69 protein-coding genes, 1 tRNA gene and 1 pseudogene (1 of these 71 running past the window's edge) are annotated in these 115,343 nt (G+C 69.6%); 33 read left to right on the plus strand and 38 right to left on the minus strand.

The features are described from left to right. Nucleotides 1-515, plus strand: a 515-nt coding sequence (locus G4D85_RS39860; protein WP_205525908.1) for a hypothetical protein, incomplete at its 5' end; no start/stop codon positions are given. An 841-nt stretch (nucleotides 516-1,356) separates the two neighbouring features. Here the strand turns inward: G4D85_RS39860 and G4D85_RS39865 are convergent. Next, the gene (locus tag G4D85_RS39865; protein ID WP_164019493.1) at nucleotides 1,357-3,393 is read right to left on the minus strand and encodes a carbamoyltransferase C-terminal domain-containing protein; all 2,037 of its coding nucleotides are present in this window, start codon (nucleotides 3,391-3,393) and stop codon (nucleotides 1,357-1,359) included. Nucleotides 3,394-3,496: 103 nt separating this feature from the next. Between G4D85_RS39865 and G4D85_RS39870 the strand changes: the two genes are divergently transcribed. Together G4D85_RS39870 and G4D85_RS39875 are read left to right on the plus strand one after the other, a co-directional pair. Continuing rightward, nucleotides 3,497-4,450, plus strand: a complete 954-nt coding sequence (locus G4D85_RS39870; RefSeq protein ID WP_164019494.1) for a TauD/TfdA family dioxygenase — start codon at nucleotides 3,497-3,499, stop codon at nucleotides 4,448-4,450. 233 nt (nucleotides 4,451-4,683) lie between these two features. Further along, nucleotides 4,684-32,415, plus strand: coding sequence for a non-ribosomal peptide synthetase (locus tag G4D85_RS39875; protein WP_164019495.1), 27,732 nt, complete (start codon nucleotides 4,684-4,686; stop codon nucleotides 32,413-32,415). Here the strand turns inward: G4D85_RS39875 and G4D85_RS39880 are convergent. Further along, nucleotides 32,348-33,328: a helix-turn-helix transcriptional regulator gene (locus tag G4D85_RS39880; protein ID WP_164019496.1), complete on the minus strand. Its 981-nt coding sequence runs from the start codon at nucleotides 33,326-33,328 to the stop codon at nucleotides 32,348-32,350. The genes G4D85_RS39875 and G4D85_RS39880 overlap by 68 nt on opposite strands. A 16-nt stretch (nucleotides 33,329-33,344) precedes the next feature. Beyond that, entirely contained in the window at nucleotides 33,345-34,226 is an 882-nt protein-coding gene (locus G4D85_RS39885; RefSeq protein ID WP_240359780.1) for a type 1 glutamine amidotransferase domain-containing protein, read from the minus strand. 287 nt (nucleotides 34,227-34,513) lie between these two features. Here G4D85_RS39885 and G4D85_RS39890 point away from each other — a divergent pair, with 287 nt between their 5' ends. After that, the gene (locus tag G4D85_RS39890) at nucleotides 34,514-35,638 is read left to right on the plus strand and encodes a nucleoside hydrolase (protein WP_164019497.1); all 1,125 of its coding nucleotides are present in this window, start codon (nucleotides 34,514-34,516) and stop codon (nucleotides 35,636-35,638) included. 81 nt (nucleotides 35,639-35,719) lie between these two features. Here the strand turns inward: G4D85_RS39890 and G4D85_RS39895 are convergent, their stop codons facing one another. Both G4D85_RS39895 and G4D85_RS39900 read right to left on the minus strand, forming a co-directional pair. Continuing rightward, nucleotides 35,720-36,913, minus strand: a complete 1,194-nt coding sequence (locus tag G4D85_RS39895; protein ID WP_164019498.1) for an aminotransferase-like domain-containing protein — start codon at nucleotides 36,911-36,913, stop codon at nucleotides 35,720-35,722. A gap of 114 nt (nucleotides 36,914-37,027) precedes the next feature. After that, on the minus strand, nucleotides 37,028-37,810 hold the full coding sequence (locus G4D85_RS39900; RefSeq protein ID WP_164019499.1) for an alpha/beta hydrolase: 783 nt from the start codon (nucleotides 37,808-37,810) through the stop codon (nucleotides 37,028-37,030). A 229-nt stretch (nucleotides 37,811-38,039) separates the two neighbouring features. Here G4D85_RS39900 and G4D85_RS39905 point away from each other — a divergent pair, with 229 nt between their 5' ends. Next, the gene (locus tag G4D85_RS39905) at nucleotides 38,040-39,629 is read left to right on the plus strand and encodes an MBL fold metallo-hydrolase (protein WP_164019500.1); all 1,590 of its coding nucleotides are present in this window, start codon (nucleotides 38,040-38,042) and stop codon (nucleotides 39,627-39,629) included. A gap of 17 nt (nucleotides 39,630-39,646) precedes the next feature. After that, entirely contained in the window at nucleotides 39,647-41,248 is a 1,602-nt protein-coding gene (locus G4D85_RS39910; protein WP_164019501.1) for an MBL fold metallo-hydrolase, read from the plus strand. A gap of 54 nt (nucleotides 41,249-41,302) precedes the next feature. On the opposite strand, the gene cysC is transcribed toward G4D85_RS39910, so the two are convergent. The 3 genes from cysC to cysD are packed head-to-tail and all read right to left on the minus strand — an operon-like array spanning nucleotide 41,303 to nucleotide 44,060. Then, nucleotides 41,303-41,860, minus strand: coding sequence for an adenylyl-sulfate kinase (gene cysC / locus G4D85_RS39915; protein ID WP_164019502.1), 558 nt, complete (start codon nucleotides 41,858-41,860; stop codon nucleotides 41,303-41,305). 5 nt (nucleotides 41,861-41,865) lie between these two features. Then, nucleotides 41,866-43,128, minus strand: coding sequence for a sulfate adenylyltransferase subunit 1 (locus tag G4D85_RS39920; protein WP_164019503.1), 1,263 nt, complete (start codon nucleotides 43,126-43,128; stop codon nucleotides 41,866-41,868). Then, nucleotides 43,128-44,060 carry a sulfate adenylyltransferase subunit CysD gene (gene cysD / locus G4D85_RS39925; RefSeq protein WP_164019504.1) on the minus strand — a complete coding sequence of 311 codons (933 nt, stop codon included), beginning with the start codon at nucleotides 44,058-44,060 and terminating at the stop codon, nucleotides 43,128-43,130. Before cysD ends, G4D85_RS39920 begins: the two co-directional genes overlap by 1 nt. A 139-nt stretch (nucleotides 44,061-44,199) precedes the next feature. Between cysD and G4D85_RS39930 the strand changes: the two genes are divergently transcribed. Beyond that, nucleotides 44,200-45,012, plus strand: a complete 813-nt coding sequence (locus G4D85_RS39930) for a GNAT family N-acetyltransferase (RefSeq protein WP_164019505.1) — start codon at nucleotides 44,200-44,202, stop codon at nucleotides 45,010-45,012. A 37-nt stretch (nucleotides 45,013-45,049) separates the two neighbouring features. After that, nucleotides 45,050-45,835, plus strand: a complete 786-nt coding sequence (locus G4D85_RS39935) for a thioesterase II family protein (protein ID WP_205525909.1) — start codon at nucleotides 45,050-45,052, stop codon at nucleotides 45,833-45,835. 15 nt (nucleotides 45,836-45,850) lie between these two features. Here the strand turns inward: G4D85_RS39935 and G4D85_RS39940 are convergent, their stop codons facing one another. Next, nucleotides 45,851-46,627, minus strand: coding sequence for a 4'-phosphopantetheinyl transferase family protein (locus G4D85_RS39940; protein ID WP_164019507.1), 777 nt, complete (start codon nucleotides 46,625-46,627; stop codon nucleotides 45,851-45,853). Between the two features lie 101 nt (nucleotides 46,628-46,728). On the opposite strand from G4D85_RS39940, the gene G4D85_RS39945 reads away from it, so the two are divergent. Continuing rightward, on the plus strand, nucleotides 46,729-47,940 hold the full coding sequence (locus G4D85_RS39945) for a phosphatase domain-containing protein (RefSeq protein ID WP_164019508.1): 1,212 nt from the start codon (nucleotides 46,729-46,731) through the stop codon (nucleotides 47,938-47,940). Here the strand turns inward: G4D85_RS39945 and G4D85_RS39950 are convergent. Beyond that, entirely contained in the window at nucleotides 47,912-50,662 is a 2,751-nt protein-coding gene (locus G4D85_RS39950; protein WP_164019509.1) for a galactose oxidase-like domain-containing protein, read from the minus strand. The two genes, G4D85_RS39945 and G4D85_RS39950, sit on opposite strands and share 29 nt — an antisense overlap. 273 nt (nucleotides 50,663-50,935) lie before the next feature. Between G4D85_RS39950 and G4D85_RS39955 the strand changes: the two genes are divergently transcribed. The 4 genes from G4D85_RS39955 to G4D85_RS39970 all read left to right on the plus strand — a co-directional run bounded on the left by G4D85_RS39955 (nucleotide 50,936) and on the right by G4D85_RS39970 (nucleotide 55,174). Beyond that, a complete protein-coding gene (locus tag G4D85_RS39955; RefSeq protein WP_164019510.1) occupies nucleotides 50,936-52,189 on the plus strand; it encodes a glycosyltransferase family 2 protein in 1,254 nt (417 codons plus the stop codon). Next, on the plus strand, nucleotides 52,186-53,286 hold the full coding sequence (locus tag G4D85_RS39960; protein WP_164019511.1) for a coiled-coil domain-containing protein: 1,101 nt from the start codon (nucleotides 52,186-52,188) through the stop codon (nucleotides 53,284-53,286). The genes G4D85_RS39955 and G4D85_RS39960 overlap by 4 nt, the downstream gene beginning before the upstream one ends. A 32-nt stretch (nucleotides 53,287-53,318) precedes the next feature. Further along, a complete protein-coding gene (locus G4D85_RS39965) occupies nucleotides 53,319-54,455 on the plus strand; it encodes a hypothetical protein (RefSeq protein WP_164019512.1) in 1,137 nt (378 codons plus the stop codon). A 149-nt stretch (nucleotides 54,456-54,604) separates the two neighbouring features. After that, nucleotides 54,605-55,174: a hypothetical protein gene (locus G4D85_RS39970; protein ID WP_240359782.1), complete on the plus strand. Its 570-nt coding sequence runs from the start codon at nucleotides 54,605-54,607 to the stop codon at nucleotides 55,172-55,174. An 11-nt stretch (nucleotides 55,175-55,185) separates the two neighbouring features. On the opposite strand, the gene G4D85_RS39975 is transcribed toward G4D85_RS39970, so the two are convergent. Then, the gene (locus G4D85_RS39975) at nucleotides 55,186-56,802 is read right to left on the minus strand and encodes a Rieske 2Fe-2S domain-containing protein (protein WP_164019514.1); all 1,617 of its coding nucleotides are present in this window, start codon (nucleotides 56,800-56,802) and stop codon (nucleotides 55,186-55,188) included. Nucleotides 56,803-57,078: 276 nt separating this feature from the next. Then, a complete protein-coding gene (locus tag G4D85_RS39980) occupies nucleotides 57,079-58,182 on the minus strand; it encodes a carbohydrate-binding protein (RefSeq protein WP_164019515.1) in 1,104 nt (367 codons plus the stop codon). Nucleotides 58,183-58,556: 374 nt separating this feature from the next. Here G4D85_RS39980 and G4D85_RS39985 point away from each other — a divergent pair, with 374 nt between their 5' ends. Beyond that, the gene (locus G4D85_RS39985) at nucleotides 58,557-59,534 is read left to right on the plus strand and encodes a TerC family protein (protein ID WP_164019516.1); all 978 of its coding nucleotides are present in this window, start codon (nucleotides 58,557-58,559) and stop codon (nucleotides 59,532-59,534) included. Between the two features lie 47 nt (nucleotides 59,535-59,581). Here the strand turns inward: G4D85_RS39985 and G4D85_RS39990 are convergent, their stop codons facing one another. The 7 genes from G4D85_RS39990 to G4D85_RS40020 form a co-directional block, all read right to left on the minus strand. Then, nucleotides 59,582-59,884 carry a hypothetical protein gene (locus G4D85_RS39990; protein WP_164019621.1) on the minus strand — a complete coding sequence of 101 codons (303 nt, stop codon included), beginning with the start codon at nucleotides 59,882-59,884 and terminating at the stop codon, nucleotides 59,582-59,584. A 188-nt stretch (nucleotides 59,885-60,072) separates the two neighbouring features. Next, nucleotides 60,073-60,144: transfer RNA gene (locus tag G4D85_RS39995), tRNA-Val, on the minus strand. Between the two features lie 79 nt (nucleotides 60,145-60,223). Further along, the gene (locus G4D85_RS40000; RefSeq protein ID WP_164019517.1) at nucleotides 60,224-60,493 is read right to left on the minus strand and encodes a hypothetical protein; all 270 of its coding nucleotides are present in this window, start codon (nucleotides 60,491-60,493) and stop codon (nucleotides 60,224-60,226) included. A gap of 16 nt (nucleotides 60,494-60,509) precedes the next feature. Next, complete coding sequence (locus G4D85_RS40005) at nucleotides 60,510-60,935, minus strand: SCP2 sterol-binding domain-containing protein (RefSeq protein WP_164019518.1); 426 nt, start codon at nucleotides 60,933-60,935, stop codon at nucleotides 60,510-60,512. A gap of 10 nt (nucleotides 60,936-60,945) precedes the next feature. Next, nucleotides 60,946-62,562 carry an Hsp70 family protein gene (locus G4D85_RS40010; RefSeq protein ID WP_164019519.1) on the minus strand — a complete coding sequence of 539 codons (1,617 nt, stop codon included), beginning with the start codon at nucleotides 62,560-62,562 and terminating at the stop codon, nucleotides 60,946-60,948. 91 nt (nucleotides 62,563-62,653) lie between these two features. After that, nucleotides 62,654-64,762 (minus strand): ATP-dependent helicase, encoded by a 2,109-nt coding sequence (locus G4D85_RS40015; protein WP_164019520.1) that lies wholly within the window; start codon nucleotides 64,760-64,762, stop codon nucleotides 62,654-62,656. 54 nt (nucleotides 64,763-64,816) lie between these two features. Continuing rightward, a complete protein-coding gene (locus tag G4D85_RS40020) occupies nucleotides 64,817-66,511 on the minus strand; it encodes a HEAT repeat domain-containing protein (RefSeq protein WP_164019521.1) in 1,695 nt (564 codons plus the stop codon). A 136-nt stretch (nucleotides 66,512-66,647) separates the two neighbouring features. Here G4D85_RS40020 and G4D85_RS40025 point away from each other — a divergent pair, with 136 nt between their 5' ends. Further along, nucleotides 66,648-67,526 carry a CHAP domain-containing protein gene (locus G4D85_RS40025; RefSeq protein ID WP_164019522.1) on the plus strand — a complete coding sequence of 293 codons (879 nt, stop codon included), beginning with the start codon at nucleotides 66,648-66,650 and terminating at the stop codon, nucleotides 67,524-67,526. A gap of 94 nt (nucleotides 67,527-67,620) precedes the next feature. On the opposite strand, the gene G4D85_RS40030 is transcribed toward G4D85_RS40025, so the two are convergent. The 5 genes and pseudogenes from G4D85_RS40030 to G4D85_RS40045 all read right to left on the minus strand — a co-directional run bounded on the left by G4D85_RS40030 (nucleotide 67,621) and on the right by G4D85_RS40045 (nucleotide 72,925). Then, nucleotides 67,621-68,802, minus strand: a complete 1,182-nt coding sequence (locus G4D85_RS40030) for a glycosyltransferase family 2 protein (RefSeq protein ID WP_164019523.1) — start codon at nucleotides 68,800-68,802, stop codon at nucleotides 67,621-67,623. A 168-nt stretch (nucleotides 68,803-68,970) separates the two neighbouring features. Continuing rightward, the gene (locus G4D85_RS40035) at nucleotides 68,971-70,821 is read right to left on the minus strand and encodes a hypothetical protein (protein WP_240359783.1); all 1,851 of its coding nucleotides are present in this window, start codon (nucleotides 70,819-70,821) and stop codon (nucleotides 68,971-68,973) included. 297 nt (nucleotides 70,822-71,118) lie between these two features. Continuing rightward, nucleotides 71,119-71,217 (minus strand): annotated as a pseudogene (locus tag G4D85_RS50905) (zinc-ribbon domain-containing protein); the annotation flags it as partial. Nucleotides 71,218-71,226: 9 nt separating this feature from the next. Next, nucleotides 71,227-71,643, minus strand: a complete 417-nt coding sequence (locus G4D85_RS40040; RefSeq protein WP_164019525.1) for a ComEA family DNA-binding protein — start codon at nucleotides 71,641-71,643, stop codon at nucleotides 71,227-71,229. A gap of 4 nt (nucleotides 71,644-71,647) precedes the next feature. Then, on the minus strand, nucleotides 71,648-72,925 hold the full coding sequence (locus G4D85_RS40045; protein ID WP_164019526.1) for an aspartate kinase: 1,278 nt from the start codon (nucleotides 72,923-72,925) through the stop codon (nucleotides 71,648-71,650). 110 nt (nucleotides 72,926-73,035) lie between these two features. Here G4D85_RS40045 and hutH point away from each other — a divergent pair, with 110 nt between their 5' ends. The 3 genes from hutH to G4D85_RS40060 all read left to right on the plus strand — a co-directional run bounded on the left by hutH (nucleotide 73,036) and on the right by G4D85_RS40060 (nucleotide 76,241). After that, nucleotides 73,036-74,562 carry a histidine ammonia-lyase gene (hutH, locus tag G4D85_RS40050; RefSeq protein WP_164019527.1) on the plus strand — a complete coding sequence of 509 codons (1,527 nt, stop codon included), beginning with the start codon at nucleotides 73,036-73,038 and terminating at the stop codon, nucleotides 74,560-74,562. Between the two features lie 307 nt (nucleotides 74,563-74,869). After that, nucleotides 74,870-75,484 carry a DUF6310 domain-containing protein gene (locus tag G4D85_RS40055; RefSeq protein WP_338052939.1) on the plus strand — a complete coding sequence of 205 codons (615 nt, stop codon included), beginning with the start codon at nucleotides 74,870-74,872 and terminating at the stop codon, nucleotides 75,482-75,484. Between the two features lies 1 nt (nucleotide 75,485). Next, complete coding sequence (locus G4D85_RS40060; RefSeq protein ID WP_164019529.1) at nucleotides 75,486-76,241, plus strand: DUF5953 family protein; 756 nt, start codon at nucleotides 75,486-75,488, stop codon at nucleotides 76,239-76,241. A gap of 1 nt (nucleotide 76,242) precedes the next feature. Here the strand turns inward: G4D85_RS40060 and G4D85_RS40065 are convergent, their stop codons facing one another. Further along, on the minus strand, nucleotides 76,243-76,731 hold the full coding sequence (locus G4D85_RS40065) for a serine/threonine protein kinase (RefSeq protein WP_164019530.1): 489 nt from the start codon (nucleotides 76,729-76,731) through the stop codon (nucleotides 76,243-76,245). A gap of 11 nt (nucleotides 76,732-76,742) precedes the next feature. Beyond that, on the minus strand, nucleotides 76,743-77,690 hold the full coding sequence (locus tag G4D85_RS40070) for a DUF2381 family protein (RefSeq protein ID WP_164019531.1): 948 nt from the start codon (nucleotides 77,688-77,690) through the stop codon (nucleotides 76,743-76,745). A 497-nt stretch (nucleotides 77,691-78,187) separates the two neighbouring features. On the opposite strand from G4D85_RS40070, the gene G4D85_RS40075 reads away from it, so the two are divergent. Both G4D85_RS40075 and G4D85_RS40080 read left to right on the plus strand, forming a co-directional pair. Next, nucleotides 78,188-80,611: a carboxypeptidase-like regulatory domain-containing protein gene (locus G4D85_RS40075; protein WP_164019532.1), complete on the plus strand. Its 2,424-nt coding sequence runs from the start codon at nucleotides 78,188-78,190 to the stop codon at nucleotides 80,609-80,611. A 385-nt stretch (nucleotides 80,612-80,996) separates the two neighbouring features. Continuing rightward, nucleotides 80,997-81,812 (plus strand): hypothetical protein, encoded by an 816-nt coding sequence (locus tag G4D85_RS40080; RefSeq protein WP_164019533.1) that lies wholly within the window; start codon nucleotides 80,997-80,999, stop codon nucleotides 81,810-81,812. Nucleotides 81,813-82,091: 279 nt separating this feature from the next. On the opposite strand, the gene G4D85_RS40085 is transcribed toward G4D85_RS40080, so the two are convergent. Beyond that, on the minus strand, nucleotides 82,092-84,008 hold the full coding sequence (locus G4D85_RS40085) for a glycoside hydrolase family 140 protein (protein ID WP_164019534.1): 1,917 nt from the start codon (nucleotides 84,006-84,008) through the stop codon (nucleotides 82,092-82,094). A gap of 218 nt (nucleotides 84,009-84,226) precedes the next feature. Between G4D85_RS40085 and G4D85_RS40090 the strand changes: the two genes are divergently transcribed. Then, nucleotides 84,227-85,306, plus strand: coding sequence for a hypothetical protein (locus G4D85_RS40090; RefSeq protein WP_164019535.1), 1,080 nt, complete (start codon nucleotides 84,227-84,229; stop codon nucleotides 85,304-85,306). 1,024 nt (nucleotides 85,307-86,330) lie between these two features. On the opposite strand, the gene G4D85_RS40095 is transcribed toward G4D85_RS40090, so the two are convergent. Both G4D85_RS40095 and G4D85_RS40100 read right to left on the minus strand, forming a co-directional pair. Beyond that, nucleotides 86,331-87,689: a M23 family metallopeptidase gene (locus tag G4D85_RS40095; protein WP_164019536.1), complete on the minus strand. Its 1,359-nt coding sequence runs from the start codon at nucleotides 87,687-87,689 to the stop codon at nucleotides 86,331-86,333. A 149-nt stretch (nucleotides 87,690-87,838) separates the two neighbouring features. Beyond that, nucleotides 87,839-88,615 (minus strand): hypothetical protein, encoded by a 777-nt coding sequence (locus G4D85_RS40100; protein WP_164019537.1) that lies wholly within the window; start codon nucleotides 88,613-88,615, stop codon nucleotides 87,839-87,841. A 140-nt stretch (nucleotides 88,616-88,755) separates the two neighbouring features. Here G4D85_RS40100 and G4D85_RS40105 point away from each other — a divergent pair, with 140 nt between their 5' ends. The 5 genes from G4D85_RS40105 (at nucleotide 88,756) to G4D85_RS40125 (ending at nucleotide 95,351) form a co-directional block, all read left to right on the plus strand. Then, nucleotides 88,756-90,666 carry a LamG-like jellyroll fold domain-containing protein gene (locus G4D85_RS40105; RefSeq protein WP_164019538.1) on the plus strand — a complete coding sequence of 637 codons (1,911 nt, stop codon included), beginning with the start codon at nucleotides 88,756-88,758 and terminating at the stop codon, nucleotides 90,664-90,666. Nucleotides 90,667-90,824: 158 nt separating this feature from the next. Continuing rightward, nucleotides 90,825-91,592 (plus strand): hypothetical protein, encoded by a 768-nt coding sequence (locus tag G4D85_RS40110; RefSeq protein ID WP_164019539.1) that lies wholly within the window; start codon nucleotides 90,825-90,827, stop codon nucleotides 91,590-91,592. 207 nt (nucleotides 91,593-91,799) lie between these two features. Continuing rightward, nucleotides 91,800-92,096, plus strand: a complete 297-nt coding sequence (locus G4D85_RS40115) for a FruA-associating protein, FapA (RefSeq protein WP_164019540.1) — start codon at nucleotides 91,800-91,802, stop codon at nucleotides 92,094-92,096. Between the two features lie 231 nt (nucleotides 92,097-92,327). Continuing rightward, nucleotides 92,328-93,539, plus strand: a complete 1,212-nt coding sequence (locus tag G4D85_RS40120; protein ID WP_164019541.1) for an alpha/beta hydrolase family protein — start codon at nucleotides 92,328-92,330, stop codon at nucleotides 93,537-93,539. Between the two features lie 207 nt (nucleotides 93,540-93,746). Then, the gene (locus G4D85_RS40125; protein WP_164019542.1) at nucleotides 93,747-95,351 is read left to right on the plus strand and encodes a PKD domain-containing protein; all 1,605 of its coding nucleotides are present in this window, start codon (nucleotides 93,747-93,749) and stop codon (nucleotides 95,349-95,351) included. A gap of 96 nt (nucleotides 95,352-95,447) precedes the next feature. Here G4D85_RS40125 and G4D85_RS40130 read toward each other — a convergent pair whose 3' ends face one another. Together G4D85_RS40130 and G4D85_RS40135 are read right to left on the minus strand one after the other, a co-directional pair. Beyond that, nucleotides 95,448-96,368, minus strand: a complete 921-nt coding sequence (locus G4D85_RS40130; protein WP_164019543.1) for a hypothetical protein — start codon at nucleotides 96,366-96,368, stop codon at nucleotides 95,448-95,450. Nucleotides 96,369-96,674: 306 nt separating this feature from the next. Continuing rightward, nucleotides 96,675-97,103 carry a DUF3060 domain-containing protein gene (locus G4D85_RS40135; protein ID WP_164019544.1) on the minus strand — a complete coding sequence of 143 codons (429 nt, stop codon included), beginning with the start codon at nucleotides 97,101-97,103 and terminating at the stop codon, nucleotides 96,675-96,677. A 275-nt stretch (nucleotides 97,104-97,378) separates the two neighbouring features. Here G4D85_RS40135 and G4D85_RS40140 point away from each other — a divergent pair, with 275 nt between their 5' ends. Next, on the plus strand, nucleotides 97,379-99,352 hold the full coding sequence (locus G4D85_RS40140; RefSeq protein ID WP_164019545.1) for a DNRLRE domain-containing protein: 1,974 nt from the start codon (nucleotides 97,379-97,381) through the stop codon (nucleotides 99,350-99,352). Nucleotides 99,353-99,381: 29 nt separating this feature from the next. On the opposite strand, the gene gspC is transcribed toward G4D85_RS40140, so the two are convergent. Both gspC and G4D85_RS40150 read right to left on the minus strand, forming a co-directional pair. Beyond that, complete coding sequence (gspC, locus tag G4D85_RS40145; protein WP_338052940.1) at nucleotides 99,382-100,281, minus strand: type II secretion system protein GspC; 900 nt, start codon at nucleotides 100,279-100,281, stop codon at nucleotides 99,382-99,384. A 273-nt stretch (nucleotides 100,282-100,554) separates the two neighbouring features. Further along, nucleotides 100,555-101,868 carry a neprosin family prolyl endopeptidase gene (locus tag G4D85_RS40150; protein ID WP_164019546.1) on the minus strand — a complete coding sequence of 438 codons (1,314 nt, stop codon included), beginning with the start codon at nucleotides 101,866-101,868 and terminating at the stop codon, nucleotides 100,555-100,557. Nucleotides 101,869-102,638: 770 nt separating this feature from the next. Here G4D85_RS40150 and G4D85_RS40155 point away from each other — a divergent pair. Beyond that, entirely contained in the window at nucleotides 102,639-102,992 is a 354-nt protein-coding gene (locus G4D85_RS40155) for a DUF1428 domain-containing protein (protein ID WP_164019547.1), read from the plus strand. Nucleotides 102,993-103,006: 14 nt separating this feature from the next. Here G4D85_RS40155 and G4D85_RS40160 read toward each other — a convergent pair whose 3' ends face one another. Then, the gene (locus G4D85_RS40160; RefSeq protein ID WP_164019548.1) at nucleotides 103,007-103,975 is read right to left on the minus strand and encodes a deoxyhypusine synthase family protein; all 969 of its coding nucleotides are present in this window, start codon (nucleotides 103,973-103,975) and stop codon (nucleotides 103,007-103,009) included. A 206-nt stretch (nucleotides 103,976-104,181) separates the two neighbouring features. Here G4D85_RS40160 and G4D85_RS40165 point away from each other — a divergent pair, with 206 nt between their 5' ends. Beyond that, nucleotides 104,182-104,595 (plus strand): hypothetical protein, encoded by a 414-nt coding sequence (locus G4D85_RS40165; protein ID WP_164019549.1) that lies wholly within the window; start codon nucleotides 104,182-104,184, stop codon nucleotides 104,593-104,595. A 174-nt stretch (nucleotides 104,596-104,769) separates the two neighbouring features. Continuing rightward, nucleotides 104,770-104,919 (plus strand): hypothetical protein, encoded by a 150-nt coding sequence (locus tag G4D85_RS40170; protein WP_164019550.1) that lies wholly within the window; start codon nucleotides 104,770-104,772, stop codon nucleotides 104,917-104,919. A gap of 11 nt (nucleotides 104,920-104,930) precedes the next feature. On the opposite strand, the gene G4D85_RS40175 is transcribed toward G4D85_RS40170, so the two are convergent. The 4 genes from G4D85_RS40175 to G4D85_RS40190 form a co-directional block, all read right to left on the minus strand. After that, nucleotides 104,931-105,854, minus strand: a complete 924-nt coding sequence (locus G4D85_RS40175; protein WP_164019551.1) for an oxygenase MpaB family protein — start codon at nucleotides 105,852-105,854, stop codon at nucleotides 104,931-104,933. A gap of 118 nt (nucleotides 105,855-105,972) precedes the next feature. Then, the gene (locus tag G4D85_RS40180) at nucleotides 105,973-107,565 is read right to left on the minus strand and encodes a DUF1501 domain-containing protein (protein ID WP_164019552.1); all 1,593 of its coding nucleotides are present in this window, start codon (nucleotides 107,563-107,565) and stop codon (nucleotides 105,973-105,975) included. Nucleotides 107,566-107,573: 8 nt separating this feature from the next. After that, nucleotides 107,574-108,587 carry a hypothetical protein gene (locus G4D85_RS40185; protein WP_164019553.1) on the minus strand — a complete coding sequence of 338 codons (1,014 nt, stop codon included), beginning with the start codon at nucleotides 108,585-108,587 and terminating at the stop codon, nucleotides 107,574-107,576. Between the two features lie 2 nt (nucleotides 108,588-108,589). Beyond that, a complete protein-coding gene (locus G4D85_RS40190) occupies nucleotides 108,590-110,305 on the minus strand; it encodes a hypothetical protein (protein ID WP_240359784.1) in 1,716 nt (571 codons plus the stop codon). Nucleotides 110,306-110,856: 551 nt separating this feature from the next. On the opposite strand from G4D85_RS40190, the gene G4D85_RS40195 reads away from it, so the two are divergent. From G4D85_RS40195 to G4D85_RS40205, 3 genes are all read left to right on the plus strand, one after another. Continuing rightward, nucleotides 110,857-113,055, plus strand: a complete 2,199-nt coding sequence (locus G4D85_RS40195) for a site-specific recombinase (protein ID WP_164019554.1) — start codon at nucleotides 110,857-110,859, stop codon at nucleotides 113,053-113,055. Between the two features lie 245 nt (nucleotides 113,056-113,300). After that, nucleotides 113,301-114,395 carry a fatty acid desaturase family protein gene (locus tag G4D85_RS40200; protein WP_420821747.1) on the plus strand — a complete coding sequence of 365 codons (1,095 nt, stop codon included), beginning with the start codon at nucleotides 113,301-113,303 and terminating at the stop codon, nucleotides 114,393-114,395. Nucleotides 114,396-114,475: 80 nt separating this feature from the next. Beyond that, nucleotides 114,476-115,343 carry the 5' portion of a PQQ-dependent sugar dehydrogenase gene (locus tag G4D85_RS40205; protein WP_164019555.1) on the plus strand. Its footprint extends 434 nt past the window's final position, so 868 of the gene's 1,302 nt are visible here — the first part of the coding sequence; its start codon is at nucleotides 114,476-114,478; its stop codon lies beyond the right edge, outside the window.

Genomic DNA, 115,343 nt, shown 5'->3' on the forward strand with positions numbered 1-115,343 from the left:
GCATCTTCTTCACCATCTGCTGCTTGAAAACTTCCGAGTACGGCACGGCGTGTCTGCCTGTCCTCGCCCCCTGGGCGGTGTCACCTCAGCGAGTTAGCCGAGGCGACATCTTCCCTGACACAGGGGGCAACGTCCTCCTCAAGTTGGCGCGGGGCCACGCTATGTTCGAGCTTGATATGCCTCTCGAAGAGGATGGGGGGCGCGTCGAATGGACACCTTTGGCGCTGATGGATGCCGAGGCTCAAGTCCGATTTGAGACACCGCCGACAAGCTCACTGTTTCCAGAGGTGGGTAGTCGAGCCATGCAAAGGGTGATGGTGGTTTCCGTTACACTTGCTTCCCTTGATGATCCGACGAGCAAAGTTGTTCAAGAATCGCTTTGGGGGCCGGGATGGATCGAAGTGCAACCAGGGCGATATCGCTACTTGGCCACCGTTGTAGATAGTGGGCACGTTATCGTCCGGATGGTGTTGAGCGAATATCTTGCGTGTGAAGTTATTTGGAGCCAGGAGTAACTGAAATGCGAGCAATGCTTTGGGCCGTTCGGCTGTGCGCTGTTACCGCGCTCCGGTGCTTCTATACCCCTTTGGGGTTGGCTTCCTCTTCGTGAGGTGGATGTAAAGGAACTGCAGAAGGAGGATAGGACGGCGGCGCTGTCTATTCTCCGCAAAGCGGTAGGAGGAGACCGTGACTGGCTGCTCAAGGGCGAGGACCTTGATAGTTTTTCACTAGAACTGGGCGTCACTGCATCGGTGGTGCGGAATAGGAGCGACAGGGGCCACCTTGCGTGCGGCGGACCGTTCCGCCCAGTCTGCCGTCCCGGTTCAAGTCTCTGCGCTTACTCGTAAACGCAAAGTAATGCACCTCGTGACTGCGGCCGAGAGGCGCGCACGCCTCCGCGTGAGCCGTTGCGCATGTGACCTGGTAGTACGAGGGCTCTGAGAGGGCACTTGGCATGCGTGAGCATACTGACCCAAGATAGGCGGGGCTTGTACGCTTTGCTGCGCGTCGGTTGGGCACCACGGCTGCAAGTTGGCGCGGTGCGCGTGTCGGGTCCTGTCAGCCGCTGCGCACCGGCCGGACTGGTGCCCCCTGGGACCAAATTTGGACCAAATCACCTGGACGCGCCTGAACGCTCCTGGACGGGTATGCAGCCGAGTTCTTAGAGAGGAACCGTGTTGGGTGGCCGGTGGCCCGAGTAGGGGCCAAATCCGCCTGCGCGGCTTCGATTCCCGCCGCCTCCATCCCAGTCACTCGCCCTGCTTCCAGAATCCCCGGAAGCAGGGCGTTTTCCTGTCCGCGTGCATCCGCTCAGGCCGGTACCCGTCGGGGACCGGAACTGAGCCGTCCCCTCCGTCAGGACATCCGGAAGATGCGCTGCAGCTGGAGCGCGCGCTGCAGGTCACCGCTGGCGGAGATCTTCCCCTCACCGAACAGCGCCATGGCCTCGCTCGGGTCGTTGTAGAGCCGCTGGAAGTCGCTCTCGGAGAGCGAGAGCACGACATCCGGCGTGCCACGGCCCTCGTACACGGTGGGCTGCGGGCGCGACAGGTCCAGGGTGAAGGTCCGCACGCCGCTCAGGCGCAGCTCGTACACCCCGCCTATCGTCCGGGTCTCCTCGGCGTTGCGCTCCAGGGCCGGCTTGAGCCGCTCGAGCAGCAGCTTGTCCAGGGGCAGGTCCACGGCCGCCTCCGTCGCCGTCTTGAAGAAGAGGCGGTCCTCCAGCACCAGCGCATCCAGCGCGCAGCTGAGGAAGAACCGGATTGCGTCCGCGGGCGTCTCGACGATGGGCATGCCCTTGCGGTTGAAGGAGGTATTCAGCAGCACGGAGACGCCGGTGACCGCCTTGAAGTCCTTCAGCAGCCGGTAGTACGCGGGGGACACCTCCTCGGTCACCGTCTGGATGCGGGCCGAGTTGTCCTGGTGCACCACGCTGGGGAGGCGCGAGCGCCACTCGGGGCGCACCGGCGCCACCAGGATCATGTACGGGCTTTCGTAGTCGCAGTCGAAGTAGGTGGAGCAGTCCTCCCGCAGCACGGACGGGGCGAAGGGGCGGAAGTCCTCGCGGAACTTCACCTTCGAATTGATGAAGTCGCGCATCTGCGGCTGGCGGGGGTCCGCCAGGATGCTGCGGTGGCCGAGCGCCCGCGGGCCGAGCTCCGAGCCGCCCTGGAACCAGCCCACCACCTTGCCATCCGCGAGCAGCTCCGCGGTGCGCCGGGAGACGTCCTCCACCGGCTCTTCCTTCAAGTGCTCGCCATGCTGCTTCACGGCCGCCTCGAGCTCGTCGCGGCGGTAGTGCCGGCCGAACGCCGAGGAGCCCGTGGCCTTCACCCGCTCCCGCTTGAGCACCTCCAGCCAGCCGTAATACGCGCAGCCCACCGCCAGGCCGTTGTCGCCCGCCGCTGGCTGGATGAACAGGTTCTTGAAGCGCGTCTGCGTGCGGATGAGCCGGTTGGCCACCGCGTTGAGCGCCACGCCGCCCGCGTAGACGAGGTTGTCCGACGGGGCGACCTCGTAGCGGTGGTTCACCACGTAGAGGATGGCCCGCTCCACCTCGCGCTGCACCCACCACGCGAAGTCCGCGTGCTCCTGGAAGCGCTCCTTGAAGTCAGTCTTGTTGCGCGCCGGGCGCGTGAAGCGCTCCATCCAGTCGTAGCGCACGAAGACGCGGCCGTCCTTCAGGTCGAAGATGGGGAAGTCATGCTGGCCGGGGCGGCCGTAGGGCGCCAGGCCCATCAGCTTCCCAGGGTCCTCGAAGCCCGCGAAGACGTAGGTGCTCGCCGCCAGGTACATGCCTCCAATGGAGTGCATGGTGCTGCCAGGCCGCAGGGGGTACTGCTTGAGAACGTAGCCTCCCTCGGAGAAGTCCTTGTACACAGGGCGCAGCTGGCCCTGCGCGTAGCGGTAGTAGCTGTCCTTCTCGTAGAAGAGGTGCCTCAGCTTCTCGGGTGGAGTCTCCGGGAGGGTGCACCCCTCCAGGTCCATGCAGTCGTCGTAGGCATTGCCACAGCCGTCGATGATGAGCACCGCGGCCTCGTCGAACGGCGAGGCGCCAATGGCGCTGTAGGCATGCGCCAGGTGGTGGGAGATGGAGACGAGGGGGACGTTCGTCCCCTTCACCACGCGGGGTCCGCGGTACCAGGTGTCGGCCCCCACGAGCATGCCGAAGTTTTCGTTCTGCACGACGGCGGCCACGTCGTCGATGGTGATGCCCTCGGCCTGCAGGCAGTAGCTCACCGCGTCCGAGTCGTTGCCTCCATCATGCTTGCGCCGGGTGATGCGCTCCTTCTCGATGGCCACGCAGATTCGCCCGTCCTTGATGAGGCACGCCGAGCCATCGTGGGAGAGGCCCGTGCCAAGGACATAGGTGGGTCTGGTGCTCCGAGTCATGCGTGGATTCTCCGGGTTGAGAGCATCTCGATTCTAACGGTATTGTGCCGCGCGGCCACCAGCCCTGCCCCGATTGCTCGACGCCGCCGCGGATTCCGGATCCATGTTTCCCCTCACCTTCGATCCTCCCACCCCGGACACTTCTCTTCTCGACTGGGTCGAACAACACCGCGAGCGCTGGCGCACGGCGCTCCTGGAGCACGGCGCCGTGCTCTTCCGGGGCTTCCGCTTCGGGGGACCCGAGGACTTCGAGAAGCTCTCCGGCGCGCTCTACGCGGACCCGCTGCGCTACGTCTACCGCTCCACCCCGCGCACGGAGGTGGGCCGCGGCGTCTACACCGCGACCGAGTACCCGCGGCAGGAGACGATTCCGCAGCACAGCGAGAACGCCTACTCGGACAGCAGTCCGATGAACCTGTGCTTCCACTGCGTCACCCCCGCCGAGCAGGGCGGAGAGACGCCGCTGACGGACAACCGGCTGACCACCGCGCGCATCCCCGAGTCCATCCAGCGGCGCTTCGAGGAGCGGCGCATCATGTACGTCCGCAACTACGGGCCGCGGGTGGACCTGCCCTGGCAGGTGGTGTTCCAGACGCAGGAGCGCTCCGAGGTCGAGGCGTACTGCCGGGCGCATGGCATCGAGTTCGAGTGGAAGGACAAGGACGGCGCTCGGCTGCGCACGCGCCAGGTGCTGCCCGCCGTGGCCCGGCACCCCCTCACGGGAGAGACGTTCTGGTTCAACCAGGCGCACCTGTTCCACGTGAGCAGCCTGGCCCCCACCGCGCAGCAGGCCCTGCAGATGCTCTTCAAGAAAGAGGACCTGCCGCGCAACGCCTACTACGGCGACGGGAGCGATATCGACGTGGCCGACCTGGAGGCCATACGCAAGGCCTACCAGGACACCCTCGTCACCTTCCCCTGGCGGAAGGGGGACGTGCTGCTGGTGGACAACATGCGGGTGACCCACGGGCGCAAGCCCTACGAGGGCACGGGCCGCAAGGTGCTGGTGTCCATGGGGGACTGCTACGCGACCGGCCTGAAGCCGGGGGCCGCCTGAGGGGCTCATCTTCCGTGCGGCGCTGATGCTTCGGTTTGCCGCGTTGGCGCCGCGGAAGCGATGACGGCCGCGGGCCCGCAGGGCTTTGCGCCAAGAGCGACCCAGGGGCTATCCTCGCTCGGCTGCCTCCCCATCCTTGCTGAAGTTCTTCGGAGCCTGCGCTCAAGGCGGCTGCCTCTTCGTTACAGGGCGAACGCCGTGCCGAGCCTGGCGGTCCACAGCGACTCGTGAACATGGCGCCTACCCCTGAGCAGAAGCGTGCGCGGCTCGCCGAGCTGCTGCGCGAGAAGAGCCGTTCCGTCCACCGTGCCCCGGTGTCCTTCTCCCAGGAGCGCATGTGGGTGCAGGAGCGGCTCAACCCCGGCAGCGCCGCCTTCAACCAGCCCATCGCCGTGCGGCTGTCCGGCGAGCTGGACGTGGACGGCCTGCGCCGGACGCTGCAGGAGCTGGTGCTGCGGCACGAGCCGCTGCGCACCACCTTCGTCGAGCAGGATGGCCGGGTGCAGCAGCACATCGCCGCCTCGGTGGAGGTGGCCCTGCCCGTGGTGGACGTGCAGGGCGCCGCCGGGGGCGAGGCGGAGGCCTGGCGCGGGCTGGATGCCCAGGCGCGGCAGCCCTTCGACCTGGAGAAGGGCCCGCTGCTGCGCACGGTGCTGTACCGGCTGGGAGCACGCGAGCACCTGCTGCTGCTCAACGTGCACCACCTCGTCTCCGACGGCTGGTCCCTGGGAGTCCTCGTACAGGAGGTGGCCGCGCTCTACGGCGCCTTCGCCCAGGGCAGGCCCTCGCCGCTGCCGCCGCTGCCCATGCAGTACGCCGCGTTCGCTGCCTGGCAGCGGGACTGGCTGGAGGGCGCGGTGCTGGACTCGCAGCTCTCCTGGTGGCGCCAGCGGCTGGACGCGGACGCGGTGCTGGAGCTGCCCGGCGACAGGCCCCGGCCCGCCATCGCCAGCTCCCACGGCGCGCGCCACACGGTGGTGCTGTCGCCAGGCCTGCTCCAGGCCCTCGAGGAGCTGGCGCGGAGCCAGGGCCGCACGCTCTTCCCAGTGCTGCTCGCCGCCTGGCAGGTGCTGCTGGCGCGCTACAGCGGCCAGGAGGATGTGGTGGTGGGCTCGCCCGTGGCGGGCCGCAACCGCGCCGAGCTGGAGGGCCTCATCGGCCTGTTCGTCAACACGCTGGCCCTGCGCGCGGACCTGTCCGGCGACCCGTCCTTCCTGGAGCTGGTGGACCGGGTGCACGCGTTCAACGTGGACGCCTTCGCGCACCAGGACGTGCCCTTCGAGAAGGTCGTGGAGGCCTTGCGCCCCGCGCGCCATCTGGGCGTCTCTCCCCTGTACCAGGTGATGTTCGCCCTGCAGAACGCGCCACTGCCCCCGCTGCGCGTGCCGGGCCTCGTCATGGAGGCCCAGCCGGTGGACAGCGGCGCCAGCCAGCTGGACCTGTCCCTGCTGGTGACGAAGGTGCCCCAGGGGCTGCGCGTGGCCCTCGTCTACCGCACGGACCTCTTCGAGAGCACCACGGCGGAGCGGATGCTGGGGCACTTCCAGACGCTGCTGGAGGGCATCGTCGCCGCGCCCCAGCGGCGCCTGTCCGAGCTGCCGCTGATGGAGGAGGCGGAGCGGCGGCAGGTGGTGAAGGAGTGGAACGCCACCGCGACTCCCTTCCCGCGCGAGGCCTGCGTCCACCAGCTCGTCGAGGCCCAGGCCGTCCGTACACCCGAAGCGGTGGCCATGCGCTTCGAGGACCAGCAGCTCACCTACCGTGAGCTCGATGCTCGCTCCAACCAGCTCGCCTGGCACCTGCGCTCGCTGGGCGTCGGGCCCGAGGTGCTCGTCGCCGTCTGCCTGGAGCGCACCGCCGAGCTGGTGATTGCCCTGCTGGGCGTGCTCAAGGCGGGTGGCGCCTACGTCCCTCTGGACCCGGCCTACCCCGCGGAGCGGCTGGCCTACACCCTGGACGACGCGCGCTGCCCGGTACTCGTCACCCAGCGCTCGCTGGCCCCGGGCCTGTCCCGCCCCGGCCTGCACCCCGTGCTGCTGGACGGCTTCGACGCCCTGGCCCACCAGCCCACGCACCCGCTCCCGCGCTCCAGCCAGCCCCACCACCTGGCCTACGTCCTCTACACCTCCGGCTCCACCGGCCGGCCCAAGGGCGTCGCCGTGGAGCACCGGAGTGCCGTGGCCTTCATCCACTGGGCGTTGGAGGCCTTCTCCGCCGAGCAGCTCTCCGGCGTGCTGGCCGCCACGTCCGTCAGCTTCGACCTGTCCGTCTTCGAGCTCTTCGTCCCGCTGAGCGGGGGCGGGTGCGTGGTCCTGGCGGACAACGTGCTGGCGCTGCCCTCGCTGCCGGCAGTCCGGGAGGTGACGCTCGTCAACACGGTGCCCTCGGCCATGGCGGAGCTGGTGCGGCAGCGGGCACTGCCCCCCGGCGTGGGCACCGTCAATCTGGCCGGAGAGCCGCTGCCGGCCTCGCTGGCCCAGGCCCTCTACGCCACCGGCACCGTGCGGGCCGTCTACAACCTCTACGGCCCCACCGAGGACACGACGTATTCCACCTACGCCCTCGTCCCGCCGGGCTCCGCCCTGCCGCCGTCCATCGGCCGGCCGCTGTCGGGCACGCAGGCGTACGTGCTGGACACCTCGCTGCGGCCCGTGCCCGTGGGCGTCCCCGGGGAGCTGTACCTGGGCGGCGTGGGGCTGGCGCGCGGCTACCTGCGCAGGCCGGACCTCACCGCCGCGCGCTTCGTGCCGGACCCCTTCAGCCAGGAGCCCGGCGCGCGCATGTACCGCACCGGCGACCAGGTGCGCTGGAAGGCCGACGGGACGCTGGAGTACCGGGGCCGGCTCGACTTCCAGGTGAAGGTGCGCGGCTTCCGCATCGAGCTGGGTGAGGTGGAGTCGGCGGTGCGCGCGGCGCCCGCCGTGCGCGACGCGGTGGTGGTGGCGCGCGAGGACGTGCCCGGGGACAAGCGCCTCGTCGCGTACGTGGTGCCCTCCGAGGGCGAGCCCTCCGTGCTGGACATGGCCGCGCTGCGCGCCTCGCTCCAGCAGCGGCTACCGGCGTTCATGGTGCCCTCGGCCTTCGTGGCGCTGGCCGCGCTGCCGCTGACGCCCAACGGCAAGCTGGACCGCAAGGCCCTGCCTGCGCCGGAGGCTCCCGTGGGGACCTCCACCTACGCGGCCCCGCGCAACGACACAGAACAACTGCTCGCGACGCTCTGGAGCGAGGTGCTGCGAGCGGAGCGCGTGAGCATCCACGACAACTTCTTCGAGCTGGGCGGCCACTCGCTGCTGGCCACGCAGGTCGTCTCGCGCATCCGCGCCACCTTCGGCGTGGAGCTGCCCCTGCGCTCCCTCTTCGAGGCACCCACCGTCGCGGGCGTGGCCGGGCTCCTGGGCGCAGCCACCCGGGCCCGGGTTCTTCCGGCCCTCGTCCCGGTGCCCCGCACGGGCGAGCTGCCGCTGTCCTTCGCCCAGCAGCGGCTGTGGTTCGTCGCCCAGCAGGAGCCCAATAGCGCCGCCTACAACGTGCCCGTGGCCCTGCGCCTGGAAGGCGCGCTGGATGCGAAGGCCCTGGAGGGCGCGCTGGCTGAAGTGGTGCGCCGTCACGAGACGCTGCGCACCACCTTCGCCTTGCGCGAAGGCCAGCCGATGCAGTGCATCCACCCCGGCGCTGACTTCGCCCTGGCCCGGGTGGAGCTGACCGGGTTGACCCCGGCCCGGCGAGAGGAAGAGGCCCGCCGGCTGGCACAAGAAGAAGCCCTGCGCCCCTTCAACCTCGCCACCGGCCCGCTGTTGCGCGGCTCGCTGCTCCGGCTGGGTGAAGACACGCACGTGCTGCTGCTGACGATGCACCACATCGTCTCGGACGGCTGGTCCATGGGCGTGCTGGTGCGCGAGGTGGTTGCCCTCTACACCGCCTTCGCCCAGGGCCTGCCCTCGCTCCTGCCCGAGCTGCCGGTGCAGTACGCCGACTACGCCGGCTGGCAACGCGCATGGCTTCAAGGCGAGGTGCTGGAAAGCCAGCTGGGCTGGTGGCGGGAGCACCTCTCCGGCGCGCCCCAGGTGCTGGAGCTGCCTGGCGACAGGCCCCGCCCCGCCGTCGAGTCCCACCGCGGCGCATACCTGCCCGTGCGCCTGCCCCATGCGCTCTCCGAGTCTCTCAAGCGCCTCTCCACGCGTCAGGGCGTGACACCGTTCATGACGGTGCTGGCTGGATACCAGGTCCTGCTGCACCGTTATTCCGGAGCAGCGGACCTCGTCGTCGGCGCTCCCATCGCCGGCCGTACCCATGCGCAGACCGAAGGCCTCATCGGCGTCTTCATCAACAACCTGGCCCTGCGGACCCGGATCGACCCGCGCGCCTCGTTCCTCGCACTGCTGAGCCAGGTGCGCACCACCACCCTGGGGGCCTACGAGCACCAGGACATTCCCTTCGACAAGCTCGTCGAGGAGCTCCGGCCCCAGCGCAGCCTGGGCCACTCGCCTCTCTTCCAGGTCAGCTTCACTCTCCAGAACGCCCCCATGGGTCCGCTGGAGGTTCCTGGTCTGCGCCTGGATCCGCTCGCCCTGGCCTCCCTGCCGACCAAGTTCGACCTGAGCCTCGTGCTGGAGGAGTCCCCGAACGGCTTCAGGGGCCACTTCCTGTACGCCGCGGACCTGTTCGACGCATCCACCGTGGCGCGTATGGCCGGCCACCTGCAGACGCTGCTGGAGGCCATCGCCGCCCACCCGGCTCACCCCGTCTCCGCGCTGCCGCTCATGGACTCCGCCGAGCGCCAGTGCCTGCTGGTGGAGTGGAACGCCACCGCCCATGACTTCCCTCGCGACACCTGCGCCCACCACCTCTTCGAGGCCCAGGCCCGCGGCACTCCGGACGCCGTCGCCCTTCGCTTCGGCGACGACGCCCTCACCTATGCCTGGCTGGACGCCCGCGCCAACCAACTGGCGCACCACCTGCGCTCACTGGGCGTCGGCCCTGAGACTCCAGTTGCCCTCCTGCTGGAGCGCTCCGTCGAGCTGCTCGTCTCCGTGCTGGGCGTCCTCAAGGCCGGTGGCGCCTTCCTGCCTCTGGACCCGGCCTACCCCGCCGAGCGCCTGGGCTTCATGCTGGCCGACTCCGCTGCTTCCGTCGTCCTCTCCGTGCAGCCCCTGGCCGGCAAGCTGCCCTCTCGCGGCGAGCACCGCGTCCTGCTCGACACGGACGCGCCGCTGCTCTCACGTCAGCCCCAGTCACCTCCGCACTCCGGGGTGACGGCCCAGAGCCTCGCCTACGTCCTCTATACCTCCGGCAGCACCGGCCGCCCCAAGGGCGTCATGGTGCCTCACCACGGCCTCGTCCACTACCTGCACTGGGCCCTGCGCGAGTACCGCGTGTCCTCCGGGCAGAGCGCCCCGGTGCATACCTCCGTCGCCTTCGACGCCACCCTCACCAGCCTCCTCGCGCCCCTGCTGGCTGGCGGCTCCGTGCACTTGCTGCCCTCCGGCAATGAGCTGGAGGCCCTCGCACAATCGCTTCGGCTTCACCGCCACGGCCTGGTCAAGCTCACTCCCGCCCACCTCCAGGCCTTGCTGGACCTGATGTCTGCTCAGGAGCTGGCTCTCCAGCAAGGCACCTTCGTCGTCGGTGGCGAAGCACTGCCCGCTGCCACCGTGGAGCGCTGGCGCCAGCTGGCCCCGCGTGTGCGCCTCATCAACGAGTACGGCCCCACCGAGACTGTCGTCGGCTGCTCCATCTACGACGTCAGCCGGGACGGCCTGGTGCGAGGCCTGGTGCCCATCGGCCGGCCCATCTCCAATACCGCCCTCTATATTCTCGACGCGCAGCTGCAGCCGGTGCCGGTGGGCGTCACCGGCGAGCTGTACATCGGCGGCGCGGGCGTGGCGCGCGGCTACCTGCGCCGCCCAGAGCTGACGGCCGAGCGCTTCGTGCCGGACGCCTTCAGCACCGTGCCCGGTGCGCGGCTGTACCGCACGGGCGACCTGGCGCGCTTCCTTCCCGACGGCAACCTCGACTTCCTGGGCCGCCGGGATGGGCAGGTGAAGCTGCGCGGCTTCCGCATCGAGCTGGGCGAAGTCGAAGCCGCCCTGCGCTCCCACCCTGGAGTCTCCGATGCCGTGGCCGCCGTGCGTACGGACGGGCCCTCCGGCCCGCGGCTCGTCGCGTACGTCGTGCCCGCGGAGGGTGCCGCCGCAGAGGCCCTGGACGCCCGTGCCCTGCGCGATTCACTCGCCCGGCAGCTGCCCGAGTACATGGTGCCTTCCGTCCTCGTGCACCTGGACGCCCTGCCGCTGACGCCCAATGGCAAGGTGGACAGGAAGGCGCTGCCCTCACCGGATGCAACCCATGTGGCGGCCTCCGAGTACGTCGCTCCGCGCACCTCCACAGAGATCCTTCTGGCCGACCTCTGGGCCCAGGTGCTGGGCCTGGAGCGCGTGGGCCTCCACGGCCACTTCTTCGAGCTGGGCGGCCACTCCCTGCTGGCCATCCAGCTCATCTTCCGCACCCGCACCCTCTTCGAGGTCGAGCTGTCCCTCGAGGAGCTGTTCTCGGCCCCCACGCTCGCGGAGTTCGCCCAGCAGGTGGAGAAGAGCCGCAGGGAGGCCCGGGGCCTCACCCTGCCTCCCCTTGTCCCAGTGCCGCGTACGGACGCGCTGCCGCTGTCCTTCTCCCAGCAGCGGCTGTGGTTCATCGATCAGCTGGAGCCCGACAGCGCCACCTACAACATCCCCGTGGCCTTGCGCCTGGAGGGCGCGCTGGACGCGAAGGCACTGGAGGGTGCGCTGGCCGAAGTGGTGCGCCGTCACGAGGCCCTGCGCACCACCTTCGTCTCGCGCGAGGGTCAGCCCGTGCAGTGCATCCACCCCGGCACTGACTTCTCCCTGGCCCGGGTGAATCTGACGGGACTGCCTCCCGAGCAGCGCGAGCAAGAAGCCCGCGGGCTGGCGCGGGAAGAAGCCCTGCGTCCCTTCAACCTCGCCACCGGTCCGCTGCTGCGCGGCTCGCTGCTGCGGCTGGACGACGAAGTGCACGTGCTGCTGCTCACCATGCACCACATCGTCTCCGACGGCTGGTCCATGGGTGTGCTGGTGCGCGAGGCGGCGGCTCTCTATGCCGCCTTCGCGAAGGGGCAGCCCTCTGCGCTGCCGCAATTGCCGGTGCAGTACGCCGACTTCTCGGCCTGGCAGCGGGGTTGGTTGCAGGGCGAGGCCCTCCAGGCGCAGCTGTCCTGGTGGCGCGACCACCTCGCTGACGCGCCCCATGTCCTGGAGTTGCCCACCGACAAGCCGCGCCCCGCCGTGCAGTCCCACCGTGGCGCGCACCTGCCCGTGCGCCTGCCGCGGGGTCTCTCCGAGTCCCTCAAGCGCCTCTCCACCCGCCAGGGCGTGACGCCCTTCATGACGCTGCTGACCGGCTTCCAGGTCCTGCTGCACCGCTATTCCGGCGTGGAAGACATCGTCGTCGGCTCGCCCATCGCCGGCCGCACCCACGCCCAAACCGAGAACCTCATCGGCTTCTTCGTCAACAGCCTTGTGCTGCGGACGCGGATTGACGCGCGGGCTTCGTTCCTGTCGCTGCTGGGCCAGGTGCGCACCACCACCCTGGCCGCCTACGAGCACCAGGATTTTCCCTTCGACAAGCTCGTCGAGGAGCTGCGGCCCCAGCGCAGCCTGGGCCACTCGCCCCTCTTCCAGGTCGACTTCACCTTCCAGAACACCCCCATGGGCCCGCTGCAGGCGCCAGGGCTGCGCCTGCACCCGCTCCCTCCCGAGTCGCTGCAGGCCAAGTTCGATCTGGGCCTCGTCCTGGAGGAGACGCCTGACGGCTTCAGCGGCGGCCTCGTGTACGCCGAGGACCTGTTCGAGGCCTCGACCGTGCAGCGCATGGCCGGGCATCTGCATGCGCTGCTGGAGGGCATCGTCGCCGACCCGGAGCGTTCCATCTCCGCGCTGCCGCTCATGGACTCCGCCGAGCGCCAGCGCCTGCTGGTGGAGTGGAACGCCACCGCACGCGACTTCCCCCGCCAGAGCTGCGTCCACCTGCTCTTCGAGGCCCAGGCTCAGCGCACTCCCGACGCCATCGCCCTTCGCTTCGGTGAGGACTCCCTCACCTATGCCCAGCTGGACGCCCGCGCCAACCAACTGGCTCACCACCTGCGCTCTCTGGGCATCGGCCCCGATACCCTCGTCGCCCTCCTGCTGGAGCGCTCCATCGAGATGGTGGTGGCCGTCTTCGGAGTGCTCAAGGCGGGCGGCGCCTTCGTCCCGCTGGACCCGGCCTACCCCGCCGAGCGCCTGGGCTTCATGCTGGCCGACTCCGCGGCCCCGGTCGTCATTACCGTGGAGCGCCTGGCGGATGAGCTTCCATCGCGCGGTGAGCTCTACGTGCTTCTCGACGCGGAGGCGCCGCTGCTCTCGCGCTACCCCGCCTCGCCTCTTGAAGCCACGGCAACGGCCGAAGGCCTTGCCTACGTCCTCTATACCTCTGGCAGCACCGGCCGCCCCAAGGGCGTCATGGTCACCCAGCTCGGCCTCGTCCACTACCTCCACTGGGCTCAGCAGGAGTATCGCCTGACGCCGGGGCTCTCAGCCCCCGTGCATACCTCCGTCGCTTTCGACGCCACCCTCACCAGCCTCCTCACGCCCCTGCTGGCTGGCGGCACCCTCCACCTGCTGCCCCCTGGCAATGAGCTGGAGGCGCTTGCTCACTCCCTCCGCATTCACCGCCACGGCCTCGTCAAGCTCACCCCCGCCCACCTCCAGGCCCTGCTGGAGCTCATGGCCCCCGACGCGTTGGCCTCTCAGGAGGCCGCCTTCGTCGTCGGCGGCGAAGCCCTGCCCGCCTCCACCGTGGAGCGCTGGCGCCAGCTGGCCCCGCGGGTGCGCCTCATCAACGAGTACGGCCCCACCGAGACAGTCGTCGGCTGCTCCATCTACGACGTCAGCCGGGACGGCCTGGCGCGAGGCCTGGTGCCCATCGGCCGGCCCATCTCCAATACCGCCCTCTATATTCTCGACGCGCAGCTGCAGCCGGTGCCGGTGGGCGTCACCGGCGAGCTGTATATCGGCGGAGCGGGCGTGGCGCGCGGCTACCTGCGCCGCCCGGAGCTCACCGCCGAGCGCTTCGTGCCGGACGCCTTCAGCTCCGAGCCCGGCGCGCGCATGTACCGCACCGGAGACCTGGCGCGCTTCCTGCCCGACGGCAACCTCGACTTCCTGGGCCGCCGGGATGGCCAGGTGAAGCTGCGCGGCTTCCGCATCGAGCTGGGCGAAGTCGAGGCCGTACTGCGCTCCCACCCTGGCGTCTCCGATGCCGTGGCCACCGTGAGCACGGACGGGCCTTCCGGTCCGCGGCTCGTCGCATACGTCGTGCCCGCAGCAGGTGCCGCCGCGGAGGCCCTGGAGGCGCAGGCCTTGCGCGAGGCCCTCGCCCGGCAGCTGCCCGAGTACATGGTGCCTTCCATCATCGTGCACCTGGACGCCCTGCCACTGACGCCCAATGGCAAGGTGGACAGGAAGGCGCTGCCCGCCCCGGACGCAATCCATGCGGTGGCCTCCGAGCCTGCCGCCCCGCGCACCTCCACCGAAGCCATGCTGGCCGACCTCTGGTGCCAGTTGCTGGGTGTTGCCCAGGTCGGCATCCACGACGACTTCTTCGAGCTGGGTGGCCACTCGCTGCTGGCGACCCAGCTCCTCTCCCGCATCCGCGCCCTCTTCGGCGTGGAGCTTTCCCTGCGCGAGCTGTTCTCCGCCCCGACGGTGGTTGAGCTGGCGCAGCAGGTAGAGACCCGCCGTAGGGAAGCCCAGGGCCTCACCCTGCCTCCACTCACCCCCACGCCTCGCACGGGCGAGCTGCCGCTGTCCTTTGCCCAGCAGCGGCTGTGGTTCGTCGATCAGCTGGACCCCGATAGCGCCACCTACAACATCCCCGTGGCACTCCGCTTGACGGGCGTGTTGGACGCAGACGCACTGGAGGGTGCGCTGGCCGAGGTGGTGCGCCGCCACGAGACGCTGCGCACCATCTTCATCTCGCGTGAAGGCCAGCCGGTGCAGTGCATCCACCCCACCGGTGACTTCACCCTGGCCCGGGTGGAGCTGACGCACCTGCCCACAGCCTGGCGCGAGGAAGAGACCCGCCGGCTGGCGCGTGCAGAAGCCCTGCGTCCCTTCAACCTCGCCACAGGCCCGCTGCTGCGGGGCTCACTGCTCCGGCTGGGCGAAGACACGCACGTGCTGCTGCTGACGATGCACCACATCGTCTCGGACGGCTGGTCCATGGGCGTGCTGGTGCGCGAGGTGGCGGCCCTCTACGCCTCCTTCACCCAGGGTCAGCCTTCCTCCCTGCCGCGGCTGCCGGTGCAGTACGCCGACTACGCCGCCTGGCAGCGCTCCTGGCTCCAGGGTGAGGCCCTCGAAGCACAGCTGTCCTGGTGGCGCGAGCACCTCGCGGGCGCCCCCCACCTGCTGGAGCTGCCCACCGACAGGCCCCGCCCGGCCGTCCAGGGCTTCCTCGGCGCGCATCACACGCGCGTGCTGCCGAGCGCACTGGTCGACTCGCTCCAGGCCCTCTGCCACCGAGAGGGCACGACCCTCTTCATGGTGCTGCTCGCCGGCTTCGAGGTGGTCCTCTCCCGGTACTCGGGGCAGGAGGACTTCGTCATCGGCACGGACATCGCCAACCGCACCCGCGCGGAGACCGAAGGCCTCATCGGCTTCTTCATCAACCAGCTGGCGCTGCGCGCCCAGGTGGGCGGAGACCCGAGCTTCCGCGAGCTGCTCGGCCGCGTGCGAGCCACCGCCCTGGACGCCTATGCCCACCAGGACCTGCCCTTCGAGGAGCTGGTCAAGGTCATCAACCCCGAGCGAAGCCTGGGCCACGCGCCCCTCTTCCAGGTGAAGCTGGTGCTCCAGAACCAGCCCACCACCGGACTGAAGGTGCCCGGCCTCACCCTCACGCCCGAGGGCACCCACGAGGCCGCCTCGCGCCTGGACCTCACCCTCTTCATCTTCCAATCAGCGCAGGGCCTGACCTGCACGTGCGAGTACCGCACCGACCTCTTCGAGCCCGCCACCATCGACAGGCTCGTGCGGCACCTGGGCACGGTGCTGGAGGCCGCCGCGGCAAGGCCCGAGACACCGGTGTCCTGCCTGCCGCTGATGTCCGAGGAGGAGCAGCGTCAGGTGCTGGTGGAGTGGAACGCCACCGCCCGCGACATCCCCCGCGACAGCTGCATCCACCACCTCTTCGAAGCCCAGGCCCGTGGCACTCCGGACGCGGTGGCCCTTCGTTTCGGCGACGACTCGCTCACCTATGCCCAGCTGGACGCCCGCGCCAACCAGCTGGCGCACCACCTGCGCTCACTGGGCATCGGCCCAGACACCCTCGTCGCACTCTTCCTGGAGCGCTCCCTGGAGCTGGTGACGGCCATGCTCGGCGTCCTCAAGGCGGGAGGCGCCTTCGTTCCGCTGGACCCGACCTACCCTTCCGAGCGCCTCGGCTTCATGCTGGCCGACTCGGCGGCCCCGGTCGTCATTACCGTGGAGCACCTGGCGGACGAGCTGCCCTCGCGCGGTGAGCTCTACGTGCTTCTCGACGCGGAGGCGCCGCTGCTCTCGCGCTACCCCGCCTCGCATCTTGAAGCCACGGCAACGGCCGAAAGCCTCGCCTACGTCCTCTATACCTCCGGCAGCACCGGCCGCCCCAAGGGCGTCATGGTCACGCAGCAGGGCATCGCCCACTACCTCGCGTGGGCACTCCAGGAGTACCGCGTGTCCTCCGGGCAGAGCGCCCCGGTGCATACCTCCGTCGCCTTCGACGCCACCCTCACCAGCCTCCTCACGCCGCTGCTGGCTGGCGGCTCCGTGCACCTGCTTCCCTCCGGCAATGAGCTGGAGGCCCTCGCACAATCGCTTCGGCTTCACCGCCACGGCCTGGTCAAGCTCACTCCCGCCCACTTCCAGGCCTTGCTGGACCTGATGTCTGCCCAGGAGCTGGCTCTCCAGCAAGGCACCTTCGTCGTCGGTGGCGAAGCACTGCCCGCCGCCACCGTGGAGCGCTGGCGCCAGCTGGCCCCGCGTGTGCGTCTCATCAACGAGTACGGCCCCACCGAGACTGTCGTCGGCTGCTCCATCCATGACTTGAATGAGAGCGGCCTGGTCCATGGGGCTGTCCCCATTGGCCGGCCCATCGCCAATACGGCGCTCTACATCCTCGATGCGAGGCTGCAGCCGGTGCCCGTGGGTGTCACGGGTGAGCTGTATATCGGCGGAGCGGGTGTCGCGCGCGGCTACCTGCGCCGCCCGGAGCTCACCGCCGAGCGCTTCGTGCCGGACGCCTTCAGCACCGAGCCCGGCGCGCGCATGTACCGCACCGGAGACCTGGCGCGCTTCCTTCCGGACGGCAATATCGACTTCCTGGGCCGCCGGGACGGCCAGGTGAAGCTGCGCGGCTTCCGCATCGAGCTGGGTGAAGTCGAAGCCGCTTTGCGCTCCCACCCGGGCGTCTCCGACGCCGTGGCCGCCGTGCGTACGGACGGGCCTTCCGGCCCGCGGCTCGTCGCGTACGTCGTGCCCTCGGGAGGTGTCGCGCCCGAGGCCCTGGACGCCCGTGTCCTGCGCGATTCACTCGCCCGGCAGCTGCCCGAGTACATGGTGCCTTCCATCATCGTGCACCTGGATGCCCTGCCGCTGACGCCCAACGGCAAGGTGGACCGCAAGGCCCTGCCCACCCCGGAGGCCGCGGCCCCCAGCGTCGACGAGGTCGCACCGCGCACTCCCACCGAAGAGCTGCTGGCCGGCCTCTGGGCCCAACTGCTGGGCGTCTCTCGTGTCGGCCCCCACGATGACTTCTTCGAGCTGGGCGGCCACTCCCTGCTGGCCACCCAGCTCATCTCCCGCCTGCGCTCCCTCTTTGGCGTGGAGCTGTCCCTGCGCGAGCTGTTCTCCGCTCCCACCCTCTCGCAGCTCGCCCAGCAGGTGGAGGTGAGCCGTCGACAGGCCCGGGGTCTCACCCTGCCTCCGCTCGTCCCGGTGCCTCGCACGGGCGAGCTGCCGCTCTCGTTTTCCCAGCAGCGGCTGTGGCTCATCGACCAGCTGGAGCCTGACAGCGCCACCTACAACCTGCCCGAGGCCTTGCGCCTGGAGGGCGCGTTGGACGCCAAGGCACTGGAGAGCGCGTTGGCCGAGGTGGTGCGCCGTCACGAGGTCCTGCGCACCACCTTCGCCTCTCGTGAAGGCCAGCCGGTGCCGTGCATCCACCCCGGCAGCGACTTCTCCCTGGCGCGGGTGGACCTGACGGGGCTGCCTGCTGCCCGGCGCGAAGCAGAGGCCCGCGGGCTGGCACGAGAAGAGGCTCTGCGCCCCTTCAACCTCGCGACCGGCCCGCTGCTGCGCGGCTCGCTGCTCCGGCTGGACGACGAAGTGCACGTGCTGCTGTTCACCCTGCACCACATCGTCTCGGACGGCTGGTCCATGGGCGTGCTGGTGCGCGAGGTGGCGGCCCTCTACGCCGCCTTTGCGAAGGGGCAGCCCTCTGCGCTGCCGCGGTTGCCGGTGCAGTACGCCGACTACGCCGCCTGGCAGCGCGGCTGGCTACAAGGCGACGCGCTGGAGAAGCAGCTGGGCTGGTGGCGCGAGCACCTGGCGGGCGTCCCCCACGTGCTGGAGTTGCCTGGCGACAGGCCGCGCCCCGCCATCCAGTCCCACCGTGGCGCCCAACTGCCCGTGCGCCTGGCTCGCGACATCTCCGAGTCTCTCAAGCGCCTCTCCACGCGCCAGGGCGTGACGCCCTTCATGACGCTGCTGGCAGGCTTCCAGGTCCTGCTCCACCGCTACTCCGGCGTGGCGGATATCGCCGTGGGCGCGCCCATCGCCGGTCGCACCCATGGCCAGACCGAAGGCCTCATCGGCTTCTTCGTCAACACCCTCGTCCTGCGCACGCACCTCAGGCCCGAAGACTCCTTCCTCTCGCTGCTGGCCCAGGTGCGCGCGACCACACTGGGCGCCTACGAGCACCAGGACCTTCCCTTCGACAAGCTCGTCGACGAGCTCCGGCCCCAGCGCAGCCTGGGCCACTCGCCCCTCTTCCAGGTCAGCTTCGCCCTCCAGAACACCCCCATGGGCCCGCTGGAGCTGCCGGGGCTGCGCCTGCAGCCGCTGGCTCCGGAAGCCGTACCGGCCAAGTTCGACCTGAGCCTCGCCCTGGAGGAGACACCCGACGGCTTCCGGGGCGAGTTCGTGTACGCCACGGACCTGTTCGACGCTTCGACCGTGGCGCGCATGGCCGGCCACCTGCTCACGCTGCTGGAGGGCCTTGCCGCCCATCCGGAGCAGCCTCTCTCCGCGCTGCCATTGATGGACGCGGTCGAGCGCCAGCGCGTGCTCGTGGAGTGGCAGGGTCAGCCCACGCCCTTCCCCGAAGACGCCTGCATCCACCACCTCTTCGAGGCCCAGGCCCGGCGTACGCCCGATGCCCTGGCCCTTCGCTTCGGCGACGACGCCCTCACCTATGCTCAGCTGGAGGCCCGTACCAACCAGCTGGCGCACCAGCTGCGCGCGCTGGGGGCCGGCCCCGAGGTGCTGGTGGGCGTGTGCCTGGAGCGCTCGCTGGAGATGGTGGTGGCGCTATTGGGCGTGCTCAAGGCGGGCGCCGCCTACGTGCCGCTGGACCCGGCCTACCCGCGCGAGCGGCTGGCGTGGATGCTGGAGGACGCGGCCGCCCCGGTGCTGCTGACCCAGCAGCACCTGCTCGGGGTGCTGCCGCCCCACTCCGCCCAGGTGTTGTGCCTGGACAGTGACTGGGACGTGGTGGCCCGCCAGCCCTCGTCGTGCCCCGTACCCCTGGCCGGGCCGGAGGCACTGGCGTACGTCATCTTCACCTCCGGCAGCACGGGCCGCCCCAAGGGGGCGATGAACGCGCACGCGGGCATCGTCAACCGCCTGCTGTGGATGCAGCAGGAGTACGGGCTGACTTCCACGGACACGGTGCTGCAGAAGACGCCCTTCAGCTTCGACGTGTCGGTCTGGGAGTTCTTCTGGCCACTACTGACGGGCGCGCAGCTGGTGGTGGCCCGTCCCGGCGGGCACCAGGACCCGGCCTACCTGGCGCGCCTCATCCAGGACTGTCGCGTCACCACGCTGCACTTCGTCCCCTCCATGCTCCAGGCCTTCCTCCAGGAGCCCGGACTGGAGACCGCGTGCGCGTCCGTGCGGCGCATCGTCTGCAGCGGCGAGGCGCTGCCGGCGGACCTGGCGCGGCACTGCCTGGAGCGGCTGCCGGGCGCCGGGCTGCACAACCTCTATGGCCCCACCGAGGCGGCCGTGGACGTCACCTTCTGGGAGTGCCGGGGGGACGACCGCCGCGCCTCGGTGCCCATCGGCCGGCCGGTGGCCAACACGCGCATCCACCTGCTGGACGCGCACCTGTCGCCGGTTCCGGTGGGAGTGCCGGGCGAGCTGTACATCGCCGGCGTCCAGGTGGGCCGCGGCTACCTCCAGCGGCCCGCGCTGACGGCGGAGCGCTTCGTGCCGGACCCGTTCTCCCCGGAGCCGGGCGCGCGCATGTACCGCACCGGCGACCTGGCCCGCTGGCTGCCCGACGGCACGGTGGACTACCTGGGCCGGCTCGACTTCCAGGTGAAGGTGCGCGGCTTCCGGATTGAGCTGGGTGAAATCGAGGCGGCGCTGGCCGCGCACCCGGACGTGCGCCAGGCGGTAGTGGTGGCACGCGAGGACATTCCGGGGCACAAGCGGCTGGTGGCCTATGTGGTGCCGGGCGAGGGCGCCACGCTGGACGGCTCCGCGCTGCGCGAGGCGCTGACGGGCCGGCTGCCGGAGCACATGGTGCCCTCGGCCTTCGTGGCGCTGGAGGCGCTGCCCCTGTCGCCCAACGGCAAGCTTGACCGCAAGGCCCTGCCCGCCCCGGAGGCGCGGCCGCGTGACGACGGGGACTTCACCGGGCCTCGCACGCCCGAGGAAGCCGCCCTGGCCACTGTCTGGGCGGAGCTGCTGGGCGTGCCCCGCGTCGGGCCGCACGACAACTTCTTCGAGCTGGGCGGTGACTCCATCCTCGCCATCCAACTCGTCTCTCGCGCCCGCCGCGCGGGCCTGCACCTGGCCGCCAACCTCGTCTTCCAGCACCAGACGCTGGAGGCCCTGGCGCGCGTGGTGAAGCGTGAAGGCCAGGTCCAGGCCGAGCAGGGCCTGGTGCAGGGCCCGGTGCCGCTGACGCCCATCCAGCTCGCTTTCTTCGAGCAGCCGCCGGCCCACCTCCACCACTACAACCAGGCCGTCGTCCTGGCCGCTCGCGGGGCGGTGGACGTGCCTGCCCTGGAGAAAGCCCTCCAGGCCCTGGTGGCGCACCACGACTCGCTGCGCCTGCGCTTCACGCTCGGGGCGGACGGCACCGCGCACCAGCACCTCGCCGGGCTGGAGGCGCTCGTGCGCGTGGAGCCGATGGACCTGTCCTCCCTGCCCGAGGCCGCCCAGGCGCAGGCGCTGGAGGCCGAGGCCACCCGCATCCAAGCCAGCCTCCGGCTGGACGAGGGACGGCTGCTGCGCGCTGCCCTCTTCCACTTCGGCCCGGCCCGCGCGCCCCGGCTGCTGCTGGCCATCCACCACCTCGCCGTGGACGGCGTCTCCTGGCGCATCCTGCTGGAGGACCTGTCCACCGCCTATTCGCAGTCGCTGCGCGGCGAGGCTGTGGCCCTGCCTCCGAAGTCCACCTCCTTCAAGGCCTGGGCGGAGAAGCTGCGGGCCTTCGCCCGCTCCGAGGAGCTGACGCACGAGTGGCCCTACTGGCAGGAGTCCGCTCACGCGCACGTGCCCGCCCTGCCGGTGGACCTGCCGGGCGGCGGCAACTCGCAGGCCTCTGCCCGCGGGGTGAGCGTGTCGCTGGACGCGGAGGAGACGCGCCTGTTGCTGCAGGAGACTCCCGCCGCCTGGCGCGCCCACATCAATGACGTGCTGCTGGCCGCGGTGATGGAGGGCGTGACGCACTGGACGGGCCAGCCCCGGCTGCGCGTGGACCTGGAGGGCCACGGCCGCGAAGACCTCTTCGAGGACGTGGACCTGTCACGCACCGTGGGATGGTTCACCTCGCTGTATCCCGTCGTGTTCGACGTCTCCGGCGCCGTCACCCCGGGCGACCGGCTGCGCGCCGTGCGGGACGCGCTGCGCCGCCTGCCCCGGCGTGGCATGGGCTACGGGCTGCTGCGCTACCTGTCCGGCGACGAAGGGGCCCATCTCCTGCGCGACGCCCCCCAGGCGCAGGTGCTCTTCAACTACCTGGGCCAGTTCGACCAGCTCGGCGGCTCGCAGGCGCCGGGCGCCACGCCGCCGCCCTTCACGCCCACGGGAGGGCCCACGGGCGCGCTGAGGAGCCCGGAGGGCGAGCGCACCCACGCGCTGGAAGTCACCGGCTACGTCTTCGACGGCCGGCTGACGTTGGGCTGGACGTACAGCACGGCGCTGCACCGGGAGGAGACCGTCCAGGCGCTGGCCACGCACTGCCTCGTGGCGCTGCGGCAGCTCATCGCCACCCGCGCTTCCGAGGACGCGCGCCGCTACACGCCGGCCGACTTCCCGCTCGCGAAGCTGGAGCAGGCCACGCTCGACCGGCTGCTGCCAGCGGGCCTGGCCGTGGAGGACCTCTACCCGCTGTCGCCGCTCCAGCAGGGCCTGCTCTTCCACACGCTGGCGGAGCCCGGCTCGGGCGTCTACGTCTCGCAGCTCGCGTGGACCTTCGGCGGCACGGTGGACCTGGCCGCCTTCCGGCGCGCGTGGGAGGCCGCCGTGGAGCGCCACCCGCTGCTGCGCACCTCCTTTATATGGGACGGGCTCGACGAGCCGCTGCAGCACGTCCACCCAGGCGTCCCCCTGCCCTGGGAGGAGCAGGACTGGAGGGACGTGCCCGAGGCCGGACAGCGGGCACGCCTCGACGCCCTGATGAGCGAGGACCGGGTGCGCGGGTTCGACCTGCGCCGGCCTCCGCTGATGCGCCTGACGGTGGTGCGCCTGGGCGAGCACACCTGGCGCGTCCTCTGGAGCCACCACCACCTGCTGCTGGACGGCTGGAGCCTGGGGCTGCTCTTCCAGGAGCTCTTCACTGCCTACGGCGAGCTCCGCGCGGGCCGGACGCCGCCCCGGAGCCCGTCGCGCTCCTTCCGCGACTACATCGCCTGGCTGGGGCAACAGCCCGAGGAGCGCACCGAGGCGTACTGGCGGGAGGCGCTGCGCGGCTTCACCGCCCCCACGCCCCTGCCAGGCCTGCGCTCCGCGAGCTCCGGTGCGGCGCCCTCTCGCGAGGCGCGGCACACGCGGCTCTCCGCCGAGGCCACCTCCGCGCTCCAGGCCTTCGCCCGCCAGCACCAGCTCACCCCCAATGACGTGGTGCAGGCCGCCTGGGCCCTGGCGCTGTCGCGACACACGGGCGAGGACGAGGTCCTCTTCGGGGCCACCAGCTCCGGCCGCTCCGCGGCGGTGCCCGGCATCGAGCAGGCCGTGGGCCTGTTCATCAACACGCTGCCCGTGCGCGTGCGGGTGGACGAGGACCTGAGAGTCCTCGCGTGGCTCCAGGGACTGCACACGCGGCAGGCGGAGCAGCGCCAGCACGAGCACTCCGCGCTGGTGCGCATCCAGGGCTGGAGCGCCGTGCCTCGCGGCACTCCGCTGTTCCAGTCCCTCTTCGTCTTCGAGAACTACCCCGTCGACGCCGCGGTGAACTCGGCCGGCGCCGAGCTGGGCATCCGGGACGTCCATGCGCGCGAGCAGCCGGACCTGCCGCTGGTGGCCGTGGCCGCGCCCGGCCCGCGTCTGGGGCTGAGCCTGACGTATCCGGCGGGACGCTTCGAAGCACCGCGCCTGGAAGGGCTGCTGGAGCACTGGGCCCTGGCGCTGGAGGCGCTGGTGTCGCAGTCCGGCAGCCGGCTGGGCGACATCTCCCTCCTGTCGGAGGCCGAGCGCCAGCGCGTGCTGGTGGAGTGGAATGGCCAGCCCGCGCCCTTCCCGCGGGACAGCTGCATCCACCACCTCTTCGAGGCCCAGGCCCAACGCACTCCAGATGCGGAGGCCCTGCGCTTCGGTGACGACTCGCTCACCTACCGCCAACTGGACGCACGCGCCAACCAACTCGCCTGGCACCTGCGCTCGCTGGGCGTCGGCCCGGACACCCTCGTCCCACTCCTGCTGGAGCGCTCCGTCGAGCAGGTCGTCGCGCTCTTCGGCGTCCTCAAGGCCGGCGGTGCCTTCGTCCCCCTGGACCCGAGCTACCCCGCTGAGCGCCTCGGCTTCATGCTGGCCGACTCCGCGGCTCCCGTCGTCATCACCCTGCAGGCCCTGGCGCCCAGGGTGCCCTCTCGCGGCGAGCGCCTCGTGCTGCTCGACGCCGACGCGCCACTGCTCGCGCGCCAGCCTCAGTCACCTCCTGACTCCGAAGTGACGGCCGACAGCCTCGCCTACGTCATCTACACCTCCGGCAGCACCGGACGGCCCAAGGGCGTCATGGTCGAGCACCGCTCGGTGCTCAACCTCCACCGCGCCTTGCGTCAGACTGTCTACGCTGGCCTGCCCCCGGGCTCGCGCGTCACCCTCAATGCGCCGCTGGCCTTCGACGCCTCCATCAAGCAGCTCATCCAGGTGCTCGACGGCCACTGCCTCGTCATCGTTCCCGAAGAGCTGCGCAGGGACGCGCACGCCCTGGTGGACTGGCTGGCCCTGCACCGCGTCCAGGCGCTCGACTGCACCCCTTCGTTGCTGCGGCTGCTGCTGCAGGAGGGCTTGCTGGAATCGGCCCACGTGCCCGGATTGCTGGTGCCCGGGGGCGAGGCCATCGACGAAGCCACCTGGCAGCAGCTCGCCAGCTCCGAGCGCACCCAGACCTTCAACGTCTACGGCCCCACCGAGACCACCGTCGACGCCACCACCTTCCGCCTGCGGGCCGGTACGCAGCCCACCATTGGCAGGCCGCTGGCGAACGTGCGCGTCTACGTGATGGATGCGCACCTTCAGCCGATACCTCCCGGCGTCCCCGGAGAGCTCTTCATCGGCGGAGCCGGTGTGGCGCGCGGCTACCTGCGCCGCCCGGAACTGACGGCCGAACGCTTCGTGCCGGACCCCTTCAGCCAGGAGCCCGGCGCGCGCATGTACCGCACCGGCGACAGGGTGCGCTGGCAGGCCGACGGCACGCTCGACTACCTGGGCCGCGCCGACTTCCAGGTGAAGCTGCGCGGCTTCCGCATCGAGCTGGGCGAAATCGAAGCCGCCCTGCGCTCCCACCCGGACATCTCCAACGCCCTGGTCCTGGTGCGGGAGGACGGCGCCGCACCAAGGCTCGTCGCCTATGTCGTCCCCTCTTCCGAGGAGGGCAGCGGCTCCGGGCCGGATACCCAGGCCCTGCGCACCTGGCTGGCCCGGCAGCTGCCGGAGTACATGCTGCCCTCGGCCTTCGTCGTACTCCAGGCCCTGCCGCTGACGCCCAACGGCAAGGTGGACAGGAAGGCCCTGCCCTCGCCCGAGGCCTCGTGGAATGAAGCTTCCTTCCACGCACCCGCCACGCCGGTGGAGCAGGCGCTGGCCACCCTCTGGCGCAACCTGCTGCGCGTCGAGCGCGTGGGCCGGGACGACAGCTTCTTCGCCCTGGGCGGCCACTCGCTGCTGGCGACCCAGCTCGTCACCCGCATCCGCGCCGCCCTCGGAGTCGAGGTGCCCCTGCGCACCCTCTTCGAAGCGCCCACCCTGTCAGGGCTGGCCCAGCACATCGACACACTCCAGGGTGCGCAGGTGCCCGCGGCTCCGCCCATGCTGCGCGTGCCCCGCTCGGGCCCGCGGCCCCTATCCTTCGCCCAGCAGCGGCTGTGGATCATCGACCAGGTCGAACCCGGCAGCGCCACCTACAACATTCCCTCCGCCCTGCGTATCTCGGGGGCGCTGGACGCGGGCGCCCTGGAGCACGCCTTCCTCGCGCTCATCGAGCGCCACGAGGTGCTGCGGACCACCTTCGCGGTGGAAGACGGCGAGCCCGTGCAGCTCATCCACCCGAGCCCCGGCTTCTCGCTGGCCGTCATGGACTTGAGCGCCCTGCCCCCCGAGGCCCGTGAGGCCGAGGTCCGCAGCCGGAGCAGGGAAGAGGCGCTGCGGCCCTTCGACCTCGCCACCGGCCCGCTTCTCCGGGCCACGCTGCTGCGCCTGGAGCCGGCGGAGCACGTGCTGCTCATGACGATGCACCACATCGTCTCCGACGGCTGGTCCACGAACGTGCTCGTCCGCGAGCTCGCCGCGCTGTACTCGGCCCGGGCCACCGGCGTGGAGGCACAGCTGCCGCCACTGCCCGTGCAGTACGTCGACTTCGCGGAGTGGCAGCGCGCATGGCTGCAGGGCGAGGTGCTCCAGCGCCAGCTCGGCTTCTGGAAGCAGCAGCTGGCCGGCGCCGCCCCCGTGCTGGAGCTGCTTGGCGACAAGCCGCGTCCCGCCGTCCAGTCCTTCCGCGGGGCTCACCTGCCGGTCCACCTGCCCCGGACGCTAGCGGACGCGCTCCTGGCGCTCTGCCAGCGCGAGGGCGTCACCCCCTTCATGGCGCTGCTCGCGGCATGGCAGGTGCTGCTGGCGCGCTACTCGGGGCAGGACGACGTCAGCGTCGGCTCGCCCATCGCCGGCCGCACCCGTGGGGAGACGGAGGGCCTCATCGGCTTCTTCGTCAACACCCTGGTGCTGCGCTCACGCGTGGACTCTCAGGCCACCTTCCGCCAGCTGCTCGCCCAGGTGCGCTCCACCACCCTGGGCGCCTACGAGCACCAGGACGTGCCCTTCGAGAAGCTCGTCGAGGAGCTGCAGCCTCAGCGCAGCCTCAGCCACTCGCCCCTCTTCCAGGTCATGCTCGTGCTGCAGAACACGCCCGTGCAGGCGCTGCAGCTGGGTGCAGGCAAGGCCGGCCTCCCGCCGCTGCGCCTGGCTCCCGTCGAGTCCGGGCTGGAGACGGTGAAGTTCGACCTCACCCTCGCCCTCACCGAGACGCCCGAGGGCTTCTCCGGCACCCTGGGCTACCGCACCGACCTCTTCGAGCAGCCCACCGTGGCCCGCATGGTGGAGCACCTGCGCACCCTGCTGGAAGCCGCCGTCGCCGCTCCGGAGACGCGCCTGGATGCCCTGCCGCTGATGGGCGCCGACGAGCTGAAGCGCATCCTGGTGGACTGGAACGACACGCGCCGCGAGGTGCCCTGGGTGGGCGCCCTCCACGAGCGCATCGAGGCGGTGGCCGCGCAGACTCCTGACGCCCTGGCCGTCCTCGACGACTCCACCCAGCTGTCCTTCGCCGATTTCAACCGCCGCGCCAACCGGCTCGCCCGACTCTTGCGCCAGCGCGGTGTCGGGCCCGAGGTGCGCGTCGCTCTCTGCATGGAGCGTGGCGTGGACATGGTGGTCGCCGTGCTCGGCATCCTCAAGACCGGCGCCGCCTACGTCCCCATGGATCCGGCCTACCCGCGCGAGCGCCTGGCCTTCATGATCCAGGACTGCGGCGCCCGACTGGCCCTTACTCAAAGCCACCTGTCCGAGCGTATGGAGGGCTCCGGCGTCGAGCCGCTCTACCTGGACGACGAGGCCGTGCGTGCGCAGCTCGCCCGCGAGTCCGAGGCCAACCCTCCCCACGTGAGCGCTCCGCAGCACCTGGCCTATGTCATCTACACCTCGGGCTCCACTGGCCGGCCCAAGGGCGTCATGGTGCAGCACGCCTCCATCATGAACATGCGGGCCGCCATCGACTTCATCGTGCACGCGCGCGCCGAGGGCCCGCTGCGCTCCACCCTGAATGCGCCCCTGGCCTTCGACGCCTCCGTCCAGCAGCTGGTGCAGCTGGCGGACGGCTACACGTTGTGCGTGGTGCCGCAGGCGGCGCGCGAGGACGTGGCGCTGATGAAGGCCTGGCTGGAGAAGCACCAGGTAGACCTGCTGGACTGCTCTCCCTCCCACCTGCGCCTGCTGCTGGACGAGGGCCTGGGCGACTCGCGGCCCCTCCGCGTACTCCCCGGCGGCGAGGCGATAGATGAGGCCCTCTGGACGCGGCTGGCCACTCACCCCAACCTCATCCCCTTCAACGTCTACGGGCCCACCGAGTACACCTGCAACGCCGCCGCACGGCCGATTACTTCCGACACGCGCCGGCCTTCCCTGGGGCGCCCGCTGGCCAACATGCAGGCGTACGTGCTGGACGAGCGGCTGCGGCCGGTGCCCGTGGGCGTGCCCGGCGAGCTGTGCATGGGCGGCGCCGGCCTGGCGCGCGGCTACCTGGACCGCCCGGAGCTGACCGCTGAGAAGTTCGTCCCCAATCCCTTCTCCTCGGAGCCTGGTGCGCGCCTGTACCGCACCGGCGACAAGGTGCGCTGGCTGGCCAACGCAGAGCTGGAGTTCCTGGGCCGCATCGACTTCCAGGTGAAGCTGCGCGGCCTGCGCATCGAGCTGGGGGAAATCGAGGCCGCGCTGGAAGAGGTGCCGGAGGTCCGCCATGCCGTGGTGCTGGCACGCGAGGACGTGCCCGGAAACAAGCGACTGGTGGCCTACGTCGTCACGGACGAGGCGAGGCGCGTGGACCCGGCCTCGCTGCGCGCCACGCTCCTGCGGAAGCTGCCCGAGTACATGGTGCCCTCCGCCTTCGTCACCCTGGAGGCCCTGCCCCTCAACACCCACGGCAAGCTGGACCGCAAGGCCCTGCCCGCCCCGGCCGCCCCCACAGCCGGCTTCGCCGCGCCGTGCACACCCACGGAGGAGCTGCTCGCGGACCTCTTCTCCGAGGTGCTCGGCGTCCCGTCCGTCGGCGTGCACGACGACTTCTTCGCCCTGGGCGGCCACTCGCTGCGGGCCACCCAGCTCGTCTCCCGCCTGCGCCGCACCTTCCAGGTGGAGCTGCCCCTGCGCGCGCTGTTCGAGGCGCCCACCGTCGCCGCCCTTGCGCTTCGCGTCGAGGCGGCCTCGCGCGCCGGCAACGGCGTCCAGGTCCCCGCCTTGGTGCCCGTGTCCCGCTCGGGGGAGCTGCCACTGTCCTTCGCCCAGCAGCGGCTCTGGTTCATCGACCAGTTCGAGCCCGGCAGCCCCCTCTACAACATGCCCACCGGGCTGCGCCTGGAGGGCGCGCTGGACGTGGCCGCCCTGGAGCACGCCCTCACGCAGGTGGTGTCGCGCCACGAGTCGCTGCGCACCACCTTCGCCTCACGCGAGGGCGAGCCCGTCCAGCGCATCCACCCGCCCTCGGACATCCGCCTGCCCGTGGTGGACCTGGAGGCGCTGCCTGCCGCCGAGCGTCAGGACGAGGCCCGGCGGCTGGCCCACGAGGAGGCGCTGCGCCCCTTCGACCTGGCCACCGGTCCCCTCTTCCGCGTCACGCTGCTACGGCTCGGGGAGCAGGAACACGTGCTGCTGGCGACGATGCACCACATCGTCTCCGACGGCTGGTCCATGGGCGTGCTCGTCCACGAGCTCGCCACGCTGTACTCGGCCCGGGCCACCGGCGTGGAGGCACAGCTGCCGCCGCTGCCGGTGCAGTACGTCGACTTCGCGGAGTGGCAGCGCGCGTGGCTGCAGGGCGAGGTGCTCCAGCGCCAGCTCGGCTTCTGGAAGCAGCAGTTGGCCGGCGCGGCCCCCGTGCTGGAGCTGCCCGGCGACAAGCCCCGTCCCGCCGTCCAGTCCTTCCGCGGGGCCCACCTGCCGGTCCACCTCCCCAGGGCGCTAGCGGACGCACTGCTGGCGCTCTGCCAGCGCGAGGGCGTCACTCCCTTCATGGTGCTGCTCGCGGCGTGGCAGGTGCTGCTGGCTCGCTACTCCGGGCAGGACGACGTCAGCGTCGGCTCGCCCATCGCCGGCCGCACCCGCGGGGAGACGGAGGGCCTCATCGGCTTCTTCGTCAACACCCTGGTGCTGCGCTCACGCGTGAACTCCCAGGCCACCTTCCGCCAGCTGCTCGCCCAGGTGCGCTCCACCACCCTGGGCGCCTACGAGCACCAGGACGTGCCCTTCGAGAAGCTGGTGGAGGAGCTGCAGCCCCAGCGCAGCCTCAGCCATTCGCCCCTCTTCCAGGCCATGCTCGTGCTGCAGAACACGCCCGTGCAGGCGCTGCAGCTGGGTGCAGGCAAGGCCGGCCTTCCGCCGCTGCGCCTGGCTCCCGTCGAGTCCGGGCTGGAGACGGTGAAGTTCGACCTCACCCTCGCCCTCACCGAGACGCCCGAGGGCTTCTCCGGCACCCTGGGCTACCGCACCGACCTCTTCGAGCAGCCCACCGTGGCCCGCATGGTGGAGCACCTGCGCACGCTGCTGGAAGCCGCCGTCGCCGCTCCGGAGACGCGCCTGGACGCCCTGCCGCTGATGGGGGCCGACGAGCTGAAGCGCATCCTGGTGGACTGGAACGACACGCGCCGCGAGGTGCCCTGGGTGGGCACCCTCCACGAGCGCATCGAGGCGGTGGCCGCGCAGACTCCTGACGCCCTGGCCGTCCTCGACGATTCCACCCAGCTGTCCTTCGCCGAGTTCAACCGCCGCGCCAACCGGCTCGCCCGTCTCTTGCGCCAGCGCGGCGCCGGACCCGAGGTGCGCGTCGGCCTGTGCCTGGAGCGTGGCGTGGACATGGTGGTCGCCGTGCTGGGCATCCTCAAGGCCGGCGCTGCCTACGTCCCCATGGACCCGGCCTACCCGCGCGAGCGCCTGGCCTTCATGCTCCAGGACTGCGGCGCCCGACTCGTCCTCACCCAGCAGCACCTGGCCGGCCTGCTGGAGGGCTCCGGCGTGGAGCCCCTCTTCCTCGACAGCCCCCACATGGGTGAAGCGCTCGCCCGCGAGTCCGAGGCCAACCCTCCCCACGTGAGCGCCCCGCGGCACCTGGCCTACGTCATCTACACCTCGGGCTCCACCGGCCGGCCCAAGGGCGTCATGGTGCAGCACGCCTCCATCATGAACATGCGGGCCGCCATCGACTTCATCGTGCACGCGCGCGCCGAGGGCCCGCTGCGCTCCACCCTGAATGCGCCCCTGGCCTTCGACTCCTCCGTCCAGCAGTTGGTGCAGTTGGCGGACGGCTACGCGTTGTGCGTGGTGCCGCAGGCGGCTCGCGAGGACGTGGCGCTGATGAAGGCCTGGCTGGAGAAGCACCAGGTGGACCTGCTGGACTGCTCTCCCTCCCACCTGCGCCTGCTGCTGGATGAGGGCCTCGGCGACTCGCGGCCCATCCGCGTACTCCCCGGTGGCGAGGCGATTGATGAGGCCCTCTGGACGAGGCTGGCCACGCACCCCAACCTCATCCCCTTCAACGTCTACGGCCCCACCGAGTACACCTGCAACGCCGTCGCACGGCCGATTACCTCCGACACGCGCCGGCCTTCCCTGGGGCGCCCGCTGGCCAACATGCAGGCGTACGTGCTGGATGAGCGGCTGAGGCCGGTGCCCGTGGGCGTGCCCGGCGAGCTGTGCATGGGCGGCGCGGGCCTGGCGCGCGGCTACCTGGACCGCCCGGAGCTGACCGCTGAGAAGTTCGTCCCCAATCCCTTCTCCTCGGAGCCTGGTGCGCGCCTGTACCGCACCGGCGACAAGGTGCGCTGGCTGGCCAACGCAGAGCTGGAGTTCCTGGGCCGCATCGACTTCCAGGTGAAGCTGCGCGGCCTGCGCATCGAGCTGGGGGAAATCGAGGCCGCGCTGGAAGAGGTGCCGGAGGTCCGCCATGCCGTGGTGCTGGCACGCGAGGACGTGCCCGGAAACAAGCGACTGGTGGCCTACGTCGTCACGGACGAGGCGAGGCGTGTGGAACCGGCCTCGCTGCGCGCCACGCTCCTGCGGAAGCTGCCCGAGTACATGGTGCCCTCCGCCTTCGTCCCCCTGGAAGCCCTGCCCCTCAACATCCACGGCAAGTTGGACCGCAAGGCCCTGCCCGCGCCGGACCTGGCCCCCGCGAGCCAGTACGTCGCACCCCGCACGCCCATGGAGGAAAAGCTCGCTGCGCTGTGGGCCGAGGTGCTGGGCCTGCCGCGCGTGGGCGCCGAGGACGACTTCTTCGCCCTGGGCGGCCACTCCCTCCTGGCCGCGCGACTGGTCTCCCGGCTCCAGCGGGACCTGCACCGGCGCGTGCCGCTGGCCACCCTCTTCGAGCACCCCACCATCGCGGCCCTGGCCAGTGCCATGGACGACGCCCGGCCGGAGCTCACCGCGTCAGCCTCCAACCTGGTGCCCCTCAAGGCGGGACAGGAGCGTGGCCGACCGCTGTTCCTCATCCATGGCGGTGGCGGCGGCGTGGACGCCTACGCCAGCCTGGCCCGCCTGCTCCCCGCGGACCAGGCCGTCTACGCCCTCCGAGCGCCCGGATTGGACGGTGGCGCGCCGCCGCCCGCATCCGTCGAGGCGCTGGCCGAGCACTACCTCCCCCAGCTTCGCGCGGTGCAGCCCCGGGGCCCGTACCTGCTGGGAGGCTGGTCATTCGGCGGGCTCGTGGCCTACGAGCTGGCCCGCCGGTTCCAGGCAGAGGGCGACACGGTGGAGCTGCTGGTGATGCTCGACACCCACGCTCCCGGGCCGCGCATCGGGCCGAAGCCCGGAGCCCTCAACGAGCTGGCCACCTTCGGCCGGCTCCTCGACCTGCCCTGGCAGTCCCTGCGGTTGGACACGGCAACGCTGGAGCAGCTCGAGGGCCGGGAGCGGTTGGCCTGGCTGCTGGAGCAGGTCCAGCGCCTGCCCGAGGCCGCGCCCGAGCTGGACCTGGATGAGACCGAGCGCCTCTTCCGCGTCTTCCAGCGACTCAGCGAGGCCCAGCGGACCTACGTCCCGGCCCCTTACGCCGGCCGCGCCGTGCTCCTCAAGGCGGCCGCCAGTGCGGGGGACCTCGGCTGGAGCACCTGGCTGTCCACGGAGCCACAGGTGCTCGAGGTGCCCGGAGACCACTTCACGATGCTCGAGGCGCCGAACCTCGTGTCCGTGGCGGAGCAGCTCGCGGCGCTCCTCCGGGAGTAGTCGAGAGCATCAGCTCGCGCAGTGCCGAGGGAGGCACGTCGTTGTACCTGCGAAACGTCCTGGAGAAGTGCGCCTGGTCGGAGAAGCCGGTACAGAACGCGACATCCGTCAGCGTCAGGCCCGCGTCGCCCAGCAGTGCATGCGCGGCGTCGACACGCGCCCGCTGCAGGGTCTCGGAGAACGTCGTTCCTTCCTGCTGCAGGGCGCGTTGAAGGCCACGACGTGACAGGGACAGTCGCTGCGCGCACTCCTCGACCGTCCAGGAGTGCAGCAGATCGCCACTCATGAGCTGCTGGAGCCGGCCACGAACCGCGTGGAGCTCTCCCCTCCCCTGCGCATCGCACGCCGGAGGAGGAGCCTGCCTCGTGGGCTTCCAATGGAAGGTCGCCACGTCGGTCGCGTCGGGCAGCCTCCTCGCCGCGGACTTCGAGGCTCCACCGTGGATGACGACGGGCGCGCCGGACGCACGCTCGAGTGTCACTTTCAGTCCGGTGAAGCCCGCGGTCTCCAGGAGCGCCACGAGGACGCCCCAGATGAACAGGTCGTTGACGGTGAGAATCTTCCCTCCGTCGATGGCCACGTGCCGCACGGTCATTCGAGCACGCGCCAGGTCATGCTCGAGGAGCTGGGTGCGGTGGCGTGAGTGAAGGAAGCGCTCGAGGGTTCTCCACCGCTCCATCGCGTGCCGGGGCGTCGCCCCCGCGACGAGGGCCCGGAGCACGGGGTGCGACGACAAGGTCCGCAGCTCACGCCCCAGCTCCAGCACCGCTCGCCAGCCATGTGCGTCCATGACGTCCTGGAGCATGGCGACCTTGTCGCGTCCCTCGGTGGATATCCCCGGGTAGTCGCGAGCGACGGTGGCCTTCAGCACGGCATTCAGCGCCGGGCTCGTCATCACACCTTGGTCCACCATGGTCAGCAGGCCCTCGTCAGGGGGAGTCCTCCGGAGGCGTGCCGGCTTCCGGCTCGCACCGTCCCGCGTTGCGCCAGTCGCTGAGCGCGGCGAGGAAGTGCACGTTGAAGGCCGCGCCGGAGAATGGATTCTGGCTCGTCACCAGGTTGCAGTCGCGCACGGCGCGGGAGCGGCCCGGAAACGCCGTCTCGTGGCGGTAGCCGGCCTCGTCGAGTTGGTCTCCGATGCCTCGGACCTGTGCGCGGGCGCCCATCACGAAGGTCTCGATGTACCACTCCTCGAAGCCCGACACCGAGGTGACGCGCCGGCCCGCGAAGGGCCCCTGCTCCTTCGGCAACCGGGAGAGGAGCGCGGGCGCATGGCAGACGAGTCCCACGGGGCGGGCCGTGGCGCCGAAGTCGCGGAGCAGTCCGTGCAGGTCCGTGTCGTGGAGCAGGTCCACCATGACGCCCTGGCCGCCCGGCACGAGGAGGGCCTGAAACGCGTCCGAGCGTGTGCGGACCTCGGACAGCGGCAGCGGTGCACGCAGCTGGGGAAGCTGCGTGAGCAGCGCCTGCGCTTCGGCGAGCGCCTCGGGATGCTCCTTCCAGTAGGACGGCTTCACGCCCTCCGGGTCGAACGCGGGAGCCCGTCCCTCCGGCGTCGCGAGCACCACCTCGTAGCCCGCGTCGACGAGCGCCCGATAGGGCTCGTAGAACTCGTTCAAGAAGACGCCCGTCTGGCGGGTGCTCCCGTCCGCGAGTTTCTGCTCGGACGCGGCGGAGAGGACCATGAGGACCGCCCCGGGAGCGCGGACCTCCGCCGGGACGGAAGGAAAGACGACCCGGTGAGTGGGAGTCGTCGTGCAGCCCCACGCGGCGGTGAGGCCCGCGAGCGCGAGGGGCGCGAGAAACCACATCAAGGTCTTCCCTGCGTGAAACGTCGGAGTCTGAGTCGAACTGGGCGCACCCATGCGGGTCCTCCTGGTGACAGCTTCATCGCCAGCGTAGGAACCCGAGGGAGGGCGGGCTTGAACAAAGGCGCCAATCCGCTGCGGGCCCCCGCGTCGTCCCTTCGCGGACGCCCCCCTCCTCCTCGAAGGCCGCTGGTTTCCCACCTGCGCATGCGCACCTACGGGTGTGGCTCACACGAAGCGGTGGCCGTGCGAAGCGCCGCTCGCCGTGTCATCGGCCCGGGGGGCACCGAATGAATCGACAGCGCGTCACATCCAGGAACTGGAGGGCCGCGTGGGTGGCGGCGGTGCTGTTCGTCGGCATCGGGTGCGCGTCGGAGGACACCTCCAGCGAAGAGGTCCCTTCGGGGCGGAACGTCAATGTGGACGAGCTGCGCCCCCCGGTGATTTTCGACCACGACATGGACTTCGACGATGCCGCCGCGCTGGCGCACCTGGCTCGACTCCACAAGGCGGGACACATCGACCTGCGGCTGGTGACCATCACCAGCGCGGGCGCGGGACTTCCCGGGCGAGCCATCCGTCACACGCGCTGCCTGCTCGAGCGCTTCGGGCTCGGCACCGTGCCCGTCGCGGACAGTCGGCGCCTGGGCGTCAACCCCTTCCCCGACGTGTTGCGGCTGACCTTCGAGCAGGTGCTGACCGACATGACACCGGGCTGCCTGGCGAGCGAGGAGCCGTCCACGGTGCCCGCCGAGCAGGCGATCATCAACGTGCTCGTCGAGTCGACGCGGCCCGTCACCGTCATCGCCACGGGGCCGCTGACCAACGTGGCCGGGGCCATCGAGCTCCGAGCGTCCCAGGGCGGCAGGTCGCTGGCCCCGAGAGTCTCCCGTGTGTTCGTGCAGGGCGGCGCCCTCCGGGTGCCCGGCGGCCTGTGCTGCGGGCTGGAGATGACGTTCGACCAGACGCAGACGTTCAACCCCTGGGCGGACCCGGTCGCGGCGCAGACCACGCTCGACCACTTCCTGCTGACCGATATCGCCATGATTGGCGCTGACGCGACCAACCACGTGCCGATCCGCACGGACTACCTCGCGCGGCTCAACGCCGAGGCCACCACGCCCGAGGCGCAGTTCGTCCGCGACCTGGCGAACCACCCTGTCATCACCTCCTCGGTCACCTCCGGCTTTCCAATCTTCTGGTGGGCCCCCCTGACCAGCGTCGCAATCACGACCCAGGGCGTCGTCGACGACGAGCTCGTGCGCATCGCCGTCATCCAGACCGGGCCGTCCTCGGGACGCACGCTGGAGGTCGGCGCACAGCTGGGTGGCCGGCTGGTCCGGTTCGGCGTCTCGGCCAACCAGGTGCTCTTCGAGGACGCGTTCCTCAATGGGCTGAACACGCCCATTCCCTGAGCCCCGCCACGCTGCCGCGCCGCTGGGGCTACTCGGCGGAAGAGGCCATCCTCCCCGAGGAGCAGCAGCCCCTCATGGAGTCTACCCCTGCGCCGCCACCAGCACGCGCCCCAGCCGGGCCACGGCCTCTTCAATCCGCGCAGGCTCGCAGTTGCTGAAGTTCAGCCGCATGCAGTGGGCCGCGGACCGCCCTCCCGCCACCGTGAACGCCTGGCCGGGAAGGTACGCCACCCGCTCCGTCTCCAGCGCGCGCGACAGCAACGCGGTGGTGTCCGCGCCCTCCGGCAGCTCCACCCAGACGAACATGCCGCTCGAGGGCTTCGACCACTTCGCCCCTCGCGGCAGGTGCTGCTCCAGCGCCTTCAGCAGCGTGTCCCTGCGCAGCCGGTACTCATGGCGCAGCCGCGTCAGGTGCCCCTCCAGCCGCCCCGAGTCGAGGAACGACAGGATGATGCGCTGGGTGAACGTCGCCGTGTCGATGTCGCTCGACTCCTTCACCGTGGCCAGCCGGAAGACCATCGGCTCCGGCACCACCACCCAGCCCACCCTCAGCGCCGGTGCGAGAATCTTCGAGAACGAGCCCACGTAGTACACCCACTGCTCGTCCAGCGCGCGCAGCGGCGGTAGCACCCGGTCCTCGTAGTTGAGGAACCCGTACGCGTCGTCCTCGATGATGGGCATCCGGTAGTCGCGCGCCAGCTTCACCAGCCGCTCGCGAGCCTCCGTCGCCAGGCTGATGCCCAGCGGGTTGTGCCCGTCGCTCATCGTGTACAGGAACGCCGGCCGCTCCCCCGAGGCCAGCACCGACTCCACCGAGTCCAGGTCGATGCCCGTCCCCGCCTCTGTGCGCACCGCCAGCCGCCGCGCCTGGTACGGCTCCAGCACCTGCTGGAACCCCGAGTACACGCGGTCCTCCAGCATCACCGACTGACCGGGCTCCAGCATCAGCCGCACCAGCAGATTCAGCCCCTGCTGGGCGCCCGTGGTGAGGAACACCTGCTCCGGGGAACAGCGCACGCCCCGCTTCGCCATCAGCGCCACGATGTGCTCGCGCAGCGGCTGGAGCGTGGCCGAGTACTGCAGCGCGCTCCCCTGCTCCGCCAGGACACTCGCCGCCGACGCGGCCATGCCCTCCGTGGGAAACATCTCGGCGGCCGGAAGGCCCAGCGCAAGCGAGAAGACGCCAGGCTTGGTGATGTTCTGCAACATGTCCTGGATGGCGGACGGCGCCAGCCGCCGCGCCCAGGGCGCCAGGGGAAGTTCGGAGGTGTTCATCAAGGACCGCAGCGTATCCCACTCGAACCCGAAGATTCCAAGTGTGCCGGCTTGTCGTGAAACGCCCACCCTCACCCCGGGCCCCTGGTGACGGCCCTCACGGACGGGAGACACTCAGGGAGGGGGGCCCGTCAGGAAGTCGAACCCGGCCCTGGCTATGTCCTCCGGCACGGTATGCACCCCCGCGAACTCGCGATAGTCCACCACGTAGTCCTCGTCCCGGAGCTCCTCGACGATGAAGCGCCCACCGTCGACGGGCAGCACCGGGTCCAGCGTGCCATGGGAGATGAAGACGGCGGGCCGGCCCTGGAGCTCGGACGCGGCGACGCCTCCCGCCGAGAAGGCGGCGATGCGCCGGAAGAGGTCGCCATTGCTCAGCCCGACGGACAGCGCGTAGGTCGCCCCGTCCGAGAAGCCGCTGATGGTGATGCGCTCCGGGTCCACCGAGTACTCACGGAACACCCGCGCCAGCGTCGCGTCGAGGAACGCCAGGTCCGCGCCGTACTGACGCACGGCGAACAGGTCCCAGCTCCGCGCCACGGACTTGGGCGCCAGCACCAGCGTGCCGGTGGCGTGGGCCTCGTCGCTCATCAGGGGAAGGACGTTCTCCGGCGCGCGCCCCGCACCGTGCAGCAGCACTATCAGCGCCGCGGGGGACCCCGGCGAGTAGCTCTCCGGCACCAGCAACACCCCACGCTCCTTGCCCTCCTCTTCCAGCAGCAGCTCCCCCCTCGAGGCCGAGGGCTCGGTCGGCTCCCCATGGCGCACGGCCAGCCGCGCCGAGCCGAAGCTCGTGTCAACCAGCTGGGTGGGCCCGCCACACCCGACCAGCGCCACCAGCAACACCCGGAAGGCCGCGGACGAGCCCCTCCGGGACAGCGTGCGTGACGTCCTCATGCCTTGCCATCTCCCGTGAAGCGCGGCGTTACTCTCCACGGGAGAAACGCGGACACGACGGGACGCATATCGCCGGGCGCGCCCCCCCGCCGGCACACGGAGCGCACACACACTGCCTGTGTCACCCCAGGCCCCCTGCCCCCGTGCTTGCGAACTCAAATCCGTGTATCAACGGGGCGTCGTAGTTCGCGAGGCCTGCTGGATAATCTTGCCTCACCCGGAGAACGAAATGCTGGACCGCCCGATGTACCTCAAGCCGAACGTCGCCATCGAGCCGCTCTACAACCAATGGTACGTCTGGTGGTACCTGCTGTCGCCCGCGACGGCTCCGCTGTTCGTGACGAACCTGCACCAGAAGCTGATGCAGTCCTTCGTCGCCAACCCGGACGTCCACGTGGCGGCGCTGAAGAACCCGCTGCTGATGGGCGGCCCCTTCATCAACCACCCGGCGTCGCGCGTGGGAATGGTGAAGGAGCTGCTGGAGCGCACGCAGCGCGAGCAGGCGCACATGCTCGCGTACACCAAGGCCCTGGCGGAGCTCGAGCAGCTCATGGCGCCCAACAACGGTGGCTCGCTGGAGTCGCTCTACGCCAAGGTCCCCGACCTGCTGCGCGGCTACGTGGAGCTGACGTACGACCTGAGCCACCGCGCCAGCGCGCGGGTCATCGAGCCGCTGCTGTACCGCAGCCACTTCTACCAGGAGTCCTCGCAGAGCGTGACGCTCAACGTGGTGGACGGCGACTGGCGCCCGTACATCTTCAGCACGCCGCGCCTGGAGGGGGACTCGCCCCTGTGGCTGAAGGTGCCCTTCAAGCATGAAGGCCTGGACGCGCTGTTCCGCATGCGCCACACCGCCGGCTCCCCGGGCCAGGTCGCGGAGATGCTGGGCGTGCCTGGCAGCGCCGCCGACGCCTTCGCCAACCTCTTCACGGAGGCGGAGCCGCGCCGCGCGGAGCGCTACACGGGCGAGGGCGTGCGCGTGCGCTACTTCGGCCATGCCTGCGTGCTGCTGGAGACGAAGGAGGTCAGCATCCTCACGGACCCCGTCATCAGCTACGAGTTCCCCACGGAGCTGCCGCGCTACACGCACTCGGACCTGCCCGAGCACATCGACTACGTGGTCCTCACCCACGGCCACGCCGACCACCTGATGATGGAGACGCTCCTCCAGCTCCGGCACCGGGTGGGCACCATCATCGTCCCGCGCAACAACGGCAACTCGATAGCGGACCCCTCGCTGCGGCTGATGCTGCACCACACCGGCTTCAAGAACGTGGTGGAGATCGACGACCTGCAGGAGATTCAGGTGCCGGGCGGCTCCATCACCGGCCTGCCCTTCCTCGGCGAGCACAGCGACCTCGCCATCCAGGCGAAGACGGCGCACCTCGTCCGGCTGGGCGGCAAGTCGATGCTGATGGCGGCGGACTCCAACGCGATTGAGCCGCGCCTGTACCAGCACCTGCGCGACATCGTCGGCACCATCGACGTGCTCTTCCTCGGCATGGAGTGCGAGGGCGGCCCCATGAGCTGGATGTATGGCCCGCTGCTGAGCAACCCGCTCCCTCGGAAGATGGACCAGGCACGCCGGCTCAATGGCTCCGACAGCGCCCGCGCCGTGGAGATCACCAACTACCTCTCCCCCAAGGAGGTCTACGTCTACGCGATGGGCCAGGAGCCGTGGCTGCGCCACGTGATGATCCTCGTGTACGACGACAAGGCGCCGCAGATGATCGAGTCGAACAAGTTCCTGGAGCACTGCCGCGGCAAGGGCATCCAGGCCGAGCGCCCCTACGTCCGGATGGAGCGCATCCTCAAGTAGTCCGCCAGAGACACCCCATGACAACTTCGTCCCTCTACCGCTTCGCGGACCACACGCTTGTCGAGCCCCTCGTCCAGGACTGGACGGCCTGGTGGATGACGGTGGCCCCGGTCCCCGCCAGCCTCCACACCCATGCGTACCTGGTGCCCCTGCTGAAGAACTACCTGCAGAGCCCGGACTTCCACGCCCGCGCGGCGAGGGACCCGGCGCTCAGCGGCACCTCCTTCGTGGGCATCCCCGCGGCGCGTGCGGGCGAGGTGAAGGACCTGCTCCAGCGCATGCAGACGGAGCAGGAGGACCGCATCAAGCTGGCCGAGGCGCTGGAGGAGTTCCAGGGCTGGCTGCTGGCGGAGGCCAAGGGGCAGTCGCTGGAGCCGCTCTACGAGAAGGTGCCCGAGCCGCTGCGCGGCCTGGTGGAGCTCGTCTACGACTACCACAACCGCCCGTCCGTCCGGATCCTCGAGGGGCTCACGTACCGCAGCCGCTTCCACAAGCCGGAGCTGCAGTCGCTGCGCCTGTCGCGGCTGGAGCGCGATGACCGCGCCTCCATGATGGCCACGCCGCGCCTCCTGGAGGCGGGACAGCTCGACTGGAAGGTGCCCTTCCAGGACGAGCGGCTGGACCGGCTGTTCAGCCTGGACCTGGAGCCGAAGCCGCTGGGCTGGATTCGCGACCTGCTGGGCCCGGCGGTGAAGGACGACGCGGAGCTGCTGCCGCTGCTGTCCGAGGCGCCGCTCCCTCCGCCTCCGGAGCCGTGGAACGGCCCGGTGCCGCGGGTGCGCTACGTGGGCCACGCGTGCGTGCTGGTGGAGTGGAAGGGCACCACGATTCTGATGGACGCCGTGGTGCCGGTGCGCCCCAGCGCCGGTGGCATGGAGCGCATCTCCTTCACGGACCTGCCGCGCCGCATCGACTACGTCATCATCACCCACAGCCACCCGGACCACTGGGACTTCGAGACGCTGCTGCGCCTGCGGCAGCGGGTGGGCCACCTGGTGGTGCCGCGCTCCGGCGGGCTCATGGTGGGCGACTACTCGCTGAGCCTCCTGGCCCGCTCGCTGGGCTTCCGGAGCGTGCTGGAGCCGCAGGCCCTGGACCCCATCTCCATCCCCGACGGCGAAATCATGGCCGCGCCCTTCCTGGGCGAGCACGGCGACCTCAACCACTCCAAGTCCTCGTGGATCATCCGCACCGGCAACGAGCGCCTGTTCTTCGCCGCGGACTCCACCTGCGTGGATGACGCCCTCTACCGGAACCTGCAGCAGATGGTGGGCGACATGCACACCGTGTTCATGAACACGGAGATTGAGGGCGCGCCACACACGTGGATGATGGAGGCGCTGTTCCCCAAGAAGCGCGACCGGAAGATGGAGAAGAACCGGCGCTGCCGCGGCAGCAACACGCCCGAGGGGCTGCGGATGCTGGGGATGCTGGGAGCGAAGCGGCTCTACAACTACGCCATGGGCCTGGAGCCCTGGATGGAGCACATCATCGGCCCTCCGGCCACCATGGAGACGCCTCGCATGAAGGAGTCCGACCGGCTCCTCGCCGAGTGCCGCGAGCGCGGCATCGCCGCGAAGCGGCTGCACGGCTCCGCCACCTTCACGCTGGAGGGATGAGCGCGTCCGGGCCCCCAGGCCAGGCCTGGGGGCCTCTACAGCGGGCTGGAAGCGTCAGGCCGCGGCGACGGAAGCCACGAGGCCGCTCGCGCGCAGCACGTCCAGCACGCGCGCCAGCCCGACCTCCACCGGCTCCGCGTCCGAGCGGACGATGGCCTCGGGCGTCTCCGGGGCCTCGTACGGGTCCGACACGCCGGTGAAGTGGAGAATCTCTCCGGCCAGCGCCTTCTTGTAGAGCCCCTTCACGTCCCGGGCGATGAGCGCGTCCAGGCTGGCCTGGATGTAGACCTCCACGAAGGGGATGCCCTTCGCGGCGGCCATCTGGCGCACCTCGTCGCGCGAGCTCCGGTACGGGGAGATGGCGGCGACGATGACACCCACGCCGTGGCGGGCCAGCAGCATGGCCACCTTGCCGATGCGGCGCACATTCTCATCGCGGTCCTCGCGGGAGAAGCCCAGCCCGCGCGACAACCAGGTGCGCACCTCGTCACCGTCCAGCAACTCCACCGCCCGCATGGGCTCCAGCTGCGCGCACAGCGCACGGGACAGCGTGCTCTTGCCCGCACCGGACATGCCCGTCAGCCAGAGGATGAAACCCGGAGCTTCTCGCATCGTCGTCATCCTCGAATCGCGGGGCCGTTGATCATCCCGGCACCCACCGTGGCGTTCGTCGCCTCGTCGATGAGGATGAAGCTGCCGGTGTGGCGGTTGCGCCGGTACTCGTCGAAGAACAGGGGGACGGTGGTGCGCAGCGTCACCCGGCCGATTTCGTTGAGCTTGAGCTCCGTGCCGTCCTCGTCGCGGTGGAGCGAGTTCACATCCAGCCGGTAGTGCAGCTGCTTGACCATCGCCCGCGCCGAGCGCGTGGTGTGCTTGATGGCCAGCCGCGCGCCGGGCCGCAGCGCCGAGGACTCCGACAGCCAGCACACCATGGCATCGATGTCCTGCCCGACGTGGGGCGGATTGCCCGGCCGGCAGAGCATGTCGCCGCGGCTGATGTCCAGCTCCTCGGCCAGCGACACGTTCACCGCCATGGGGGGAAAGGCCTCTGTCAGGGGCTTCCCCGCCAGCTCCAGCGCGCGGATGCGGGTGGTGAAGCCGGAGGGCAGCACCATCACCTCGTCGTCCGGGCGCAGCACGCCGCCCAACACCTGCCCGGCGTAGGCCCGGTAGTCGTGGTGCTTCGTGGACATGGGGCGGATGACGCTCTGGACCGGGAAGCGCACGTGGATGAGGTTCCGGTCAGACGCGATGTGCACGTTCTCCAGGTGGTGCAGGAGCGTGGACCCCTGGTACCAGGGCATCCGTTCCGAGCGCGTCACCACGTTGTCCCCGCCCAGCGCGGAGATGGGGATGAACGTGAGGTCCGACACGTCCAGCTTCATGGAGAACCGGCGGAACTCCTCGCGGATGCCCTCGAAGACGGCCGCGTCGAAGCCCACCAGGTCCATCTTGTTGATGCAGAGCACCAGGTGCGGCACGCGCAGCAGCGAGGCGATGAAGGCATGGCGGCGCGTCTGCTCCAGCACGCCCTTGCGCGCGTCCACCAGGATGAGCGCCAGGTCCGCCGTGGACGCGCCCGTCACCATGTTGCGCGTGTACTGCACGTGCCCGGGGGTGTCCGCGATGATGAACTTGCGCTTCACCGTGGCGAAGTAGCGGTACGCCACGTCGATGGTGATGCCCTGCTCTCGCTCGGCCTTCAGGCCGTCCAGCAGCAGCGCCAGGTTGACGTACTCGTCCCCGCGCGCGCGGCTGGTGCGCTCCACCGCCGCGAGCTGGTCCTCGAGGATGGACCGGGTGTCGTGGAGCAGCCGGCCGATGAGCGTGCTCTTGCCGTCGTCGACGGAGCCCGCGGTCGCGAAACGAAGCAGTTCCACTAGAAGTAGCCCTCACGCTTGCGGTCTTCCATCGCCGTCTCGCTGAACTTGTCGTCCGCGCGGCTGGCCCCCCGCTCGGTGACGCGCGAGGCGCGAATCTCGGTGACGACCTGCTCCACCGTGGTGGCCGTGGACTCGACACACGCGGTGCAGGTCATGTCGCCCACGGTGCGGAAGCGCACCTCGGCCGTGGAGACCTGCTCTCCCGGCATCAGCTGGAGGTACGGCGACCACGCCATCAGCATGCCGTCGCGGCGGAACACCTCGCGGCGGTGGCTGAAGTAGATGGACGGCAGCGCCACGCGCTCCTGGTCGATGTACTGCCAGATGTCCAGCTCGGTCCAGTTGGACAGGGGGAAGACGCGCAGGTGCTCACCCCTGCGGTGGCGGCCGTTGTAGAGGCTCCACAGCTCCGGGCGCTGGTTCTTCGGGTCCCACTGGCCGAACTCGTCGCGGAACGAGAACACGCGCTCCTTCGCGCGGGCCTTCTCCTCGTCGCGCCGGGCCCCACCGAACACGGCGTTGAACTGGTGCTGTTCAATGGCCTCCAGCAGCGGCACCGTCTGCGCGCGGTTGCGCGAGGCGCGCGGGCCCTTCTCCTCCGCCACGCGGCCACCGTCGATGGCCTCCTGCACCGAGGCGACGATGAGCCGCGCGCCCAGCTCCGCCACGCGCGCGTCCCGGTACTGGAGCACCTCCGGGAAGTTGTGCCCGGTGTCCACGTGCATCAACGGGAAGGGCAGCGGCGCGGGCGCGAAGGCCTTCACCGCCAGGTGCAGCATCACCGCCGAGTCCTTCCCTCCCGAGAACAGGAGCACCGGACGGTCCAGCTCGGCCGCCACCTCGCGGATGATGAAGATGGACTCGGCTTCCAGGGCCTCGAGGTGTGACAGCTCGTAGCTCACGCGCGGCAAGCTATCACAGACCTTCATCAGCCCCGCCAATGCCTGAAACCCATGACACTCCGCGCAACGCGCAAGCCTTGAGGGGACGTGTGTGAGTTCCGCGCTCCCGCGCGCGGTGCCTCACGGGCAGTGCGGATTCCAGGGCAGACTGGAGGTGAGGTGGCCCATGGACGCCGAGACGTTGCCTCATCCGGAGCCACGCAGGCTGGCGTGGCGCATCGAGCAGGCGCAGGCGGAGCAGGTGGACCAGACGCCCCTGCCCGGACGCGTGGGGCGGCCCTCGCTGCATGTGGCGGGAGGACGGGCCATCTACACGGGACCGCGCGCGCTGTACTCCGTCGCGCTGGGGGTGGGGCTGGGCGGCGTGGTGGGCGCGGAGGACGTGGACCGCATCGAGGCGCTGCTGGGCCAGGACGGCGGCGCGGTCCGCATCGAGCTGGGCCCCTTCTGCGACGCCTCGCTGGGGAGGGAGCTGGCGCGGCGGGGCTATGCCGTGGAGTACTTCCAGCTCGTCTGGTGGCGCCGTCCGGGAGCGGTGCCGCCGCCTCCTCCGGGGGTGACGGTGCGCCCATTGGTGCCGGGCGAGGAGCACATGTGGGCGGGGCTCTTCTTCCACGCCTACGCGGGGCGGCCCGCCTCGGCGGACGTGGAGCTGGCGGGCGGCCTGAACCTGACGCGCACGCCGTGCAACACCTGCTTCCTGGCCTGCGTGGACGGCGAGCCGCGCGGCGTGGGCGTGGTGTCCGCCACGGCCGGCGTGGCGCTGCTGTCGGGGGACGGCGTCCCCTGGCCCTACCAGGGACGGGGGCTGCAGGTGGCGCTCATCCACGCACGGCTGGCCTGGGCGGCCGAGCAGGGCTGCGACGTGGCCACCGCCGCGACGGAGCCCTCCACGGCGTCACAGCGCAGCTACGAGAAGGCGGGCTTCCGGTGCGCGTACCCCAAGCTCATCATGGTGCGCACACCGCCGGGGGCTTGACCCCTTTTCCGTGCCCGTGCGACAGAGCGTGTCAGCCATGCGAAGCGCGACCACCCCGAGCCCGAATCCCCCTGACCGCTGGTTCCCCACGCGGAAGCCCCTGACGGACCCGCGCATGCGGCTGTTCTGCTTCCCGTTCGCCGGTGGCAGCGCGGCCATCTACAACGCGTGGGGCGCCGGCATGCCCGCGGGCGTGGAGCTGTGCCCCGTGCAGCTCCCCGGCCGCGAGCGGCGGCTGATGGAGAAGCCCATCGACAGCCTGCCCGCGCTGGTGGACGCGCTGCTGCCCGTGCTCGCGCCGCTGCTGGACCGGCCCTTCGCCTTCTTCGGCTACAGCATGGGCTCGCGCATCTCCCTGGAGGTGACGCGCCGCCTGCACGTGCGCAACGGCCCCATGCCCCGCGGCCTGATGATGGCCGCCGCCGGCCCGCCGCGTGAGAACGAGCGGGAGCCCATCCATCACCTGCCCGAGGCGGAGTTCATCGCCCACCTGCGCAAGTACGACGGCACGCCGGAGGAAATCCTCCAGCACCGCGAGCTGCTGGAGCTGCTGCTGCCCACGCTGCGCGCGGACTTCGCGCTCGCCTGGTGGGAGAACGGCAACCACGCGGTGAAGCTCGACGTCCCCATCTCCGCCCTGGGCGCGGTGGGCGACACGCACGTGCCCGTGGCCAAACTGGAGCGCTGGCAGGAGGAGACGAAGAGCGAGGACTTCCGCGTGCGCCACTTCCCCGGCGGCCACTTCTTCATCCGCCAGCAGCAGGACGCCATCCTCGCCGCGGTGCGCGAGGACCTCGGGCGCTGGATGGCGTCCCCGGCCTGAGCCGCCCTGCCCCGCTCACGCCGCCTGGATGCGGGGCGGCGTCGTGTCCCCGGACAGCGGCACGGTGAACTGCCAGCGCACGCTGAGCGGCAGGCCCCGCGCCCGCTTCAGCGCCACCGCCGCCTGGTGCCGCTCCGAGGGACGCAGCTGCACGAACTGCCACGCGTCCGGCTCGTCCCGCATCCGCGCGTCGAAGGAGACGCGCGGCGACTGGCCCGCCTCCAGGTGGAAGGCGAACTGGTCCAGCGGCAGCGACAGCCCCGCGCCGCGCGCCTTGATGTACGACTCCTTCAGCGTCCAGTACTCGAAGAAGCGCTCCCGGTGGCGCTCGGGCGGCAGCGAGCGCAGCGCCGCCACCTCCGAGGCCGCGAAGTAGTGGTCGGCGATCTCCGCCGTCTCCCCGTCCCGCTGCGCATCCTCCACGTCCGCGCCCAGCTCCGCTCCCGTCCCCACCGCCACCAGCGCCATGCCGTCCGTGTGGGACAGGTTGAAGCGCAGCTTCGTGCCCCACTCGCCCTGCACCTCCGGCCGCCCGTAGGCGTTGGTCGCGAACGTCCACGCTTGCGGCGCCACCGGCGCGTAGCGCGAGAGCGTCAGCCGCACCAGCGCATGACTCACCAGGTATTGCCGCTGGTGGCGCTCGAAGCGGAAGCGGCGCTGCTTCTCGCGCTCCCTCGCATCCAGCAGCCCCCAGTAGGCCTCCAGCAACTGCCGGTCGTCGATGCGCTCCGGCTCGACAATCCACACGTGGACCTCGTCCGGCTTCAACTCCAGGTGGGTGACGGTCGACATGGCCCTACCTCTACCACGCCGGGACGCACCCCGCGTAGGCTCGCAGGCTCGGACGCAGGCCCGCGCCGACGCAATGACACACCGGGCCGGGGGGATGAACCATGGACCTGACTGCCGCGACGAAGAAGCTGGAGACGCTGCGCACCCTCATGGCCGGCCACACGGACACCTCCGAGGAGCGCCGCATCCTGGAGCTGCTCACCGGGGCCACCGCCGCGGAGCTCAACTTCCTGCTGACCAACGTGGACCTGGAAGCCCTGCTGAGTGACATGGACGACCGCGTCCTCGGCCCGGACCACCACACCGCCCTGCTGGACCTGCTGTGCTCCCGGCGAGCGGCCGAGCTGTCGCTGCCCGTGCGGGCCAGCCTGGTGACGGCGCTCCAGGTGGGCACCACCCATCTCGAGGGAGAGCGCCGCGTGCGGGACTTGTTCCTCGGGCTGCGCGGCCGGGAGCTGACCACCTTCAAGAACCTGCTCGACGCGGGCGGCAACCACCAGGACCTGGAGAAGCTCCTGTTCGACGACGTGGACGACCCGGCCCTGCGCGAGGAAATCCTCGCCCACATCCGCCGCGAGGCCGAGGCCACGCCCAGCGGAGAGAACAAGGTCCTCAGCGACATCGACGACACCTTCTACGCGAACCTCAAGGACCAGCGGTATCCGTCCAAGACGGTGTACCCGGGCGTGCTCGCCTTCTACTCGGAGCTGGACCGCGGCCCCGGCCTCATCCCCGGCCGGGAGGGGGACCTCACCTTCGTCACCGCGCGTCCCATGGACGCGCTGGGCGTGGTGGAGAACATGACGCTGGACACGCTGCGCGAGCACGGCGTCCCGCCGCCCGCCGTGCTCTCCGGCAGCTTCGCCCACCTCCTCGGCAACTCGCGCATCGCCGACAAGAAGTTCGACAACTTCCAGCGCTACATCCGCGCCTTCCCCGAGTACGGCTTCGTCTTCGTGGGAGACAGCGGCCAGGGCGACGTGGAGTTCGGCGACCGGATGCTGGCGGCGGCGCCGCAAGCGGTGCACGCCGTGTTCATCCACGACGTGGTGGACACGCCCGAGGCCACCCGCCAGTCCTGGCGCGAGAAGCGCGTCTACTTCTTCGACACCTACGTGGGCGCAGCGATTGAGGCCTTCAACCAGGGCGTCATCTCCCGGGACGGCGTGGCGCGAGTCGCCCGCGCCGCCCAGGAGTCCATGGCCGGCATCGCCTTCAAGTCGCCCGGCCAGCGCGAGGCCCGGCAGCAGGAGCTGGAGAGAGACCTCCAGCGGGCTGCGGCGCTCATCTCCCCGCCGGTGGCGGGACGCTGATTCCCAGCTCCAGGGACAGGTCGAAGGTCAGGTCGGGCGACGTCGCGCCCACCTGCTTCACCACGACGGCGAGGGTGTTCTCCCCTTGCACGAACACCTCCGGCAACAGTGACTCCGTTGCGCTGGAGTTCTCCGCGCCCGCGTTCGCGTACTTCGCGTGCACGGTGTTGCTGGCGCTCACGTTGCGGACGAGCACCTGCGTCCCATTCACGTACACCACGATGCCGTCGTCATAGAGCACGTCCAGCGTGGCGCTCGTCACCTGGCCGGACACGGTGATCTTCTTGCGGAAGTAGGTGCTCGTCTGCGACGGCGTGGTCCGCAGCAGCACGGTCGTCTCGTCCCCGTCGCCGTAGCCGAGCTGCCCCGCGCCGGAGGGCCACGCGCCATCGTCGAAGCCCGCCGTCTTCCAGGACGCCCCCGGGTCCACCCCGCTGTCCTGGTACTTCCAGGTGGAGCGCCAGGGGATGAGCAGCTCCCGCCGCACGGTGGAGATGGAGAAGACGCCGTTGCTCACATCCACCGGAGTGCCCCCACCGGCGCGGGACACGCGCACCAGCGCATGTGCGGTAGGCAGGTTGGGCACCTGCCAGGTGTAGACGCCCGTGTTCGCCACCGCGGAGGCGATGGGCGCCCAGTTGGCGCCCTCGTCCGTCGACAGCGCCAGGTCCACGGTGGGCACGCTGCCGCTGGTGTTCCAGCGGATGGTGGAAGAGGTGCCGACAATCAGCTCCTCACCGCCGTTGGGCGAGACCAGGGTGAGCGTGTCGGGTGCGGGCCCGTCGTCGCTCAGCTCCACCTCCAGTCCCAGGGCGAAGGTCAGGTCCTCGGAGGTGGCGCTCACCTGCTTCACCATGACGGCGATGACGTTGTGCCCCACCACGAAGGGGTTGCCCGACAGCGGCACGGCGGTACGGACGTACGCGTTGCTCGCCGAGTCGGAGGCATACGCGCCGTGCTCCAGGCCGCTGTCCAGGTTCTTCGCGAACACGGGCACGCCGTTGACCCACACGCCGACGCCGTCGTCGAAGAGCAGCTCCAATTGCGCGCGGGTGACGGGCCTGTCCAGGGTGAGGTCCTTGCGGAAGTACACCGAGGACTGCGACGGCGACGTGCGCGGCAGCTCCGTCCCCTCGTCGTCGTCCCCATAGCCGAGCTGCCCCGGACCCGAACTCCACGCGGAGTCGTCGAAGTCCCGGAGCCTCCAGTCCGCACCGGGGTCCACGCCCCGGGCGTCGTACCGCCACACGTCGCTGAACGACACCACCCGCCGGAGCTTCTGCGGCTCCAGTGCCACCGTCACGATCTTCCCCACGGACGGTACGCCCTTGTCGTCGACGAGGAAGAGCATGTACGGGCCCGGAGGCGCCTCCACGTTGGTGGCGGGCGCGGTGATGCTCAGCCCGCCCGCGGTCGGCGTGAAGCCCAGGGTGACGAAGCGTTGCCCCTGGTCGATGGCGTGGGTCGGCGCGCCCAGCCCGATGAGCGTCACCTTGCGGATGGAGGCCGCCTCCGGTGAGGACACGCTGAAGCTCGTGCCCGGCTCCACCACGTCGGGGGCGGAGGCCAGGGTGGGACGCGCACCCTTGAAGAGATACGGCGGCGAGAAGATCTCCATCGTGCGCACGTTGCGGCCCCCGCCGTGCAGGACGCGCCCGTCCGGTAGCAGCAGCGACGTGGCGTGGTACCCATGGAAGTCCTGGGCGGAGGCCAGCTTCGTCCACTTCTCCGTGGCGGGGCTGAAGACCTCCGCGTACTTCACCGCGCCGGAGGCGGTGCTGAAGCCGGTGGCGCTGGAGCCTCCCGTGACGAGCACCGTGCCGTCCGGCAGCATGGTGGCGTTGCACTGCCGCCGGGGCAGCGACATGGAGGCGGTGTAGCGCCACGTCGGCGCCGACTGGTTGAGGTCGATGAGCTCCACGGTGGCCGTGGGCGGGTCCCCTCCTCCGACAATCATCACCTTGCCGTCGAAGTACACCGCCGAGCCGTAGGTGCGGCCTCCGAAGAGGCTGCGGCCGTGCTCCCACCAGGTGCCCGTGCCATTCGTGTCCAGGTACATGGTGGCGCGCCGGGGGGCGGCGAAGAAGAGCTTGCCGTTGGGCGCCACGAACATGCGCGGGTAGTACGGCAGGTCTCTCACCGCGGTGGTCAAATCCCGCAGCGTGTTGGCGGGGCCGCCGCCCGGAGCCCCCGTCTGGTACACCTGCACCAGTTCGTTGGTCATCCCCGCCCCGTGCGTCTCTCCGGAGAGGATGGCCACGTCACCGTTGGGCAGCGTGGTGTTGGTGGGGTACCACCGGAAGTCGTTCATGTCGGGGCCGGGCATCCACGTGTCCGTGGCCCCGTCATAGATGGACGTCTCGGCCAGCCCGATGTGCGAGTCCGTGTGCCCGCCCGTCACCAGCAGCCGTCCGTCGGCGAGGAACGAGTGCCCCGCGCAGAAGATGTTGTAGTCGGGTGTGGCCGCGAACCCGAGCGTGCCGGTGGCGGGGTCCCACAGCACCGGCGGGCCCGAGCCCTCCTCGAACTCGCCGAAGACGAACACCTTCCCGTTGGGGAGGAGGTTGGCGTGCGTGGCGGACAGCGGCCAGGTCCCCAGGTGCGTCCACTGCCCGACTTCCGCTGGCACCTGGGCCCGTGCTCCCGAGGTGAAGGCCAGCACACACGCCCCCAGCAGCACCGCGAGCCCACGCGGTCCCTTGAATCCTGATCCAGATGACATGGCTCCCCCCAGGCGACGCCGCCAGAAGTCCGGGGGCAGAACCTGAGCGGCCCTCGGTCCCTCGTCACCCAGGCCGCGAGTCGCAAGCAATGCCTGGAAGTGGACGTGTCACCGCGGCGTGATGTGCCCACTCATGGTCAGTGGCCCTGTACGCGCGGGCAGTTGGCGGTGGCGCCTGTTCCGCCAACCTTCCGGTCGCTCGTATTGGGGGCCGCGGAAGCGGAGCGCTTCCGTGTGGAAGGAGCTCGTTGGCGTGACGGGGAGCAGGACCTGATGGAGCTCTTTCCCATTCATCTGCTGTTCATCGTGGTGCTGATGAACCGCTACATCCTCGGTCCCTTCCTGCGGCGCCTGCGAGGCCAGCGGTTCGACCGGGTGGACGACACGTTCCTTCCCCGGGTGGCCATCGTCATCCCGCTCTTCAACGAGGGGAAGGGCATCTTCCATGCCGTCCGCAGCCTGCTGGAGCAGGACTATCCCGGCCACCTGCTGCAGATCGTCGTGGTGGATGACTGCTCCAAGGACGACAGCTTCGCCTGGGCGCTGAAGGCCGGAGAGGGGCACGCCAACGTCGTCGTGCTGCGCAACCCGGAGAACATGGGCAAGCGCAAGGGCATCAACCGGGGCGTGAAGGCCGCCGTCGACGCGGAGATCATCGTGTCGGTGGACTCGGACGTCATCGTCGACAAGTCCGCGGTCCGGCAGCTGGTGCGCCGCTTCACCAGTCCCCGCATCGCCGCCGTGGGTGGCCGCACCTTCGTGACGAACCGTCACCAGAACTGGCTGACGCGGATGATTGAAATCAAGTTCCACTTCGCCCAGGAGTGGCTGAAGGACCTGGAGCGCAGCTTCCGGCAGGTGATGTGCCTGACGGGCTGCCTCACCGCGTACCGCCGCCACGTGTTGCTGGAGCTGGAGCCCATCCTCGAGGCCCGCTCCATCGCCGGCGTCCCCATCAAGTACGGCGAGGACCGCTTCCTCACGCGGCAGATCGTCAAGCACAACTACGAGACGGTCTACACGCTGGACGCCTTCTGCTTCACCGCCGCGCCGGCCACGCTGGCCGGGTACTTCTCGCAGCAGCTGCGGTGGCGGCGCTCCAACCTGGTGGACCTGCTGGGGGGCCTGTCTCACGCCTGGCGGCTGCATCCGGTGGTGACGGTCCACTACGTGTCACAGCTCGCGCTGCTGCTCTCGTATCCCGTGGTCATCGTCCACAACGTCCTCAACGGCGAGTTCTGGGACATCCTCGCCTTCCACTTCCTGGTCATCGGCCTGCTGGGCATCATCTACCGGTTCGAGACCCGGCACCTGCCGGACGACCGGCGCGTGCATGGCGCGAGCTTCCTGCCCATGGCGATGCTGATGCCGGTGACCTACGCGCTGTTCACGCCGCTCGCGCTGCTGACACTGGACTCGGGGAGCTGGGAGACGCGGGGCAGTCCCAGCAGCGCTCCGGCCGAGTCGCCCGCGGACAACGGCGGCGGCCTTCCTCCCACCCACGCTGGTGAGGGCTCTCATCCATGAACCAACGCGTCGCCAATCGCATCAACTCCATCGTGGTCTCGGCCTACAAGTTCATGGGCTCGGTGCTGCTGGCGTTGATCATGCTCGGGCTCCTCTCCTTCCTCTCCGTGCAGGGCTTCTTCATGGTGAGCCGGAGCTGGGTGACCCCCACCGTGATGTCGCCCACGGACCAGGAGATCCTCACCCTCAACACCCAGGTTGCGGCGCAGACGTCCGCCCGGGACCACGTGCTCGCGGAGCGGCGCACGGTGGAGAACCGCATCGCGGACGCCGAGCGCACCATCACAGCCGAGCGCGCCTTCCAGCAGCGCTTCCGGGTGGCCCTGCACGGTGAGCGCGCCGCGAGAGCCCGGGTGTCCCGGCGCCTGTCGGAGCTGCGGCGCGAGTACGGCCTGGCCCGGGAGGAGATCCTCACGTCCAACCGCGCCTTCTCCGGCCTGACGCGCGTGCGCACCGACGCGCTGTATGGCGCGCGGCTGCTGGAGCAGGAGGACAAGCTCACCATCAACCACCACCTGGCGCAGCTCGCGCAGAGCAACCTGTCGCTGGCGCAGAGCTCCGTGGACCTGGAGACGCGGCTGGAGTCGCTCAACCGGGAGCTCGCCGGCCTGGCGGCGGTGGAGGGCGGGCTGGGCAAGGACAGCACGCCGGACGGGATGACCACGGACGTGCTGCTGCTGGAGCGCGAGTACACGCACTCGGCGCTGGAGCTGTCCCGCGCGGAGGCCACCCTCAAGAGCCTGCGCGAGGACTTGAAGGCCCTGGACGACGTGGCCCTCCGGTATGCCACGCTGATTGCGTCGCTGCGCGCGTCGCCGTACCTCCGGGCGATTGAAAAAGACCTGACGGTGGCCTTCGTTCCCTACGAGAACCTGCCCCAGGCCGGGCAGGGCACGCCGCTCTATGCCTGCTCGGCCAAGCTGTTCTGGTGTCGAGAGGTGGGCGTGGTGGGCGTGGTGCTGGAGGGCGAGGTGTCCATCAAACATCCCATCCGCCAGTACATGCTCCGGGGGGTGATGGTGGAAATCCAGCTATCGGACTCGCCTGCTGCCCGGGAGGATTTGCTCCACCTGGGCCGTCCCCCGATGCTGCTGTAGATGGCGCCCTCCCGCGGAGGTGGAGACGGTCTATGCGGATGATGCTCACTTGCGGTGCGCTGCTGTCCCTGGCCGCGCGGACCGCGCTGGCGCAGCAGGCGCCTCCTGCCGGGCCGGCGGCTCCGCCCCAGGTAGAGGACCGGGCGGGCGGCTACTGCGACTTCGTGCGTGGCGTGGGCGACGCGGAGGCGGCGCTGGAGCTGGCGCCGGAGCTGTTCGCCGGCTTTGGCCTGGTGAACACGGGTGAGGCCGAGGGTGGCGCAGGCGCCACGGCGCTGGGCAAGCCGAAGTGGCGGCTGACAGCCGGCGTCGGCTACGACTTCGTGGGGCTGTATCGCGGCGGAGCCCTCCGCAAGCGCGCGGAAGCCGAGTGCCGCCGCCAGCGTGCCCTGACCACGCTGGAGGCCGCGATCCACCAGGGCAGCGGCCTGGGCGAGGACTCCGCGCTGGAGGCCCGCGCCCGGGTGCTCCAGGACGCCCTGCCCCGTGCCGAGGAGCTGGTCACCTCGCTGCGCAATGACCTGCGCGAAGGAAGGACGACGCTGGAGGAGTTGAACGCCGTGCAGGTGCGGCTGGACAACCTGCGGGCCCTTGCCACCCACACCGCGCTGACCCGCGAGCGGCTGGCGGCACGGCCTCGCGTTCCGGAAGGCCAGCGGCTCGACACGCTGCTGGAGGAGCTTCAGGCCGCGGACGACGAGGTGGAGGCCGCCTCCGGAGGACTGCGCAGCGCGAAGGCCTGGCAGCTGAGCCTGCGCGGCGGGTACGACGAGCTCATCGACGTGGAGCAGGAGGTCCCCCTCTTCGGGCAGATCACGGTCAGCTACAACCTGGGCCACCTGTGGCAGGGCACGGCCAACGCCCGCGCCCGCGAGGGCCGGCGCCGGGCGACGCTCGAGGACGTGTCGGGCGTGCCCCAGCGGGTGGGCGAGCTGATGGCGGAGCTGCGCTCCGTCCAGCGCACCGAGGAGGGCCGCCTGCGCGAGGTGTCCACCCTGGTGACGGACCTGGAGGGCCAGCTCCGCGAGGTGGAGGCCCTGCAGACGCGGGAGGTCCGCCGCTTCCGCGACTACCTGCTGCTGGAGCTGACCCGGCTGCGGGCGGAGCAGGCCTACCTGCACGCCCATGTGCAGGCGCTCGGCACCTTCCTGGGCGCCGGGACGCCGTGACGCCGCGGCAGCGCCTGGCGGCCTGTGTCGCCGTCGCCATGCTGCTCGGGCTCGGGGGGGTGGCCCTGAGCGCGTCAGACGGGGCCCCGCGGAGAGAAGGTCGGCCCGTGCGAGCGGAAGGTGAACACGGGCGGAAGGAAGCCAGGTCCGTGCAGACGCCCGTGTCGCTGTCCCGGCTGAAGGTCACGCAGGGCGAGCTGCGGCCCGAGCCGGACGGGCAGCTCATCGTCGACGGGCCTCGCATGCGCGCGGTGGTGCCGGGCTCCAAGGCCGCGTCGGCCGAGCTGCGCTTCACGGTGCTGGGGCCCACGGTGCAGCAGGTGGCGCTCGCGTCAGGGGAGCAGCGCCAGCAGGTGGGCCTCAAGCTGCGGGCGCTCGATGGCTGCAACCTGGTCTATGTGATGTGGCGCATCGCCCCGAAGCCGGGCGTCGTCGTCAACTACAAGCGCAACCCGGGGCAGCACACCAGCCGCGAGTGCGGCAACGGGGGCTACACCACCGTGCGTCCCGTGCGCCGGGGCTCCGTGGAAGCACCCGCGCCTGGAAGGCAGCACACGCTGCGTGCCGTGCTCGACGGCCCCCTGCTGCGCGTCTGGGCGGATGGCCGGCTGGCCTGGGAGGGTGAGCTGCCCGCGGAGGCGCTCACCTTCGACGGTCCGGTGGGCCTGCGCTCGGACAACGTGCGCGTGGCCCTCCAGCTCTACAGCCCCCTGCCCTGAAGGCTCGCGCCCTACAGGCGAGGCTGGAGCAGCGATACGGGCGCGGCCGACTTGTCGGCCTTGTCCGGCTCCCGCTCGGACACGGGCTCCGCGCAGAGGCTGGAGGCGTTCTGCGTGCAGCGGCCGCCGTCCTGCATGTCGAACTGCCAGCGGTGCCGGGGACACACGAGGTAGCGGCCCTCCTCCACCCAGCCCTCGGACAGGTCCGCGCCCTGGTGGGGGCAGAACTTCTGGATGGAGAAGCGCTTGCCGCCCACGTCCACCACGGTGCGCTCGCGCTGCGCCTCCGTGGAGCGGATGCCCTCGCAGAACTCGCGCATGTCCTCGATCTCCACGCCCAGGAAGCCGTGGAGCACGGGCTCGTACACATCCGGGTTGCGGCTGAGCCGCAGGCGGAAGGACAGCAGGAAGTCCTCCCAGTTCAGCTTCCGGTCCAGCACCCGCACGATGTCCGCCGCGCGCACCTTCATCGTGTAGCGCACCGCCTCGCGGAGCTCCGGCACCACGTCCACGCGCCGGCCCTTGAAGTCCACCCGGAGCAGCCGCTCGGGCAGCTCCGTCAGCTCCACGTACAGCGGCATGCCCACGCGCTCGTGCAGCTCCAACAGGTCCAGCTTGCGCTGCAGCTCCACGCGCAGCCGCTCGTGAATCTCATCCACCTCGGCGCGCATCATGTTGCGTCGCCGCTCGCGGAAGACGTGCTCCTGCATCGCCGCGTAGTCGCGCAGGTACTGCTCGAGGTTCTCCGGCGTCACGCGCTCCGGGGACAGCGAGACGAACTCCAGCGTGCGCGCGTCCAGCACGTCCCCGGGCATGGGCTCCAGGTAGCGCGTGGCCGCGTCCGGCAGCCGCTTGCGCATGAACTCGAAGAGGTGCGTCGCGTTCGGGAAGATGTTCACCTTCTCGAAGTTGAGGTGGAACTGGGCCGGGTCCAGGAAGCACGCGGGGCCCGCCGCGGCGATGTACGCGCGGGGCTGCACCTGCTCCAGCGCGCGGGCCACCGCCTCGAACTTGCTGTCCCGCTTCTTCAGGGAGATTGCGGAGTACACCTCGGGCGCGTACTCGTAGCAGGTGGGGTGCCAGATGGCCCCGGAGAACTGGGCGGAGAAGACGTCGATGGGCCCCTCCTCCGCGACGATGCGCGCCATCCGGTCATGGAGCTTGCAGTCGTTGAGGTTGAGGAAGCACTGGGTGTCCCCGCGCACCATCACCGCCGAGTCGCGGTTGGTGCCCTGCTCGGAGACGAACAGCTTGATGTAGCCGCCCTTGATGGGGACCTCGCGTCCGTCCTCGCAGGCGATGACGCGCTTGCAGCCGTACTTCGCGAAGACGTCCTGCAGCTCCGAGCGGTGGAAGCGCGGCACCAGCACCGTGAAGTCCCGCCGCTGCACGGTGGCGAGGAACTCCGGGTCGAAGTGGTCCTTGTGCTCGTGGCTGATGTAGAGGAAGCGCTCCTTGCCCGGGGTCTCCAGCTTCTCGCGCACCAACGGGGCCAGGTGGTGGTTTCGAGGGAGCTGCATCCACGCCGAGTCGAAGGCGCCCTGAGGAGAGAGCCACGGGTCCATGACGACGATGGCCCCCGCGGTCTCCACGACGAAGCCGGCGTGGCCCAGGAACGTAATCTGCATGGAGGTCTTCCCTTCCCTTCGGACTCGAGGCGGGCCGGCGGAGCGCCGCGCCCGGACAACGGCCGGCGACTGGCGCGTCGGCGCCCGAAGGCTGGGAACCCTCGGCCACACCTGCCACCTGCCCTCCGGTACAGTGCGGACATCCGTCAGCGGACCTGGCCCGCGTCCACCAGGAAACACGGGGGGCGCGAAGGGCTCTCGCCCTCCACGCCCCCATTGGCTTCACGACGGTGGCTTCACCCGTGTGACGGGGGCGCCACCGAAGCGCACTCCTGACTACGGCTGGATTTCACGGACGGACAGCCACTTGAAGTCCACGTCGTTGGCGTTGTCCCAGCGGAACGTGGCGATGGGGCCACCCCAGCTGATCGGCATGGCACCGACGGCGCCACCGCAATGGTCGGCGTCGCCGCCCCAGTCGCCAGCGTCCACCATGTCGTGGACCTTCTTCCAGGTGACCTTGTCCGCGTTCTCGTTGACGTACAGCTCCAGGCGCACGGCTTCCTTGCCGTTGACGGGGGTGTTGCGCATCACCGCCTTGAAGCCCACCCAGCGGCCCTTGAGCGCCGAGGTGGCGGGCTTGTACGGGGCCTGCTCGTAGGAGACGTGCCACGTCTCCTTCTGCCAGCGGGCACGGCCGTCATAGTGCAGGCCGCCCTTGTAGCTGCTGCCCTCGCAGCCCGAGTGGTCGTCGTTGTGCTTGCCGCCGCGCGCATACCAGTCGAAGTTGTCCGCGCCGTCCTGCGCCGCGTTGAGCTTCACGAAGCCCGTCATCTCCACGTTCTTCCAGTCGTTGGCGGCCTGCATGTAGCCACGGCTGGCCAGCACGTCACGGTCATACGTCGGAATCTTCGCGGCGCTGTAGCCGGTGGACGTGGAGACGCCCATGCGCACCTGGCTGTTCTTCATCTTCCAGGAGCCGTCCGCGTTGCGCGTAATCGTGTTCTGCGGGTCGAAGCGCTTGTCCGCCGTCGGGTTGTCGGCGAGGGACCACTCCTCACCGCCCGCCACCGTCGGGTACAGCTGCGTCACGCCGAACTTGTCCATGCCCGGCTTGTTCGGAGTCGTCGGAGGAGGCGTGGGGGTGGGCGTCGGCTCCGGAGCGGGGCTCGGCTCTGGAGCGGGGCTGGGGTCCGGCGTGGGCACCGGCGTGGGCTCAGGGGTGGGCTCCGGGGTCGGCTCGGGCGTGGGCGCCGGCTCGGTCGGCTGCCCACCGGGCGGCTCGGACGGATCGGGGCTCGGCAGCTGGGGCTGCTCCACGGGCGGCTCGACAGCCCCTGGCGAATCGCTTCCTTCGTTGCCAGGGTTACCGCAGCCGGAAGCGGTGGCCAGCGCGAGCAGGGCACCACAGGTTGAAGCGAGAAATCGGTTCCGGGTCAAGGTTCGGTCCTTCTTCGGGGGGCCGCGAGAGTGACGGGGCCGTGGGCGACGATCGCCGGCGGCCTCCTGAACGCGCCCTCCTCCCCGAAGGCCGGAGCTGCCTTGGGGAGCGGGGACGCCTGGCTGGTCTCGATGGCCCCGTGACTCTTCAGTCCAACCGGGACCGTGCGAAACCCATCCTCCTACCGAACACTTCCCAACTCTTGCCCGGGCACTGGAGCGCCCCCCTGGCCGCCCCTCCACTGGACAGGCCAGCACCTCGACAGACCGCCTGTTGAGCGCCCGCGCACCGTCGACTCTTCGGTTTTCTCGAAGGAGCGGCGCTGGAATCTCTATTTGTCGATGGGTCGGGCGGCTCTTATCTCCACAGCCCTATGGGAAATCTCGAGAGCATCGGCAGTCCGGCCCTATGGGGCGGGTTCATCGTCTTCGTCATCGCGATGCTGGCGCTCGACCTCGGCGTGTTCCACCGCAAGGCGCACGTCGTGAAGTTCAAGGAGGCGCTGGGCTGGAGCGTGGTGTGGGTCAGCCTGTCGCTCGTCTTCAACGCCGTCGTCTGGTGGAAGTTCGGGGCCGAGCCGGGCGTGCAGTTCCTCACCGGCTACCTCATCGAGAAGTCGCTCTCCGTCGACAACATCTTCGTCTTCGTCGTCATCTTCTCCGCGCTGCGCATCCCCGCGCTGTTCCAGCACCGGGTGCTCTTCTGGGGCATCCTCAGCGCGCTGGTGCTGCGGGCCATCATGATCTTCGCGGGCGTGGCCATGCTGGAGCGCTTCCACTGGCTCATCTACGTCTTCGGCGCCTTCCTCATCCTGACGGGCGTGAAGCTCTTCCTGCAGCGCAACAAGGAGGAGCACCCGGAAGACGGCTGGCTGATGCGGTTCGCCCGGCGCACCATCCCCTCGACGAACACGTTCGACGGGCACCACTTCTTCACGAAGGAGAACGCCCGCTGGCTGGCCACGCCGCTCTTCATGGCGCTGCTGCTGGTGGAGGCGTCGGACGTCATCTTCGCGCTCGACTCCATCCCCGCCATCTTCGCGGTGACGAGAGATCCGTTCATCGTCTTCACGTCCAACATCTTCGCCATCCTCGGCCTGCGCTCGATGTTCTTCCTGCTGGCCGGCGCCGTGGAGAAGTTCAGCTACCTGAAGGTGGGCCTGTCCGCGGTGCTCGTCTTCGTCGGTGCGAAGATGTCGCTGGTGGACGTGGTGAAGGTGTCCCCCGCGGTGTCGCTGGGCGTCATCGCCACCCTGCTGGGCGGGAGCATCGTGGCGTCGCTCATCAAGAACCGGAACGCCCCGGCCACTCCGCCCGTCTCCAAGGAGCTCCCGGGGACGTCCGAGGCCTGAGCCGCCCGGCCCGGGGTTTCAGGAGGAGGCCCCTGTCCGGGGCCTCCTCAGGAGGCGGAGGCGAGTGACAGCGCCACGAAGTCCAGCCAGGCGCGCACCGCCTCCTCGAAGTCCTCAATCGGCAGGTGCACCGTGCGCCCGGGAATGGCGTACTCGGTGCGCAGGGTGGCGCGGGCGTAGGTGAGCTCCACGCTCCAGCTGTCCCCCGGCACCTCCCAGGAGCCCCGGCGGGTGGAGCGGAACTCGCCAATCAGCTCGAGCAGTCGCTCCGCCGCGCCCGAGCCGGGCTGGAGCTCGCTGGTGAGGTAGTCCGCCAGCGCGTCGTCCGGAGCCGGAGCCCGAACGACCACGCTTCCCCACGGCTCCCACGTGAAGCGAAGATTTCTCGTCGACACGAGCCCAGGGTGACATGCCTCGCGCCCGCACACACGTGGGGGGCAGTGCGAGGCTACGTACAGTGAACACATGGGCGAATGAGCCGGAAAACGAAGAGGCCGTGAGTCCTGGGTTTCCCCTCGGACTCACGGCCTCTTTGAAGTGGGCGCAGCAGGGATTGAACCTGCGACCCCTGCCGTGTGAAGGCAGTGCTCTACCGCTGAGCTATACGCCCTTGCTGTGTGTGCTGCCGTGTCGGCAACGAACGCGGGGGTAAATGCCATCCGCCCGCGCGGGTGTCAACGCAATTTCGACTACAGGCCGTCGAGCTTCTCCTCCAACTCGCGCAGGCGGCGCTTGAGTCCCGAGAGCTGCTTGCCCAGGGACTTGAACTCGCTGCGGGGCGCGAAGTTGAAGGCCTTCATCAGCTCCTCCTGCCCCCGGTCCAGCGCCTGCTTGCCGCGCTGCACCTTCCCGATGGCGTTGGCGATGGCCATGGCCCGCTTGTCGTCGGCCATGAGCTTCTCCATGGCCTTGCCGGACACGTCCAGCGCCTGCTTCTTCAAGTCGTCCCTGATGCCCATGGTGCCCCTCCCCCGCTCACGGCTCGTCGATGTACTGCGTCTGCAGCTTCGCGAAGACCCGGTCGGCGATGCCCTTGTACTTCATCCGCTCGATGAGCGGCTGCAGGTCGCCCTTCATGGAGATGCGGCGCTTGAGCACCGCCTCCACCGGATCCAACGTGCCGGTCAGCAGCTGCTTCCAGACCGAGTACGGGGCGCGCGCCAGATAGACGGGCTCCAGCTCGTCCAGGTCATCCGGATCCGCCAGCACGCGGGCCTTCTCGATGCGGCAGTCGCCGGGGACGACGTGCACCACGAAGGTCTTCGCCAGCTTGCCCGGCTCGGCCTCGATGATGGCTCCGAAGTCGCCCTTCCAGCCCTTGCCGGCCACGACGCACTCGGGGTCCTCATTGGTGAGACGAACGGCCTCGTCCAACCACTCCTTCGACGGGAACTTCGGCATCACTGACTCCCTAGCCCCTCCGGAAGATGCTCCCGATCCTGGACAGGAGCCCGCCATTGTCGCTGCCGCTGCTGGCCGTGGGGCCCTGCTGCGGGTTGCGCGCGGCGGCTTCCTGGAGCGCCCGCTTCAGCTGCTCCGGCGTGTCACGCGTGGCGAGGTCCACCTTGCGCATGCCACTGGCCTCTTCCACCGTCACCTGGAGCAGACACTCCTCGGTGAGGCGGAAGTCGATCTTCCGGCCCGCGGCGGCGGCCGGTACGCGCACGGTGCCCAGGTACTCGTTGTCCACCAGCATGTCGCTGTCGCCCTGGTAGATGTCCAGCTCGATGAAGGGCGAGCCCGGCTCCTTCGGCGGAGGCAGGCGGAAGCTCTTCACCAGCGGGATGAGCGAGTTCTTCTCGATGATGCGCTTCACGCGGCCGTTGGGCATCGCGTAGCCGATGGGCATGGACAGCGCATCCAGCAGCGTCACCGCGTCGATGCTGCCCAGCGAGTCGCCCAGCAGCGCCGCGCCCAGCGCCACGCACTCGTCCGGGTGGACGCCCTTGCGCGGGGCCTTGCCGAAGTGCGCTTGAATCTTCTGCTGCACCAGGGGCATGCGGCTCTGGCCGCCGACGAGGATGATCTCGTCGATCTCCGCGCGGGAGATGCCCTTCTCCTCCAGCACCCGGTCGCAGATGTCGAAGGTGCGGTCCACCAGGTCGCCGGAGAGGCTGTTGAGGAACTCTCGCGTCAGGGGGATGCGCAGATCCAGCGGCTTGCCCTTGCGCTCGTCGATGAAGGGCAGGTCGATGACGACGTTGGGGATGAGCGTGAGGTCGATCTTCGCCGCTTCCGCCGCGTTCTTGATGCGCTGGAGGGCGATGGGGTTCTCCGTGAGGTCGACCTTGTTCTCCTCGCGGAAGCGCTCCAGCACATACTCCATGATGCGGTTGTCGAAGTCCGTGCCGCCCAGGAAGGTGTCACCGCCGGTGGCGAGCACCTCGAAGACGTTGCCGGCCAAATGCAGCACGGACACGTCGAACGTGCCGCCGCCCAGGTCATAGACGAGGACCTTCTGGTCCAGGCCGCGGTTGAAGCCGTAGGCCAGCGCCGCCGCGGTGGGCTCGTTGACGATGCGCTTCACGTCGAAGCCCGCCAGCCGGCCGGCCTCCTTCACCGCGTTGCGCTGGTTGTCGTTGTAGTAGGCCGGGACGGAGATGACCGCCGCGTCGATGGGGCCGCCCAGGAACTGCTCGGCGATGGTCTTCACCTGGCCCAGCACGAAGCTGGACACATGGGGCAGCGAGTACAGCTTGCCACCCAGCATCACCGCCGCGTCCCCGTTGGGGCCCTCGACGATGTCGTAGGGGAAGTACCCCTTGAGGTCCTCCACCACCTTGGAGTTGAACTTCCGGCCGATCAGCCGCTTCGTCCCCCAGAGGGTGTTGTGGGGGTTGGTGACCATCTGATCCTTGGCCACCCCGCCCACCATCAGGTCGCCACGGGACGACAGGGCGACCACGGACGGAAGGGTCAGGTTGCCGCGATCCGTGGGGACGATCTTCGGGATGCGGTTGCGCACGGAGGCCACCAACGTGTTGGTGGTGCCCAGGTCAATCCCGACGATGCGAGGTCTGTCCGCCATGAAGTTCGGGGGGCGTGGGCCAGTGGAGGCGCGCCTGCCCTCCACTCTCTATCACGTCGCGCGTGCGCGTGCGCGTTTCTGGGCGTCCGCCTCAGTCCCCCGGGTCCGGGTCGCCCGGCGGGGGCTCGGCCGCCCCCTCGGTGGGGACGACCGGAGTCTCCCCCCGGGGCAGGGCCAGCTCCAGCGCCTCGACGGAGGCCAGGACGAGCCGATCATAGGGCGCCTCCGCCCCCACCGGCAGCTCCTCGATGAACCGGGACACCCGCAGGAGGATGCGCTCCCCGTCCCGGGGCAGCACTGTCAGGGGGTACACCAGCGCCAGCTCGTCCCGGGCCCGCGTCATGGCCACGTAGAAAAGGCGGCGCTCCTCCTCTTCCTCCTCGGGCGACCGGGTGGCCAGCGACAGGGGGAAGCGGCCGTCGGCCAGCCAGAGGACGAAGACGGCCCGCCACTCCAGCCCCTTGGCCTGGTGCACGGTGGACAGCGTCAGGTACTCGTCCGGGGCGTCCGCCCCCAGGGCCTCCCCCGCGGCGAACTCCGCCACCAGGGCGATTTCGGACAGGAAGCGGGGCAGGTCCTCGAAGCGGCTGGCGAACTCCGCGAGCTGGCGGAGGTCCTCCTCCCGCAGCTCCTCCGCGGCGAACTCCGCCTTGAGGTACTCCGCGTACCCACCTGCCAGCACGTCTTCAATCAGCGCCCCGGGAGTGCGCAGCCCCTCCGGCCGGGTCAGTCGGAGCATCAGGTCCGAGAAGCGCTGGAACCCCTTCTGGCCCTTGCGCGGCACGTGCGCGCGGACGTCGCCATGGGCCAGCCCCTCCGCCAGGGGCGTGCCCTCCGGCAGCGCGCGCAGGGACGTCCACAGATGCTCCGTCGTCGCGGGGCCCACGCCGGGCACCCGCCGCACCACCCGCTTGAAGGCGAGCTCGTCCGCGGGGTTGTTCACCAGCCGGAGGTGGGCCAGCACGTCCTTGACGTGGGACTGCTCGAAGAAGCGCACCCCGGAGCGCACCCGGAAGGGGATGCCCCGGCGCGCCAGCTCCAGCTGCAGCTCCAGGGAGTGGCTGTGGGCGCGGTAGAGGACGGCCATGGCCTCCAGCGACAGGCCCTCGTCGCGCAGCTCGAGGACGCGCTGGGCCACGAAGGTGGCCTGCTCGGCGGCGTCCTTCGTGGGCACGACGACGGGCATGACGCCCGAGGGGCGCGCGGCGGTCAGCTCCTTGGGGAACTGCCGCTCGTTCCGGGAGATGGAGACGTTGGCCAGCCGGAGGATTTCGGGGGTGGAGCGGTAGTTGCGCGTGAGCGTGAAGACGGCGCAGCCGGGGTAGCGCTCGGGGAAGCCGATGATGTTGGTGAAGTCCGCGCCCCGGAAGCTGTAGATGGACTGGCAGTCGTCGCCCACCACCGTCAGGTCCTTGCGCTCCCCGGCGAGCAGGTCCACGAGGTCGCCCTGGAGCCGGTTGGTGTCCTGGTACTCGTCCACGAGGACGCAGCGGAAGCGCTCGGTGAGCTGGGCCCGGATGTCGGCGTGCTGGGTGAGCAGCCGCTTCAGGTGGAGCAGCAGATCATCGAAGTCCATCAGGTGCATCTGCGCCTTGCGCTGCTGGTAGCGCGCACCGGTGGCGAGCACCTCGGGGGCCAGCGGGAGGAACTGGGGGCGGCGGTCCACCAGCACCTGGGACACGGGCTGCTGGAGGTTGGTGGCCATGGACACCAGCTCCAGCACCAGCTCCGGGCGGGGGAAGCGCTTGTCGCTCTTGAGCTTGCGCTCGGCGATGCACGTCACCATGAGGTCGCGCGAGTCCTCGCGGTCCAGCACGGTGAAGTTGGGGGAGAAGCCCAGCGCGCCCGCATGCTGGCGCAGCAGCACGTGCGCGGCGTGGTGGAAGGTGCCGCCGAGGATGCGCTTCACGTCCGCGAAGGAGCCGGCCAGCTCCTCCACCCGCCGCGTCATCTCCCGGGCGGCCTTGTTGGTGAAGGTGAGCAGGAGGATGCCCTCCGGCGGCACGCCGCGCTCCAGCAGGCGGGCCACGCGGAAGGTGAGCGTGCGCGTCTTGCCCGAGCCCGCGCCGGCGATGACGAGCACCGGCCCCTCCCCCGCCTCCACCGCCGCGAGCTGCTCCTCGTTGAGGAGGGCGGCGTAGTCGATCCGCGACGACGGCTTCGCGGGGGCGACCTTGAGGGTGTACGAGCGAGTGGCCATGGGGCGGGGAACTCTAACCGCCCTGCCCTTCGCGGACACCCGGATCCGGGTGGATCAGGGCACGGGCTTCAGGGCGGTCAGCCGGGCCGACGCCGCCGCGCGGACCTGGGGGGATGGATCCCGCTCCCTCGCCAGCTCGAGCAGCAGTCGCGAAACCTGCTGGGGCAGCTTCGTCCCCACCGCCTCCAGCGCCGCGGTGCGCTCCTTCACCGCGCCGTCCAGCCGCTCACGCACGCCCTGGTCGGCGCAGGTGCGGACACCGGGTGACTGCTCGCGCAGGAGCAGCTCCGCGTCCGCCAGCCGGGCCTCGGACAGCCGCTTCGCCTCGGCCGCCCTGCGGTCGAACTCGGCCAGGTCCTCGGCGAACTCGGAACTGGCCGCGCGGGCGCGGGCGATGGACTCCGCCGCGAAGCGCGCGTTGACGGCCGCCGCGCAGAGCTGCCGCGCGGTCCCCAGGGGCATGCGGCCCTCGGACGTGACGGGCTCCTCGTTCGCCACCTCCAGTGCCCAGAGCGCGAGCTGCCGCGCCGCCACCGCCGAGGAGAAGTGCTGGCCGCGCTGCTCGCGAATCTGCACCCAGCGGCGCAGCACCACCGGATCCGGCGCGCCTCCGTCCACGGCGCGCTGGTACTCCGTGGACGCCTGGGCGAGCCGACCGGACAGGTCCAGCAGCACCGCCACCGTGAGGTACAGCTCCGAGCTCGTCGCCCGCTCGCGCAGCGTCTCCAGGCGAGAGGCCACCTCGTACTCCGCCACCGGGCGCGGCAGCGCCGAGAGCACCGTGCGCAGGGACTCCAGCGCGTGCTGGCGGATCAGCGGGTTGCGGGCGGCGCGCAGCGCGTTCAGCAGTGGATCCAACGCGCGCACGGAGACGTGCTGCCCCAGCTCCTCCGCCGCCTGCCAGCGGTCCAGCGCGTCCGGCGCCACCAGCGCGCGCTTCAGGTCTTCCAAGTCGCGCAGGTAGTGGCCCACATGCGAGGCCTGGACGAGCGGCTCGGGGCGGGCCAGGGCGGCGCGCTCGGCGCGGGTCTGGGCCAGGCGTGCTGGGAAGCCCGTCAGCTTCGGCCCCAGCGGGTGCGCCTTCACTCGCGCCTCGGCCTCGTCCACCAGCCCGGAGACGAGCAGCCCCTCCACCTCCAGCTCCAGCAGCAGGGCGCGCGCCTCCTCGCGGTGGGCGCCGGCCGGGAAGTCCTTGAGGTACGCGAAGAGCTTCATCGCGCCCGACGCCTTCGCCTGCGCGAAGGCCTGGCCGTCCAGCCGCGACTCCACCTCCTGGCGGCGCGGATCATCCGGTGCGGCCTTCAGGTAGTCGGCCAGCTTCGTCGGGTCCTCGGTGTTCGCCAGTTCGCGAGACTCGGCCTCGGACAGCAGGCGCTTCGCCTCGTCGCGCTGGGAGCCGTCCGGGTGCTCCTGGAGGAACTGGCGCCAGGCGGCCACGGTGTCGGCCTCCTTCGCGGCGTTGAAGCGCAGGCCCTCCAGCAGCGTCTTCGCGGTGCGCGAGGGCGCCTCGTCCGGGTACGCCTCCAAATAGCGCTTGTAGGCAATCACCGTGTGCAGCCGCTTGGCGTCCTCGAACTCCAGCTCCGCCAGCCGCGCCTGGGCGGCGTCGGTGTCCGGGTGCGTGGGATTCTCCCGGAGGAACGCCCGGTACGCCTCCACGGTGTCGGTGCTCGCGGCGCGCGTGTAGGGCGAGGAGATGCAGCCGGTGGCCAGCAGCAGGACGGCGAGGGCTCGACGAAGGGGGGCCATTCACCCCCAGCAATACCGCACCCGCGCTCCCCCGGAAACCCGAGCCCTGACGGCCGGTTGCCTGGGTAGGTTTTTTGACGACACACGAACTCCGGCCGAGCATGGCTGCCTCATGCCGCTACAGGGAGGTCGCTCCATGAGGTCGGTTGCGCTGATCGGAACCCTCGCGGTGCTGGCGACGGGGTGTGCCACCTCGGGCGCGCCCCTGGAGCCCTGGCTGGACTCCTACAGCCTGCGCTACCGCTCCGCCTCTCCGCCCGCCTTCCCGCGCGAAGCGCTCTCCAGCCCGGTGGTCGCCACGAAGAAGGCGCGGACGCCTCCGAGGACCGAAGTGTCCTCGCGAGAGGACCGGGCCGGTGCCCAGGCGAAGCCGGTGGCCTCCCGCGCGCCCAAGAAGCCCTCCGTCACCCGCGCCACGACGTCCACGCGCCCCACCCCGCAGTCCACCAACCCACGCGAGACGGTGCTCGCCACGGCGCGCGCGCTGGTGGGCAAGCAGCAGGTGACGCTCAACGGGCGCAAGTATCCCTCCGACTGCACCGGCCTCATCGAGGGCGTCTATGCCCAGGCCGGCGTCACCTTCAAGGGGACGCTCAAGCCCGGCGACAACGGCGTCACCGCGCTCTACCGCCACGCCCGCGCGAAGGGCCGCGTCTTCACGGAGGGCCGGCCCGTGCCCGGCGACCTCGTGTTCTTCCGCGAGACGTACGACCAGAACCGGGACGGCCGGCGCAACGATGGACTCACCCACGTGGGCATCGTCGACGACGTGGCCGCGGATGGCACCGTCACCGTCATCCACCGCGTGCGCCGGGGCGTCGTGCGCTACCGGATGAACCTCGACCGCCCCCACCTGCCGAGAGATCCGAAGACGGGCCAGGCGCTCAACGACTTTCTGCGCCACCCCGGCCCCAACCGCGAGCCCGTGCTCACCGGCCAGCTCTTCTCCTCGTATGGCAGCGTGCTGCCCTCGGCCCCGGTCAAGACGAAGCCGGTGCCGGTGGCGCTTCGCTGAGCCCACCCGCACCGGCTGTTTGTTCGCGGGCCCCTGCCCCTGAGTCCTCCCGAGGCCCGACACCGGGCCCCGGGGGAGGCCCCCCGTCGTCACCTCAGGCGCGAGCGGTGCGGTCCCACGCGGCGCGCTGCGTGTTGCGCAGGAAGCGCCAGAAGCCCACGACGATGGCCAGGTTCATCGTGACGAAGTAGTAGGCCACCGAGGCCACCCGCTTCGACGTGCCCCGCTTCAGCACGCCCGTCTTCCCCAAGTAGGCCAGCGCGTAGAACAGCGCCTGCCCGAAGAGGGTGAAGCGGTAGAACATGCTGTCGAGCAGGAACACGTTGGCCAGCAGCGCCAGGCCCATCAGCGCGGGCGCGCACCAGCGCAGCAGCTTGTGGGACCAGAAGGCGAACGCGGGGAAGCCAGCGGTCGGCAGCAGCAGGCCCGGCACCATGCGGAGGCTCTGGAAGTTGCCGGCGGCGATGCGCGCCCGGCGGCCGAACTCCTTGCCGTAGTCCTCCGTCGTCTCCTCGTGAGCAACCGCCTGCTCCTCGTAGACGACCTTGTAGCCCTTCTCCAGGATGCGCAGCGGAATCACGAAGTCGTCGACGATGGTGGACGGCGGCAGCTCCGTGAACAGCGTGCGGCGGATGGCGTAGAGCCCTCCGTTGGCGCCCACCACCGCGCCGCGCCGCCCCTCGTACATCTTGATGAGGGACTCGTAGCTCCAGTACGCGCTCTCCTCGTAGTCCTGCTTCGTCGGATTGTAGAGCTTGAGCTTCCCGCAGACGGCGCCCACCTCCGGGTCATCGAAGTGGCGCACGAGCCGTTCAATGGCCTCCGGTTCGATCATCGTGTTCGCGTCCGAGAGGACCACGATGTCGCCCCTGGCCATGGGAATGCAGCGGTTGAGCACCGTCGTCTTGCCCGCGCGTGGCGCGGGGGACAGGCGAACCCGCTCATCCGAGCAGTTGCGAACGATGTCATCCGTGCCGTCAGAGGAGCCGTCCGAGCCGATCAGCACCTCGAACTTCTCCGCCGGGTACTTCAGCGCGAGGCTGTTCTCCAGCTTCTGCTGGATGCAGGACACCTCGTTGTACGCCGCGACCACCAGGCTGACCGAGCTCTTCGGCCCGGCCGCACGCGCCTCCTGCCGGCGCACCCCACTGCCCCTCATCGCCCGGATGTTCTGGGCCACCTGCGCCGCCCCATCCAGCACGAACAGGCACAACGGGTAGAGAAAGTACGTGTGCACGAGCAGCAGCGCGGCACACCAGAAGAAGACCTCCGCCATCGACCATGCCTCCCAGTACCCAGTCCTCGAACCTGCATGAGGGCTAAGCAAGACCTGCGCCAGACTCTGGTGTCGGGCGCCGCCCGCGGAAACTCGGACTGGCGATGGATCAGCGCGTGAAGGACTGGACTTTCTCCAGTCCGGGAGCGCCGGGAGACGGTCGTCGTTTCAGGGCCTGGCGGGGGCGTTGAGCGAGGCCAGCAGCTTGCTCGCCAGCTGGTGATTGGGGTTGAGGGCCAGCGTGTCGTCCAGCAGCGAGTGGGCCGTGTCCTGCTGATTCAGGCGCAGGGCCAGCCGGGCGCCCAGGACATAGGCGCGCAGCAGCGTGCGGTCTTCCTGGCGCAGCGCGGCCAGCTCCTTGGCAACCCCCATCAGCGAGTCCGGAGGCGAGCCGGAGCTGAGCGCGTACTCGGCCCGTGCCAGCGTGCTCCACGTGCCAGGCGAGCCCTCCGCGTTGCGCAGGCGCTCGGCCAGGGCCAGTGCATCCGGTGCCACCGTCACGCCGGCATGGAGGGCGCGGGCCTTCAGCCGGGCCAACAGCGCCGGGGCGGGCTCCACTTCGGGCGCCGCGGAGAGGACGGCGAGCTGCTTGTCCAGCTCCTGGCGCAGGGAGTCCACCTCGCTCCGGATGGGGGCCAGCTCCTTGGCAACCTCCCCCAGCGCCTTGTCCAGCGAGGCGACTTGCAGCTGCCGCTCCGCCGCATCGCCAATGTCCCGGGTCGCGTCCCTCTTCCGGTTCAGCCTCTCCGCGCGGACGCGGAGCTGCTCGAGCTCGGCCTGGAGGTCGGACATCCGCAGCGACAGGGCCACCGCGAGCTCGGCCTGGGCCTCGGTGTACTTGGGGTGTGCGGCGTTCAGCGTGCGCAGGCGCTGGATGGCCTGCTCGCGCGAGGCCAGGTCATCGCGACGAAGCAGCGCCGCCGCCCGGTCCTTGTCCTCCACCGCCGCCGCCGGCATGTCCGAGTCGCGGTCGCGCCAGGCCGGGTAGGCCAGCACGGCTGTCAGCACGAGCCCCGCCACCACGACGAGCGGCAGCAGGCGTTCCCGGCCCGCCGCCGGGCGCGCGGATTCGAACCGCTCGCCGCTGGACGCGGTGCGGCTCGCGGCCAGCAACTCCGGAGGCAGCTCCACCGGTACGCGGCGCAGGGGGCTCCCCGTCCCGGAGACCGGCTCGGCGGCCCCGGGCCCCTTTGAGGCCGGGCCGAAGGACAGCAACGTCTCGGAGCCCACGGGCGCGGGGGACTCGGGAGGCAGCCGGATGCCGACGTCCTGTCCTGGCGCCGGGAGTGCCGCGCCAAAGAGGGCCGTGCGGACGATGCCAGGGTCCTGTGTGGCCGAGGCAGGAGGCAGCTCGGCGGAGACCGCGCCGTAGGACTGCGTCGACCCCACGCGGGCCTGGCTGTCGGGGGGCGGCGTGGCGGGCACGGCGCCAAAGGCCTGCGTCGCGCCATGGGCCGGAGAGGTCCTCGGCGGGAAGATGCCGGACGACGACCGAGACGGGGCGCCGGGCTCCTGGGAGGGCACTGGCGGCACGCCGATGACCCGCTCCGAGCCGACGGGCGCTGGCACGGCGCCGAACGTCTGGGTCCTCCCGAGCTGCGAGGGTGCGTCATGCGCGGGCACGGCGCCAAAGGCCTGGGTATGGCCCTGCGATGCCGGGGTTCGCGGAGCCACGGCACCAAAGGTCTGAGTCGTGTTGCCCGGGGCGATGGAGCCCTGCGCAGGCACCGCGCCAAACGTCTGCGTGGCATTGCCGGGCGAGGTCGGGCCCTGTGCCGGCACCGCGCCGAACGTCTGCGTGGCATTTCCGGGCGAAGGCGAACCCTGTGCCGGCACCGCACCAAACGTCTGCGTCGCATTGCCGGGAACCGTGGCCCCCTGCGCCGGCACCGCGCCAAACGTCTGCGTCGCATTGCCGGGAACCGTGGCCCCCTGCGCCGGCACCGCGCCAAACGTCTGCGTCGCATTGCCGGGAACCGTGGCCCCCTGCGCCGGCACCGCGCCAAACGTCCGGGTCACCCCGACAGGAGCGACCGAGGGCGGCGGGGGTACCGCCGGACCAGACCGCTCACCTGCCCCCACGGGGGGCACGGCCCCGAAAGCCTGCGTCGTGTTCGGGATGGGCGTGGGCGCAGTCCCATCCGTGTCCGGCTTGGGATGAGGCCCCGAGCCGAACAACTGCGTCGACATCATGGGCGAGCGCCCCGCGCCGAAGATCTGCGTGGAGCTCGTGACCGCGGGCGCCCCCCCCTGCCCCGTTACCGCCGGAGCGGGCTTCGGAGGCGGGGGCTGCCCATTGGGAGAAGCCATGAACACATGGCCGCACCGCGTGCACTGGACCGACGCGCCTCCCGGAGGGAGCAGGCGGGGGTCGAGGACGTACTGCATCGAGCACTGGGGACAGGAGAGCTGCACACACCGTGCTTACCACACGGGCCCAGCGTCGGAAGCAGCTCCCAGCGACGTGGCCGCCTGGAGGGTCTGCAACTTGGCAGCACCGACGCCGGAGACGGCGTCCACCTCGTCCCAGCTCGCGAACCGCCCGGTGGCCTCGCGGGCCTCGACGAGGCGCCGGGCCAGGGCAGGTCCCACGCCCGGCAGGAGGGCAAGCTCCTCCGCCGTGGCGGTGTTCAGGTCCAACCGCCGGCCGAGCGACAGGGCCTGCGCACCCGAGGGCGCGAGCCCATCGCCACAGATGGCCACGCCATCCGCGCGGATCCGCACCGCCTCCGGCGCGCAGTCCAGCGCCGGGGCGGAGTCGGGCCATTGCAAGCGGGCCACGGCGCCCAGCCCCATCAACCCCAGCGCGACGGCGGCGAGCGCGGCGGTGCGGCCCGCCACGGACTCAGACCTTCTCGCCCATGAGGGCGGCCGTCTCGGAGACGGTGGCCACGCCCTCGGGAGGCAGCGGCTGATCCAGCCCGAACGCGGTGTGCAGCGCGCGCACGGCCAGCTCCGTGTACTTGGCGTGGATCACACACGACACCTTGATCTCCGACGTGGAGATCATCTGGATGTTGATGCCCTCCGAGGACAGCGCCTGGAACATGCGCGCCGCCACGCCCGAGTGGTTGCGCATGCCCACGCCGACGATGGACACCTTCGCGACGTTGTCGTCCGTCTCGATGCCCGCGGCCTGGATGTCCTGGGCGACGCCCTTCACCACGTCTTGCGCCTTGGCGAAGTCCGTCTTGCCCACCGTGAAGGTCAGGTCCGTCCGGCCATCCCGCGCCGGGTTCTGGACGATGAGGTCCACCACGATGTGCTTCTCGTCGAGCGCTCCGAAGATCTTCGCCGCCGCGCCCGGCACATCCGGAACTCCGCACACGGTGATCTTCGCCTCGTTGCGGTCGTAGGCGACTCCTCGGACCAGCACGTCCTCCATGGACTTGTCCTCCTCACACACGAGTGTGCCGGGGTCATCGGTGAAGGACGACTTCACCCAGAGCGGCACCTTGTACTTCATGGCGAATTCGACGGAGCGGATCTGCAGCACCTTGGCCCCCACGCTGGCCAGCTCGAGCATCTCCTCGTAGGTGATGCGGTCCAGCTTGCGCGCGGCGGGGACCATGTTGGGGTCGGTGGTGTAGACGCCGTCCACGTCCGTATAGATTTCGCAGGCATCCGCCTGCAGCGCCGCAGCCACCGCCACCGCAGTGGTATCCGAGCCGCCCCGGCCCAGCGTGGTGACGCTGCCCTCCTCGTCCACGCCCTGGAAGCCGGCCACCACGACGATGTGGCCCTTGTCCAGGGCGGCGCGGATGGGCTGCGCGTCGATGCTCTTGATGCGGGCCTTCGAGAAGGTGCTGTCGGTGACGATGCGGACCTGGTGGCCGAGGAAGCTGGTCGCCTTGCCCTGCTGGGCCTGGATGGCCAGGGCCACGAGGCCGATGGACACCTGTTCCCCGGTGGCGACGATGACGTCCTGCTCGCGCTCGTCGGGCCGATCGGTGATCTGCGCCACGAGTTTCAACAGGCGGTTGGTCTCTCCGGACATGGCGGAGACGACGACCACCACGTCATGGCCCGCCTCCTGGGCTGCCAGGCAGCGGAGGGCCACGTTCTTGATGCGGTCGACGCTTCCCACCGAGGTACCGCCATACTTCTGGACGATCAATGCCACGGCGCCTGCGACCTCCCTGTGGAGACGGGCGGAGCTATACGAGCAGCGCTCCCGGGTGTAAAGCGCCCGCAGCCGGCATTCTGGCGTTTACGCACCCCATTGGAGCCCCAATGTCTCGCGCCCGTATCCTCATCGACGGTGACACCCTCAAGCTGGAGCAGATCCTCCAGGTGGCCCGCAACGAGGTCACCGTGGAGCTCGCCCCCGAGGCGGCCACCCGTGTCCGCGCCTCGCGCGCCCTGGTCGACCGGGTCGCCGCCGGGGACACGCCCTCCTATGGCATCAACACGGGCTTCGGCACCCTGGCCGAGGTCCGCATCGACAAGAAGGACCTGCGCGACCTCCAGCGCAACCTCATCCTCTCGCACGCGTGCGGCGTGGGCACCCCCCTGCCCCTCCCGGAGGCCCGGGCGCTGCTGCTCCTGCGGTGCAACGTGCTGGCCAAGGGCTACTCGGGCATCCGCCCGGAGACGCTGACGCTGGCGCTGGACATGCTGAACCGGGACGTGGTGCCGGTGGTCCCCGAGCGGGGCAGCGTGGGCGCCTCGGGGGACCTGGCGCCGCTGGCGCACCTGGCGCTGGTGTTCATCGGCGAGGGCGAGGCGTTCCACCAGGGCCAGCGGCTGCCGGCGCGTCAGGCGCTGGAGCGGGCCGGCCTGCAGCCGGTGGTGCTGGAGGCCAAGGAGGGCCTCGCGCTGGTGAACGGCACGCAGGCCATGTGCGCGGTGGGCACCCTGCTCCAGCTCCGCGCGGAGTCGCTGGCGGAGCTCGCCGACGTGGCGGGCGCCATGACGCTGGAGGGCCTGCTGGGCAGCCACAAGCCCTTCATCCCGGAGATCCACGACGTGCGCGCCCACCCGGGCCAGAAGCAGTGCGCGGCGCACCTGCGCGAGATTCTGGTGGGCAGCGAGCTGGTGGAGACGCACGTCAACTGCAGCAAGGTGCAGGACCCCTACTCGCTGCGCTGCATGCCGCAGGTGCACGGCGCGGCGCGCGAGGGCCTGTCCTTCGCCCGGCGCATCCTCGAGGTGGAGGTGAACAGCGCGACGGACAACCCGCTGGTGTTCACGGAGACGGAGCGGATTGTCTCGGGCGGCAACTTCCACGGGCAGCCCATCTCCCTGGCGATGGACGTGGTGGCCATGGCGCTGACGCAGCTGTCGTCCATCAGCGAGCGGCGCGTGGAGCAGTTGGTGAACCCGTCGTTGTCGGGGCTGCCGGCGTTCCTGGCGAAGAACTCGGGGCTGAACTCGGGCTTCATGATTGCCCAGGTGACGAGCGCGGCGCTGGTGGCCGAGTCCCGCGTGCTGAGCCACCCGGCGTCGGTGGACTCGATTCCGTCATCCGCGGGCCGCGAGGACCACGTGTCCATGGGCATGACGGCGGCGCTCAAGGGCAGACAGGTGAGTGACTTCACCCGCTCGTGTCTGGCCATTGAAGTGCTGTGCGCGGCGCAGGCGCTGGACTTCCGCCTGCCGGTGAAGCCCGGCAAGGGCGCGCTGGCGGCGTACGAGCTGGTGCGCAGCAAGGTGCCGCACATGGACCGGGATCGTGAGCTGCACAAGGACATCGAGGCGGTGAGCCAGCTCATCGACTCGGGCGCGCTGCTCGCGGCGGTGCGCTCCGCGACGGCCTGAGGTGTCCATGCTTCACCGAACCTGCATCGCACTCCTGCTGCTTCTCTCGGCCTGCGCAACGACTGAGCCCAGCCCGAAAGAGCCAGCGAGCCGAAACCCGAGGGTCGCAAACCTCCAGCGGGCGGCAGAGCTGCCTTGGAGGGACGGGGGGCGGTGCGTCGTTCGTGAGGCTTCCCAGCCCTGGCCCGTGCTCGCGGAGCGCTGCTTTCACGCCCTCGACCATGACAGGGTCCGGCTCAACGACCGGACGGGAAGGTGCGCTGTTGCTTCAACGGACGCGGCGGCTCTTGGAATCGGCCTGTGCGTCTTGGCTGCTCCCGAGATCGTTGTGGGTGCGGTGATAGTCATTGGCGTGGTGGTGGTGGGAGTCGCCATCAAGGAAGCGCTGGATGCGTATGAACTGAGAGGGAGTAGCTCGGAGGATGTAGAGCCCGCGCCCCAAACGAAGCCCGTCCCGCAGGAGCCCTCCGCGAATCGAAAGCCCAAGCCGGAGCCCTCAGGGCAGGATTGGTTCCCCCCGGTGCCGACCGAGCCACTAGAGCGAGAGCGCCGCCCGGAGTGCAAGCCTCAACGGGCAAATCACCGTGGCGGCAATGACCCGCACAACAATTGTGCCGACAAGATTCCGAACAACAGTTTCCCCGGGTGGGATGTGTTCGTGAATGGGAAGAACTTCGACGCGCTGCAACTGGCCAGGCGCACGCTCTGGGAGGTCAAGACCGACAACTTCGACACGTACAGTGACTTTCTCCGAGGTCAGGTGATCAAAGATCAGGTGCTGAAGATGCGGATTGAGCGTGCCCTCGCTCTGGCCTGCGGATTTGGCTTCCGGGTCGGTGTACGCAGCGAAGCGCATAAGGAAGCGCTGGAAGATGCGGCCCCGGATCTCAAGGGCCTTATCGTCGTCATGGACTGGTGTTGAGATGGCAGCCAGGCGAAAGATGACCCTCATCGTCTACGCCCCTGCGCTCGTGGGCGACGACAGCCGCCCTGTGGCCGTGGTTCATGGGATGGAGCGTGCGTTCCCTGGCCTGCGCCTGGATTGGAGGGTCGCCGAAGACGGGCGCCCCATCGCATTGCCGCAGCGCGACGCGTGGCTCGCAGAAGGGACCAAGGACGGGAGCTTCCCTCTCGTGTGCAACGGTGACGAGAGCTACCCGGTGATGATTTCCGGGTGGGAACTGCCAGCGGGCAGTTCGCCAGGTGGTCAGGCACAACTTGAGGTCCATGCGCAGCTGCCACCGGACGCAGGCGGGCGCGCGGCGGTGGCGGATGTGCTGGAGGCCGTGGCGGAAAGCGCACGCGCGTACTGGGGGCATGCCACGCCGTTCAGGGCAAGCGTGGACATCGCGCGCCAGACGAGGAACCGGCCAGATGACCTGGAGCCCCCTCCCCGAGGCCTGCCGGTGATCAAGTCCCCTGGTGCCATGCGCTCGCCTGAAACTCCGCATCGGCTGGGTTGGCTGAACTACTGGTCGGCAGCCGCCGCACAGGCCATCGGGTTCCCGGACCCCGCCCGCGACGCGGACCTTCTGTCTCGGGCGCGGCGCACGACGACGGGCGGGTGGGTTGTGCAGCTCACGGACGCGCCGCTCGACCTCGACAACCCCGACCACCTCGACACGCTCAAGCGGGCCTATGATCGCTTCCCGGAGATAGGCGGACGCTCCACCCCTTGAGTCACCGGAACGCATCGACGATGAACGCGGCTGCGACAGAGCCGTCGAGGATCGCGGTTCCAGGCTTGGACTCGGGCAGCTTCCTCATCTGGTCATAGCCGAGCCGCGCCACCGCGCAGATGGGAACTTTTTCCCCGTTCGATGACTGCGCCTCGTAGTACCGGATGACGACCTGCGGGCCGCTCGTCCAGACCTGCCCGTACAAGCGGCTCGTCGCACCGAGCGGGCCGAACTCCTCCCTCATGACACTCTCAATCGGCCCGTCGTAGAGCGTGACGCGCCGGCTCTCGGCTTGGTTCGCGTCGAGATCCACCAACACGCTGTCCCCAACGCGCAGCCCCATGTATCGAATCGCCTTCTTTGATTCTTCCGGGCACTCCTGCGGACCTGGACTACCGTCGGGGCGCAACGCCACGCCACTCCCTGTGCAGCCGGGCGACGTAGCGAGCAGGACGATAGAGCTGAACAGGAGGGCTTGGGGGGTCGGCATGAACGGCATTTCTACTTCTGAACGAGGGTGCGTTCCAACTTCACGAACACTTGGAGGAGGCCGTCTCCTCGGAAGATCTGGAGCGCGAGATCAGTGAGTTGCCCGTCGTCCGTCAGGAAGGCGCTCTTGTCCGCTACGACCGCGATTCGACCCGTCTGCCCCGGAACGATCGTGGCTCGGTCCATGCGAAGCGCGAAGGGTCGAGCCGTGTAGTGGGTGAAGTCACGGGTCAGGTAGGCACCGTCAAACTCCCAGGGCCCACCGTAGGAGGTGTTCTTCAATGTGATGAGCGCTGCCGCTTTGCCGGGGCCTCCGAAGACTTCGACGACCATGTCCATGTCCTCATTCTTCGGCCGGTAAACGAACCTGCGGCGAAAGGGGGTTTTCTTCCGCTGTCCGTTTACGAGGAGCGTCGCGTAGGCGTGATCGACGGAGTTTTCTTCCTTGCGGTAGCGCTCATTCTCGTCAGTGAGAGTGTCATTCTTCTTGAGCGCGTCCATCAGCGCCGCGTGCGTGGACGCATGACTTTCCCGGTCTTTGAACACGTCGACCTGTTGGTCGAGAATCGGCGGCCACCCTCCGTCCTTCTTGCTCCATGGTGGCTTTACGAGGAACGGGATTTCGGTCCCATCAGCCAGCGTCACGACCAGGGGAATTCCTTCGTCCCTGTTGAGGTCGTGGATGGGCTCAAGGATCACCTTGTTCCGAACCACCGCCAGCGGTTCGAGTCGGCCCTCCCAACCAATCATCTTCGTCTTGATCGCGTCTACAAGCTGCTCGAACCGCAATGTCGTGACGACCTGCCCCTTGACGTAGATGGAGTGGGTGCCCTCGTTCGGGTGCTCGGAGAGCATGATGGGGCGCACGGTGCGCTTGTCGCGCTCATCGCTGGCCTGAGCGGCTGACGAAGCCACAAAGACAGCAATCAGGCCATACCCGAAAAGTGGGAGAGTACGCATGGTCTGGCCAACCTACCAAGGTGGGTGCGAGCGCAGCAACCCTCGCGCGCCTCGCCTGTAGGGCGCCGATCATCGCTTTGTTTGGGCGGCCCAAGAATCGCCGGGCCCAACGCGGCAGCCCCATGCGTAGGAATCCGCCAGCCGCACACCGCGAGGCGCTCTGGGAGCGTAGGCGGAAGACTGGAATGCATGTTTCCCCAGGTGGCCCTCCAGCGTGGTTGGAGGCGGTACACGGGGGGCCGGCGTGGGAGGGGGCGGGATGACGAACCCGAGGGCAATCAAAGCAATAGCGGTAACAGCGCGTCCTGCTTGGGGTTTGCTATCGCCCTGCCGACGGGTTCAAGTCCCGTACTCCAAAGAGGGGCGCATGCTCACGAGTGGCGCGGAGGGCTCTCCGCGAAGCTCCGCCTGCGCTGACCTGGTTCATGATGGTTTCATGCGCGAGTCATGAGAGATCCTGGAGGTGAGCCGTCGCGCGCGAATGCCAGGCTCGCCGCATGCCCTCTTTGCGAGATGCGCTGAAGCTCTTCGTGCTGTCGTGGGTCCTCGTGCTGTCGTGGGTCGCATGCGCCCATGTGTCTCCTGCCGCGTCGACCCCGGAGCCGCAGGGCCCCGAGCCCGTGCCGAAGCCGCGTGAGGCGTACGCCTGCACCACCGAAGTGGCTTCGGCCACGGTGCTCCTGCGCGTGGTGGACGTGCGGGGACAGCCCATCCCGGGGGCTCGGGTCGCACCGGGTCCCCCTGTGGCTTGGGAGGAGCCACGCTTCTTGGAAGACGGGCCGGTGACGGACGCGAGGGGGGAGGCGCGCCTCGCGCTGCGTCCGGGCCCAGAACTGTCGGCCTTCATCGACGTCATGGCGGAGGGCTACCTGCTCATGCGTGCTTCGTTGAAACTGGCTCCGGGCGAGCAGCGACGGATGGACGTGAAGCTGCGGAAGCCCGTCGCGATTTCAGGCCGGGTCCTGGATGCTCGCGGACGGCCACTGCCGGGCGCGAGGGTGAGGAGCTCGAGGGGCTACAGCGAGAACGCCTCCGCCGAGAGCGATGCCGAAGGACGCTTCACCGTGACGGGGATTCCCGAGGGAGGGGGCACGTTGAGTGTCATTCTCGGTGAACAGGCTCTTTCACAGACGCGGGTCGTCGCTCCCCAGCGGGACGTCGAGCTGCGAGGGGCCTCCTCGGCGCTGGGCGTGCAGGTCCTCGACCCGCGGGGGCAGCCGCTGCCGGGCGTCCTCGTGAGCCTCCAGGATGCCTCCACGACTGTCGTGCTCTCGTCCCTGATGAAGACCGACGTAGAGGGACGGGTCGAGCAGGCCGTGCTTCCTGTGACGCGCATTCGCGCCACCGTCTTCTGGAATCGCGAGTGCTTCGGGTGGCAGACCTCCGGTGAGGTCTCTCTCGTCGCCGGGCAGCGCCACTCCCTGGTGCTTTCGTTCAAGGGGCTCAGTCTCCGTCCGCCGCTTACCGGCAGGGTCGTGGATACGGCAGGACGCCCGATCGCCGGAGCCAACGTGATGGCCACGCCACTCGCGCATCCCGACCCGGGCAGCGTGAGAGGTTTGCTCTGGTCGCGGGCGCAGCTCGAGGGGAGCGAGACGCGCAGCGACGCCCAGGGGCGCTTCACGCTGAAGGACCTGCGAGCGGGCGCGGTGCGCGTCAGGGCCTGGCATCGGGACGAGCTGTTCCAGGAGCTGCCACCCATGAAGGTGGCTCCCGGACAGGACGAAGTCACCGTGGTCCTGGAGCGCTGGCGCTCGGTCGAGGGGCGGGTGGTGGACCCGGAGGGAAGGCCTGTTCCCTCCTTCTCCGTGAATCACCGCTACTTCAGCGCCACCTCGGGGCAATTCCAGGATGTGCTCGTTCCCGAAGGCCGGTCGACCCTGGCGTTCTGGGCGGAAGGGTTCGCGACGGAGCTCCGCGTCGTCGAGATCTCGGCGGGGAAGCGGGGCCGGATTCGCGAGCCCATCGTCCTGCAGCGCGGGCGCATGGTGAGCGGACGCGTCGTGAAGGAGGACGGCTGCACGCCCATCGCCGGTGCCGTCGTCTCTCTCGACCACGCCGACGCGCCAAGGAGCGGCGTGAGAGACTTCGTGTCGACGTGGACGGATGTGGACGGGCGCTTCCAGCTCGGTTCGCTGAAGAAGGAGCCGCTGTTCCTCCGGGTCGCCAAGCGGGAGGCCTCGTTCTTCTTCCGTGCCCCCATTCCCCTCCTGCGCGTGCCCGTGGGGGCCGCCGAGGATGCGCTGACGGTGCGCTTCACTCCCGAGGTGAACCTCGTCGGTGTGGTGAAGGACAACCAGGGGCGTCCCCTGGGCGAGGCGAGGCTGGACGTGGACTGCGCGCCGTCTCCCATTCAAGTCGACGCCGCGGGGCGCTTCGTGGTGCATGGGTTGGAGGGCGGCCAGCAGTGCTCCCTCCAGGTCGTCACGAAAGACGAGGCCGGGGCTCCGCTGCATTTCTTCTCTCCCCGCCAGGTGGTGCTTCCCGCGCGCGGCACCTTGCGAGTGGAGCTGTCCGCGCGCAGGGGTCCGGCCTCCCTGGCGGTCCAGGTGCCCAGGAGGGCCGTGTGGCTTGGGCTCCTGGAGGGAGAAGTCCCCACGCCGGGGACGTGGAAGCAGTACCTGGAGCTACGAGGCGTCCTTCGCACCGACCCCTGCGAGGACTGCAGGGAGCGCCAACTGCGCGACGGCTCCGGTGCATACACGTTCAGCCAGCTTCCGCTCGGCCGATACACGCTGCTGGTAGGAGAGATGCGGTCCGGGCTCGACGGGATGGCGTTCGTTCGCGTACCCGTGAAGCTCACCGCGGCCGGGCAGACGCGGGTGGAGGTCTCCGCCACCGAGCCGCGACACGTCCTCGATGCGCCCCGTGGCCCGCTGACTCCGCCCGCGCCGCTCCCGGGCAATGGCTGCGGTACTTGAGGACGCTGGCGGGGACGCTGGATGTGAACCTTCCGAGACCACCCCCATGCCTGGGGTGACGACCTTCCCCGTCTTCGCGTCGAAGAGACGGGCGGCCTTGACGGGGCGTGCGCGCGAGCCGGACCGTGGGAGCATTGCTGCCCCAAGCGCGCGGACGTCACTGTCACGTCACGGTCGTGCGCACGCTCCGCAGCCAGTAGCGGCGAACGCTACATCTCGTCCGAATTCGTAACAAAACAGGCTACACCCGTGCGGTCGAGAGTTCCTCTCTACGCAGCGCGTAGTGCCTGATGCAGGGCGTCGCGCCATTGGCGCGACCGGTGCAGGGCGCGCGACCGTCTTCCAATGGTGGAAGCCATCTGTCACCGATGACATGAGGTGCCGAATGCATCACAACTGGACACGGCGGTTCTTCGCGACCGCATTCCTGACCCTCGCGGGTTGCCAGGGCGAGGTGCCCGCTGACGGCAGCGAGTCTTCCCTGGATGCCCAGCCGTCGCAGGTGGAGTCGGGGTGCACCGAGTATTTCAAGGGCATCGAGACCTGCGCCCTGGGCTCGGCGACGGTCGACCGAGGCGTCACGGGCCTCGAGGTCGGCGGGCTCAAGGACTCGAAGTCGGACGGCATCTCCAGCACGTTCGAGGACGCCTCGGGCTGGTCTCACGAGGCCGTGGTGGATGAGCTCGACTCCCTCACGCTGACGGCTCTCGACGGCGACAAGGTCCTCAGCACCCTCGAGCTCACCACGAACTCGGTGTCGGCTGCCGCCCGCGGCGCCGGCGGTATGGGGTTCCAGACGGGCCTCGTCGTGAACTACGACAGCCCATGGGCGCAGTACCAGATCGACTCGTACACCGCGGCCGGTCTCGACTTCTCGGTGCAGAGCTCGGGCTACGTGCCCCTCTACATCCGGTGGAACTGGCCGGGCAACGGGCTGTACTGGCGCCCCACCTACCGCCCGGTCTTCTACGGGGCTCGCAAGGCGAACTCGGCTGACTCCATTGACGGCGCTGTGTGGGGCATTGCCGCCGGGAAGGGTGAGGCCTTCGTGCTGGTGGTGGATGGCAAGGAAGTGGAGTCCACCTACGTCGAGATCACCGTCAAGGGTGCCGCGTCGCCGTACAGCAAGTTCACTGGCATGGCCGTGAAGGGCAGCGCCAAGAGCATCACGGTCGCCTCCGAGTCCGTCGGTCGGAAGTAGTCGCTGAGATGAACCCCGGGCCGGCTCCGCTGAATCCCCGAAGCGGAGCCGCGCCTGATGGCAGGAGCGCGAGGAGGAGGGTGGCTTCGAGCCCGCCAACTCCGTCCGCATCGCGGCCTGCGAGTAGCGCGCCCGCTTCGCCTGAGACTGGATTTATTCGAATTCATTCTGTGCTGGTATGGGCCCGGCTTAGGAAGCCGGTCCCTCCGCCCGCTGGATCCGCCAGGCACCGGTAGCCCCCGCCCTCCCGGACACCGAGGAGGGCCGGAGCGCATTCCGTCAGTGGTGGTAGACCTCGATGCCCGACAGGTTCGCGGTGCCGCCCGAGGTGACCACGTTCAGCGCGCCATCCGTGACGGACACCCCCCACGGCCCCAGCCGCTTCCACTGTCCGGGGGCGCCGCTCACGTAGTCGTCCTGGACGAGGACGCCCTCGGCGCGGATGTCGAACGTCTTCGTCGCGTTGTCCTCCCAGACGTACAGGTACACGTCATAGGTGCCGGAGGGCATCGCGCCCATCGTCACCGCCGCGCTGGTGCTGTAGATGCACGAGCGAATCATCTGCGCGCGGGCCGCGTCCGTGGCGGGTACCAGCGGGATGCTCTGGTCCTCGAAGCGCGTGCCGGAGGTGGTGACGTTGGCCGCGCCGCTGCTGGCCTCCCAGCTCCGCCCGTCGATGGTGAGCGCCGGCCCGCCCAGGTTGATGGCGCGGTACAGCGAGCCCGGCGGCGGCGTGGTGCCAGCGCGCTCCACCACGAGCACCGCGTCCGAGTAGCCCGAGGGCCACGTGAGCGCCCGCGTCCCCGTCCCGGCGAAGGTGCCAATGGGCGTCTTCGCGCCGCCCACGCCCGGGTTCCACCAGGACAGGGTGACGCTGCTCGAGCCCAGGGCCGCGAGGTTGACGACGAGGTCCGAGCGCGTCGTCGGCAGGTACGCGAGCCCGAAGGAGCCATCGCTCGCCGTGGCGGACACGCCGAAGTCCAGCCCGCCGTTGGTGGTGGAGCTGCCGTAGCCGGTGGACAGCAGCTTCACGGTGTTGCCGCTGCGGTGGTCCGGCCGAAGCAGGTGCGTCCGGTAGCCGTTGAGGAACGTGTGGAGCCGCTGGATGTCCGTGGCGGAGGCCGCCCCCAGGCCCGGCTTCCAGGCCGAGTCCATATCCCAGACATTCTCATGGCCATAGGCGAAGCCCACGGCGCCGCTGAGATAGGACCACCACGCCTGCGCGCGCAGCCGGCGACGGTCGAGGATGGGCGTGCCCGTGCGCGCGTCGTAGTACGCCTCCGGCATCACCACCGGCCGCACCGGGGTGCGGTTGTAGTCGGTGAGCACGTTGCTGTGCGTATTCTCCGCCGAGTAGGCGAAGTGCACGGTGTGCCACGCCTGGCTGGCGAAGTACGTCGCGGACGAGGTCCGCCGCTTCGCGTGGTACGACATCAGGTGACGCACGGCCTCGTTGGCGCGGATGGCGTTGGCCATCGCGTTGGTGGCCTCTACGCGGTCGCTCGTGTCCATTCCCGCTGGCACGGCCGCGGCGTCACCCACGGGGTTGTTGTCGCCGCCCAGAATCCAGAAGAGGTGCGGCTTGCCACCGAAGCGCTGGCCCAGGAAGGTGCCGTAGGCGGTGGCCGCGCTGGTCGTCATGTACGGGCGCCAGTCCCGGCCGCCATAGCCGTACCAGGACACCGCCGCCCCCACCTGGATGCCGCGCCTGCCGGCCTCGTCGATGACCCACTCCACATGGTCCCAGTAGTCGTAGCCGCTGGTGTCCGTGGGGTCCGTCGTCGCCACCGGGGAGATGGCCGGCGACGCAGGGTTGCGCCCGTTGAAGGGCTCGTCGCCGTAGAAGTTCTTCGTCCACTGGCTCAGCATCGGCAGCAGCATCACCTGCACGGTGTTGAAGCCCTTCGCCTGGCGGTCATCGAAGTACGCCTTCACGTCCGCCTGGCTCAGCTTGGACGGCAGCGCCCACGGCGTGTCCGCGACGTACCGGAAGGGCGCCCCCGTGGCGGTGACGAGCAAGCGCTGGTCCGCGCTCGCCTTGATGGGGTAGTCCGCCAGCGTCAGCGGTGCCGCTGCGACGGAGGCCTCCTCGCCTCCCGCCGCTGTCTCCTCCAGGTCATCTCCACCACACGCGCCCAGCCCCACGAGGGCCACGGCGCCAAGCCACGCCTGCCAGCACTGCTTCGATGAAGTCACGGTAGGTGTTCCTTTCCGGGAAGGCATGAGAGCGTATGGGATATCCAGAAGGAACTCGCGCGGGGCCGACTCCTGCATCTGGTGCCGCGCTGGCGGGCCGCGCCCCTGCCCATGTATCTGCTCCATCCGCATGCGCGGCTCCACCCGGCGAGGCTGTCCGCCATGAGCACTTTCAACCGAGCACACGTCGCGCGGGGTCGCGTAAGGTGGCGGGTTCCATGATCTCCATTCGCTCCATCGCGCTCTCCTGCATCGTCGTCATTGGCTTCGTGGCTGCTTGCGGCGACTCCACTCCCCCTCCCGTCGACCCCCCCGACGCGTCCGTGCCGTTGAAGTGCGACCCTGGCCTCACGCTGTGCGTCGAAGCCTGCGTGAACACCGAGAGCGACCCCGCTCACTGCGGGGGTTGCGGCAATGCCTGCGCGACCGGCGAGGCCTGTATGGGCAGCGCGTGCATCGCGGTCTGTCAGATTGACGGCCAGCAGGTCACCGACGGGACGGTGAACGCGGCGAATGCGTGCGAGCAGTGCCTGACGACGACTTCGACGACCCAGTGGACGCCGCGCGCGGACGGCACGTCGTGCAGCGCGGGACAGGTCTGCTCGGCCGGAGCGTGCAGCGCGAAGTGCTTCATTGGCGGTGAACTCTTCGCCGAGGGTACGCCGAACCCGGCGAACCCCTGCGAGGTGTGCGTGCCGACGACGTCGACGGCCCAGTGGACGCCGCGCGCGAGCGTTCCGCTGCTGGTCGGCGGCACCGACATCGCGGCGCAAGGCTGGACGACAGTCACTCAGGCGCCGAACACGCTCACCTACGGCGCGGACCACGTCCGCCTCGCGACGTCGACGAACGGAGGCGGACGGACGAGCGGGCAGTTGCTCATCACGCGGGCGAACGCGTTCGACACGACGAAGCCGTTCAAGCTCCAGGTGACGATGCAGGTTGAGTCGGTGAACAACCACAACTCACTCGACAGCGGCGCGGCCATCCTGGGGAGCTTCACCCCGCCGTTCGGCAATTCCACGGATCGTTCGCAGATGCTCTACCTCGACAGCGCGGCGCTTGGCTGGGCGGACGACACGCAGTCCGCGGCGTTCCCGACGACCGACGGCGCGTACCATGTCTACGAGCTCGCGGTGGATGCGGCGAAGGTGGCGACGGTGAGCGTTGACGGCGTCGCGAAGCTCACGCGAAGCAATTTCACGGTGACCGGCACCATCGCCATCGGCGACCAGACCAACGACCCGAACGTCGACGGAGCGGTGCGGATCAAGTCGGTCGAGCGGCTCTGCCCCTGAGCCCGGGACGGACGCAAGCGAATGGAGGCAGCGTTCGCTGAGCAGCGTCACCGAGGGCCGTTGCTCCTTCGAGGATGAAGACAGATATGCACACCGGAGGCACACGCCCTGGCTTCCGGTGAAATCGAGCGGCCCGCCCGGAGGGGCGCTCCCCTGGGGCTCATCCGGGGTGCGGCCAGACGCCCTCGGACGGGGTCTCCGCGAGAGAGGCTGGCGCGGAAGGAACCTTCGTTCCACGCTCCAAGGGGTGACCACCGCTGAGGCTGAGAACCGGGCTTCCGCGCCGCTCCCCCTGAACGGAATGCGTCGGAATGGCCTAGTCCTGCGGCCGGATGGAGTCTGCAGGGCGAGCTGGCTGTGCACTGGGGCCTGACGAGCTGCTTCCCCAGCGCAGCAACCGTCGTCCGCCCCAGACCAGAGAACCACCACCGATTGCGAAGCCGAGGGTCACCACAAGGACCTCGATGTCGGGAGGGTAGTGGGCGAGAGCCAAGACTGCGAAAGCGGAACCACCAAGGAAGGGGCCTATGCCGGCAATCTGAAGCAGCAGGCCCACGGCCTGCCCGGCACGCTTCTTTGGAGGCTGAAGTTCCATCCTTGACGAGCCTAATCCCCCTGCCGGGCGAAGTCCGAAGGATGGTAGCGGAACTTGCAGCGCACCTTCGGCACGGTGAAGGCCCAGCGGATGCGCACGCGCCGACGATTCACGTCCCGCGGCCATGCCATCCCTCTTGCCAAGGTACCCGCGTGAGACGAGCAACACCTTCACCTCCGCCTGGTGGAGCCAGTTGTGGTGGCGGCAGGTCCTCTGGCGCGGCTTCTCGGCCTGCCACGCCCACCACACCCGCCGGGGCATGGGGTCCTGGCGGGGTTGTTCTCGCGACGCTGCTGCACGGCGCCGCCCGGGCCGGGAGGGACTCCCCCACCCTTCCTGCCCGGGCTCTTTCTCCGCACCGCGTAGATGACCGTGTCAGAAGCAGACGGGCACCAGCCCGACGTGTCGGTGGTGTGCTGAAGGAGCGCCTCAGAGAGTCAGGCCGACCAACGGGGCCGAGGCAACATCCTCGACCAGGCTGATCCGCCGTCCCGGGTTCGTCGTCCTTCCGGTCGGCACGCACCTCCAGCCCGACGAGGTGCCCCAGACGTGGGTGATATCACCGTTGTTGTTGGCGACCAGCTGCGGCCAGCCGTTGCCGGCGCGGCCGGCGATCGGCGTCCCGGTCGGCAGGGCCGCCGTGGTCGGTATCCGGTTCCACTTCCCGTTCGCCCCGAAGATGTGGTGCACCCGGCCGTACTCCAGCGACAGGCCCTGCAGGCTGCCGTCCGGCTGGATGACCGCGACCAGGTCGGCGCCGGGCTGCAGGTTCACCCCGGTGTCGCCCTTGTGCCAGCCGGAACCGTCAGCCCAGACATGGAACAGCCGACCGTTGTCGTTGAACAGACCATGAAGGGCGGTCCCGTTGGCCGCCATCGAGAAGGTGCAGTTGCCCGACACGGTCACCGACGACGGGAGCTTCCTCCAACCGTTGCCGTCGAAGGTGTGCCAGAGCCGTCCGCCCTCGAGGGTGAAGATCTGGGCCGATGCATTGGCCGGGGTCCGCAGCACGGTGAGCGGAGCCCCCGGGGCCATCGCCAGGCCGCTGCTCATCGTGGTCCAGCCGTTGCTGTCGGCGTAGACCAGCTTCATCACGCCGTCGACATTCGCCATGGCGCGCGGCGACTGCCCGGCGCCCGGCGAGAACGCCCCGTACGTCGTGTTGCCCGGCAGGACAAGGTTGCTGAGCAGGTGGGCCCAGCCACCCGCGGTGCCGAGATGACCGAGGCGCCGATCCTCCAGCGGCAGACCGCCACCGATGCCGCCGCTGCTGGCGCCGATGTAGTCGAGCGGGTTCACCCGGGTGCCGCCGGAGGTCACCAGGTGCCAGTGCAGGTGAGGACCGGTCGAGGACCCGGAGCCGGGCGCACCGGCGGCACCGCCGGAGTACCCGACGATGTCGCCCTGCTTGACCAGGCGTTCGCCGCCGTTGAAGCCTGACAGGTGGAGGTACTGGCTCCTCATGCCGTTGGCCATCACGAGGGTCGCGGTGTATCCGCCCGTGCCGTTGTTCCAGTCGATAAGGAGTTGCCCCGAGGCGCAGGCCCGGAGCGGCGTGCCAACACCCATCACATAGTCGATGCCGCCCAAGGAGCCGCGGTTGATGTGGTCCCACCACCCATCCGAGGTCGGGTAACCAGCGAACGGGTTGATGATTACCTCGCCGGCGAGGGCGACGCTGGCCAGCGCTCCAGCCCCACCGAAGGCGGCGAAGCCGGCCGCGACGCTGCCGGCACACAGAATGGAGCGCCGGGAGAATCGGCGATGGGGACGGGACTCGGGGGACATCAGGACCTCCAGAGGTCATGGGGAGAGGTGGTGAAGACTGCGGACTCGCTTCATCCGGTGGAATCGTCTGTGCATCGACCTCGATCGTGAGGGCTTCCCGATGAGGCGCCAGGGAGTCTCGCATCCAGAGGGCCCGACGAGCCTCTCGGTCACCCGAAGCTGGACGTGGCCGTGCCGGCGTTGCCGCCCGCCAGCGGCTTGTAGGGGAAGTAGAGGTTGCGCACGAAGCGGGTGAACAGGTGCTCCTCGTTCCACCGCTGGCGGGCCATGCCATACACGCCGGGGGCGCGCAGATCGTTGGCGGAGACGCCGGTGACGAACTCCCGCTCGCTGTAGATGGCGAACACCTCGTCGACCGCCGCGCGGCTGCGGTACGTGCGCAGCACGGTGCGGTAGATGAGCTCACTCTCCTCCTGGGTGAAGGCCAGCCCCTGGATGGCATGCGCCATCTCGTGGAAGACGAGGTACTGCTCCGACTCCAGCTTGTCCTGGCGCAGCGCGATGCGCGCCCGAGGCCAGTCCGGGTGGTCCCAGAACAGCCCCGCGGCCTGCGGTGACACGGCCCTGGGATAGCCATACTTCACCAGGGAATGGCCGGGCGGAATCAGCTCGAGCGTGAGAGGCCGGGCGGCCTCCAGCCGGGAGATGAGCTGGAGGTTCCCAGAGAGCTGACGGGCGATTTCCTCCTGCACCCGCTGCACCTGCGCGGCGGGGGCGCCGTACGTCTTGAGCTCCAGCTTCGCCTTCACATAGGCGCGAGCCCGCGCGGGTCCTTCCGCCGGAGGACGGCCGCCGCGCGCCTCGAAGACATCGCCTCCCGCGAGGAGGGTGAAGGCGCTCAGGGGCTGCTGGCGTCCGACCTCCGCCGCCAGCGGGGTGATGTCTGGCGTCGAGCCATCCAGGGTTTCGTAGCGCTCCGGTCCCATGACTCCATCATCACCCGAGCCGGGCCCCGCCAGGGAAGGGCCTGGAGGCGAAGTTTCAGGCCGGTACGAATTCCTGAGATGGCGGGCGGGTCGAGCCCTCCTACAGCACGTGGCTTCACCTTGAGAGGAGCGGGAACACCTTGCGTTCGAAATTCCTGAAGAGATTCTGGGGACATGCGGCCTCGCTGGTCGTCGCGGGCAGTCTGGCCGGATGTGGTCCGGAGGATTCAACCGAGGTGGCCCCACCTCCCGCGGAGCTTGGAGCGACTCAAGCCGGGCTGTACGAAGGGCCCGACCCGAAGCTGGTGTTCCGCTACCGCGCCTCTGGCACGGGCGCCAGTGACGGGGTCATCACGGGCACCGTGGGCGCGGCCGCCACCATTGCTCGCGGTGGAACCGGCAACACCGAGTTCATGAACCTCACGTATCGCCCCTTCACCTCGGGCGCGTACAAGGCCAGTGCCACCGCTCCAGTCCAGACGGGTACCGGCTTCACCATCGTTGCTCATTTCAAGCCGGACTCGGCTTCATTGACCGGCCGTCGAACCATCTACTCGGACCAGGGAGGCGGTGGCGTCGCGCTCGACATCGTCGATGGCCGCATGCAGGTGCAGTGGCATGACGGCACCGGGTACCAGTCCGTCACTGCCACGGGTTACGCCATCAATACCAACTGGCACTACGTCGTCGCGGCGGTCACCATCAACAGCGGTACACCGTCGAGCAGCCATGCGCGCATCTATGTCGACGGTCAGGAGCGCATCGACGTCTCTCCGATTCCGGGCGCCCAGACTGTCAAGAACAGCGGCCAGCCCGGGTGCGTCGCGGCCGAGTGCGATGGCACTGGCACCGACCGGGGTCCGGTGGGTGAGTACTTCGTCGGCCGCATCGCGACCGTGGAAGTCCTCAACTATCCCTTGTGGTCGAGGAGCTATCTCTTCTCCCAGCTCAATGACGGAGGCTGGTATGCCGGTCTGCCCTCCTATTTCGACTACACGCCGTCGGTCACGGATACACGCACGGGCGAATACCGCTCGAAGTACCGGAGAATGGCCGATGCCATCAACGAGCCCCAGGGAGGCAGCAACTTCCCGCAGTTCGATGACATGCGGACCAAGGTCACCCGGCGCATCTCACTCCCCTACCTGAACGACGGCTTCGTCTATCAAGGCGTATCCATCGGCACGACCACCGCCGCGAACGACACGATGTTCATGGTGGGGCACTACGAGCCGGACCCGGACCTGTCAGAGGGAATGGTCATCGTCCCCGAGGTCAACATCACCGGGTGTGCCACCGGGACCTGCGCCCCGGTCATCCGAAAGACCTACCGCCTCGTGAGTGGGACCGGAGCCGAGCTCAATGGCGTTCACCCTGGCAGTGTCGTCAAGGTCGGTAACATCCTGTACGTCAACTCGCTCATGAACACGTCCACGGGGATTGGAGGCCTGCTTCGCTTCGACCTCTCGGCCGCTCGGACCACGTGGCACGCCGCCGACACCGCGACAGGCCGGCCCGCCATCGAGGACCTCAAGCTCGTCACCAGCCATACCAGCCTCTGTACGGGGGCCAGTGTGTCCTATGACTCGCTCGCGAACCGCCTGTACTGCTTCCACAGCGGGTCCAGGACCATCAAGGGGTTCGACCTGAACGCCGATGGCTCGCTGCCGGATAGCACCGCGGAGGTGACCTGGACGATTCCCGCTGCGCCGTATACCCAGGGCACCCTGACCTATCAGTTGCAGGGAGCCGCTGCGTATCACCCGGGGAATTCGGCGGCGGCGAATCCGTGCTTCGTGCTTCAGTTCTCGGGCGGCGAGAGCAACCCGTCCGTGCTCTATAAATTCTGCCCGTCTGCTTCTACGACCACCGTCACGAAAATCGCCGGTGCGCTCGCCACGAATGGCGAGGGTGTCGCGGTCACCACGGACGGGATGGTCTGGGGCATCACCGAGGGGGCGTCCAAGAAGATGCAGGCCGTGGGCTCCTCCTCTGTTGTCCTGGCGCCCTGGGTATGGGGCATCCCGCGCTCCACCCTCAACATCCAGTAGTCGAGGCGTTCGCGCCTCCCGCCCGGGGACTCGAAGTGCCCGAAGCTGCATCGCGCACTTCGCACCGCGTCCCGGGCTTCCCCACTACGGCGCAGTGCGTCCAAAGCCTGCCGGAAGCGGGCACACCCATTGCTGTGTTCGTTACTCAGGAGGCGTCCATGAACCCGCTTCGCGTCAGCGTCCTCGCAGGGGTCGTCACACTCGTGTCCACCGGCTGCACCACCACGCTGTACAAGTCGAGCCAGGTCAGTGTTCCGCTCCTGCGTGAGCAGGGTGAGCTGAAGGGCAGCCTCGGCCCCGGCAACGTGCAGGTGGCCTGGTCGCCACGGGAAGGCGTGGGCCTCCTGGCCAATGGCTACTACGAGTCCTACGAGGAGGGGCGGCGAGACGCGAACGGACTGCTCGCGGAGGTGGGCGGCGGCCTCTACGGCAGCTTCCTGGAGAACCTCGTCTGGGAAGCCTACGGGGGCCTGGGCTACGGCCGGTCCACCGCCAGCGACCAGGTCGACACGGGGGGCGGTGCCTTCCGGGACGTCGGCTTCACGGCGCGTGGCGTGCGCGCCTTCGTGCAGCCGAACCTGGGCTACGTCACGCCGTACTTCGAGGTGGGCGGTTCCATGCGCCTGTCCGCCGTGAAGTACGTCTCGCTGGACGTCGAGGGCTACACGGAGCCGGAGCGCGCGCGGGAGTTCCTCGTCGCCGACAATGTGACGGACCCCGTGTGGCTCTTCGCCGAGCCAGCGGTGACCGCGAAGGTCGGCTACAAATGGGTGAAGGCCTTCGTGCAGCACACCTGGACGCTCAAGCTGGGCGGCGAGGCCCTGCCCCACGACGAAGATACCACCGTGGTGGGGCTCAGCGTGGACGTGGCGCGCTGGTACCACGACTTCCGGTGGACGCCCGGGTCGTCCTCCACCGACGACTGAGAGAATTGCTGCCCCTTCACCACGATGTGCTCGATGGCACCGCTCTCCCTGTTGGCACCTCGAAGGAGCTGGAGTTCCGGAACTCGGATTCCCCGGGAAGGGAGTGCCCTCGGAGAGGATGGAACTGTCAGCGAGTGCTCAGCAGCTACCTTCTCGTTGCCCGAGAGGTCAGATGCTGGCCCTGACGGCCATGGCAAACATCCGCCCATGCACGCGACCCATGAGCAGGTAGGAATTGAGGAGTTGACGTCGGTGGACCTCGCAGCGCTGGAGGCCTGGGATCCCACGCAGGTGAAGCTCACTCCGGACATGGCGGCCCGGCTGTGGTTGCAGACGAGCCTCCGCCTCACCCGGGCACAGAAGGAACTCCACGATGCCATCTTCACCCACGATGGCACCGAGGCGAGCCTCGACCGCTATGCCAGTGCGCGGGCGGAGCTCGACTCGGCGGAGGCCTGGGCCCTGCGTGTCGCCAAGGCCCATCCACGGCGCGACCAGGGCTGACGGGCCTCCTGCCTCGTTCCGGTTCATGAGGGCGAAGGTCCAGCGCGCCGCCACGTTCGCGCGCGCAATCCCCTGACAGGTGGCTCCGCCCATGCCACGGGCGGAGCCGCTGTTCTCCGGCTTACAGACGCCTGCGAGGCAGCAGCCTTCGCAGGTCATGGGGCCGCACGGGGAGGTATCAGGAGGCCTGGAAGGCTCACCGCACGCCACCATGAACAGGAGCACGAGCCAATGAGCAGGCAGACCCGGGTGTTGACGTCGTTGGGACTCGCCGTGCTCGGAGTCGTCGGCGCATCCCTCGCGTGCGACAGTCCGCCGGACGGTGGCGGCGGGAGTGACGCCGGCAACGCCCCCCTTGTGGATGGCGGCGAACTTCCGAACGGGGCCGATTCAGGGACTCCACGCCCCCTCGTGCTCGGTGACCTGCTGGCGCCCGTGACGGCCGAGGAGCTTCAGTTCCTGGAGCAGGAGTGGGCTTCTCGCGACATCTCGGCGCGCGACGTCACGCAGCTCGCCAGCGGGACGGTGACCTTCGGAACCGTGCCGATGACCTACCGGGTGATTGATCACGTCGTCGGCGGCGCGCATCACGTCGGCGTCGTGCTGGTGCCGGTCTCACTGACCTCCCCTGCGCCCGTGCTCGTATACACGCATGGCGGGTACACGGGAGATGGCGGATTGCCGCCGTTCACCGTGGAGGAGCTTGCGTTCCGGATTCCCGGACAGCCCCTCAGAGAGCGGCTCATCTACGTCATCCCCTCATACAGGGGAGAGCGGATTCGCATTGCAAACACGACCTACAGCTCCGGAGGCGACACGCTCTTCGGCACCACCGACCTGACGGACACAGCAGCCCTCCTGTCCGCGGTGGTCGCCACGACGCCACTCGCGGACGTCAACCGCGTGGCTGTCTTCGGCGAGAGTCGCGGAGGAATGGTGGCGCTGTCGTTGGGTGCCGTCGACAAGCGGTTCGACCTTGTCATCGACGCCTTCGGCCCCACGGACTTCAGGGTTGCGCTCGCCGGGTTGCCTCCGGGGCTGTTCGAAGCGTCTGTCACGGGCGCCGTGGCTTCTCCGCAAGACCCCGCGACGCTGCTGCTGCGCTCGCTCATCCCCATCGATCAGGTCACGGTGAACCCGGATGCGGGCCTCGCCATCACCGAGGCCGGCTACGTGGAGATGCGGCGGCGAATGGCGGCCACCAGCGCGCTGGCCTCGCCGTCGAGGTTGCCCGCGACACAGGTCCACCATGGAACCGCCGACCCCACGGCATCGGTCCAGTATTCGCGCGCGCTCGCCGCCGCGATGGCGGACGCGGGACGTGCCTCCCCGAGCCGCCTCTTCACCTACTTCGAATACGACGGCGGCAGCCACAGCCTCGACACGTTGCCGGGAGCGGTGTCGCGAATGGCGGAGGCGTTGAATCGCGAGCTTGCTCCCTGACGGCGGCGCGGCTCGCCCGGCATGGACGATTCCAACCCTGTTTAAGTCGATCCAAAGATTGACACTCTGATTTCGGCGCTCGCAATGTCAGCCCATCGCCGAAGCCGGCGACAGGGAGCGCGCAGTCGCGCCGCGGGCAGGCCCGCGGCGCGTACGGCGCGCATTGATTCCATTGCGTCCACGATGCTCATTGCAGGGGTGCGCACCATGTCGAAGTTGAAGCAACTCTCGTCCTGCCTCCGTCCCGTCCACCGAGCCTGGTCGGCGCTCGCCGCCCTCGCCCTGGCCGCGCTCGCGCCGGTGGCCCATGCCGATTCGGCGATCTACGGCGGCGGCCCGTTCTATTCCGGCGGCACCGCGGTGATGGACGACCTGCGCGGCTCGGGCTTCACCACCGTGATCCTGTGGAGCTTCCACATCGAGGACAACGGCGACCTCGTCTACAACGACATCCCGGTGGTCAGGAACGGCGCCTACATCGGCGACCCGGCCTGGCCGACGCGGCTGGCCACGCTCAAGACCGCGCCGACCTCGGTCAATCGCATCGAGGTGTCGATCGGCGCCTGGAGTGTCCCCGATTTCGAGCGCATGGCCCGGCTGGTCAACGGCACCGCCGCAGGCTGCGGCAGCACCCTCGTCTGCGGCACCGGAAGCAACAGCATCCTGTACCGCAACTTCCAGGCGCTGAAGACCGCCACCGGCGCCGACGCGGTCAACTTCGACGACGAGAGCGCCTACGACCTCGCCCCGACCACCCAGTTCGGGCAGATGCTGATCGGCCTGGGATACAAGATCACCTTCGCGCCCTACACCCAGCAGAGCTTCTGGAGGAGCCTCAAGGACAACCTCGGCAGCGCGGTCGACGTCATCTACCTGCAGGTGTACGACGGCGGCGCCGGCAACAATCCGGCGAGCTGGAACACCGCGATGGGAATGACTGTCGACCCGGGCTTGTGGTCGCGCCACGGCACCGGCTGCGGCAGCGGCGACAGTCCGGCCACGGTGCAGAGCAGGATGACCAACTGGAAGAGCACCGCCGGCATCAGCGGCGGCTTCATGTGGCTGTACGACGACATCCAGAAGTGCTGGGCGCAGGGCACGACCGCGCAGTACGCGGCGGCGATCAACACCGCGGTCAGTGGCAACACCCCGCCGGTGGCCAATTTCGGCGTCACCGTGAGCGGACTGACCGCGACCTTCAGCGACTCCTCCAGCGACAGCGACGGCAGCATCGCCTCGCGCAGCTGGAATTTCGGCGACGGCAGCGGCTCGACCGCGACCAACCCCAGCCGTGTCTACGCCAGCGCCGGCAACTACAACGTCAGCCTGACGGTGACCGACAACGGCGGCGCCAGCCACACCCGGACGCAGACTGTCTCGGTCGGCGCCGGCAACATCAACCTGGCGCTCAACAAACCGGCGACTGGCTCCAGCGCCTGCAACAGCAGCGAAACGCCGGCCAAGGCGGTCAACGGCAGCGTCTCCGGGGGCACCACCGACAAGTTCTGCTCGTTGACCGCTGCGTCCTGGCTGCAGGTGGATCTCGGCTCGGCTCAGACGGTCAGCAGCTTCGTGGTCAAGCATGCCGGCGCGGGCGGCGAATCGAGCACCTGGAACACCCGGGCCTTCACCATCCAGACCTCCAGCAACGGCACCAGTTGGAGCACCCCGGTGACGGTGACCAACAACACCGCCAGCACGTCGACCCACTCGATCAGCGCCACCTCGGCGCGCTACATCAAGCTCAACGTGACCACCCCGACCCAGAACGGTGACCCGGCGACGCGCATCTACGAATTCGAGGTGCGCTGAGCCGAAGGCTCCAGGCAGGCCACCCGCCCATGACGCGAAGGCCCCGGTCGCTCGCGCGGCCGGGGCCTTGGGTGCTTCAGGGCCGCGGCCCCTGCGCTACTTGCAGAGGTGGCCGTTGTTGTACTCGTCCAGGCTCTCCGCGAGCATGTCCGCGGCGTCCGCGTTGATGACGGGCTTGTACGAGCCCGTGCCCGTGAAGCCGATGCCGTCCAGCAGTGACTGGCCGCTGTTGGCCGCGGCGACGGCCTCGTCGCAGCGCACCGCGCCGGCCTGGAAGTTCAGGCGCGCGCCGAGCAGCTGCGCGGCGAGGCGGTAGGCGGCGTCCGTGGCGCGCTTCGCGCCGTTGAGGTCGGACTTGCTGAGGAGGTCCACCGCGTCCTGGCAGTTGTTGACGAGCAGGTCGCCGATGCGGATGCCGCTGGCGGCCGCGAGAGCCTGGTCGAGCAGCGCTTCCTGCTTGCCGCCGGTGCAGGAGGACCAGTTCTTCCAATAGCCAATGGTGTGCGCGGGGGCGGAGGGGGGCGGCGGAGGCGGGGGCGGCGGCTCGGTGTACTCGGTGTTGTTGACCTCGACCAGGTGCACCCAGGGGTACTGCACCACCACGTCCTTGCAGACGGTGCGCGTGTTGGGATTGGAGTTGCCGACGCTGTTGGGGATGAAGCCGCCCTCGAGGCTGAGCGAGGAACGCCAGCCCGCGGGGATATTCACCTCACAGACCTGGTAGGTGTCGAAGGGCAGGGCCGGGATGTGGATGAAGCCCATGTTGCTCGAGTCGGCGATGAGGCCGCCGGCGATGACGGTGCCTTCGCCACCCGGGAAGTCCGCCCTGGCGCCCTTGCGGATCTCGAACGTGAAGGCGAGGTCGCCGAGGAACTTGAAGTCCTGGCCGTTGACCCTCTTGAAGATCTTGATGTCGCCCGTCTGGATGGGCGTGGTGTCGCCGGTGGCGTTCGCGTCCAGTGCCACCAGCCCCAGCGCGGCGGCCATCGCGGCGATCAGCTTCCCGTTGCCTTGCATGTTCGTCGTCCCCTCAGGTGTGCGCCCACGGACAGCTGGGCGGCAGGCGGGTCTGGAGCGCTGCTGAAGTCGGCGCCCCGACATCTGCCCATGGCCGTTTCTTTGCCACACCTGCACGGATAATTACAACAAGGGCGTCTATTTACACCTGAGTTGCACCTTCGCGCGACAAGGAGACGGAGTTCCGCGGGGTTGGCAGGTGTAGGTCAAGGCATGTCGCACACTCACCCGACTGTGAGGCGGGAGCTGCAGCTCCCGGCGCGGCCTCGTAGCGCCGCATCCGGGACACTTCTCGTCCGGCCGGAGCTACTTCTCGCGGGTAAGCGTGTTGTTCGTCCCGCGAGTCTCCTGCTTCGGCTCGCCGCGCTTCCAGGTCACCTTGTTGCCGACGCCCATGACGGTGATGGCCTTGGCGCCGTCGATCTTCACCTTGTTGGCGTTGCCGGAGACCACCACCTCACCGCAGTCACCCGTGAGCTGGAGGTCGTGGGTGGTGCCGGCAATCTCCACCTTCTGCCCCGCGGCGCACTTGATGACGTCCTTTCGCATGGCGCCGCTGATCTGCAGCTGCCCGTCTGGCCCCGTCTGGACCGTCGAGGCGTCCTGTCCCACCTGGGGCGCCTGCCCCTGGGCCTTCGCGCCGGCGTCCTGGCCCTGCGCCCCCACTGCCAGAGGCACTCCCAGCAGGCACGCGACACATCCGGACAGCACCATCGAACGAAGCTTCATCGACATGGGTGTCTCCTCACGCTCAGGACCACACGGGGACGAGGCGCTCCGTGCGCTCCCCCGACGCAACACTCCACCCGGGGCTGGCTCATGCCGCAAGCCTTTCGCCAGCGTGCTCACCCGGTTGGTGGAGTGGGAGCCAGCCGTGTCTGTGCATCGATCTCGAATTGGAAACTTCCAGTGTCAGGGTGACCGTCACACGTCCGCAACCGAACGCCGCAACGCGCGATAACCTTCTGGAAATACGGTTTTCGCTTTCTTTCCAAGATTATGGGGCTGACGTGAGAGCAGGCAACTCGATGTGGCTGCGCCGTCTGGCGCTTCTTCTCCTTCCTGGCACCTTCGCCGCGTGCGGCGGCCCCGAGCGCTCGGGCGACGCGAGCCTCGACGCCGTCACCGAGGGCGCGGTCGCACTGGCTGGGGATGTGACGGTGTCCTTCCAGCGTGGGGTGTCACCCTCTTCGACCTATGCGGGTGTCTCGGACACGTGGCTGCAGGAGAGCACTCCGTCCACCAATGCGGGCGGGGACGCCGTGCTGCGGATGGACCGCGACGCTCCGGCGGGCAGCCACCAGAGCCTAAACGCCTTGCTGCGTTTCGACCTGGGTGCCATCCCTCCGGGCGCGAAGGTGCGGTCGGTCCAGCTCTCCCTCCACGTGACGAACCGGACGAGCGGAGAGGGCTTCTTCCTCTACGCCGCTGGCCGCGATTGGAGCGAGTCCCAGGCCACGTGGGCCCGGGCGACCTCGAGCACCGTATGGAGCGCGCCTGGCGCACGGGGCGCGGCGGACAGGGGCTCGAGCGTGTTGGGCACACTCCTCCCCTCCGTCACGGGCGCCTACTCCCTGACGCTCGGCGCGGCGGGAATTGCCGCGGTCCAGGAGTGGGTGAACAGTCCCGCGAACAACCGGGGCTTCGTGCTGGATGCCAGCACGAACATGGACGGGCTGGACGTCGCCTCCTCCGAGGCCACCACCTCGGCGCAGAGGCCTCGGCTGACCGTCACCTACTCCCCTCCCCCGGTCGGCTTCGTCCACCCGGGGCTTCATGTCTCCAAGGCCCAGCTCGACTTCGTCAAGGCGAAGATTGGAGCCCGCGCGCAGCCCTGGTACGGCCAGTTCAGCAAGGCCGCCGGTGGCTCCCTCGCGAACACCAGCTGGACCCCCAGGCCCGTGCAGACCATGCAGTGCGGCAATGGCGGCAGCACGGTGGATATCGGCTGCTACAACTCCCGGCAGGACGCCCTGAGGGCCTACACGCTCGCGCTCCTCTGGTACCACACGGGTGAGCAGCGCTACGCGGACGCCGCCATCCGGATTCTCGATGCGTACGCCGACACGCTCCAGACCATCCTCTTCGTCAGTGGAGACATCAACACGCACAACGGCCCGCTCCAGGCAGCCTGGCTCGCCGAGCTGTTCCCGCGCGCGGCGGAGATCATCCGCTACAGCGACGCTGGCTGGCCGGAGGAGAGGGCCCTCGAGTTCGGCGACATGCTGAAGCGGGCGGTGCTGCCCCGCATCATCAACGGCTGGGGAGGCGGCGGCTCCAACTGGAACAACTCCATGACGAACGGAGTGATGAACATCGCCGTCTACACGGATGACCAGGCGCTCTTCGAGCGCTCACTCGCGATGTGGCGCGTGCACGTGCGGGAGACCTTCTACCTGACGAGTGACGGTGCGGCGCCCATTCCCGCGCCGGACCAGCGCAACGCGGACGGGACCTGGAAGGCAGGGGTGCTCCTGAGCAGCTGGCGGGGCCAGACCGAGTTTGGCACGGCGCGCGTGAATGGCCTCTCCCAGGAGGCGTGTCGGGACTTCGGCCATGCGACGATGTCGATTGCCTCCATCTCACAGGCGGCGGAGACGGCGCTCATCCAGGGGGTGGACCTCTACTCCGAGCAGGAGGCGCGGCTCATCGCGAGTGCCGAGTTCATGGCGCGGTACCTGGTACCCCATGCTCCGGACAACAATGCCCAGGCCACCATCCCCGTCGAATCCTGGCTGTGCGCGCGCAGGAGCGAGTACGTGAAGAAGAACGGCCAGCCCGTGCCGAACAACACCCTGGAGCTGCAGATCCTCCCGACCTGGGAAATCCTCTTCAACCACTACGTGACGCGCAAGGGCCGCTCCATGCCCTCGACGGCGGCGCTCCTCCCACGAGTGCGCGCGGGAGGCTCATCCACGGACCTGCAGATGTCCTGGGAGACACTCACCCACGCGGATGTGGGCTCCGTGGGACTGGAGCCGTAGGCCCCATCAAGGAGGAGCTCGGCTCCGAGTCAGCGCACGTCGTAGGTCTTTCGAACCGAGCCTCCGCTCCGGCCGATGTCCAGCTCGATGTGCTTTGCCTCGCGCAGCTTCGTGAAGGCCTCGAGCATGCGCTCGGGTGAGTCGAGCGACAGGCCGTTGATGCGCTTGAGCACGTCGCCGTTCTGGAGACCAATCTTCGTGTAGAGCGAGCCCTGCTTGATGGCCGCGAGCTTGAAGCCCGCGGGCTTGCCATCCTCGATGGCGGGGACCACGCGCGCCTGCGTGGACAACACGTCCAGGCGCGCCAGCGCCTGCTGGAGCTCCGTCTCCGGAATCTCGTAGGCGTGCTCGCTCACGGCGCGGATGCCGCTCTCCGGACCGGAGCTGGCGGCGGGCATGGGCCGGGTCAGGGTGGGCGCGGTAATCGCGGGTGCAGAGGCTTCACCGTCGATGAACTCCTCGCGCCCGTTGGCCGCGACGATGATGCGCTCGCGCTCGATGGTGAGGATGCGCGTGCCCATCAGGTCATCGCCCACCATCAGGCTTCGGGCGCGCTGGGTCTCCAGGTCCTGGATGGACGCGAACGACCACTGCGCGTCGTTGGCCACCAGCGTGCCGAGCAGCTTCACGCGCAGCGAGCTCCGGATGGGGCCTGTCGCCACCTCGGGACTGGCGGGCTCGACCACGTCGGGCTCCTTCTTGCCGTACGTCAGCCCCGTGAGCTTTCCCAGCCGTGCGCCGTCCAGCGGAGTCCGGGCCGCCTCGGTGGCCACGCGTACCGGGGCGAGCGAGGCCGAGGTGCCAGGTAACGGAGGGGCAATCGCGTCCTCCACGAAGAGGTTGGCCGTGCGCGCCAGCAGCAGCGCGACGAGCAGGATGAAAGTGCCGTTCACCAGCCAGAAATACCTGCGGACGATGAGTGCCATCATGTCGTGCCTCCTTCGGGTGAGGGACACGAGGGCCTTGAGCAAGCACGGTGCCATGAGCCCTTCGGAGAGGCGCTCCCCTCTGGGGCCCCCGCCGTGCGCTCGTGCCGTGAGCCTGGAGGGTGACGCCGAGCGTGCCCCCCTGTCAGCGGGGCACGGCTGGCGTGTGACAGCATGTCACGGGACCGATGATAGGAAGAGCCCGGAGTCGAGAGGGAAACCTCGACGGCTCCGGGCCCTTCGGCTGTTCAGCAACAGGGGCCCCGCGGCCTCCCGCTAGGTGCAGTTGGCGTTGTAACCGCTCCCACCGAAGTAGAAGTACCGGCCCCAGCCGCCCGCCGACGTGTCATTGGCCACCGCGCTGCTGTCGTAGCAGAAGCTGTCGGTGGTGATGGCCGAGAGGCTGGCCGGAGAGCGATAGACGTTGGCGGTATCCACGTACTGGATCTGCCGCTGGTAGGCGGCTTGCTGCCAGCCCTGGGCGGCGAAGGCTCCGCTGCCCATGTCCGTGTGCGTGTGGCGCCCGGCGGTCTGGTTGTTGATGATCTCCCCGCCGAAGGTCACCCGGCCGCCCTTGTCGGCGATGCCGTTCGCGTCGAACTTGGTGCGGGGATAGTAGCCGACCCACGTCGTCCCCACGCGCAGCCACCAGTTGCCGGCCGTCCCGTCCTTGAACCAGAAGAGCTTGATCTCATGCTGGGCGCCGCCACTGGCGCTGTAGTTGGTGAAGCTGCTGCCGATGACGATGGAGGTGTCCGTCTGGACGAAGCCAGCGCAGGTCAGGTTGTAACAGCCCCCGGAGCCGTAGTTGTCCGGCGTGAAGTAGATGAAGAGCCGGGAGTTGTTGTCCCCGTACAGGTTCCGGTAGTTCTGCCACCCGCCCTCCACCGTCTCCGTGTCGGCGCCGGAGCCACGCGCGACCCAGATCTGCGAGAGGCTGAACTCGCTGGCCACCTCGACCGCGGGGTTCCACACGTTCAGCGCGCTCTCCGCCCCCAGGTTGTCCACCGTCTGCCGGTAGGCGGCGTACTGGTGCAGGGCCGTCGAGCCCGCGCGGAGCGCGTCACCCGACAGATGGCTGGGCACCTTGCTCCGGAAGTCCTCGAGGCTCTTGAAGCGCTTCAGCGTGTCCAGCGTCACCCGGAGGATGGGGATGGTGCCCTGGGGGCAGCGCTGCACCGCCCCGGTGGCGTCCAATGAGAAGGCCAGCTCGGCCTGGGCCGGCTGCCGCGCATCAGCGACGGCAGGGCCCGTGGGGGCCTCGTCCAGCTCCTTTGGGAAGGTGCTCGGGGCGAACTGGATGACGTGGCTCTCCATGCCCGGCTGCCGCAGCGCCGGCTGGCGGTAGAGGTCCACGCAGTCGATGTCGTCTCCATCCGGGGACTGGAAGTGGTGACGGACATCCTTCGTGTCGTAGAGCGAGTCGAGGTGCTGCTGCATCCTGGCGAGCTCCGTCGGGTCCTTGACCCGCTGCACGAGGTCGTTGGTGGGCACGGCCTCCTCCGCCACTCCCTCGACAGCGCTGCCGCAGCCGGACAGCCCGAACCCCAGCGAGGACACGAGGAACAACACGCTTCGCCTGGCTTGCATGTGGACTCCATGGTGGGAACAACCGTGTTGCAACGACAGGTCCTGCCGTGCCGCCCTCGTCAGGGGCAGTCGGAGGGGCAGTTGCAGCGACTCTCTCCGGGCTCGCAGCGCCCGTTCCCGCAGGGGGTGCACACAAGGCGCCCGCCCTTCGAGGGAATGCACTTGCCTTCCTTCAAGAGGTGCTCGTCGTAGAGCGCCAGCTTCACCAACCCGGGGCAGCAGCCCGGCCAGGAGGCTTCTTCGCCTCGGCCGGGGGGCTCCCCATAAGGCGTCCACCCCTCCCCCTCCGCCAGACACCCGGGAACGGCGCCCGCGTCAGCCGCATCAAGCGTGGAGACGCGAGCCGCCTCCGCCGGAGCGGAGGCCGATGGCCCGCCTGCCGTGGGAGCGCTCTGGCATGCCAGCACGAGACACCCCAGGACAATCCCAACCGACACGCGAAAGGACATGCCTCATGCTATACAGCTATTACTAGTATTTCAATTCTTTCTTGCCTGAGACTGAGTATGCAAACAGTCCCGATTTTCGCGCCGCGCTGTATGTGAAAGAGACCACTGCAGCCATGCCTTATTATTCTGCGATTGATGGAAGGAAGGCCCTGCCCCTGGAATGGCGGGCGGGTCGAGGCCTCTTCAGCGCCGTTGGGTATCGCACGTACGCCGGGTTTCCGGGGTGACAGGTGCAGGCGGATGGCGATTGGATCACACGCACACGTCGCCCGGCGGGAGCAGCGGTTCCTGACTGCCGCAGGGCGTGAGCGCGGAGGACGCATGCCGTATATCGATGGTTTCGTCGTACCGGTTCCCACGAAGAACCTCGCCGCCTACCGCAGCATGTCGCGCAAGGCGGGCAAGCTCTGGCGCGAGCACGGCGCGCTCGAGTACTTCGAATGCGTCGCCGATGACGTCAAGCCCGGCAAGGTCACCTCGTTTCCACAGAGCGTGAAGCTGAAGCCAGGAGAAACGGTGGTGTTCTCCTGGATCGTCTACAAGTCTCGCGCCGACCGCAACCGCATCAACAAGAAGGTCATGGCCGATCCTCGCCTCAAGATGTCCCCCCAGGCCATGCCCTTCGACGCCAAGCGGATGATCTATGGCGGGTTCAAGGTGATGTTGGCGCTCTGAGCCCCGGCTGCGGCTCACTGGCCGAGGACGTACGCGAAGATGAGCGGTGCGACGATGGACGCATCGCTCTCCACGACGAACTTCGGCGTGTCGATGCCGAGCTTGCCCCAGGTGATCTTCTCGTTGGGCACCGCGCCGGAGTACGAGCCGTAGCTCGTCGTGGAATCGCTGATCTGGCAGAAGTACGCCCACAACGGGACGCCCTCGCGCCGGAGGTCCTGGTGCAGCATGGGCACCACGCAGATGGGGAAGTCCCCGGCGATGCCGCCGCCAATCTGGAAGAAGCCGATGGGCGCGCGGGGCGCGGTCTCCGTGTACCAGGCCGCGAGCGTGGTCATGTACTCGATGCCACCGCGGACGGTGTGGACGCTCTTCACGTCCCCGGCGATGCAGTGTCCCGCGTACATGTTGCCCAGAGTGGAGTCCTCCCAGCCCGGTACCCAGATGGGCAGGTCCTTCTCGCAGGCCGCGAGCAGCCAGCTATTCCTGGGGTCGATCTGGTAGCTCCCGGCCAGCTTGCCGCTCCGGAGCACGCGGTAGAGGAACTCGTGGGGGAAGTGCCGGCGTCCGTCCCGGTCCGCCGAGCACCACTCCTCCAGGATGACGGCTTCGATGCGACGCATGGCCTCCATCTCCGGGATGCAGGTGTCCGTCACCCGGTTCATGTGCCGTTCGAGCAGCGCCTGCTCGTCCCTGGGCGTGAGGTCGCGGTAGTGGGGCACCCGCTCGTAGAACGCATGGGCGACGAGGTTGAAGATGTCCTCCTCCAGGTTCGCGCCCGTGCAGCAGATGGCGTGGACCTTGTCGCTCCGAATCAGCTCCGCCAGGGAGATGCCCAATTCCGCCGTGCTCATCGCGCCCGCGAGCGTGACGAGCATCTTTCCGCCAGCCTCCACGTGCCGGACGTAGCCGTCAGCCGCGTCGACCAGTGCCGCTGCGTTGAAGTGCCTGAAGTGGGTCCGGCAGAAGTCCCTGATGTTCAAGTGGTCAGCTCCCGGCGACGAGGGTCGGCGTGGGGCTGTCGCCAGGGCGCACCACACCGAACGCTCTACGGCCCGAGGACGGGCCGCCATCGAAGCGCCGGGTGGCTGCAGCGGACGCCGTTGTAACGAGGCGCGCTTCTCGCCGCAAGCAGAGCCGTCCCGCGAGCACGAAGCCGTGGGTTGCGGCCGCTCCGGTGCCCGCGTATATGCGGAGCACCATGTTGCTGGTGCTGCGCATCTTCACGCTCGCTCTCCTGTTCGGCTGGCAGGCTGTTGCCGTCGGGGCGAGCGGTCCCGCGCATTTCTGCCAGAAACAGGTCGAGAACCGCTCCGACAGGTGCCATTGCCCCCACGGTGAGCTGAAGGCGGAGCAGGCTCCGCACAGTCAGCCGACGCTGCGGATGGACTGTTGCGACGAGCCGGGCTGGGAGTTGCCCGCGCCGGCCTTCGCGGACGTCTCCAGTCACTCCTTCCTGGTTGCGCCCATGTCGGGCCTGCTTCCAGCGTGGTTCAGCGTCCGCCCACCCGAGGGTGGACGCATCCTGTCACTCGCGCACTGGGAGCCGCCTCGGGCCCAGGGCCCACCCGTCTTCCTCCGCCTCCGCTCGCTCCTGCTCTGAGTGCTCCCGGCGTGCGCCCGGACCTCTGGCTTCCTCCGTCACGTCTCGACGAGGGGCCGAGGACCCGAGCGCCATGCCGAAGGAGAGGCGTGGTGTGACGCTTCGCCGTCACGTCCCCTCCCCTCCCGGAAGCCTCGAGGTATCCCCCCAGTGAGCTAGAGGTGTCAGGTGGACATGTTCTTTGAAGTTCTCGTCGGCGTCGTGTTGATGACGGTCCTCATCGTGGTGTTGGGACCCGCCTTGTGGAGCTCGCGGCTCAGCATCACCGAGGAGCAGAAGCACTGGGAGAAGCGGGACGAGAAGCGCCCCGAGTCAAAGGACTGAGGCGTCCCTCCTCAGGAACCGACCTTCGGCGCGGCCCGGTGCTCAGGGCCCGCCGTGGCGGCGCCGTGGCTCACAGGGCAGGTCTTCGGGAAGGTTCCCAGCTGCTCGACGGGGCAGCCATTCGGGTAGCTGCGAATGTGGGAGCGCTCTCTACCGAAGAGCGGCGTGCTTCTCGGTGACAGCGCGTAGCGCACGAACTTCCCACGGGCCTTGAGCGCCAGGCGGAACACCGTCCGGCTGAGGGCGGAGGGGTGGGGGTAGTGGAACGCGTCGAGCAGCTCGCGCTCCATGAGCGTGCGCGCGAACAGCGTGACCAGTCGCTTCGGCGCCAGATTCGAGGGAGGAAAGGTGGCCAGCAGGTCGAGCGTGGAGTCAGCGACAGCCCGGCTGCGAGCATCGAAGGCGAAGTGCGTTGACTCGTAGCCGTCCATGAGCGCGACGAACGCGTCGTAGGTGTCCGGGATGTCCTGGATGCCCATGTGACGACCGACGGCGCGGTAGTAGTTCGTCCACGCCGTCACCTCGTTCGGGGTGAACGAACGCCAGCCGAAGTCCGCGAGCCAGCGCACCGGCGTCACCACGAAGGTGGAGAGCACGTAGCGCATGTCATCATTGGAGATGTCATAGGCGCCGTGCATCTGGTTCATGCGCCGGAAGGCACTCCTGCCGGGCTGGCTGGAGATGCCGTGCTCGAGGATTGCGTCGAGGATGAGCACGGTGTCGTCGTAGCGCTTCTGGGTGCGCTGGTTGAACTCCCCCGTCTCGTGCAGGAGCACGCCGATGCTCGGCACCGCGTAGGTGCGGAACAGCGCGAAGCTGAGCGCCTGGGTGATGTCCCAGGGGAACTCCTGGGTGGCGAGGACGCGGACGATTTCCTCGTACTGCGTCCCTGCGTCGAGGCGGTCGGTGTGGTCGCGTAGTGCAAAGCGGTTCATCCGGCACTCTCCTTCGAAGAACATCGGGGAGCGTAGGCCAGGAATTGCCGCCGTGCTCGCTGTCTGGCCCGCAGGGCCTGATTCCGTACAGGACGCTCGGCTTCGCGACGAGAGCGCCTCAGCCCCTCACGACGCCGTCATAGACGCCGTAGCCGCCGGGGATGAAGAAGTCCCTCCCCGGCTCCAGCCCGAAGGCCCGGAGGACCGTCGCCGCGATGTCCTGGGAGCGCGGCGCGCGCATCACCCGCTCTCCGGACTCCTCCACCAGCGCCACCGGCGCGCCCATGGGAGAGCCGTTCATCGTCTCGTCGTACCCGCCGAGCATCTGGTTCCCCTGGATGCCGCCGCCCACGAGGATGGCGCACGTCGCCGGGTGGTGGTCACTCCCCTGCTTCGGGAAGGTCCGCCCGAAGTCGCTGTAGACGTACACCAGCGTCTCGTCCAGCAGCGTCCGGGACGGGTCGGCCCGGCTCGGCGTCAGGCTCATCTCGAGGCACAGCCGCCCCACCATCTCCAGCGCGATGCGCAGGTGGTTGGTGTGCATCTGCGGCCCGTTCGCGCTGTGGGTGTCGAAGGTGTTGTTGGAGAAGCTGGAGGCCCGCAGGTTCACCGACGACACCAGGTCCGACTTCAGCAACTGCAGCGCGAAGGCGTAGTTCCCCATCGACGCGCCCGTGCCGCACGAGTCCGCGTAGCCGATGCAGGCAGACCAGTCCACGGGGTAGGCCGGGTCGGCCTTGAGCTTCTCCCAGGACGGCGTGTTGGCCAGCACCGACAGGATGTCCCGGCGCACCGTCCGGCTCGCGCCCTTGTACGTGTCGTAGAGCTGCTCGAGCATCGCGTCCGTGCCGATGCTGGACACGCCCCGCTCCTGGCGCAGTGCCTTGAGCAGCGCCGCATCCACCGCGGTAGCGGGCACCGTGCCTGGGAGCGCCGAGCCGTCGAAGGCGACATCGGGCACGTCGCTCCGTGCCCGAAGCCCCTTCCAGGCGCTGTCGCGCTTGTCGGACAGCGTCGGCTCCACCGAGGTCGCGGAGTGCAGCACCGTGGGGTTCGCGAGCGCGGGCAGCCCGAACGCGCCCGGCAGCGTGCCGCCCAGGCTGACATTGGGAATGGGCCGGTCCGGGAAGCGCCGGGACATCGCGTTGGCGATGACCGCCTGCACCGACGGAGACCGGAAGTTCGAGCCCGCAACACCGCACATGCTCGCGATGATGCCGCTCGTATGCGCGGCCGTGTTCTGGTCCGCCCCCACGAGCAACGCGGCCTTGTCGAAGAGCCTGTACGTGGGGTCTGCCCAGGCGTAGCCCCAGGGCCGGAAGTTCTGCGTGTTCCCCGACGCGGGATTCAGCTCCCTCGTGTCGGCCGGGTTCGCCCAGTTCCAGAAGATGGGGCCGCGCAACTTCCGCACGGCGCCAGGCGCGTCCAGGTCCACCGGGGAGCGGTCGAAGTTCTCCACCTGCTCGGGCCGGTAGCCGAAGGGGATGATGCCGCCCTGGGGCGCGGGGATGAACTTGTTGATGCCCGCGCGAGTCAGCGGCGAGAAGAAGGTCTCCCAGTGGAGCCCTCCATCCAGCCAGATGCCCAGGAGCTTGGTCGGCCGTCCCGCGGTCGTCTGCGCCGACGCCACCGGCAGCCCGAAGCGCGTCATGAGTCCGAGGTGAGCGGCCCCGAAGGCCAGCTCGAACAGCTTGCGACGAGTGAGCTTCATGGGGGGCCTCAGTAGAAGATCCAGTGGGGGTGGCGGATGAAGTACGAGCACACGCCCACGTAGGCCGGCTCGGTCTCGGTGGGCGTCGCGAGCGGCACGAACACGTCCTCGTACAGCGCGTCCACCTGCGCGTCGGTGAACCGCTCGCCCAGGAAGTGCAGCGACCACCGCCGCAGCGTGGCCTTCACGTCCGCGGGGTTCGCGGTGCGCGGCGTGCCCGTGGGGAACAGCGCCTGATTGCCCGTCTTGGCCAGCGCGCGGCGGCACCACCGCTGGGAGACCTGCGTCAGCGTGAGCACGAAGGTCGGCGACGAGGTCCGGTCATGGGACACCTGGTTGAGGACGGAGCCGCCCCCCAGCGAGTGGTAGCGCTCCCCGGTGACGTTCTGCCGCGGCATGGGCAGGGCATCCGGCGGTTGCAGCGGATAGAAGTCGTCCCCCCGCGACTCCGCCATCGGCATTCCGAACTCGTTGGCCGAGGTGAAGAAGTCATCGTGGCCCAGGCCCAGCTGCTGGTAGAGCGCGCGCTGCACCTGGGTGGCGCTCATGCGGGTGATGCGCGGCGCGTCCGGGTCCGGACGCGCGTCCCGCTGCTGCGCCGCGAGCCCCTGGATCCAGGCGCGCACGTCGGCCACGGACAGCGTCGCCGTGCCCTCCGCAACGAGCTGGGCATAGGACTTCTGGCCGATGGGCATCTGCTTGAACGCACCGGTGCCACGGCCCTCCAGCAACCGCACCAGCTCGCTGTCATCCGGACTGCCCGGCTTCACCATCCGGACGTCCGACACCAGCAGCGACTGGAAGGACTCCGGAGAGGCGAAGTAGCCACGCGCGCCCTGCGAGTGACAGCCTTCGCAGGTGGGCTTGAGGCCCTGCATGATGCGCACGGTCTCCGAGCTGGCCGGTGTGGCGCACAGGGCCTGGCCCTGGGTACGGAGCGCGGACGGGGTGCCCTCACCACCACACGAGAGGACGCCAGAGAGGACCCCGGAGAGCCCGAGGAGGAACACGAAGCGGCTCATGGTCAGCGCCCCCTCTGGAAGAGGTTCGACTGCGTGAGTGACTTGACGAAGGGCCGCACCTTGCGGCCTCCCGCGATGAAGCGCGCCACCTGGTCGTCCAGGTAGCCCGCCTCGCCCGCCGGGTCGATGTCCCGCCCCAGCACCTGCGTGTGCAGGCGCCGCACGACACACCGGTCGAACGCGCCCGCCGCGACGATGAGCTTCGCGAAGCCGAGCGGGCCCACCGTCCCGTCACTGCTCTGTCCGAGCAGGGTCTGCTCCGGAGGCAGGAAGTCGAGGAAGATCACCTCGGGGTTCACCTGCGCCTGGGCCTCCGTCACGGGCGTGAGCAGCGTGTCGGGCGAGTACCACCGGTTCCAGTGGCTGAACGGGTCCACGCCGTAGGGGTACGCCCCCGTGCGCCACCGCGCCGGCCAGTGCCAGACGGTGCCGACGCCCGGCATCAGGTACTTCGCGCCATAGCCCTCCGTCGCCGCGCCTGTCTTCGCATAGCGCTTGAAGTGGATGGCCGCGGGGTCGAGCCGGCGGTGGCAGTGCTGGCACGGCCCCTCCGTGCCCGGGTCCCTCCGGTATTCATTGAACTGCTGCCCCGAGGGCGGCGCGAGGACCTCACACGCCAGCGTCTCCAGGGCGCGGGCACCGCGCACGCGCTCGCGCGGGTAGGCCGTCAGGAAGCCCAGGCTGGTGAGCATGCCCGCGGCGGGGATGCCCCGGGACGCACCCGTCTGGGTGCGCGGGTCGAACTTGTAGTCGCGCTCGGCGAGGAAGAAGGGGTTTCGCGCGGGGACCTGGTACTCGCGCCACGCGAGGGGGTCTCCCGGGGAGTGCTCGGGGTCCACCGGCGCGCTGGAGTACCGGGACGGTCGCCACCACGAGTCGTCGTCGAGCAGGCGCGTCTCGCCGCCCGCGAGCCCCTGCATCACGTAGGCCGCCTGGAGGCGGGTCGGCCCGACGGAGTAGGTGCCGAGGATGAGGTCCGTCGCCGGCCTGTCATGCCACGCGATGTGGGCGAAGAGGCGGGCGGGCTCCTCGGAGACGAGCCGCCGCTGCCCCTCCCCGTTGTAGGGCGCGTAGTTTTCGAAGCCCGCGTACACCTGGAAGTCGGCGAAGCAGCGCACGGCATTGGGACCACAGCCACAGGTGCCTTCCGGACCGAGGAGGCCGCAGCTCACCGGGATGGGGTTGCCATTGACTGGATCTCGCCCGGTGCCCGTGGCCGCGGTGCTGGCCGCGAAGCCCACCAGCGTCACCGTCGTGCCGGGGGCCCACCACGGCTCGATGGAAAGCTCATCCGCCGGTGAGCCATCCGCCTTCAGACCGGTGCACGCCGTCGTGTCTCCCCGGAAGTACTTCCAGGCGCCGGCCCTTGCCGTGTCCGCCGGGCACCGCTGAATGGTGCGCTGCTGCTGCAGCCCGTACTCCGGCGCGTCGGCGGTCCTGGGCGTGAGCGGGAGGTTGAACCAGTCGCGCGCGTGCTCGAACATCGTCTGGTAGAAGGCGGGCTGCTGGAGCGTCTGGTCGACGAAGGCCGCGACGAAGGCCCGCTGCGCGGCGTCGTCGCCCGCTGCTTCCAACGCCGCGTACTCGTCGCCCGTCGGCGGAGTGCCGCGCAGCGCGAGCGAGGCCCGCCGCAGCAGCCGGCTCGGCGTGAGGACGTCGCTCTTCTCACCAGCGTCGGGGTCTTCCGTGGGAAGCGGCTCGACGCAGCCCGCGTCCACGGAATCCCCAGGAGGATTGGAAGGAGTGTTCCCTCCGACTCCGCCAGTGCAGCCCACCCAGAGCATCAAGGGCAGTACCCACCAGAGAGGACTCTGCGTTGGCACCGGTCCGCGAGGCGGATCGGGTGGCTCCTGTCGAGCGTTGAGAACAGACGAGACGCGCGGGTTCATTCGTCGCGACAAAGCAACCCGTATGCCGCGAGCGCACGATGCTACCGACGTGCGCGCGTACCTCTACAGCGACACCTGCGCTCCGGAAGACGCCGCGGCCTCGTCGGGGGATGAGCCCCCCACAATGAGGCTCGTGCCCCCCAAATCACGGGCGTTGAGAAACGACTGCGCGCACGCACGAGCGACGACGCCCGCACCGGGACAGCGCGGACTCGCGGCGCGTCGGTGGCCATCCTGCGAGTGAGGGCAGACGGGCAGCGGGTTGCGGTCCGCGGTGCTGGAGACTCGCTCTCACTCGCGTGGAAGCGACGCTCGTGGAGCAGGCGTGCACGGACGCAGTGGTTTCCCATTCTGTTTGTTTGGGAACAAAATTTTGACACATGGCCATCAGCCTCTCCCCTGCTCCGGGCCTCGGGCCCATGTGCACGCCGCCCACCTCCGAAGAGCTGCTGGCGCTCTACACGGAGACTCCCGAAGGAAGCGCGCTGCTGTCCGAGCTGCACGCGCTGCTGGCCTCAGCCTCCGCGCTGACGCCGCTGGCGGAGCGCCTGGCCTGGCTGGAGCAGCTCGTGCGCTGGCTCCGGGCAGACGGGGCCGTGCCTTCCCGGCGCGGGCTGTTGGCTCCGGTGGAGTCCGTGGGCTCCTCGCGACTGCGGCTGCTGGTGGAGATGCTCACGCAAGTCCCCGCATGGCGCGAGGCCGTGCGGGAGGTCCTCTCCACCGCGCTCGCCGAGACCTCCGCGCTGAGGCTGCTCTCCGAGCCGGGGCTGTCCACCGGCCGGGGCCTGCTGGGAGACCTGGTGTCCCGGCTCGGCCAACGGGTGATGCTGGCGGTGGATGATGAGCGGGAGCTGGCGGCATGGGTCTGGCGGTTGCTCCCCGCCGCCGACGACGCGACCTGGCTGGAGGAGCTGGCCGAGGAGCACGTGTCCGCGCTGTGCGAGCTGCTGGGCCCCGGCTGCTTCGCCCCGCTGGAGGCGGCGGTGGAGGACGCGGTGGCGGTGCTCGCCTCGCGCGCCAGCGCCCTCGGCCTCGCGGGTGACGTGCTGTCGCGACTCCCGCCAGCGCCCCTCGCGCAGTCGGTCTTCATCCACCTGCCGCGCGCCTGTGAAGCGCTGCGCGTCGCGGTGCGGGCCGGCGCCAGTGGACAGGCGCTGGCGCGGGAGCGTGTGGCCTGTGCCGAGGTCATCGCCGGTTGCCGCGCCGCCACGCGGGCGGTGCTGCACCACCTGCATGCGCACGCGGTGGACACCGACCTCGTCTACCGGCTGGAGCTGCTCGGCCACGTGCTGGACCGGCTGGAGGCGCTGCTGTGGCTGCTCGCGCCGGACGGCTCGCGGGCCCTGCCGTGTGCCTCGGTCCGGCTGCTGTCCTCGCTGGTGCGAGCGAATGCGCAGGGGCGCAGCATCGCCGGGCTGTTCCGCGGCAGCGTGCGCTGCATCTCTCGGCGCATCTTCGAGCACACCGGCGAGGTGGGCCGCCACTACATCACCACGAGCCCGGACGACTATCACCGGCTGGTGAGCGCGGCGGCGGGCGGTGGGCTGATCACCACGGCCACCGCGGCGCTCAAGCTGCTCATCGGCTTCGCGGCGCTGCCGCTCTTCTTCCAGGGCCTGGCGGCCTCCGCCAACTACGCGCTCAGCTTCCTGCTCATCCAACTGCTGGGCTTCACGCTGGCCACCAAGCAGCCCTCCATGACGGGCGCGGCCCTGGCGGCCTCGCTGGACGTGAAGGCGGGCGACAAGGGCATGCGCAGCCTCGTGGCGCACCTGGCCTGCATCACCCGCTCCCAGCTGGCATCGGTCTTCGGCAACCTGGGCGCCGTGGTGACGACGGCCACCTTCGTGGGCATCGCCCTCCAGGCGCTCCAGGGCCAGTCGCTGCTGACGCGGCACGAAGCGGAGTACGTGGTGCACTCGATGCACCCGTTCCGCAGCGGCACGCTGTTCTTCGCCGCGCTCACCGGGGTGCTGCTCTGGTGCGCCAGTGTCTTCGGCGGCTGGCTGGAGAACTGGGTGCACTACCGGCGGGTGCCGGAGGCGCTCGCGCGCCATCCCGGCGTCATCCACCTGCTGGGGGAGACCCGGGCACGGAAGCTGGGCTCCGGGCTCGCGCGCCACGCCTGTGGCCTGGGCGCCAACGTCGCCCTGGGGCTCCTGCTGGGCATGACGCCCGCCGTGAGCAGCTTCTTCGGGCTGCCGCTGGACGTGCGGCACGTCACCCTCAGCGCCGGCACCCTCACCTACGCGGGAGCGGCGCTGGGTCCCGAGCGACTGCTGACGCCGGACTTCCTGTGGGCGGTGGTGGGGCTCATCATGGTGGGCGGCATCAACCTGGGCGTGAGCTTCGCGCTGGGCCTGGCCGCCGCGGTGCGGGCACGGGGCCTGGAGCCGGTCGGCATCCTGCAACTGGGCCGGGTGGTGCTCGCCGGAGGAATCCGCTCCCTCTCCGACTTCGTCCTCCCGCCCCAGCCCCTCCTGCCCGCGGGCCGCCCTGCTTCTCCTCTGGCAGTGCGCTCCGCGGCGCGGCTGCGCACCGCGCACCGCCCGAGGCAGGAGGACGCGGCCCGCCACTGAGCCGCCCTGCCAGGTAGTGTGGTCCCACAGCTCCCCTGGGGGCGCCCTGTCCCCTGCCTGGTGGGTCGCTACACGGAAGACGCATGGATTCCCCCGGGGCTCCGATACGATGCCCCGCGTGCGACCCTCCGGACGCGCATGCACGGACACCCTGGAGTCATCTTCTGAGTACCGCCGTCCCGCTCCGCGAGCCCTCGCCGCCCCCGGCCTTTCCCACCCTCGATGTCGCCGCCTTCGACCAGGATTTGTCGGCCCTTCGCGCCGAGCTGGGCACGTCCTTCGAGCCAGAGGAGCTGACCCACTTCCACAAGCTGGAGCGCTGGGGACGGGCCTGCACGCTGCTGGGCTACGCCACGGCGTGGCTCGTGCCCAACCCGCTGTCCGCGCTGCTGATAGCGCAGGGCAGCACGACGCGCTGGACGATGGTCGCGCACCACGTGACGCATCGAGGCTATGACCGCGTGAGCGGCGTGCCCGCGCGCTACACCGGACGCGGCTTCGCGGTGGGCTGGCGCCGCTTCGTGGACTGGCTCGACTGGATTGCCCCGGACGCCTGGCGGCACGAGCACAACGTCCTCCACCACGGCCGCACCGGAGAGCGGGTGGCCGACCCCGACCTGGTCGAGGACACCACCGGCTGGCTGCGCGACTCGCGCATGCCGCGCTGGGCGAAGTATCTGCTCGTGGGCATCATCGCCTGCACCTGGAAGCTCACGTACTACGCGCCCAACACCTTCCAGGAGTGGCGCCGCTCCGAGCGCCGTCGCGCGGGAGGCCAGAAAGAGGCCGACAGCCGCCTCATCGAGGCCTTCAACCCGCTCACCGTCGAAGGGCGGGCGTTCTGGTGGACGTGCGTGCTGCCCTATGCCGCCGTGCGCTTCGCGCTGCTGCCGCTGCTGTTCCTCCCCCTCGGGACCTGGGCCGCCCTCAGCGTCCTCATCAACAGCGTGCTGGCCGAGGTCATCACCAACCTCCAGACCTTCGTGCTGATTGCCCCCAACCACGCGGGCGATGACCTGTATCGCTTCGACGACCGAGGGACAGGGCGCGCGGAGTACTACGTGCGGCAGGTGGTGGGCGCGGCGAACTACCGCACGGGCGGTGACGTCGTGGACTTCCTCCACGGCGGGCTCAACTACCAGATTGAGCATCACCTCTGGCCGGACCTGACGCTGCGGCAGTACCAGTGGCTCCAGCCGCGCGTGAAGGCCCTCTGCGAGAAGCACGGCGTGCCGTACGTCCAGGAGGGCGTGTTCCGCCGCGTGGGCAAGCTCCTCCACATCATGGTCGGCAAGACGTCGATGCGGCGGATGTCCTCGCGCCAGCTATCCGCGGGCTGAGCGGCGTCCGACAATGCGGCAAGCCGGCCCCGCCGTGCTTATCTGCTCTCCATCCCCTCGAACTCCGTGGAGACAGCCTGATGCGCGCGTTGATGAAGAGCGTTGGCCTTGCCGCCGTCCTGTCCGGGCTGGGGTTGGCCCATGGCCAGACCGCCAGCCCGCCCTCCGGGCAGAGCGGCAACCTTGCCCCCGGCCGCGCGGAAGGCAGCCAGCAGTCGGTGCCCCGACAGGGGCCCAACCCCACGGGTGCACCTGTCGAGACGGCGCCGCCCAACGTGCCTGAGTTCAAGCCCGCCTTCCCGGGGCAGACGCGGGCGCCGGCCGTCCAGACGCGCACGGCCTTCCAGGTCACCGAGGTTGCCTCCGGCTTCAACAGGCCCTGGGCCATCGCCTTCCTGCCGGACCAGCGCATGCTGGTGACGGAGAAGCCGACCGGCGCGCTCTACATCGTCACGCCCGAGGGCAAGAAGTCACCGGCCGTCGCGGGACTGCCGCGCGTGGATGGGCGTGGCCAGGGAGGCCTGCTCGACGTGGAGGTGGGGCCCGACTACGCCCAGAGCCGCCTCATCTACTGGACCTATTACGAGCCCCGCGAGGGCGGCAATGGCCTGGCGGTGGCGCGCGCGCGGCTCGTGGACGGCGCGAAGCCTCGCGTGGAGGGCCTGAAGATCATCTTCCGCATGCAACCCACGCTGGAGTCGACGCTGCACGCGGGCGGACGCCTCGTATTCACACCCGACAGCAAGCTGCTCGTCATGCTCGGTGAGCGCTCCATCCTCGCTGGCCGGGTCCAGGCCCGGGACTTGAAGAGCCACTTCGGGAAGATCGTCCGCATCAACCCGGATGGCTCGGTGCCGAAGGACAACCCCTTCCTTGGCAACAAGGAAGCCCGGCCGGAGATCTGGTCCCTGGGCCACCGCAACATCCTGTCCGCGGCGCTGGACGCGC

It is taken from the genome of Pyxidicoccus trucidator, from assembly GCF_010894435.1.
GTDB classification, from domain to species: domain Bacteria; phylum Myxococcota; class Myxococcia; order Myxococcales; family Myxococcaceae; genus Myxococcus; species Myxococcus trucidator.

Coding starts and splice junctions, on each gene's coding strand:
- G4D85_RS39935 (WP_205525909.1), top strand. CDS start 45,050: ATGCGAAGCGCGACCACCCCGAGCCCGAATCCCCCTGACCGCTGGTTC.
- G4D85_RS39945 (WP_164019508.1), top strand. CDS start 46,729: ATGGACCTGACTGCCGCGACGAAGAAGCTGGAGACGCTGCGCACCCTC.
- G4D85_RS39960 (WP_164019511.1), top strand. CDS start 52,186: ATGAACCAACGCGTCGCCAATCGCATCAACTCCATCGTGGTCTCGGCC.
- G4D85_RS39940 (WP_164019507.1), bottom strand. CDS start 46,627: ATGTCGACCGTCACCCACCTGGAGTTGAAGCCGGACGAGGTCCACGTG.
- G4D85_RS40135 (WP_164019544.1), bottom strand. CDS start 97,103: ATGTCGATGAAGCTTCGTTCGATGGTGCTGTCCGGATGTGTCGCGTGC.
- G4D85_RS39905 (WP_164019500.1), top strand. CDS start 38,040: ATGCTGGACCGCCCGATGTACCTCAAGCCGAACGTCGCCATCGAGCCG.
- G4D85_RS40125 (WP_164019542.1), top strand. CDS start 93,747: ATGTCGAAGTTGAAGCAACTCTCGTCCTGCCTCCGTCCCGTCCACCGA.
- G4D85_RS40090 (WP_164019535.1), top strand. CDS start 84,227: ATGATCTCCATTCGCTCCATCGCGCTCTCCTGCATCGTCGTCATTGGC.
- G4D85_RS40110 (WP_164019539.1), top strand. CDS start 90,825: ATGAACCCGCTTCGCGTCAGCGTCCTCGCAGGGGTCGTCACACTCGTG.
- G4D85_RS40155 (WP_164019547.1), top strand. CDS start 102,639: ATGCCGTATATCGATGGTTTCGTCGTACCGGTTCCCACGAAGAACCTC.
- G4D85_RS40080 (WP_164019533.1), top strand. CDS start 80,997: ATGCATCACAACTGGACACGGCGGTTCTTCGCGACCGCATTCCTGACC.
- G4D85_RS39900 (WP_164019499.1), bottom strand. CDS start 37,810: ATGAGGACGTCACGCACGCTGTCCCGGAGGGGCTCGTCCGCGGCCTTC.
- G4D85_RS40165 (WP_164019549.1), top strand. CDS start 104,182: ATGCGGAGCACCATGTTGCTGGTGCTGCGCATCTTCACGCTCGCTCTC.
- G4D85_RS40170 (WP_164019550.1), top strand. CDS start 104,770: ATGTTCTTTGAAGTTCTCGTCGGCGTCGTGTTGATGACGGTCCTCATC.
- G4D85_RS39985 (WP_164019516.1), top strand. CDS start 58,557: ATGGGAAATCTCGAGAGCATCGGCAGTCCGGCCCTATGGGGCGGGTTC.
- G4D85_RS39890 (WP_164019497.1), top strand. CDS start 34,514: ATGAATCGACAGCGCGTCACATCCAGGAACTGGAGGGCCGCGTGGGTG.
- cysD (WP_164019504.1), bottom strand. CDS start 44,060: ATGAAGGTCTGTGATAGCTTGCCGCGCGTGAGCTACGAGCTGTCACAC.
- G4D85_RS40180 (WP_164019552.1), bottom strand. CDS start 107,565: ATGAAGCTCACTCGTCGCAAGCTGTTCGAGCTGGCCTTCGGGGCCGCT.
- G4D85_RS40175 (WP_164019551.1), bottom strand. CDS start 105,854: ATGAACCGCTTTGCACTACGCGACCACACCGACCGCCTCGACGCAGGG.
- G4D85_RS40100 (WP_164019537.1), bottom strand. CDS start 88,615: ATGGGACCGGAGCGCTACGAAACCCTGGATGGCTCGACGCCAGACATC.
- G4D85_RS40010 (WP_164019519.1), bottom strand. CDS start 62,562: ATGGCGGACAGACCTCGCATCGTCGGGATTGACCTGGGCACCACCAAC.
- G4D85_RS39870 (WP_164019494.1), top strand. CDS start 3,497: ATGTTTCCCCTCACCTTCGATCCTCCCACCCCGGACACTTCTCTTCTC.
- G4D85_RS40195 (WP_164019554.1), top strand. CDS start 110,857: ATGGCCATCAGCCTCTCCCCTGCTCCGGGCCTCGGGCCCATGTGCACG.
- gspC (WP_338052940.1), bottom strand. CDS start 100,281: ATGATGGCACTCATCGTCCGCAGGTATTTCTGGCTGGTGAACGGCACT.
- G4D85_RS40000 (WP_164019517.1), bottom strand. CDS start 60,493: ATGGGCATCAGGGACGACTTGAAGAAGCAGGCGCTGGACGTGTCCGGC.
- G4D85_RS39875 (WP_164019495.1), top strand. CDS start 4,684: ATGGCGCCTACCCCTGAGCAGAAGCGTGCGCGGCTCGCCGAGCTGCTG.
- G4D85_RS40185 (WP_164019553.1), bottom strand. CDS start 108,587: ATGAGCCGCTTCGTGTTCCTCCTCGGGCTCTCCGGGGTCCTCTCTGGC.
- G4D85_RS40075 (WP_164019532.1), top strand. CDS start 78,188: ATGCCCTCTTTGCGAGATGCGCTGAAGCTCTTCGTGCTGTCGTGGGTC.
- G4D85_RS39950 (WP_164019509.1), bottom strand. CDS start 50,662: ATGTCATCTGGATCAGGATTCAAGGGACCGCGTGGGCTCGCGGTGCTG.
- G4D85_RS39895 (WP_164019498.1), bottom strand. CDS start 36,913: ATGAACACCTCCGAACTTCCCCTGGCGCCCTGGGCGCGGCGGCTGGCG.
- hutH (WP_164019527.1), top strand. CDS start 73,036: ATGTCTCGCGCCCGTATCCTCATCGACGGTGACACCCTCAAGCTGGAG.
- G4D85_RS40070 (WP_164019531.1), bottom strand. CDS start 77,690: ATGCGTACTCTCCCACTTTTCGGGTATGGCCTGATTGCTGTCTTTGTG.
- G4D85_RS40095 (WP_164019536.1), bottom strand. CDS start 87,689: ATGTCCCCCGAGTCCCGTCCCCATCGCCGATTCTCCCGGCGCTCCATT.
- G4D85_RS39930 (WP_164019505.1), top strand. CDS start 44,200: ATGGACGCCGAGACGTTGCCTCATCCGGAGCCACGCAGGCTGGCGTGG.
- G4D85_RS39865 (WP_164019493.1), bottom strand. CDS start 3,393: ATGACTCGGAGCACCAGACCCACCTATGTCCTTGGCACGGGCCTCTCC.
- G4D85_RS40025 (WP_164019522.1), top strand. CDS start 66,648: ATGAGGTCGGTTGCGCTGATCGGAACCCTCGCGGTGCTGGCGACGGGG.
- G4D85_RS39955 (WP_164019510.1), top strand. CDS start 50,936: ATGGAGCTCTTTCCCATTCATCTGCTGTTCATCGTGGTGCTGATGAAC.
- G4D85_RS39880 (WP_164019496.1), bottom strand. CDS start 33,328: ATGGTGGACCAAGGTGTGATGACGAGCCCGGCGCTGAATGCCGTGCTG.
- G4D85_RS40060 (WP_164019529.1), top strand. CDS start 75,486: ATGGCAGCCAGGCGAAAGATGACCCTCATCGTCTACGCCCCTGCGCTC.
- G4D85_RS39885 (WP_240359780.1), bottom strand. CDS start 34,226: ATGTGGTTTCTCGCGCCCCTCGCGCTCGCGGGCCTCACCGCCGCGTGG.
- cysC (WP_164019502.1), bottom strand. CDS start 41,860: ATGCGAGAAGCTCCGGGTTTCATCCTCTGGCTGACGGGCATGTCCGGT.
- G4D85_RS40015 (WP_164019520.1), bottom strand. CDS start 64,762: ATGGCCACTCGCTCGTACACCCTCAAGGTCGCCCCCGCGAAGCCGTCG.
- G4D85_RS40130 (WP_164019543.1), bottom strand. CDS start 96,368: ATGCAAGGCAACGGGAAGCTGATCGCCGCGATGGCCGCCGCGCTGGGG.
- G4D85_RS40030 (WP_164019523.1), bottom strand. CDS start 68,802: ATGGCGGAGGTCTTCTTCTGGTGTGCCGCGCTGCTGCTCGTGCACACG.
- G4D85_RS40150 (WP_164019546.1), bottom strand. CDS start 101,868: ATGCAAGCCAGGCGAAGCGTGTTGTTCCTCGTGTCCTCGCTGGGGTTC.
- G4D85_RS40005 (WP_164019518.1), bottom strand. CDS start 60,935: ATGCCGAAGTTCCCGTCGAAGGAGTGGTTGGACGAGGCCGTTCGTCTC.
- G4D85_RS40065 (WP_164019530.1), bottom strand. CDS start 76,731: ATGCCGACCCCCCAAGCCCTCCTGTTCAGCTCTATCGTCCTGCTCGCT.
- G4D85_RS40115 (WP_164019540.1), top strand. CDS start 91,800: ATGCACGCGACCCATGAGCAGGTAGGAATTGAGGAGTTGACGTCGGTG.
- G4D85_RS40020 (WP_164019521.1), bottom strand. CDS start 66,511: ATGGCCCCCCTTCGTCGAGCCCTCGCCGTCCTGCTGCTGGCCACCGGC.
- G4D85_RS39965 (WP_164019512.1), top strand. CDS start 53,319: ATGCGGATGATGCTCACTTGCGGTGCGCTGCTGTCCCTGGCCGCGCGG.
- G4D85_RS39975 (WP_164019514.1), bottom strand. CDS start 56,802: ATGCAGATTACGTTCCTGGGCCACGCCGGCTTCGTCGTGGAGACCGCG.
- G4D85_RS40120 (WP_164019541.1), top strand. CDS start 92,328: ATGAGCAGGCAGACCCGGGTGTTGACGTCGTTGGGACTCGCCGTGCTC.
- G4D85_RS39910 (WP_164019501.1), top strand. CDS start 39,647: ATGACAACTTCGTCCCTCTACCGCTTCGCGGACCACACGCTTGTCGAG.